Origin of the sequence: Chitinophaga sp. 30R24 (assembly GCF_049056765.1) — a bacterium.
Classification (GTDB): Bacteria; Bacteroidota; Bacteroidia; order Chitinophagales; family Chitinophagaceae; genus Chitinophaga.
The window spans coordinates 1-115,343 of record NZ_JBJGXX010000001.1 but is presented as its reverse complement, the minus strand read 5'-3'; the positions used below and the strand labels follow the sequence as shown (position 1 = coordinate 115,343).

Sequence of the window (115,343 nt, the reverse complement as noted above, 5' to 3'; positions counted from 1 at the left end):
TATCAGCCATGGAACCGTTGGAATTACATGTATGGCAGTCCCTATGGCAGCATGTATTCCCCTTATTACTATTCTCCTTATTCTTCGATGTATTATAATCCGTATTATTGGAATAATTCCCAGGGACTGCGGTATCATTACGACAACGTAGCAGTATTGTCTTTTGATGACGAAGGGAATATGCAATGGAACAATTTCCTGCATAAAAGCCAGTTCGATGATAATGCAGACTTGTACCTGTCTTATTTGATGGTGAATGTGGGCAGTGAACTGCGTTTCCTGTATAATGAACTGGACAGAAGAAATTATATGCTCACAGATGTAAGCCTGGTGCCGGGTGGAAAAATAAACCGGATGCCTACACTGCGTAACCTAGATAAAGGTTTTACCTGGATGCCCCGCTATGGAAAACAGATCAGTAGTCATACCGTGGTGATACCATGTATCTATAGGAATTATATTTGCTTTGCTAAAATTGACTTTTAATCACACCTTTGTACTGTGATAAGATTTTTTCGTTCCGGCAATCCTTTAACGGTATTGCTGCTGTTAATATATACGATCGCGGTTAAGTTTTATTATTTGATCCATCCGTCTACCTTCATGGCAGATGGATCAGAAGGGCTTTTATACCATCTGCTGGTGAAGTGGATGTTTACCTTTACAGGGGATAGTCCTTTATTGTATACCGTTTTAGCGGTGTTCCTGCTGTTTTTACAGTCGCTGCTATTTACCCGCATTATTAACCATCACCGGTTGTTTTCACGGCCTACGTATCTGCCGGCCATGTGTTACCTGCTTTTTACGTCTATGTTGCAGAGCTGGAATGTATTTTCCCCGGCATTGATCGTAAATCTGATCATGCTATGGGTATTTTCCAGTATAACAGAACTGTATACACGTACTTCTGCCCGTGATGTGGTATTTAATATTGGATTTGCATTGGGTATTTGCGGGTTGTTTTATTTCCCTTCGGTGATCTTTTGCTTGCTGTTGCTCATTAGTATGCTGATTATGCGGGCATTCCGGTTAGCAGAATGGATTATCTCTGTATTGGGGATCATATGTCCCATTTACCTAATGGGTACTTATCTGTTTCTAACCAACCAGGTCACCTCATTGTGGAAAATCCCGAATATAGGACTGTCGTTACCACTCATCACCGATTACAAAGTATGGGGAGCGATGATCGCTTGCCTGTTGTTTTTTGTACTGGGATGGCTGTTGTTGCAGCGGCCACTTAAAAAAATGTTGATACAGGGCCGTAAAATATGGGCGGCATTAATCATATATGTACTGGTAGCTATGCTGATACCTTTTTTCAACGTACATTTTTCTGCTGCTTACTGGGTATTGGCAGTATTGCCAGTATCTATGTTTGCCGGTAATGTATTCTGGTGTATACCCAACGATACTTTTGCCAATGTTATTCACTTTATTACGTTGGGATACGTGATTGTTATGCAATATTTTAGTTAAGTCTCCTTTTTAAGCGATTGATTTCCAGTAAATTGTTAAATCAGGACAAACGGCAATGGAAAATTGCGAACGGCGAAGTAATTTTGTCCTTTCCCATTAGCTTTGTCGTTCGTGAAAATGGGGGGCAAAAACCGGGAAAAATCGTTTTTTTAAGCATTATTTACACATTTAAACACAAAATATTTTCAGATGAAATTTGGCGTTGTCACCTTTCCCGGTTCTAATTGTGATCATGATATGATTGATTCCCTGCGTAACGACCTGGGACAGGAAGTTATAGAGCTGTGGCACAAGGATAAAGACCTGAGCGCATTTACTACCCAAGACTGTATTGTATTGCCTGGAGGCTTCTCTTTTGGGGATTACCTGCGTTGTGGTGCTATTGCGAAATTCAGCCCTATGATGCAAAGTGTGATAGAATTTGCCAATAAAGGTGGTCGTGTAATTGGTGTTTGTAATGGTTTTCAGATCTTGTGTGAAGCTGGATTACTGCCGGGGGCATTATTACAGAACCAGCACCAGCAGTTCATCTGCAAAAATGTATATCTGAAAAGCGAAAATACTGTAGCCTCCCTTACCAAAGATATAGCTGGCAGGCCATTGATGATTCCTATTGCCCATGGAGAAGGCCGTTACTATGCTGACGATGCTACCCTGGACGAACTGTTTAAGAACAATCAGGTATTATTCCGCTATTGCGATGAATTTGGCAATGTTATTGACAGTGCTAATCATAACGGCGCCATCCGTAATATTGCAGGTATTTGCAATAAAGAAAGGAATGTGTTTGGTATGATGCCACATCCGGAAAGGGCTACCAGTTCCGCATTGGGTAATACCGACGGGCAGCTGATCCTGCAAAGTCTTATTAATAATAATTAATAGGTTAAATCAATCAATCAACCAACCAATTAAAAAGAAAAGCATGAAAAAATTATTCACAGTGCTGGCTTTGTTCGCCTTACCTATCCTGGCAAGCGCACAAATAGAGAATCCGGTGAAATGGAGCTTTACCGCTAAAAAGGTAAACGCTACTACTTACGAGGTGCATGCTACTGCCACAATTAATAGTGGTTGGCACCTGTATTCACAGGATGCTGGTGAGGGGCCTGTGCCTACTACTTTCAAATTCACTAAAAATCCGCTGGCAGTAACAACCGGTAAGGTGGAAGAAGTGGGTAAGCTGCACAAATCATTCGATAAAAACTTTGACTCTGAGCTGAAGTATTACGAAAATTCGGTTGATTTCGTACAAAAAGTGACCGTAAAAGGTAAAGCTGCTACCAAGGTGAAAGGTGTTGTTGAATTTATGGTGTGCGACGATCATCAATGCTTACCGCCGAAAGACCTTGAATTTGCAGTAAGTGTGGGAGGAAAGTAAATTATATCTGGTAACTGATAATAATACTCGTAGAAACGAGTTCCTCTCATAGGGAACTCGTTTCTTGTTTACTCTGATCTATATTATTTAAAGCCTATTGACTTTATGAAGCAACTGCTTTCATTTTTGATACCTGTTTTTGCCCTTTTTGCATTTTCTGCAAAAGCGCAAGATAACAGCCCTAAGCCTGTAAAATGGGAATTTTCCGCAGAGAAGAAAACCGAGCAAGAATACGTACTGCATCTGAAAGGTACGGTAGAAAATGGTTGGCTGCTTTTCTCCACTACTATGGGAGATGATGATCCTAATACCAGGGTGGTGTTGGATAGTGCTGCCGCTACAGTGGCCAATATTACCGGCATTAAAGAAGTGGGAAAGCTGGAAACACGTAAAGAACCGCTTTTCGACAATCTGGAGATTAAGTATTTTGAGCATACCGTTGACCTGGAAGCAATGGTGACGTTTACGGGAGCTGTACCAGCTTCTTTCAAAGGCAGTGTTAACTACATGGCCCTCAAGGGTGAAGAAGCAATAGGCCCGGAAGAAGAAGCCTTTAAATTTAATAAAGATACTACCGGTAACCTTACCAATGTGGCTGCAGGCTTACAGGAATCTGCAAGTAATGCGCAAACATTGAAACGTACCAGCATTGACCTGGCACATCCTATAAATAGTTGCGGTGGTACCGGTGAAGAAGGGAATGCCAAAAAGAGCCTCTGGGGATTATTTATCCTGGGTATGCTGGGCGGCTTTATCGCACTGTTTACTCCTTGTGTATTTCCGATGATCCCCCTGACGGTTTCCTTCTTTACCAAACAGTCTAAAGACAGGAAGAAAGGGGCGATGAATGCCATCATTTATGGCTTTTTTATTTTCCTGATATATGTATTGCTTAGCTTGCCCTTCCATTTCCTGGATTCGCTAAACCCGGAAATACTGAATAATATTTCGACTAATGTATGGTTGAATCTCTTCTTCTTTGTGATCTTCATTGTATTCGCTATCTCTTTCTTCGGATACTTTGAAATTACTATGCCTAGTGCGTTGGCTAATAAGGTAGATGCGAAAAGCAGCGTAGGTGGCCTGGTAGGTATTTTCTTTATGGCCTTAACGCTGGCGCTGGTATCTTTCTCTTGTACAGGCCCAATTTTAGGGTCTTTACTGGCAGGCTCCCTCTCTACTGATGGTGGCGCGATACAATTAACAGTAGGAATGGCAGGTTTTGGATTTGCCCTGGCATTGCCTTTTGCCCTCTTTGCTTTATTCCCGGGATGGCTGAATTCATTGCCTAAATCCGGTGGTTGGCTTACTTCCGTAAAAGTGGTATTAGGTTTCCTTGAACTGGCCATGGCTATTAAATTCCTTTCTAACGCAGACCTGGTAAAACATTGGGGTATCCTGAAAAGAGAAGTGTTTTTTGCCATCTGGATTATCTTAGGTACCAGTATCGTATTATACTTGTTGGGTATTATCCGTTTTCCGCACGATTCCCCAATTAAGAAGTTAAGCAAGGGCAGAATTACGCTGGCATTGATATTCCTGGCATTTACGCTTTATCTGATACCGGGTGTAACGAATACAAAATATGCTAACCGTTCCCTGATCAGCGGATTTCCGCCACCATTGAGCTACAGTATTTATGGAAATGATGCCGCTAAAGGGGTAGAACCTAATGTGATCAACGACTACGAAAAAGCGTTGCAATTAGCAAAAGAACAGCATAAACCGCTTTTACTCGACTTTACTGGCTGGGCATGTGTTAACTGCCGGAAAATGGAGGAAAACGTATGGCCTAAAGACGAAGTAAAAGTGTTGATAGAAAAGGAATATATCCTGGTATCGTTGTACGTGGATGATAGGAAACTGCTGCCGGAAGACCAGCAATTCCTGTATACTACCAGCAATGGTTTTAAAAAGGAGATCAAAACCATAGGGGACAAATTTGCTACTATGCAAACGGAGAATTTTGTGAATAATTCCCAGCCTTTTTATGTGTTGATCAGCCCTGATGAAAAATTGCTGACACACCCGGTAGGCTATACGCCTAATCCGAAAGAATATGCCGACTGGCTGAAATGTGGTTTAGACGCATTCAAAAGTCTTAAATAAAATGAAGAAGGCTACACCTCACCGTGTAGCCTTCTTCATTTTATATTGAAAAGAGATTAAAATCCAAATTCCAGTAACTCCGCTGCGCTCATTTTCTCTTGTTTACCGCTGCTCAGGTCTTTTACACTCACCATATTTTCCTGTAGTTCAGATTCACCCAGGATCACAACAAACGGGATGCTTCTTTTATCTGCATATTTCATTTGTTTGTCCATTTTGGCATTTTCGTGGAACAATTCGGCGGCGATACCTTTCTTACGCAATTGCATCAGGTAATTGAAGCTGGCGCGGGCGCTTGTTTCACCCAAGTTCAGGAACAGCACACGGGTGGATTGTTGGGCGGTTTCAGGGAACAGTTTTAATTCTTCCAGTACGTCGTAGATACGGTCTACCCCAAAGGAGATACCTACGCCAGAGATACCCGATAAACCAAAGAGCCCGGTAAGGTCGTCGTACCGGCCGCCGCCGCCAATACTACCCATTTGTACGGTAGCAGGAGCTTTTACTTCTACGATCAGTCCGGTGTAGTAGTTCAGTCCGCGGGCCAGGGTAAGGTCCAGTATGGGGGTAGTATTATAGGTAGTATAGCCGGAGTGTAATACGAAGTCCAGTTCTTCGATACCTTTTTGCCCGGTGGCGGAGGTAGCGAACAGTTCCCGCAGTTGCGCGAGTACAGATTGGTTATCGCCTTTTATGTTCAGGAAGTTTTCGATGATAATGATGTCATCTGCTGTTAATCCCCGGGTTTGCAGTTCTTTCTGCACGCCTTCTATGCCAATTTTATCGAGTTTATCGATGGAGATGGTGATATCGGTGAGCAGTTCGGGTTTGCCTACCAGCTCAGACAGGGCAGCGAGAATTTTACGGTTATTGATCCGCAGCTCGTAGCCTTGCATACCTAGTTTGGTGAATACGGTATCATATATCAGTAGCAGTTCTACTTCGTTGAGAAGGGAATTGCTGCCCACCACGTCGGCATCGCATTGGTAAAATTCGCGGTAGCGGCCTTTAGCGGGGCGGTCGCCTCTCCATACCGGCTGCATCTGGTAGCGTTTGAATGGAAGTGCCAGTTCGTGCTGGCTCATGACTACATACCTGGCAAAGGGAATGGTAAGGTCGTACCGCAGCGCTTTTTCACTGATGAGGGAAGTGAGTTCCCGGTTATCTTTGGCTTGCATGGCGCGGTCAAAAATCTCGCCGTTGTCCAGTATCCTGAAGATCAGTTTATCTCCTTCTTCGCCGTATTTACCGGTGAGGGTGGATAAATTTTCCATAGCGGGGGTTTCCAGTGGCTGGAAGCCAAATACCTCGAAGGTGTTGCGGATGGTCTGGAATATATAATTACGTTTTCTTACTACCACCGGGCCAAAATCACGGGTACCTTTGGGAATGCCGGGTTTTATCATCTCAAAAAAGTATTAGAAGTTTTATTGTTGTTGGGCTGTAAGCTGCTCACAGGCCTCATAAATCATTTTAAATACAGGTGCGAACAGGGCGTCGTCGAACCAGGGATCAGGCACTTCCTGTTGCCTGGGCAGTAAATATTGCACTTTGGCCTTGTCCGACTCGTTGCGGGCTTTCCGCAGCACGTCCGCGTAATTATTATGGTCCATTACGTAAATCCGGTCAAACGTATCAAAATCGTCGGCTTGAAATTGCCTGCCTCGTAGCTGGGAGATATCGATGCCATTTCTCCGGGCTTCTTTTATGGAGCGTTGGTCTGGCGCATGACCTACATGCCAGTTGCCGGTGCCGGCGGAGTCGATTTCCCAATCCAGTCCCCGGGCATTAGCCAGGTGCCTCATAATTCCTTCTGCCAGCGGCGAACGGCAGATATTGCCCAGGCAAACCATCAATATCTTCATACAGATGAATATGTTTGTGTATCAGCCCGCAAACCTACAAGATATTATGGAAAAGTACGCTCATTTACATCTATATAATGAAAATGGCCAGCGGCAAAGGAACAGAGGAGTAATTGCTGCAACGCATAAATCGCAGGGAATGTTGAAATTTTAAATCAAAAAATGTTAACATGTTGAAAAAATGACCCAAATTGCGGCTGGATCAACAATAGAGCATGCTTTTGGGTCGGGTTTTTAACATTTTTCTAAAATTCTCATCACCCGATTAAAAATATTTTTTTTGTATAATTGTAATTCGCAACATGGAAACACACAAAGAACACGAAAGCAGACGGATGGAGATCAGGTACCGGCCAGTGGGAGAGCTGATCAGAGGGATTTTCTTTATCCTTTTTGGTTTGTTCATGATTTTTGCAGAGAAATTGGGACTGGGAGAGTTTCGGCTTACTCCTTTTACCATGAAAATAATAGGTGGCGTATTATTAGTCTACGGCCTCTTTAGGGTTTTTAATGGAGTACGAAAGCTTTTTTTTAACAAGAACTAAAGGGGTGATATATGTTTTTCTTTTTTAGAAAGATGAATGCTGTATATTTAGCAGCAATAACGGCTGCTTTTTTCATGGTAGCTTGCCAAACTAATCCTAATGCGAAGAAATTAGATACAGGTACAGAAGGAACTATCCACATCAGTGTGGATGAAACTTATCAGCCGTTAATAGATTCCGAGATCAAGGTTTTTGAATCTTTATATCCAAAAGCACATATTATTCCTACTTACAAGCCAGAAGTGGAGTGCTTTAAAGATCTTTTAAATGATAGTGCCCGTTTGATCATTGTGACGCGCGATTTTAACCAGCAGGAACGTGATTATTTCAAGCAGATTAAAATTACGCCTAACAGCCTTTTGCTAGCCTGGGATGCCCTGGCGCTGGTGGTAAACAAGGCCAATCCTGATTCTGCATTAAATATGAACCAGGTGCGGGGGATCATGGACGGCACTAATAAAGACAGAAAATGGCAACTTGTGTTTGATAATGCCAACTCAAGCACAGTGCGATATATCATGGACTCTATCAATAAGGGTAAGCCTTTGCCAACAAATACAATGGCTGCGAAAACAAACCCCGAAGTGGTAGACTACGTGTCAAAAAACAAAGACGCGATTGGTGTAATAGGTGTTAGCTGGATCTCTGATCCTAACGATTCTTTGTCTATAGCCTTCACTGAAAAAGTATCAGTTGTAAGATTAAGAGCAGACAATGGTTCGGATTTTGTTAAACCTTATCAGGCCTATATTGGCATTGGCTCCTATCCGTTAAAACGCGGCTTCTATTTCTGCCTGAAAGAACCTTATCGTGGGTTAGGCAGTGGATTTGCAACATTTCTCGGCAGTTATGAAGGACAACTTATTATTAAGCAGTTCCGTTTATTCCCGGCGAGATTAAATGTAGTATTTAGAGAGGCTAACCTTAAGTAGTAGAAAAACACAACTAAAACTAAAAAACCAGATTGCATGAACAAACGGAAAAGTTTAATCGTAGCATTGCTTTGCGCTGCCTCCGGTAGTGTGATGGCTCAATCTGTGGATGATGGATTGAAAGACCTGTATTATGGTAAATATCTGTCTGCCAAGCAGAATTTAGAAAAAGTGATTGCGGCAAAGCCTACGGAAGACAAAGCTTATTATTACCTCGGTATAGCACAGCTTGGATTGGAAGATGTTGCAGGTGCTGCAGCTACTTTTCAGAAAGGTTTAGGGGCAGTACCTACTTCCTCTTTACTGCAGGTAGGAATGGGCCGTATTGATCTGATCAAGGGAGATGCTGCCACAGCCAAACAGAAATTTGAAGCAGCCAGTGTTGCTACGCAAGGCCGTGATGGAGATGTGGCCCGTGCTATTGCCGACGCTAACACCGAAGTAAAAGGTGGCGACCGTGGCTATGCACTCTCTGTAATGGAAAAACTCCTGAACAACGAAGGCCGCAAAAAGAAAGAAATTTATACACCCATAGCTGCTGATTATATCGAATTGGGCGATGCTTACCGTTACCTGGGTGGTGAAAACGGTGGTAAAGCCATTAATTCTTATGAAAAAGCGCTGGAAGTAGATCCTAACAACGCAGAAGCAGTGATGAAAGAAGGTTTGGTGAATTATAACGCCAGGCTGAAATCAGAAGCAGTGTCCGATTATACCAAAGCGGTAAATATGGACCCTAACTATGCGCCTGCATTGTATGAACTGTTCCTGTTCTACACTACACCTAAAAAAGACCAACTTTCCTGGGAAAATGCTGCACAATACCTGGAAAAATATATGGCAGTAGCCGATCCGGCAGATAAAACCAAAAATGAACTGCTCGCCGCCACTGTTTCCTTCTTTAAGAAAGATTACGACGGCGCTATCAGCAGAGGTCAGGCTGCATTGCCTAATGCCAGCGAAGCCTACAAAAACAGATTGGTATTGCTGATTGGTGATTCTTACCTTCAAAAGGGAGATTCCCTGGATGCACAGAAAGTAATGGATGCCTATGTAAATGAAGTAGGTGAAAGCAAACTGGATTCTGCCGACTATAAATTGTTGGGAGCTATCTATATGAAGCTCAAATCTGCTGATCCTGCTACACAGGACCAGTACACCACTAAAGCGCTGGGCTACCTGGAAAAATTCGCTAACTCTACCTCTGCTAAAGATCCGGAAAACTACATCCAGATCGCAGATGCATTGAAATCAGCGAAAAAATACACTCCCGCAGCAGAATGGTATGAAAAAGCCAATGAGCTGAATGAAGCCAATAAAGTACCGCTGCAGGCCATCGACTACTTCAACGTAGGTATCAACTACTACTACGGTGCAGTATCTACCAACCCGATCGATAGTAACCTGCTGAATAAAGCAGATGCTGCTTTCCAGAAAGTGATCGAAGTAAAACCAGACCTGGGTACTGGTTACTACTGGAGAGGCCAGGTAAACTTTGCGAAAGACCAACAGGCACAGTCTGGTGTTGCTAAACCTTTCTACGACAAGTATATAGAAATGTCTGAAAGCGACCCGGCTAAAAACAAAGCCACCCTCATCAGAGCCTATACTTATGAACTGTTGTACTACTACTTCAAGGAAGACAAGGCCAATGTAAAAGTATACTCTGACAAGCTGTCTACGCTCGATCCAGGTAACATTACCGTAAAAGAGATTAATGATAACCTGGCTGCCCGTGAAAAAGCAGCTGCCAAGCCAGCCGCTAAACCCGCTAAACCAGCTCAAAACAAGTAATTAGCTTAGCAATGAGCATTATCACTAAAAAACCTCCTGTACCCACAGGAGGTTTTTTAGTTACTGGTTGGTAAAAAAAGATAATATTTTAACGGTTTATAGATTTGATATTTGGTTTACTTACAGTATTTTTGCGCATTCGGACAATATTTTTTATCGGGAAGCTTATGTATACAGAAACTGTATTTTTGTCAGCGACGACCACTCCATTCAGCTATTTCCCTATAGTACTGCAATTAATTGCTGCTCTAGGTTTCGTTGGGATCACGATGTTAGCTACTCACTTTTTAGGTCCCAAACGGAAAACCACCGATAAGCTTATTAACTTTGAAAGTGGAATCGAGCAAAAGGGCAACGCCCGGCAGCCTGTAGCCATTAAATACTTTCTGACTGCAATTCTTTTTGTGCTGTTTGACGTGGAAGTAATCTTTTTTTACCCTTACGCTGTCAATTTTAAAGAGTTAGGTTGGGAAGGTTTTACTGCGGTGCTGATGTTTGTGGGCTTCTTTTTGTGTGGGTTTATCTATATTCTGAAAAAGGGCGCCCTGAAGTGGGAAGACTAATTTTAAACCTCTAAATTCAATCCAATGGCTCGTCCGGTTCAATATAATAACAAGGTGAAAATGGTGGAAATCCCAGAGGGATATTCCGGTGAAGGATTTTATGCCACCTCTTTTGACAAGGTAATAGGCCTGGCGCGTAAAAACTCCATCTGGCCTTTGCCATTCGCTACTTCTTGCTGTGGTATAGAATTCATGGCTACGATGGCAGCCACATACGATATGGCCCGTTTTGGCGCTGAACGTATGGCTTTTACCCCCCGTCAGTGCGATCTGCTCATGGTAATGGGTACCATTTCCAAGAAAATGGGACCTATTGTACGCCAGGTATATCTGCAAATGGCCGAGCCCCGCTGGGTACTGGCCGTAGGCGCCTGCGCTTCCAGCGGTGGTATTTTTGACACTTATTCCGTATTACAAGGTATAGACCAGGTAATTCCGGTAGATGTATATGTGCCTGGATGCCCTCCCAGACCGGAAGCGATTATCGACGGCTTCATGAAAGTACAGGACCTGGTAGGCCAGGAAAGTCTTCGCCGCCGTAATTCCGACAGATATAGGGAGCTGATGGAATCCTATGGTATCAAGTAAGGAAGGTAATGGATAATTGTAAATCGTAAATTTCAAATTGTTAATGTCTTTAACAAACGAACGCATACAGCAACGCCTGACGGAGAAGTTTGGAGATGTGCTAACCGGCTTTGAAGAGCCGTTTGGGATGCTTACCCTCACCGCACAGAAAGATTATAACCTGAAAGTAATGCAATTCCTGTTCGACGACGAGGAATTGCGTTTTCGCTTTTTAACGGATATCACGGCGGTGCATTATCCTGAAAGGAAAGATGAAGAACTGGCAGTAGTATACCATTTGCATAATTTGCAGGATAATATCAGGCTCCGGTTGAAGGTATTTGCGCCGGTGTCCAGCCCGAAGGTTTTTACAGCTACCAGCTTGTATGAATCTGCCAACTGGATGGAACGTGAAACCTATGATTTCTTTGGTGTAGAATTCGTAGGCCACCCGAACCTGATACGTGTGCTGAATGTGGATGAAATGACCTATTTCCCGATGAGAAAGGAATTTCCGCTGGAAGACGCTTCGCGTATAGACAAGGATGATGATATGTTTGGAAGGGGAGGAACAATTTAATACAATCAGGTTATGTTAGATCAGAAACAACATATAAAACTGCCGGAAGGCTCTCTCGAAAAAGATACGACCACGCTCAACTTGGGTCCTACCCACCCGGCTACGCACGGCGTATTTCAGAATATCCTGGAAATTGACGGTGAACGTATCGTGAGCGCTGTACCTACTGTGGGCTATATCCACCGCGCTTTTGAAAAGATAGCCGAACGCCGTCCTTATTACCAGATCACACCACTCACCGATCGCTTGAACTACTGCTCTTCCCCTATTAATAATATGGGGTGGCTGCTTACGGTAGAAAAGCTCCTGGGCCTCGAAATGCCTAAGAGGGTAGACTACCTGCGCGTGATCATCATGGAACTGGCCCGTATTGCCGACCACCTGATCTGTAGTTCTGTAATGGGGGTGGATACAGGAGCCTTAACCGGATTCGTGTATGTGATGACCTATCGTGAACTTATTTACGAAATATACGAAGAGATCTGCGGCTCCCGTCTTACTACCAATATTGGTCGTATCGGTGGTTTTGAAAGAAATTTCACTCCCGCAGCTTTTGCTAAAATTCAACGCTTCCTGGACGAATATCCAGCTGTACTGAAAGAATTTGAAACCTTGCTTACCCGTAACCGTATCTTTATGGACCGTACGCAGGGTGTAGGGGCTATCACTGCAGAAAGAGCGCTTAACTATGGCTTTACAGGTCCTAACCTGCGTGCTGCCGGCGTAGACTACGACGTGCGCATAGCCAATCCTTACAGCTCTTACCAGGATTTCGATTTTTCTATCCCGGTGGGTTCTACCGGCGATTGTTATGATCGTTTCCAGGTACGTAACGCTGAAATGTGGGAGAGCATCAGCATCATCCGTCAGGCAATGGCGAAACTGAAAGACTTGCCTGAAGATGTATATCATGCAGATGTACCTGCCTATTACCTGCCAGATAAAGCGGATGTATACACTAAAATGGAAGCGCTGATCTATCACTTTAAAATAGTGATGGGAGAGACAGATATTTTGCCAGGTGAGATATATAACGCAGTAGAAGGCGCCAATGGAGAACTCGGATTTTACCTGATCAGCGATGGGGGCCGTAGCCCTTACCGGCTGCATTTCCGCCGTCCCTGCTTCATTTATTACCAGGCTTTCCCCGAACTGATCAAAGGCGCTATGTTGAGCGATGCGGTTATTTGTATGAGTAGCCTGAATTTGATTGCGGGTGAGCTGGATGCGTAATCCAATTGAATATTTCGAAGATTAAAGCTGATTAAAATAATGGCTGTGGTTCAATTTTCTGAAGAGAAACTGAATAAAGTAAAAGAAATCATTGCACGCTACCCGGAAGGAAAGCAAAAAAGTGCGCTGATACCAGTGCTGCACCTGGCTCAGGAAGCATTTGGCGGATGGTTGAGTGTAGAAACAATGGACTACGTTGCATCTTTACTGCAACTGGAACCTATCGAAGTGTATGAAGTGGCTACTTTCTATAGCATGTTTAACCTGAAGCCAGTAGGTACTTACCTCTTTGAGGTATGCCAAACAGGTCCTTGCATGGTAAGTGGTGCAGATCAGATCATTGAATATATTAAGGGTAAACTGGGGATTGGTGTAGGAGAAACTACCGCAGATGGACTATTCACCCTTAAAACGGTAGAATGTTTGGGTGCTTGCGGTTACGCTCCCATGATGCAATTAGGTAAGCATTACCGGGAACACCTTACACCGGCCAAAGTTGATGAGATCATTGCAGCATGCAGGGCTAACGCAAACGCAAACTGATGCATCCAAAAAACAACCTGTTCATACGTTTAAGGGAAATGTATCAGCGCCATAAGCTGCAGATCGTGGAAGCTATCCTGCTGATGGGTTTACTTACAGCATTGTGGCGAATCGATAACTGGTTTGTTTCCTTCATCTGCGGTGTAAGCGCCGGCCTGCTGTTTTATAGGCTGGGAGAACGCATTTCACGGCATCGCATACGTAAGGCATAAAAGATATACACAAAAATCTGTTGATGGAGCCGGCTTATACCGGAACCATTACACCATAAGGAAGACAATGGGACGCAAATTACTGTTAGATAAAGCACATATTGAAGGTATCAGGTATTATGATACCTACCGGAGCAACGGCGGTTATGCTGCTGCTGAAAAGGCGCTGAAAACCATGGGACCGGACGGCGTATTGGAAGAAGTGAAGAAGAGTGGCCTGAGAGGTCGTGGTGGCGCAGGTTTCCCTACTGGTCTGAAATGGAGTTTCATCGCCAAGCCAGAAGGTGTTCCCCGTTACCTGGTTTGCAACGCGGATGAATCTGAGCCCGGTACTTTCAAGGACCGTTACCTCATGGAATATATCCCGCACCTCCTGATCGAAGGGTTGCTCATTTCCAGCTTTGCCCTCGGCGCTAACAGTTGCTACATCTATATCCGCGGTGAATATGCCTGGATTCCGGATATCCTGGAACAGGCCATTGCAGAAGCCAAAAACAAAGGATGGTTAGGTAAAAACATCCTGGGAACTGGCTACGACCTGGAAATATATGTACAACGCGGAGCCGGCGCTTACATCTGCGGGGAGGAAACGGCCCTGATAGAATCGCTGGAAGGCAAACGTGGTAATCCCCGTATCAAACCACCATTCCCGGCGGTAAAAGGGTTATGGCAATGCCCTACAGTGGTAAATAACGTGGAAACACTCGCTGCAGTGGTACCGATCATCAATATCGGCGGCGACGAATATATTAAATATGGCACCGGCAAATCTACCGGTACCAAGCTGATCTCTGCCTGTGGTAATATTAATAAACCCGGCGTTTATGAGATCGAAATGAACATCTCGGTAGAAGAATTTATTTTTTCTGATGAATATTGCGGTGGTATTAGAAATGGTAAGCGCCTGAAAGCCTGTATTCCTGGCGGCTCTTCCGTACCGGTATTGCCGGCTAACCTACTGCTGAAAACCGCCAAAGGTGAAACCCGTATGATGACCTATGAAAGCCTCGCTGATGGCGGCTTTGCAACAGGATCTATGCTGGGCTCCGGCGGTTTTATTGTGATGGATGAAGACCAGTGTATTGTGCGCAATACACTAACCTTTGCCCGCTTCTACCACCACGAAAGTTGTGGTCAATGTAGCCCTTGCCGTGAAGGTACTGGATGGATGGAAAAGGTCCTGAAAAATATTGAATACGGTAAAGGTAAAATGAGCGATATCGATTTACTGTGGGATATACAGCGTAAAATAGAAGGAAATACGATCTGCCCGTTGGGAGATGCTGCAGCATGGCCAGTAGCCGCTGCTATCCGTCATTTCCGCGATGAATTTGAATGGCATGTGACCAACCCGCAGGAATCACAGACCCGCAACTTTGGTCTGGCACATTATGCAGATCCATTGCCAGCGCCAGCAGTTGTTTAATGTAATGGAATATCTGATTAAGGAATCAATATATAAATAACGTGGCTCCCTACCGGAGCACAAATGATATTAAGATGGCGGAGGAAAAAAAATTATTTAAGGTTAAAATCGATAACATCTCTATAGAGGTGGAACCCGGTACAACCATACTGAACGCGGCCAGGAAGATAGGAGGAGATGTTGTGCCGCCGGCCATGTGTTATTACTCCAAACTGGAGGGAAGTGGCGGTAAATGCCGTACCTGCCTGGTGAAGGTTTCCAAAGGCTCCGACGCCGATCCGCGCCCTATGCCTAAACTAGTGGCCAGCTGCCGCACCACCGTAATGGACGGTATGGAAGTGGCTAACATTACTTCCCCGGAAGTACTGGATGCACGTAAAGGCGTTGTAGAATTCCTGCTGATCAACCACCCGCTGGATTGCCCTATATGCGACCAGGCTGGCGAGTGCCAGCTGCAAGACCTGGGCTATGAACACGGTGCAGAAGCTACCCGCTACGAATTTAACCGCAGAACTTTTGACCAGGTAGATCTGGGAGATAAGATTAAGCTGCACATGACCCGCTGCATCCTTTGCTACCGTTGTGTATTCACTGCCGACCAGCTCACCGAAAAACGCGAGCACGGTATCCTCGGCCGTGGCGATGTTTCTGAAATCAGCACTTATATCTCCCAATCGCTGGATAACGATTTTATCGGAAACGTGATCGATGTATGCCCTGTAGGCGCATTAACCGACCAAACTTTCCGCTTCAAAAACCGCGTATGGTTCCTGAAACCGGTAGATGCACATCGTAATTGCGAAAATCCAAAATGCTGCGGTAAAACAGTATTGTGGATGCGCGGTGATGAAGTGTTCCGCGTAACTGCCCGTAAAGATAAATACGGTGAAGTGGAAGATTTTATCTGCGATACCTGCCGTTTCGAGAAGAAAGACAAAAATGACTGGGTAATTGAAGGCCCACGTAAAATAGAACGTAACAGCGTTATTTCTCAGGGACATTACGTAAATACCGTAAAACCTAAAGATCCGCTGGTGGAAGTATTGGATGGAAGACAGCCTAAGCTGGTGTTTAATATTCACTCCGAAAGCCAGGTAAACAGACCAGATACCGATCTGTCGAAGATTGCCGGACCGGCTCATTCTGATGATTTTAAGAAGTAACAATCGTAATTACGTGTAAGTATGACCTTATTAAGCATAGATTGGTTTTTTATAATTGAAAAAGTACTCCTGATATCAGTAGTACTGGTACTTTCCTTGGTAGTAGCCATGTACTCTACATGGGGTGAAAGAAAAGTAGCTGCGTGGATACAGGATCGCTTAGGTCCTAACCGTGCAGGTCCGATTGGGTTATTGCAACCGCTGGCGGATGGCGGTAAGCTCTTCTTTAAAGAAGAGATTATCCCAACTAATTCCAGCCGTTTCCTCTTCGTACTAGGCCCTTCCATCGCTATGATGGTGGCTTGTATGACCAGTGCAGTTATTCCCTGGGGCGACAGCCTGGAAATTGCGGGCCGCACCGTTTCCCTGCAGGTAGCAGATGTAAACATCGGCGTTCTCTTCATCTTTGGTGTGGTGAGTATGGGTGTGTACGGTATCATGATCGGTGGTTGGGCTTCCAATAATAAGTTCTCTCTACTAGCTTCTATCCGTGCCGCTTCCCAGATCATCTCTTACGAACTGCCCATGGGTTTGGCCCTGATCGCCCTCCTGATGCTGAGCGGCTCCCTGAGCCTGAAAGACATCGTGGAACAGCAGCGTCATGGCTTATGGAACGTAGTGTACCAGCCACTAGGCTTTTTTATTTTCATGGTATGTGCTTTCGCAGAATGTAACCGTGCACCTTTCGACTTACCCGAAGCAGAAAACGAATTGAACGGTGGTTACCACCTGGAATATTCTTCTATGAAATTGGGCTTTTTCCTGTTCGCGGAATATATTAACATGTTCATCAGCTCCGCCCTGATGGCTACCATGTATTTTGGTGGCTATTCTTTCCCGGGCATGGATGCGCTGGGGCTGTCGCCGAACATGCTCACCATTTTTGGCTTCCTGGCACTGTTCATTAAAACGCTGTTCTTCATATTCTTCTTTATGTGGGTGCGTTGGACGGTACCGAGATTCCGTTACGATCAATTGATGCGTTTAGGCTGGAGAGTACTGATCCCGTTGGCATTGGCTAATATGCTGATCACCGGCGCCTTGGTACTGTTACGTCAACACTAATTATTATCTGATTCAATACACACAGTAAGTGTGCATTACATAAAGCATTCGTTATGCAACCATTAACAAACAGGGCAAAAGCAGTAGACCGCAAGCCGATGACCTTAGCAGAAAAGATGTACATCCCTGCTATTGCAAAGGGAATGGGTATTACTTTTAAGCACATTTTCCAACGCAAGGCTACTGTAAGTTTTCCTGAAAAGAAACGTGATTTTAGCCCGGTATTCCGTGGATTACACATCCTGAACCGTGATGAAGAAGGCCGTGAAAGATGTACTGCCTGTGGTTTGTGCGCAGTAGCCTGTCCTGCTGAAGCGATTACCATGGAAGCGGCAGAAAGAAAGCCAGGTGAAGAGCACTTATACCGCGAAGAAAAATATGCAGCAAAGTATGAAATCAATATGCTGCGTTGCATTTTCTGTGGTTTTTGTGAAGAAGCTTGTCCTAAAGATGCTATTTACCTGTCTGAAACCTTTGCTCCGGCAAACTATCAGCGTAAAGGTTTTATCTATGGAAAAGACGATCTGCTGATTCCAGATCCCAAAGAACAGGGTAAATAATTTTTTCACAGCACACATTTAGCTAAAAAATACAATAGTCAAACATAGCAGGAATGAGTATACAACAAATAATTTTCATAGTGCTGTCGGTCGTGGCGCTGATTTCAGCGTTAGGCGTGGTATTGAGTAAAAACCCTGTGACGAGTGTACTGTGTCTGATCGTAACATTCTTTGCCATAGCCGGTCATTACATTATGCTGAATGCCCAATTCCTGGCGGTGGTACACATCATTGTATATGCGGGCGCCATCATGGTATTGTTCCTGTACGTAATGATGCTGATGAACCTGAATGCAGAATTGGAACCGCAGAAACGCAACTGGTTGAAATATGCCGGCGCAATCAGCGGAGGTGCTTTAATGGTAGTATTGGTAGCTGCTTTGCGTGATGCCAGCATGCCGGAGCTAAGCACAGCGAATACTGACATCGGATTGATCCAGAATCTGGGTAAACTCTTGTTCAAACAATACGTAGTGCCTTTTGAAGTGAGCAGTATCCTGTTCCTCAGTGCAATGGTAGGCGCAGTAGCGATTGGTAAAAAAGACTAGACATGCGAACTGCCGGTATACCGGCTTCGTGATTGGTAATTCGTAATTTATTTTATGCCTGTTCAATATTACATATTCCTGAGTATCGCCTTGTTTTGTATAGGTGTAATGGGTGTACTGATGCGCAGAAATGCGATCATTATCTTTATGTGCATAGAACTGATGCTCAATGCAGTAAATCTGTTGATGGTATCGTTTTCTAAAATGTGGGCAGATGCAGGAAGGGTAGATGCCGGTTCTGCACAACTGTTCGTATTCTTTATTATGGTAGTAGCGGCCGCAGAAGTGGCTGTGGGACTGGCTATAATTACTATGGTCTACAGAAATACACACTCAGTAGATATTAACATTCTTAACAGGCTGAAAAATTAATAATTCTGCGGTCTTAATTATTGAATTTTTCGACGTCGTAAATAGAATTGATAAATGATTAATCTAGTTTGGCTGGTACCATTTTTACCATTATTAGGTTTCCTGGTGAATGGATTGGGACGCAGATTTTTATCCAAGTCCCTGGTAGGATTTGTTGGAAGTGGCGCAGTACTGGCGTCCTTTGTGATTAGCTTATTAATATTTCTGGAAGTTAAAGCCCCGGGATTTTCTGCACAGGTAGTACAGCTGTTTGACTTCATATCTGTAGGTTCCCTTAACATTCCTTTCTCCTTTCAGGTAGATCAGTTAAGTGCCTTGTTCCTGCTGGTGATCACCGGCGTAGGCACCCTGATACATATCTACTCTACTTCTTACATGCATGAAGAAAGTAACGAAAGTTTCGCCCGGTATTTCGCTTACCTGAACCTGTTCGTTTTTTCCATGCTGATCCTGGTATTGGGAGCCAACTACGTGATGATGTTCATCGGCTGGGAAGGTGTAGGATTGTGCTCTTACCTGCTGATTGGGTTCTGGTTCAAGAACCCCAGCTATAACAACGCTGCTAAAAAAGCATTTGTCATGAACCGCATCGGTGACTTGGGTTTCCTGATTGCCATCTTTTTCATGATCATGCAGTTTGGTACGGTTACTTTTCCTGACGTATTTGCGAAAGCAGCTCCATTAGGAATGAACAACAGTACGCTGACAGCGATCGCTATGTTACTGTTTGTAGGTGCCATGGGTAAATCTGCACAGATTCCTTTATATACCTGGTTACCAGATGCGATGGCGGGCCCTACACCGGTTTCTGCCCTGATCCACGCGGCTACAATGGTAACCGCCGGTATTTATATGATTGCCCGCAGCAATGTGATTTATACGCTAGCGCCGCATATCCAGACCGTGATTGCCATCATTGGCCTGGCTACAGCTCTGTTTGCTGCTTCCATTGCTTTGAAACAAAACGATATTAAGAAAGTACTGGCTTATTCCACTGTAAGCCAGTTAGGTTATATGTTCCTGGCACTTGGCGTAGGCGCTTATGGTGCCGCTGTGTTCCACGTAATGACGCACGCTTTCTTTAAAGCACTGTTGTTCCTGGGGTCAGGTTCTGTGATCCATGCAATGGGCGGGGAACAGGATATCCGTAAAATGGGGGGCCTCAGAAAGTATATGCCTACCACCAGCTGGACCTTCCTTGTAGGTTGCCTGGCTATTGCCGGTATTCCAGGTTTCTCCGGTTTCTTTTCTAAAGATGAGATCCTGGCGCAGGCATATGCCCATAATCCGGTATTATATGCACTGGGGTTGATCGGGGCATTGATGACTGCCTTTTATATGTTCCGTTTATACTACATCACTTTCAGCGGTAAGTTCCGTGGCACACACGACCAGGAACACCACCTGCATGAAAGCCCGGCTGCTATCACCATTCCATTGGTAATACTGGCAGTACTCTCTGTTTTTGGCGGTTATGTAGGATTACCTGAAGTATTTGGCGCTAAAAACTTGCTGGCCGACTACCTGGCGCCTGTATTTGCTCCTTCTGCGCCATTTGCAGTAGAGCATCACCTGTCTCACGGCACAGAATGGGCCTTGATGGGCATCAGCAGTGTACTGGTGATTGTATTCATTTTGCTGGCCCGTCAGAAGTTTGCGAATTATGAAGACGCCGGTCAGGAAAGTACAGGTTTCGCAAAAGTGCTCGAAAACAAATGGTATATAGATGAAGTGTATGACGCGGTGATCGTGAAGCCCTTGTACGAATTATCCCGTTTCTTCCGCGATACAGTGGAAAAAGCAGGTGTAGACAGGTTGGTAAACGGGATTGGCCGTGGCGTACAATGGGGAGGACAACAAATCCGCCTGGTACAGAACGGACAGGTAGGATTTTACATCTTTGCCATGGTGATCGGTATGATCTTATTATTTGTGATCGGATTCTTATTATAAACCCATAGCAGAAGTTACAAGCGCAGATAAATTATGTTGACAGTTTTATTAATATTGATTCCTTTCATAGCGGGCCTTATTGCATTTGGCCTGAAGGGGTCCGGGCCAAAAGTGCTGGGCATGATTTCGTCGCTGGCAACAGTGGTGATCGCAATAGGGACGTGGTGCCGCTTTCGTACTGCTCCAGACAGTTTGAACCTGGTGGCCAACTGGATTCCGCAATTGGGAAGCCAATTCCGGGTAGGATTAGATGGAATGGGAGTAATGCTTTGCTTACTTACAGCAATAGCTTTTCTGCTGGTTTTCATCACCATTTATAACCGCAACTACGAAAAGTCGAATAGCTTTTACGGTTTGATGTTATTATCGCAGGCGGGTTTAACCGGTGTTTTCACCGCGTTTGATGCCCTGCAATTTTACATATTCTGGGAACTGGCCCTTATACCTGTTTACTTCCTCTGTTCTTTATGGGGCGGGGAAAAACGTATTGCCGTTACCTTTAAGTTCTTCATTTATACTTTTCTGGGCTCTCTGTTGATGATGGTAGGTATCATCTACCTTTATTTCCAGACAGCGGACCATTCTTTTAGCTGGACCGCTTTCAGCAGCCTGCAATTGCCGGCCGATACGCAGAAATGGCTGTTTTGGTTGTTTTTTGCAGCGTTTGCCATCAAAATGCCGATCTTTCCTTTTCATACCTGGCAGCCAGATACTTACGAACAATCTCCTACGCCGGTAACCATGATACTGTCCGGTGTAATGGTGAAAATGGGCTTGTTTGGCCTGATCCGTTGGTTGATACCTGTATTACCACAGGGTGCTGCCATGTGGTCTGATGTGGTTATTGTGCTGTGCATCATCGGTATCATCTATGCGTCTTGCATTGCCATGGTACAAAACGACCTGAAACGTCTGATCGCTTATTCTTCTATCGCTCATATCGGCTTGATGTGCGCAGCTATTTTCGCCAATAATGAACAAAGCCTGCAGGGAGTATTGCTACAGATGTTCAACCACGGTATTAATATCATTGGATTGTGGATTGTGGTAGAAGTGATACAACAACGCCTGGGCGTTAAGAACATGGATCAACTGGGTGGTATTGCACAGAAAGCGCCTCGCCTGGCCATCTTCCTCGTTATCATCAGTTTGGCCAACATCGGTTTGCCGCTTACCAACGGGTTTATCGGCGAATTCCTGATGTTTAGCGGACTATTCCAATATAATCACTGGTTTATGGCATTCGCCGGACTGGGTATTATCCTCGCTGCTGTATATACTCTGGGTATGATACAGCGGGTAATATTTGGCCAGAGCAATGAATTAACCGAAACTACTACAGACTTACAGCCAGGTGAAACGCTGGCTTTGAGCCTGATCGTGATCATGATCATAGTGCTGGGTGTTTATCCAAAACCTATGCTGGATTTGGTGAGCAGCACCACTGAAGTGATAAATAGGTTATTTTGATTTTGGATGAATCCGGGATCGGAATGAAAAAATTTGTAACGGGGTTTTGTAACGCAAAAATATGAATGCACTAATTTCTACTGCTTTATCGGGCGTTGTACTGATGTTTGTTGGTTTATTTGTACGCAATAAGCAGCATATTAAATTTTATGCCATCGCGGCCATTATTATAGCATTTATTGCTAACCTGGCACAGTATCCGTCTGTGGAACTTGGCGGATATGAAATGTATGGCATGATTGAAGTGACCAAATTTGGTGTGTTGTTCAATGCCGTAGCATTGGGGGCCACCTTGTTATATTTCCTATTGTCTGGCAGTGAGTTTGAAAAAGTAGGAGAACAACATGTGGCAGATTATTTTGCCCTGATATTTTTCATTCTTTCTGGTATTACATTGGCAGCAACTTTCAGTAATTTATTGATGTTGTTCCTGGCAATTGAGATCATGTCTATTCCGCAGTATATCCTGGCTGGAGCAGACAAGAAAAGCCTGAAGAGCAACGAAGCTTCACTGAAATATTTCCTGATGGGGGCTTTCTCTACCGGTATCCTGCTCATGGGTATTACCCTGATTTATGGTGCTGCCGGTAGCTTCGAAATTTCAGCCCTGGGCTTAGGTGTAACTACTATACACCCACTGGCTTTATGTGGTATTATCCTCATCGTATTTGCGCTCTCTTTTAAAGTATCCGCAGCGCCTTTCCACTTCTGGACGCCTGATGTATACGATGGTTCACCTACCGTGTTTACCGCTTTCATGTCTACAGTAGTGAAGGCAGGGGCTTTTGTAGCTTTCCTGCGTATGTTCCATACCAGCTTTGCCGGCGGCAGCATTAGTCAGCACTGGAGCCTGATACTGGCTATTATTACGGCAGCCACTTTGATAGTGGGTAACTTCAGTGCCGTGTTCCAGCAGAGCGTAAAAAGAATGATGGCTTATTCCAGTATTGCGCAAGCAGGTTTCATGTTGTTTGCCGTAATCGCCATGAACAATATGGGAACACAGGGTATCATTCTCTATTCTGCAGCTTACAGCATTGCTACCATCGGTGTGTTTGCTGTGCTGATGAAATTGAAAGATTATACTTTTGAAGGGTTTAACGGATTGGCCCGTAAGCAACCATTATTGGCTGCCGCTACTGCCATTTTCCTCTTCTCTTTGGCAGGTATCCCTATAACCGCTGGTTTCTTCGCCAAATACTTCGTATTGTCTGCCGCTATACAGCAGGGTCATCTGCTTTGGCTGGTAATCGTAGCCGTGCTCTGCGCCGCTATCAGCGTATATTACTATTTCCGCGTGATCATTGCCATGTACTTCAAATCCGGAGATCCGGAAGTAGTGCCAGTTTCCGGTGGCTTCAAAGCTACCTTGGTGCTGGCCATAGCATTGGTGTTATTACTGGGATTGTTCCCGAATTTGTTGTTATGTTGGTTGTAAGCAGTTTAGCTGTCAGCTACTAGATATATCTTTGTGAAGACCTGAGCGCTAAGTTCAGGTCTTCACTTTTTTTCAGGGATTGGCCACAAACGTATCTAACAACCAATGGGGCCGCCGTTAATATGTTCTCCCTGCCATTGGTAATGTATCCTCCGGTTTTATTGTCTATATTACACTACTTTTATTAGTAACCCGTAGATATGCAATCAAGAGATATTTTTTCCCTTGCATACAGTTCTGTTACCAGCAATAAACTACGTACTGGTCTTACTGTATCTATCATCGCTTTAGGCATCACAGTATTGGTGGGCATTCTTACTGCTATAGACAGTATGAAAGGCAGTATTTACAGCAATTTTGCCAGTATGGGGGCCAACAGTTTTTCTATCCGTAACCGGGGATTGAAAGTGCATATCGGTAGTGATGATAACAAAGTTTCAAAGGGTAACAAGAATATCAAAAAAGTAAAGAAGTCTAACAGTAATAAAGTGATCCGTTATCAGGAAGCTATTGCTTTCCGTGACCGTTATCATTTTCCTGCTGTGGTGAGCGTGTCTTTCCAGGCCACTGGTATTGCTACTGTTTATAAAGATGAGAAAAAGACCAATCCCAATGTACAGGTAATTGGAGGCGATGAAAACTATTTGCAGATCTCTAACTATGAGATAGCCCAGGGGCGCGACTTTAACCGGCTGGATGTGGAATCGGGCCGTAATGTGGCTATTCTGGGAGCGGATGTAGCAGTGAAACTCTTTGGCAAGAAACCAAAAAATATAGTCAACAATACAATTCGCGTAGGCGATATCCGTTACCGGATAATAGGGGTGCTGGCGCCTAAAGGCAGCAGTAAAATGATGAGCGCTGATAATGTGGTGGTTGCTACGGTGAACAATACACGCAGAATTTTTGACCGCCCCAATGCCAGTTATCAGATCTCTGTGGCAGTAAAGGATATTAAACAAATGGATGCCGCCCAGGGAGAGGCGATCGGTCTTTTCCGCATTATCCGCGGGCTGGCGCTGAATGAAGAAGATAACTTTGAGATCAGCAAGAGCGACAGCATTGCCGAAATGTTGTTTTCCAGTCTTAGTAAAGTAAACCTGTTTGCTATTGTTATTGCTTTTATCACACTTTTTGGTTCGGCTATCGGGTTGATGAATATCATGTTGGTATCTGTAGCAGAACGTACCCGTGAAATAGGTGTTACCAAGGCATTGGGTGCTACCAGTAAGGTAGTAAGAATCCAGTTTTTGTATGAAGCTATTATCATCAGTGTAATGGGGGGGCTCATTGGTGTGATCATGGGCATGCTCCTGGGAAATATTGTTTCTGCCCTGCTAAAATCCTCTTTTATTATACCCTGGCTATGGATCATTACAGGTGTAAGTATCTGCGCTGCCGTTGGGTTGATTTCCGGTATTTATCCTGCCTATAAGGCTTCCAAGCTAGATCCTATTATTGCATTGAGATACGAATGATGCAGCCGGTACGGAAATAGTTTTCTTTTGTAAAAACAAATAACTAAATTCCGCTATTCCAACATCCGAAAATCAATCCGTAATATGCCTTTATTAATTGTAATTGCCGCTATTATCCTGTTGGTAATACTGGTAACCTGGTGGCGTTTGAACACGTTCCTTTCTTTTCTGATCGTTTCTATTCTGATGGGGTTGGCGTTACATATGAAGGTAACAGACATTACCCAGTCTATACAAACCGGGATTGGTAAAACGTTGGGTACACTGATTGTGATCATTGTATTTGGCAGCATGTTAGGTAAACTCGTGGCAGAAAGTGGCGCCGGACAAAAAATTGCGGGTGGCTTAATGAATATGTTTGGGCCTAAATATGTGCAATGGTCGCTGATGTTAACCGGTTTTATAGTAGGTATTCCTTTGTTTTACAATATTGGGTTTGTATTGATGGTGCCGTTGATTTTTACGGTGGCCGCCCGCACAAAGTTGCCGGTAGTATACCTGGGTATTCCTATGTTGGCTTCCCTGTCTGTAACCCACGGTTATTTACCACCACATCCTTCGCCTACTGCACTTATCCAACAGTTTCATGCGAATATGGGATTAACCTTGTTATATGGCATCATGTTGGCTGTTCCGGCGATTATTTTAGCTGGCCCGGTATTTTCCCGTTATTTGAAGCATTATACTAATCCTCCGGGGAAGATGTTTGTGGCCGCCGCTGTTCCTGAAGAATCCTTGCCAGGTATGTGGGTAAGTTTATTTGCCGCACTGTTGCCGGTGTTTTTGTTGGCGGTAACTGCATTGATCAAGCTATGGGCGGCGCCGGAAAGCGGACTTTTTCATATGGCCGTTTGGTTAGGGGAACCGCTTATTGTGATGTTGTTGGCAGTATTAAATGGCATGTACCTGCTGGGGTTAAGGCGGAAAATGCCGGTGAAAAAAGTGATGGGCATTATGGATGATGCCGTGAGGGATGTAGCGGTAATTATTTTGATAATAGGAGGTTCCGGTGCTTTAACCCAATTATTGAATGATAGTAAGGTAAGTGGTTACATTGCCACCACTTTACAGCATATGCACCTGCACCCCTTGTTATTGGCCTGGGGAATTGCGGCGATTATACGGGTATGTATTGGCTCCGCTACTGTGGCAGGTTTAACTGCTGCCGGTATTGTGGCGCCAATGATGGTGGCTTCCAGTGTAAACCCTAACCTGATGGTATTGGCTACCGGGGCTGGGAGCCTGATGTTTTCCCATGTAAATGATACCGGTTTCTGGATGTTCAAGGAATACTTTAACTTGTCTGTTAAAGATACCCTTAAAACCTGGTCGGTAATGGAAACCATTGTGTCGGTTGTTGGATTGATAGGTAGCTTGCTTTTAAGTATGGTGGTATAACCGTATAGTATATACGAAATTACTAAATGCGTTTCTCATGGAATGGTACCAGCTGGCAAATGTGGCCCAGATCGATTCTCCTGCTATTGTTGTATACAAAGACCTTGTAAAGGAAAATATTGCCTTACTCAAAAGCATGATAGATGATGTGGACCGTTTACGTCCGCACGTTAAAACCAATAAGATAGCCGAAGTAGTACAGTTGATGCAGCAGGCAGGGATTCGTCGGTTTAAGTGCGCTACTATTGCGGAGGCAGAGATGTTGGGCATGGTAAAAGCAGAGGATGTATTGCTGGCTTATCAACCCGTAGGACCTAAAATAACCCGTTTACTGGAACTGGTACAAAAGTACCCGCAAACTTATTTTTCTTGTTTGGTAGACAGGAAAGATACTGCGCAGGCGATCAGTGCCACTTTTGCAGCACAGGGCCGCCGTTTACCGGTATACCTAGACCTGAATGTGGGAATGAACCGTACTGGCATATCGGGTGAAGCTGCATTTAAGTTGTATCAATATATGCATTTGTTGCCTGGCATAACGCTTGCAGGATTGCATGCTTACGACGGTCATATTCATGATACGGAGTTAGCCGTACGAAAAGCACATTGTGATGCTGCTTATGCGCCGGTAGCGGCGTTGGCCCGGGATATTGTTACCAGTGGCCTGCCCCAGCCAGCGATCGTTGTGGGAGGCACGCCCACCTTACCGATACATGCTGCAAGGGAAACCGTACAATGTAGTCCGGGTACTTTTGTATTCTGGGATTGGGGATATGCCCGTAATTTTTCTGAACAGCCTTTTCACTGGGCAGCTTTGGTGGTTAGCCGGGTTATATCTGTGATAGATGACCAACATATTTGTGTAGATCTGGGACATAAATCGGTAGCCGCAGAAAGTCCGCAGCCAAGGGTATATTTTTTAAATGCTCCAGAAGCGCAGCCGGTATCCCAGAGTGAGGAACACCTGGTACTCAGGGTACCAACTGCCAGTGCATATCCGGCGGGCAGTGTATTATACGGTGTGCCCTGGCATATATGCCCTACCGTAGCTTTGTATGAAAAAGTATACGTAGCAGAAGGCAATGCCATAACGGCTAACTGGCGTGTAATCGCCCGCGACCGGCAGATTATAGTTTAATAGTATAACTGCGATAAAACGTTGGTATCGTCATAAGTTTTGGGTTTAAGCCCTAGAAACTCTGTGTATTGAGTGAGTGTAAACAGCGGCTTCAGTTTTGCCTGTAGCCCGTTTTGCATACTGTTTATTTTGGAAGTATAAGCTTTTTGGTTGCTTTGTTGCAGGGGGAGGATCGCTATTTTTTGTTTGAGGTAATTGGTAACGATACTGAGCAGTTTAGGTTTTTGCGTATTTGTCAGGAACAAAGATTTATCCAATTGGCCTACAATAGAATTGGCAGTGCCTTCTATGTTCATTGTAGGAGCCTGGAAAATATTATTGACGGGCATTGCATAGGCTAATAAGGTAACGAAACAGATAAGTATGGGCAATAATAAGCCTGAAGTGACCAGCTTTTTCATAAATACGTGGATTGAGGTGATTACTATTTAAATATACTAAATAGTCTTTATTGCATCACCATTTTTACATAGCGTATTTGTGTGTTACCGTCGTCGTTGATGGTAATATATTCAGACAGTATGGTTTTGTTATTGATCCATTGTACCATACCGGGTCCCCAATCGTCCAGGTTCGCTTCTCCTATTTGTTTGATTTCATTATTGTTGATAGAAAAAAGCTGGAAGCCATTAGGGTCAAAAGCAGCTACCAGGTCCATAGAGGCGGTAACCATGTATTTTTTATCAGGTGAAATGGAGGGCGCCGACCAAGTCATCATGGAATCACCATCCAGGGCGTTTATCAGTTCATAACCATTGCCTTCGTAGTAGGCAACAAAGAATCCTTTTCTTTTAATAGCGGGATAATTGGCGGCGTAGGTATAACCAATGTAGTCATCGCCATCGCTGTTGTTATTGGTCATAATACGCTGTTTCCCGTTTTGCAGCTGTATCACCAATTTATTGCCTTCTCTTTTTACCAGGCTATCTTTCGCCAATACGTCAGCTTCACTGGAATCTACCGGTGGCAGGGGAAATTTATCAAAATCGGCTTTTTCAATAAAGTATACAAAGAAGGTTTTATCGCCCAATTGCACCGTATCGTCGGGGATGCTATTAATAGCAGGAGGGGTGGAATCGTTGGTGGCTATTGCTTTATGGTCTGTTGCCTTATTTTTGCAGCCCAATACCAGTACGATGCTGGCGCATAGCAGGAACCATAACTTATTCATCATCTTTTGTAGCGTTTAAGTATACAAATGTAAGTAATTAGAATTTTGGGAGGTAATCAGCTGCTTATTCTTTCTTTAGCTGTTTTTTTAAGGAAAAAAAGTAAATATAGCCGATCAATACACCGCTTAAAAAACCAACCAGGTGGGCTACATTATCTACTCCTTTTGTAAAAGCGGCGGTTATCACGTTTAAGGCGATAAACAAGCCTACATAAGCCAGGAAAGCGTTTCTTACTTCCCCGGGAAATAGCCGGAGCCGGGTAGTGGTGAGTAAGGCCAGAAATACCCCGTAAATGCCGAAAATAGCGCCGGAAGCGCCTACTCCAATAGCATGTTGATGGTAGCAGATGCTGATATAGTCGGATATAAGGCCGGTAACAATATAGGCTATTCCATACTTGCAACTGCGTAATACCGGTTCCAGGAAGATGCCGCCAATAAATAAGCCCAGCATATTCGTGAAAAGATGCCAAAATCCTGCATGAAGGAACATGCTGCTCAATAATCGCCAGTACTGCTGATGTTCGATGGTGAGTGGCCAGTAATTGGCGCCGGCATGCAATAATTGTATGGCATTTCCCCACCACATATCCATACCGGTTAGCACAGTATATCCGAACGCAAGTACATTCATGCCTATCAGTACCAAGGTTACCGGCATTGCTTTAAGTCTAACCGTGATTTTCATCTTCCAAAAGTTAATGAAAAATCACCAATTATGTTTTTATTCGTAATGATATTCCAATGCGAATTGTGTATCCGTTTCCAGTTTGGTGAACCCTTCGTTATGCAGGTGTACCCATGCGCCAACCGGATAATTGCTGCCATTAAAGGAGTAGCTGTACTGCATGGTAGTAGAACGTTCGTATTCCTGTAAATGTTGTTGGCAAAGGACTTTCTCCTTTTCAACGATTTTGATGAGATAGGGATTATGGGTGCTTAAATGCAGGAGGGTATCAGCGAGGTTGCCTACCGGTGTAAGGTATGCTGCCGGTGATACGGCCTGGCTGATCAACAGTTGGTTGATGAGCGGGTGTAGCGGATTAATAGAGTCGTCCCACTCAAAGCTGGTGGTCCGTAAGGTAACCTGTATATCGTTGGCCGTGTTGATGTTGATATCTTTCCGTTCCGGATTGTTTTTATCCTCATTCCAACTAACAGCCTGGGTAGAATCAGAAAATTTGAAGGCGGTAGGTAATCCGTTGTTCCAGCGGATGGTGGCGCTGCGCAGCAGGTGTTCCTGTGCATCAAAATATTGGATAGCGGTAATGTTCCCATTTTTATCCCAGGAGGTTACCCGGGCGCGTTGCCGGATTTTATTGGAATGATGGTTGCGGTCAGACAATACCATACTGGTGATATGGCGGGAGCTATCATAAAGGAAAGTGTATACATTGGCGCTGTTCTCCTTTTCATGATGCACCAGTTCTACGAGGTTCCCTTTTGTATCGTAGGTGAAGGTGTACTGGGGAATGCTGTCGCCTTTAATGGCGATAGTGGTAAGACGGGGAGGATTGATTTGATGCCGGTTGGTGCTGCAGGCAGCCACAGAGATTGTGATCAATAGGCAGTAAATAACATTTCTCATATTCAGGGGGGAATAGGAAATGAAAATACTAATAAGTTTTGAGTTTTTTGTTGATGGCCAATATTTCAAATTGCCACAAAAAAATCCCGGACTGGTATCACCAGCCCGGGAAAATTATATTGTTTCCAACATTGTTGGAATATTATTACTCAGCTACTACTTCGAATTCCAGTTCAGTTTCGTTGCCTTTACCAAAATCGAGGCGGGCTTTGTAGGTACCCAGTTCTTTCACATCATCCAGGATGTGGATGCGGCGACGGTCGATTTCATAACCTTTTTGTTCTTTAATTGCACGGGCAATCTGAACGCCGGTTACGCTACCGAATATTTTACCGGAAGTACCGGTTTTAGCGCCAATTTTTACAGGAGAAGCTTTCAGTACTTCTACTACTTTCGCAATTTCAGCCAGCAGTTTCTCTTCTTTCACTTTCTGCACTTTCAGGCGTTCCTGCAGTTGCTTCATGTTAGAAGGGCTTGCCTCTACCGCAAATTTCTGGGGAATCAGGAAGTTCCTGGCGTAACCATTCTTTACGTTAACCAGTTCATTCTTCTGACCCAGGTTATCTACGTCTTGTATTAAGATAATTTGCATAACTTCTTACTTTAAAAGGTCAGTAACATAAGGCAATAAAGCCATTTGACGAGCTTTCTTAATAGCCTGGGCTACTTTACGCTGAAATTTCAGGGAGTTACCCGTAATACGACGTGGCAACATCTTGCCTTGATCGTTCAAAAATTTCTTCAAAAACTCCGCGTCTTTGTAATCTACATACTTGATGCCCAACTTCTTGAAACGGCAATATTTTTTCTGACGTTTCTCGGTTTTTACGGCCGTTAAGTATTTGATTTCTTGTTTCGGTTTAACTGCCATAATTTTAAGCTTCAGTGGTTTTAGATTCAGCATTTACACCATGTCTCTTGCGATTGTTGTAAGCAACGGCGTGCTTATCCAGTGCAGTGGTCATGTGGCGTAATACATTTTCATCGCGATTCAGCTGGATTTTCAGCTTCTCATTGAGGTCGGATGGCGCACTGTATTCCAGAACAACATACATTCCTGTAGTTTTTTTCCGGATAGGATACGCCAGTGATCTTAATCCCCAGGGATTTTCGTGCTCAATCACTCCGCCATTATCTTTAATGATATCAGCGAATTTCTTTTGGGCGGCTTTGTAGTCGTCCTCAGAAAGCACAGGGGTAAAGATCACCATCAATTCGTAGTTCATAATTCCCTGTTTTAGTGTTTTAAATAAAAAATTAGGACCGCAAAGATACAGAACAATTCGTTATTTCCGCGCCTTTATCCACTAAATCCTTAAATATCTTGTCTTTTATATCGTGCTATGTATATGTTATTGTGTACCAATGATATATAAAAAGCCGCCCCGTGGTTGCAGGGCGGCGTCTCGTTTGCATGGTTTTTTCAAAAAGATCAGTGGTTAACGAGCATTTTGCTAACCAGTGCCTACTCATTCCAGTGTATTCCCTGGACATAATGGATAATGGCAGCTGGCATGATATCGAATATTGGATCATTCCCGTATCCAGCATAACATTAACCGCATATAAATATTGTAAATCAATTTATTGTATGCTTACAATACCTGGCGTGCTCATTCATGGACGGTCAAATATACACTATTAAAAAAAATTTCCCGCCACTGATCTTTATATATAGGTATAGCATGATATATCCCTTCGTTTTTTTGACATCTTGTCAGCTACCTCTGCGCTGGCATACACTTTGAAAAATATACTCCAAAAACCAGATAACCAATGCAAAAAGGTGCAATACGTGTTCAAACGGAGAACATATTTCCGATTATCAAAAAATTCCTGTATTCAGACCATGAAATTTTCATCCGCGAACTGGTAAGTAATGCGGTGGATGCCACCCAGAAATTGAAAACATTGGCCAGCGTAGGTGAGTTTAAAGGAGACCTCGGCGATCTTGCTATTGATGTACGGGTTGACAAAGAGAAAAAAACGATCACTATCGCAGATCACGGAGTAGGTATGACTGCTGAAGAGGTGGATAAATATATTAACCAGGTAGCCTTTTCCGGCGCCGAAGAGTTCCTGAAAAAATATAAGGGACAAGAGAACGGCACTAATATTATTGGTCACTTTGGACTTGGATTTTATTCTTCCTTTATGGTGAGCAGTAAAGTGGAAATCTTTACCAAATCCTGGAAAGAAGAAGCACCTGCTGTTAGGTGGGAGTGCGATGGTAGCCCTGAATATGAACTCGAAGACACCAACAAGACAGACCGGGGTACTGAAATCGTAATGCACATCAACGAAGAAAGTGAAGAATTCCTGGAAGAAGGCCGTATTCACACTATCCTCGAAAAATTCTGTAAATTCCTGCCTGTACCTGTTACTTTTGAAGGAAAACAGATCAATAATACCAACCCTGCTTGGACTAAAAAGCCCAGTGAACTGACAACAGAAGATTACCAGAATTTTTATAAAGAGTTATACCCATTTGCAGAAGCGCCTTTATTCTGGATTCACCTGAATGTAGATTATCCTTTCAACCTGACTGGTATTCTCTATTTCCCTAAGATCAACAAGAGCTACGAATTGCAGAAAGACAAGATCAATCTGTATTCCAACCAGGTATACGTTACTGATGAAGTAAAAGATATTGTACCTGAATTCCTCATGCTGTTGCACGGTGTGATCGATAGCCCGGATATTCCGCTGAACGTAAGCCGCAGTTACCTGCAGGGAGATCCGAATGTGAAAAAGATCAATGCGCATATCACGAAAAAAGTAGCGGACAAATTGGACGAAATATTCCGTAACGACCGTTCCTCTTTCGAAGAAAAATGGGATTCTATTGGCTTGTTTGTGAAGTATGGTATGATGACCGACGACAAGTTCATGGAAAAAGCCAATAAATTCCTGATGATGGAGGATGTAGTAGGTGGTAAATTCTATACACAGGAAGAATACCGTACTGAAACAGCTGCCCTGCAAACCAACAAAGAAGGAAAATTGGTGATCCTTTACGCCACAAATCCGGTACAACAAGACAGCTATGTGCAGGCAGCCAAAAATAAAGGCTTTAAGGTGGTGAAGATGGAAACGCTGGTAGATGCCGCATTTATCAACAATGTGGAAATGAAATGGGAAAACGTAGTGTTTACCAGGGTAGATGCAGATATTGCCGATAACCTGATTGATAAGGATGAAAATAATACGACAGTATTATCGGAAGAACAGGAAGGTACATTGAAGGAATTATTTGGTAAGCAGGTAACACAGCCCAATATTAAGGTGGAAATGAAAGGTCTGAACGTAGCAGCACAACCGGTGATCGTAACCCGTCCGGAATTTATGCGCCGTATGAAAGATATGGCGGCTATGGGCGGAGGTATGAACTGGTACGCCAACATGCCGGATGAAATCAATATGACCATTAACGCTAACCACCCGGTATATACCAGTATTCTGAAAGAAAGTAATAACGAACTACAGGAAAAACAGATAAAGAATCTGGCAGACTTGGCGTTGTTATCCCAGAATCTCTTGACTGGCGCAGATTTGACTGCCTTCGTTAACAGAAGTGTGGAGCTCATGGGCGAAAAAAAATAAGCTAACGGCGTAAAATATTTTCATTCCTGATTTGAGCTTGTAGCAACAGGCCATAATAAAGGAGAAAAAATTAAAATCTGAGGCCGTTTCCCTTGCTTGCAATGGAGACGGCCTTTTTTATCCGGCATCCTGCAGGCATTAAGTATCCGGGATGTTTTAAAAGTATCTGTCATTAAAACAGCATAATAGGTGAGATGATGATCCGGGAGAAAGATATCAGTAAGCTGGCCGGATATCGATTACTTTTAATTGCAGGAATGTTTGTCCGTTCCAGTCATTTTCATCCAGGGTAAAAACCAGATCAAAATATTTTTTATCGGCGATCAATGCAAATTTTTCCGCCATATAAAAGCCGATACCTGACATAACAGGGCCGTATTTACCTTGCTTTACCGAGAATTTGATATGCTCATCTTTTACCACTCTGGAATAGCCATTGTCTACCAGGTTCCTGGCCAGGAATACGGGACGTAGATTTTCTGGTCCGAGTGGCTCAAATTGCTTGAGGATATTATAAAAGGAGGAGGTAATATCAGAGAGCCGTATTTCTGAATCGATTACTATTTCAGGTACGAGTTGATCCGGACGTATAGTTCTGGCTACTACGGCTTCAAAGCGTTCCTGAAAGGCTTTTACGTTTTCTGTTTTTAGGGTCATACCGGCTGCATAAAAATGGCCGCCGTAGTTTTCCAGCAGATCCTTGCATTCGTGAATGGCTTCATACACATTGAAACCCATTACAGAACGTGCAGAGCCGGCTACTTTATCGTTCGACTGGGTGAGGATGATAGTAGGGCGGTAATAATATTTGTCGATTAGTCTGGAAGCTACAATGCCTACTACTCCCTTGTGCCAGTGGGCCTGATATAGTACCGTTGATTTCCGGGTGGCAATATCTGCATCACTTTGCAATAGTGAAATAGCTTCCTGGGTAATGGTATTATCTACTTCTTTGCGATCGAAATTATCTGCGTGCAATATTGCAGCAATAGCGGCGGCTTTTTCCTCCTCGTTTTCAATAAAAAGGTTTACTGCTTTCCTGGCATCGTCCATTCTGCCGGCCGCATTTACGCGTGGCGCAATTACAAATACCAGGTTGGCGATAGTGAGTTTTTCTCGGAGTGCGCTAAGTTGGATGAGGGCCTTAATGCCGGGTAGTGGATCTTCATTTACTTTGATCAGCCCGTGAAAGGCCAGTATCCTGTTTTCGCCGGTCATGGGTACTATGTCTGCCGCAATACTGGTTGCAACGAGATCGAGGTACTTGTTGGCTTCCGAAATAGGAAGTCCTCTTTTTTGTGCGAAGGCACAAATCAGTTTATAGCCAATACCGCACCCGCTCAACTCTTTAAATGGATAGGGGCAGTCTTTTTGTTTAGGGTTCAGAATAGCGACAGCAGGTGGCAATATGGCGTCGGGCAGGTGGTGGTCGCATATAATGAAATCGATCCCCATTGCTTTGGCGGCGCTGATGTGTTCTACGGATTTGATGCCGCAATCCAAGGCTATAACAAGGCTAAAATCGTTTTCCTTTGCGTATTCGATGCCTTGTAGGGAGATGCCATATCCTTCCCTGTAGCGATGTGGAATATAAAATTCAATATTGCTATAGCGTTTTTGTAGAAAAGCGTACACAGTGGCTACTGCTGTAGTGCCATCTACGTCATAATCTCCATAGATCAGTATTTTTTCATGTTGAAAAAAGGCCGTTTCTATGCGGGAAATGGCTTTATCCATGTCTTTCATTTTCCACGGATCATGGAGGTCGTCCAATGAAGGGCGGAAAAATTGCCGGGCAGCCTCATAATTAGTTACATTTCGTTGCACCAGTAACCGGCACAATAGCGGATGTATGCGCAATGATGCGTGTAGGAACTGTTCTTGATTTGGTTGATATGCCTTTACTGTCCAGCGTTTTTGCATTATTTTATATTGAAGGCTTCTGTTCTTCGCCTTTCCTGCATATTACATTATTTTTTAGTCTTACTAAAATGTTCTGTCTGTTGTAAATCTTACCAAAGATTCGAGCCCATTTCTAATGGCATTTTCCGGGAATGTATAGAGTATGGCAAGGGCTTCATCCCGGTATTCGAACATTTTTTGCCGGGTATAATCAATGCCTCCGGAGGCTTTTACCAGTTGGATTACTTCTTCTACCCGGTCTTTTTCGGTATTGTGGTTTTTGACTATGTTAATAATTTTTCTCCGTGTTTCCGGGGAGGCATGTTCAAGGGTATATATCAGGGGGAGTGTCATTTTTTTCTCTCTGATATCAATACCGGTTGGTTTTCCGATCTTGGCAGAACCGTAATCGAACAGGTCGTCTTTAATCTGGAAGGCCACGCCTACTTTTTCACCGAAGAGGCGCATTTGCTCGGTAGTATGTTCGTCGTTGCTGCTGCTCCATGCCCCGGCAGCGCATGCGGAAGCCAGTAATGAGGCTGTTTTGCGTCGAATAATCTCGAAGTAGATATCTTCTTTGATATTCAGCTTACGGGTTTTTTCGATCTGTAACAGTTCTCCTTCACTCATTTCTTTCACTGCCTCAGATAATATCTGTAAAGTCCGGAAATCATTATTGTTAAGCGATAGCAGTAGGCCTTTGGACAGCAGGTAATCTCCTACTAACACTGCAATTTTGTTTTTCCATAAAGCGTTGATGGAAAATAATCCCCTGCGTTCATTGGCATCGTCTACCACGTCATCGTGCACTAAGGTGGCCGTATGAAGTAGTTCTACCAATGCCGCGGCACGGTAGGTGCTTTCCTGGATATTGTCACTGAAAAGTTTTGCGGACAGTAAAACAAACATGGGCCTGATCTGTTTTCCCTTGCGTTTCACAATATAATGCATGATCCGGTCCAATAATGGCACATGACTTTTTACTGAATCTGCAAATTTACTTTCAAAATCCTGTAATTCTTTACCTATCAGGTGTTTAATCTCGTTCATCTATTAAATAAAAAAGGATTGCTAAGCTAGGTTTTATAAATCACATTTTAACATTTTGGCCTTTAATTTGTATTAGGAGTATAACATTCTCTTAACAAGAACTAAAGATTCCTTTAACACGAGATATGCATATCCTTAACTTAACAAGAATTAAGGTATATAAATTGTTTCATTTATGCTCTAATATTGAAGGACTTATCAATGAAAATAATATTGCAAGAAAAATTTGTATATTCATTTATGATATTTACCTTTGCTAGGTAAAAAACGGGTTATTAGTAAATTTTTAACAGTTTTTAATAAAAAAAACAATTATGGCAAGCAAAAAGTACTTATTACTGGCAGGCGCTGTGGGTTTACTTTCAGCATCTACTAGTTTTGCACAGGTTCAACCAACCGGCTATGATGCTCTGGATTCTACCAAGGTGTCTAAAGGCCGTATGGTACAACAAAATAACTTCCTGAACCACCAGTCAAATTTCCCGGCTAAACCAAGGGATATGTGGGAACTGGGTTTTAGCGGTGGTTTACATCTGATCGATGGAACTGTTCCTCCTCAACCTGGTTTCGCTGGTAGCGTTTCCCTCAGAAAAGCACTGGGTCATACCTTCTCCCTGAGAGCTGAGTACACCGGATCTTTCGATTATGGCCAGGACTACAAATTAGTGCCAAGCGTTATTGCAAATGGTAATCCATGGGCAAAAACTGCAGCACTGAATGGCGGAATGATCGTGCCTAACTACAGATCTAAAAACCACCAACTGTCTTTGGATATGATTGCTTCCCTGAGCAACATCCTGTTCTACAGAGCGGAACCCCAAGTTAACTGGTATGTACTAGCTGGTTACTCTTTCGTAGTTGCTGACGTTGATGTTGATGCAGTAGATGGTAGCGGTAATGGTTATAACTATTCCGGTATCAATTTCGGTGCTAAACGTAGCGATATCAGAAAAGCTATCAAGGATCTGAGAGACAAGGATTATGAATCAAATGCTCCTTCTCAGGGTAACAGAATTGCTCTCGGCCGTCACGACGACAACCAGCTCCTGCGTCATGCACTGGATCTGGGTACCGGTATTGCTTTCAAAATTACTAAGCATTTCAACCTGGGCGTTGAAGAAAAGGTAACTATGCCTTTCGATGCTTACCTGGATGGTTATCCTGGTCCTGGTGGATCTTCTAAGGATTTCTATTCTTACACTTCAATCCGTCTGAACTTCAACCTGGGTAACGCTTCCAGACGCGTACAGCCATTATGGTGGATCAACCCACTGGAATATGCTTACAGCGAGCTGAGCAGCCCACGTCACATGAAACTCCCAGCTCCAATTCTGCCTGATGCTGATGGTGATGGCGTAACTGACCAGTTCGATCGCGAACCTAACACTCCAGCAGGTGCACCAGTTGATTCTCATGGTGTTGCTAAAGATACTGATGGTGATGGCGTTCCTGATTACAAAGACAAACAGCTGATCACTCCAACTTACTGCCAGCCAGTTGACGCTGATGGTGTTGGTAAATGCCCAGATCCTGAGTGCTGCAAAAATAAAATCGCTGAATGCTCTAGCCTGGTTCTGCCTAGCGTATCATTCAAAGGCACCGCTACTAAAGTTGGTCAAGATCAAGAAGCTATCCTGGCTTCTGTAGCAGCTACCCTGAAATCTAACCCATCCTGCAACGTACTGGTTACCGGTCACGCAGGTGCTAAAGGTAAAAAAGGTGGTGTTGATCTGAGCAGCCGTCGTGTAGATGCAGTTATCGACTACCTGTCTGACAGACAAGGTATCGACCGCGGTCGCTTCATCAAACAAAATACTCCTGGTGAGTCCGGTACTGTTGATTTAGCTCCTGCTAACTAAGATAAGTATCCTCATCATTAAGATGATAGAAGAACCTCTTCCGAACTTTCGGAAGAGGTTCTTTTTTGCCCGAAATTCTTTCCCAGAAATTATTGTTGTAGAATCAATATTTACCCCTATTTTTGAAGGCTTTTTTAATTAATTAATTATTACGTGGGAATAAACATTAACAGGGTATCCCTGGCCGGTTTGGTAGTAGCGCTCGGTATTATCTACGGCGACATTGGAACATCTCCACTTTATGTTTTTAAGGCCATCGTAGGAGGTAATCCCATCAGTGATCTGCTGGTAATTGGCGGCATTTCCTGTATTATCTGGACCCTCACCCTACAAACCACCGTAAAGTATGTAATCCTGACGCTCCGGGCAGATAATAAGGGAGAAGGTGGTATCTTTTCACTCTATGCACTTGTAAGACGTCATGCCAAATGGACAGTAATCTTTGGTATGATTGGAGGTGCTGCTCTCCTTGCCGACGGAATTATAACTCCCCCCATCACTGTTACCTCCGCCATTGAAGGATTAAGAACCCTCGAAGTATTTAAAGACCTCGGTCAGATAACAATCGTAAAAATTGTGCTGACCATCATTACGGGTCTTTTTGTAATGCAACAATTTGGAACCGTTTCCATCGGCCGGATGTTCGGCCCTATCATGGTACTCTGGTTTTCCATGCTTGGTATCCTCGGTATGTCTCATATCGCAGACGATCTTAGCATTTTTAGGGCGTTTAGCCCGCATTATGCCATTGAGCTGTTAACTACCTATCCCCGCGGATTTCTGATCCTGGGGGCCGTATTTTTGTGTACTACGGGGGCAGAGGCGCTTTATTCAGACCTCGGTCATTGTGGTAAGGGTAATATCCGGGTTTCCTGGATTTTTGTGAAATCCTGCCTTATTTTGAATTATCTGGGGCAGGGCGCCTGGTTGCTGACACAAAAAGGGCAAATTCTGCCGAAAGACCAGAATCCGTTCTTTACTATTATGCCGGAATGGTTTATCATCTTTGGTGTACTCATTGCTACAATGGCGTCTATTATTGCCAGCCAGGCCCTGATTTCTGGTTCTTTTACCCTGATTGCTGAAGCCATGCGCCTTAATTTATGGCCTAAAATGAGGGTGAACTATCCTACCGAAATGAGAGGCCAGCTATATATCCCAGGCATCAATACCATGCTGTTTATAGGTTGTACAACCATTGTGCTCATCTTCCGGGAATCATCTAATATGGAAGCGGCTTATGGCTTGTCTATTACTATCTGTATGCTCATGACTTCCTGCCTTTTCGCTTTCTATCTTTATACCAGAAGAGTTTGGATCGGGTGGATATTATTGTACCTAGCCGTGTATTTTACGATAGAGTTCTCTTTCTTTTTCGCAAATATGGTGAAATTCTCCCATGGAGGTTATGTAACCGTAATTGTAGCCGGTGGGCTCTTCCTTGTAATGACGGTGTGGTTTAAATCACGTAAAATCAAAAATCGTTACGTGGAATTTGTACGGCTGGAAGATTACCTGCCTATTATACAGGAACTAAGTAATGATGCATCCATCCCTAAGTACGCTACGCACCTGGTATATATGAGCAGTGCCGATAATCCAAAGGAAATTGAGCATAAGATCATCTATTCCATCCTCAATAAAAAACCCAAGCGGGCCGATATTTACTGGTTTGTACACGTAGACGTGGTAGATGAACCTTATCTGAGTGAGTATTCTGTGCAAACGATTATTCCTAATGAAGTAATACGCGTGGAATTCCGGCTGGGTTTTAAAGTGGAACAGCGTATTAATCTCATGTTCCGGATGGTAGTAGAAGACATGGTACGTAATAAGGAAGTAAACATTACCAGCCGTTATGAATCGTTGAGCAAGAACAATGTAGTGGGCGATTTCCAGTTTATAGTGATGGAAAAGTTCCTTTCCCACGACAATGATCTGCCATTATATGAGCGGATGATCATGAAAATGTACTTCTTCCTCAAGAAAATCAGTTTGTCAGAAGAAAGAGGCTTTGGATTGGATTCCAGCTACGTAACTATTGAGAAATATCCCTTGGTAGTAGCGCCGGTAACCAATTTACAATTAAAAAGGATCGTACACCACTAGCTATTATTGATTATTTAGGCTGAAATCCCCTGTCATATAATAGTACAAAACTATTGAATTTTAAATCCCGACAACACAGTAAAAGTTATAAATAAAAATCCTCCGGAGAACCGGAGGATTTTTATTTAACACAACTAAAAAACAATCAAATGTGTTCGTCAATCGGGCTTTTTCCCATCTAAAAAGGTATTGATCGTATTAATTTCCGTGTGATTATTTTGTCCCTGGTCACTCACCGTGTAATTGGAGTAAAAGTGCTCGGCAGAGCCGGCGCCGTTATCCAGGTTTACATTCCGGCGCAGATAAGCGGGAACGTTTTCTAACTCCGCATTGTTATCCATGTTTTTCACATTGAAACTGATGCTGCGCAGTTTGGCCACTCTTTCTGCTTGTTTGCGTTTTTGTTCTTCGAGGTCTTCGTATGCCTGCTGCATAGGTATTTCGGGAGGGGTAGGCGGTGTATTAATGGCGCCTTCTTCTTCCTTATATACCATTTTCATTTCGGGTGTAGGTACGCTTCCTGGTTCCACATAAATATGAGCGGGCCTGTTTAAATATCCGCCAGCGGCATTACCTACCTGTGGTTGTATGATATTTACATTGGGTTGCTGCGTATGCATAGGAGGCACCTGTTGGTAAGGGTGCATCTGTTGCATTTGCTGCGCCTGCATTTGTTGTTGTATCTGTTGCTGATCGGGTTGCTGCATTGGTGTGGCAGGCACCTGTTGTACGTTCAGTACATAATTCTGTCTGGAAGGAGCAACGGGAGCTTGTTGTTGTGGTGTTGGCGGTATATAGGTCATCACTGGATCGGGATGTGTAACTACCGGCTCCATCAGGCGGGGCGCCATTAGGTCTTGTGGTTCCTGAAACAGGGTACCTTGCGCCTGTTGTACGCTCATTTTCTTTTCATCTCCATCTTTACCCAGCTGCATAACGATTTTTGGCTCAGGGCGCTCCTGGTTGGAAGGTGTGAGCTTTTGCTGGGTAATAGGTTTTTGTTCAAAACCGGTGGCGATAATCGTAACGCCCAGTTGGCGCTCCAGGGATTGGTCGTAGCCCACACCGAGGATCACGTCGCAATCTTCACCAGCCTGGCTTTGCACGTACGCCTGGATAATATCCATTTCATCGAGGGTGTGTTCAAATTCGCCTTCGGAAGAGGAGATATTAATAAGAATCCATTTAGCGCCGTGGATATCGTTATCATTCAGTAATGGAGAGGTCAGTGCATCTTCAATAGCTCTTTGTGCGCGGTTTTCGCCTTCTGCTAAGGCAGCGCCAAGGATAGCCACCCCACCGTTACGCATAACGGTGCAAACGTCGGCAAAGTCAACGTTGATCTGACCAGTAGAATTAATAACGTCTGTAATACATTTTGCTGCGGTGGCCAGTACGTTATCTGCTTTTTCGAAGGCGGCCTTGAATTTCAAGTCACCGAATTTCTGACGTAATTTATCGTTAGAGATAATCAGGAGGGTATCTACATACTCTTTCAGGCGTTGTACGCCTTCATCAGCCTGCAGCATTCTCTTTTTACCTTCGTAAGAAAATGGGGTTGTAACAATACCTACAGTCAGAATACCGAGTTCCTTGCATATACGTGCAATGATAGGGGCGCCACCGGTACCGGTTCCGCCACCCATGCCTGCAGTAATGAAGGCCATTTTGGTATTCACCTCTAGTATTTTTTTGATTTCTTCAAAGGATTCTTCCGTCGCTTGTTTACCGATTTCGGGATTTGCACCGGCTCCAAGTCCTTGTGTTAGGTGGGGGCCTAATTGTATTTTATTAGGAACAGGGCTATTAGCAATAGCTTGCGCATCGGTATTGCAAATGACGAAATTTACCCCCTCGATGCGCTGGCTATACATATGATTCACCGCATTGCTTCCACCACCACCTATACCGATGACTTTTATGATAGAAGATTTTTCCTTAGGAAGATCAAAATGTATCATGACTCTATACTTTTATGGGTTAGTACGATTAATGAATAATGAACTATTAAGAATTAAGTGCGTATATGCTTTTCTGTTACTATGGTTCATTGGTCCTTTCATTATTAATTATCGTGCTTAATTCTTATTTATTAACGTTTGCTTTTTGCAACAATTGCGTCATTTACTTTTTAAAGTTTTGCATCTTCTTCTTCTGTAAACATGTCAATGATTTTTGTTTTCATTTTGTCTAAGAAGTTCTTCAATGACGCGTTTCTCTCGCTTGCTTTTCTGTCCTGAATTTCCTGGGAGCTGGGGGTGGCTTCTTCGATCCAGTCTTCTGACGGTGTTACCGCCTGGGCAGCCTGTTCTTTTGCCAGATAGCTTGTATTAATTTTCACATAATTTTCTTCCAGTGCTTTGCGGTCGTTTTCAAAATCGTTGTAACCTTTCAGGATCAGGCCTACGCAAGTGGCATACATAGGTTTGGTAAGTTCATCTATGTGGCCACTAGCCAGGTGTTCGTTGGGGAAACCTATCCGTGCGCTGGCGCCGGTGGTATATTCTGTTAACTGTATCAGATGTTTCAATTGAGAGCCGCCGCCGGTGAGGATAATACCGCCATTCAGCATTTTATTGTCCATACCGATCTGTTTGAGATGATATACTACGAAGTCGAGTATTTCACTCATGCGCGCTTGAATAATATGCGCCAGGTTTTTTACGGAGATTTCTTTGGGGCTCTGACCTCTCAGGCCGGGAATAGTAATATAGGCGTTGCTTTTTGCTTCATCTGCCAGTGCATAGCCGAACTGTACTTTCATCTGTTCTGCCTGGGTTTTCAGTACTCCCAAACCATTTTTAATATCGTTGGTGATGTTTTCGCCGCCGTAAGGAATTACAGCGGTATGTTTGAGGATACCTTCGTAAAACACGGCAAGGTCGGTGGTACCGCCGCCAATATCAACAATGGCTACACCGGCTTCAAAATCCATGTCGCACATTACGGCTGCGGCAGAGGCCAGGGGCTGCAATACGAGATCACGTATTTTCAGGCCGGATTTCTCCACACTGCGGTTGATGTTGCGGATGGCGTTTTTGTCGCCTGTAATAATATGGAAGTTAGCACCCACCTTTACCCCCGACATACCAATGGGGTAAGTGATATTTTGCAAACTATCCACGATATATTGCTGAGGGATCACATCAATAATCTGATCACTTGCGGGAATAACTGTTTTGTACTGATCGTTGATCAGTTGGTCAATATCTTTCTGAGATATTTCCGCATCAGTGTCATTGCGTACTATATCTCCGCGGGTTTGCAAACTTTTTATATGATGACCGGCTATACCAACGTATACCTCATTTATTTCCAGGTTAGGGTTGGATGCGTAACAATTTTCGAGTGCTTGCCTGATAGCTTTGATCGTTTGATCAATGTTCAGCACCATACCGTGCTGCACACCAAACGATGTAGCTTTTCCGAATCCCAGGATTTCCAGTTTCCCGTATTCATTCTTCCTTCCTGCAATGGCAGCAATCTTCGTAGTACCGATGTCTAGTCCTACAATGATGGGAGCTTCCTGATTCATGGCGTTTTTTTGTTTTTTGATGTGTTAACAGATTTATTCCCTGGCTTATACACTGCTTTAGGTTGTTGTTTGGCCGGCGCATCGACAGCTCTTTCTTTTTTCACATTTTGCTCTTTATGCGCTACGGACTTTTCTTTGGCTGCCTGAGCCGGTTTTTCTGCCGGTTTAGCAGAGGGGGTATGCGTTGTTGTTATCTCCGCTGTTCTCACGGCAATGCTATCTTCACTTTCAGCGATGGGAGGTTCATCTGCCACCGGTAATTGTAAGCTGTCTGTTTTGATCACCGGTTGCAGGGGTATTACGCCATCTTTGCGGGTGCACACTACCTCGTTATCAAATGCGATGTTGATACGTGAATAATTATTCCAGCCCACTTTATTTAATCCTTCTTTGTAAAAAGCCAGCAGTTTGGTAAATTTTTTTTCTATATCAATTCCTTCTCCAAAAGCAATCACTTGGTCGCCCAACTGAGGGATGAACTCAAATTTCCGATCGGGAGTGATCACCAGTTGCTCTACCTGTGCCATCCAGAAAGGATCACTACCTATATAGGCGCCCATGTCTACTATTTGTGCTGTAAGCAGGCTATCTGCTTTTTGCAGCTTTTCAACATCCGTTGGGAAGCCGGTGAAAACAGGCACTTTGGCAGCATATCTACTGGAAACGGGTATATGTTCTCCGGATGGGTCCAGATAGTAGCTGTTGCCGGAAAAGGTAAACACTCTGGCTATGGGCTCGCGTTGTATTATTTTGATGTTCAGCTGACGGCGGTTATCAAAATAAATTTCTGCGTTCTTTACCCAAGGGTCCTGGTTTACCAGTGTTTCCAACTGCGCAATATCGATTTCACTGATCCGCTTTCCAACAGGGTTCAGCGTTTTGTTTTTCGTGATCAGGGATTTGATGTCTTTCGACTCGATGAAGAAGTTGTTATCCTTCCCTTCAAACCTCACTTGTATATTTTTGCAGATGCCGGCATCTTTATCCTGAATAGCCGCCACGAGCAGCACAACGAAGCCAGTGAGGGCAATCCCCCAGAGCGTTGCTATGCTGAGCTGTTTTAATATGGTGCTTGTTTTTGACAAATTCAGAATATTGAGATGAACGTTATATTATTTGTTATTAAGGAGATCCGCAATCGGTTCTTTTAACTGATCTATATCTCCGGCACCGGCAGTAATGAGTAGTGGTATCTCCTGTGTACGGAGGTATTCCACAACTGTTTCTTTCGGTACTACTTTTACGGGTACGGTTACCTTTTCTGCGATCATTTCACTGCTAACACCAGCTATAGGCAGTTCACGTGCCGGATAGATAGGAAGCAGTATCACTTCGTCTGCCAGGGAAAGACTTTCAGCAAAACCATCTGCCAGATCACGGGTACGGGTAAATAAATGCGGTTGGAAAACCACCGTACTTTTTTTACCAGGGAACAATGCTTTAGCGCTACTGATGAGGGCCCGCAATTCTTCCGGATGGTGTGCATAATCATCAATGTACACTTGCTGGTTGTTCTTTACCACATATTCAAATCTGCGCTTAATTCCTTTGAATCCGGCCATGGCAGTTTTTATCTTATTGCCGTCGATACCCAGTAGTTGTGCTACGGTAATAGCTGCTACTGCGTTTTCTACGTTGTGCATTCCGCCTATATGCAGTGAAATGTCTTTGAGTATCCAGTCTTGCTGTACTACATCAAACTCATATCCGCCGTTATTCAAACGGATGTTGGCAGCATAAGCATTGGCAGCATCGTTTTGTAAACTGTACAACAACTTGTTTGTTGCATTGAGCTCGTTATTCCGGTGCAGGCCAAACTTAGCAATCAGCGTGCCATTGGGTTTAATATTGTGGGTATACTGGATAAAAGCATCTTCCATTGCCATTGGAGTGCCGTAAATGTCCAGGTGGTCTGCATCCATGGCAGTTAATACGGCGATATCCGGACTTAATTTCAGGAAGGAGCGGTCATACTCATCTGCCTCAATTACAGCCACGCCTCTTTCGCTACTCCAGAAATTTTTATTATAGTTCACACTAATGCCACCGAGGAAGGCATTGCAACCATATCCGCTATCTGTCAGTAAATGGGCGATCATAGTGGATACGGTAGTTTTACCGTGGGTGCCGGCAACAGTGATGGCAAACAGAGAACGGGTAATTTCTTGTAATACATCGCTGCGTTTTACCACTTCATAACTATGCTCATGGAACCACTGTAATTCTGTATGTGTGGCAGGTATCGCCGGCGTGTATACGATCAGGTTAGCCGCTTTATCTGCCAGGTTAATATCATCTGTATAATGGATTTGCATACCTTCTGCTTCCAGCTGCTTGGTAAGCGCTGTAGTGGTGCGATCGTAGCCGCTCACCTGCACGCCTTTTTCATTGAAAAAGCGGGCGATGGCGCTCATACCGATACCACCTATTCCGATAAAATAAACCCTATGTATGTTATTCAAATCCATATCTTCTTCTAAACGCTAAATTATTTCCAATACCTGTTTTGCGATCACCATATCTGCATTGGGGTTACCCAGTTTGCCGATATGGTTTTCGAGTTGTTCCATCAATGCCTTATTCTGCACGAGGCTAAACAATACATTCCCCAGCTGCGCAGATACTTCACTATCTTTAATTATTAAACCTGCCTTTTTGTTCACCAGGTTCATCGCATTAGAGGTTTGATGATCTTCCGCTGCAAAAGGATAAGGCACAAATATCACTGGTTTCTTTACTACGCAAAGTTCAGCGATAGCCAATGCACCGGCCCTGGATACAACTACATCTGCCGCTTTATAAGCAAAGTCCATTACATTGATGAAATCGTGTACTTTAATATGCGATTCATAACGCGCTGCTGCTGCTTTGGCCGTTTCGAAATACGGTTTGCCGGTTTGCCAGATCAACTGGATGTCTTTATCTACCATTGCAGACAGTAATGGCGCCAGTCCTTCGTTAATGGATTTAGCTCCCAGGCTGCCGCCTACCGCAAAGATGGTTTGCTTTAAAGGGCTTAATCCAAATTGCCGTAGGGCGTCTTCCCGTGTTACTGCCGACTGGGAAATGTTATTTCTCACGGGATTACCAGTTAATACCAGTTTATCTGCCGGGAAAAATTGCTCCATACCATCGTAGGCTACACAGATCTTCTTTGCTTTTCTGCCCAGTATTTTATTGGCTTTGCCTGCAAAGGAGTTTTGTTCCTGTATGAGGGTTGGAATGCCCATTTTCTGCGCCCTGTTGAGGATTGGGAAACTGGCATATCCACCAACGCCTACTACTACATCTGGTTGAAAGTTTTGCAGAATGGCTTTTGCACGCCGCAGACTTTTCCAGATTTTAAAAGGTAACAGTATATTTTTTAAAAGGTTGCTGCGATTAAATCCGGCTATTTCCAGTCCTTCGATAGGATAACCAGCCTGCGGCACCTTTTCCATTTCCATTTTTCCGGTTGCACCAACAAATAGTATGTTGATGTTGGGTTGCAATTTCTTCAACGCATTTGCGATCGCTATCGCGGGGAAAATATGTCCCCCGGTACCGCCTCCTGCTATGATCACTTTGCGTTGCATATTATTCTTACTAACTATTAAAATGATGTTTTATAAATATTTATCAGGCAACTGCCGCTTTTTCTGTGTTCGCCATTACTTTTTCCAACCGTTCTTTTTCTGCCTGTTTACCTTCCATTTCTTCCACATTCCTGGATACGCTCAGGATAATACCGATTGCCATGCTGGTGAATAATACGGAAGATCCACCCATACTTACCAGTGGGAGGGTAACTCCAGTAACTGGAAACAGGTGCACATTTACCGCCATGTTCGTGAGCGCCTGTATTACCAGTGTTACACTGAGGCCTACGGCTAAGAATGCGCCAAAGGCGTATGGGCATCGCCGGTAAATCCGGATACTTCTCAATAACAGGATCATGTAAGCAGCCAGTATGAGGAATGCGCCCAACATACCATATTCTTCAATGATCGTTGCGTAGATATAATCTGAATAGGCATGTGGCAAAAAATTACGCTGGGTACTGTTGCCTGGTCCCTTGCCCAAAATGCCGCCGCCTGCAATCGCGATGTTAGCTTGCTGTACCTGGTAGGGAGTTTCGGTATGATCTCCATGTATGAAGTTATCGATACGTTTTTCCCAGGTTTTAGTCCTCATTTCAAGGTTGGTTACCTTGGCAATCAGGAACAGTAGCATCACCAATACAGTGCCTGCAGCGATCATAGAGGCTAGGAACCTAATGGGTACCCTGCCAATAAAGCAGAGCAGCATACAACTGGCGCCCAGCAGTAGGGCGGTACTCATGTTGGCTGGCATAATCAGTGCGCAAACAATACCTACCGGTATGATAATGGGCAGAAATCCCTTTTTGAAATCGCTGATCATATTTTGCCGCCTGGAAAGTTGCCTGCTTACATACATGAAGATGGCCAATTTGGCTACGTCAGAAGTCTGGAAAGTAAGGTTAATGATCGGTAGGCTGATCCACCTGCTGGCTTCATTCAGGCTCCGGCCAAAGGCCAGTGTATACATCAGTAGGGGTATGGATATCAGAAATCCTATTTGCGCTACTTTAGCGTAAATGGTATAATTTACCCGGTGCGCAAAATAGATGATCACGAGCCCCATTACCAGTACTACCAGTTGTTTCAAGAGGTAGTACTCCGTATGGCCGCCTCTTTCGCGGTAAGCGAGAGAGCCGGTAGCGCTATATACGGCCAACAGGCTTACCAGCGACAGAAAAATTACTATCGTCCAGATTACCTTATCGCCTTTTGTCCTATAGAGCAACGTAGTCATACCAGTTTGGCTTTTAGCGGCTAACTATCCGCATTTTGTTGTTTATAATGTTGTTTATCTTTTATTTTCTATTTAGTAACCTTTTATTATAGTATTAACGGCCAATAATTTTCAGCAGGCCGTTAGAGTGCCAATACTTCTTCCTTAAATTTCCTGCCTCTGTCTTCGTAATTTTTAAACAGGTCGAAGCTGGCGCAGGCCGGCGACAACAGTACGATGTCTCCTTTTACAGCCTGGTTAAAGGCTTCCTGTACAGCATCGTGCATACTGCTGGTGTTGATCATTACCGGGGTGTCTTTTGATAATGCGGCAAAGATTGGCGCATTATCTACTCCCATGCAGATGATAGCTTTTACTTTTTCTTTCACCAAGTCGCGGATAGCATCATAGTCGTTACCTTTATCCACACCGCCCATGATCAGTACGATGGGCCTATCGAAGCTTTCCAGCGCAAACCAAACAGAGTTTACGTTGGTAGCTTTACTATCGTTAACAAAATCTACCCCCTTTATGGTAGTCACATATTCCATCCGGTGTTCCAGGCTTTCAAATGAAGCCAGGCTTTCGCGGATCTTTTCTTTCCTGATATCCATGGTCCTTCCTGCAATTGCTGCTGCCATTGAATTATACAGATTATGTTTTCCCTTTAAAGACAGGTCATACATGGACATGATCACCGGATCGCCGTTGACATCTATGTGCAACTGGTCGTTGGCTAAGTAGCCGCCTTCTTTCAGTGGTTTCATGATGGTAAAAGGTATTGATGCTGAATAAATGGGTTGCTGCGCTAAATGCCGCATGATCTCTGGATCATCCATGCAGTAGATGAAGTAGTCTTCAGCTGTCTGGTTCATGGCGATCCTGAATTTAGACGCTACGTAATTTTCCATTTTATAGTCGTAGCGGTCCAGGTGATCAGGCGTAATATTCAGCAGGATGGCCACATTGGGTTTAAACTCCCTGATGTCATCCAGCTGGAAGCTGCTGATTTCAATCACATAATACTCTGCCGGTGCAGTTGCCACTTGCCTTGCCCAGCTAATGCCGATATTGCCTACCATCGCCACATCCAAACCTGCGTTTTTAAAGAGGTGGTAGGTGAGGGCAGTTGTCGTGCTTTTGCCGTTGCTGCCGGTAATGGCAATGATCTTTTTACCTGTCGAGAAGCGGTAGGCCAGTTCTATTTCGGAAATCACCGGTACCCCTTTTTCGCGTACCTTTTTCATCAACTCCGATTTCTCGGGAATACCCGGGCTTTTTACAATTTCATTTGCATCCAGCACGATATCCCAGGAGTGGTGACCTTCTTCAAAAGGGATCTGATTTACTGCCAGTTCCTGTTTATAATTGTCTTTTATAGTGCCGCCATCTGATACAAATACATCATATCCTTGCTGTTTTCCCAGCAAGGCCGCGCCAATACCACTTTCACCGGCTCCTAATATGATGAGTTTGTGCTTCATTTTCGTATATTCTTCTTAGTTAGATTTATTAATTATCTCATTTTCAATGTAGCGATAGAAAATACCACGCACATGATAGTAACTATCCAGAAACGCACCGATATTTTGCTTTCGTGGTATCCTAGTTTTTGGTAATGGTGATGAAGCGGCGACATTTTAAATAGCCGTTTGCCTTCGCCATATTTTTTCTTGGTATATTTAAAATAGGATACTTGTAACATCACCGACAGCGATTCTACCAGGAATACCCCACAGAAAATAGGGATCAGCAATTCTTTGCGCACAATAATGGCCAGCGATGCAATAATACCTCCCAGCGCCAAGCTGCCGGTATCTCCCATAAACACCTGTGCTGGATAGGCATTGTACCAGAGGAATCCCACGCATCCGCCCACAAAAGCTGCAATGAAAATAGATAGCTCTCCGAGGTTTGGGATATACATGATGTTCAGGTATTCGGCAAACTGTATGTTACCGGATACATAAGCAAAAATACCCAGGCCTACGCCTATTATCCCCGACACTCCCGTAGCCAGTCCGTCCAGCCCGTCTGTTAAATTAGCGCCATTAGAAACGGCGGTAATAATGAAGATGACGATCAGGATATAGATCACGTAGGTATATTTTTCTGCTCCTGGAATCCAGGAGATTAATTTGGCGTAATTGAATTCGTGGTTTTTAACAAACGGGATCGTAGTGATAGGTGTTTTCACATCTGCAAAGCGTTGGCCCTCCCGGGTTACCCTTTCAGGATGGCTGGTGATCTGCCTTTCATAGGGAGCCAGTTTTTTGGCGCCTATTACCTCCCTGGATACCACTACGTCGTTGTTGAAATACAATGTGCTGCCCACAATCAATCCCAGACCTACCTGGCCCATGATTTTGAACTTGCCTGCCAGTCCTTCTTTATTCTTTTTAAATACTTTGATATAATCATCCAGGAAACCGATCAGTCCTAACCAAATGGTAGACAGGAGGATCAGCCATATATATACATTCGCGAGTTGTGCAAAAAGTAGGGTAGGGATTACGATAGCAGACAGGATAATAAGGCCGCCCATAGTAGGGGTACCTTTTTTGGTGTTCTCTCCCTGCAATCCCAGTTCCCTAACGGTTTCACCAATCTGTTTACGTTGCAGAAACTTAATAATACGTTTACCCAGCAGCAAAGAAATAACCAGCGACAGCAGTAATGCCATTGTTACCCGGAAGGTGATATACTGGAACATCCCACCGCCGATGACGCTGATCTTAAATGCAGTTTTCAGGTAATTTAAAAAATAATATAACATATGTTTTAGTCATCACCCATCACCCATTTTTACAAGGCGACGAGCTTTTAAGTCATTGGATGATTAAGTACTCTTATTCTCTTATTTACGTTATTTGTCCATCAACTTCATCATGTCCAGCAACACTTCCTTATCATCGAAGTGATGTTTCACTCCTTTGATTTCCTGGTATTTCTCATGCCCTTTACCTGCCACAAGTATGATGTCTTCTTGGTTAGCCAGGGATAGGGCTGTTTTAATAGCTTCCGTCCTGTCGGTAATAGAGAGCACTTTTTTCTTCAGGTGTACCGGGATACCGGCTTCCATTTCATGGATAATTTCCACTGGATCTTCCGAGCGGGGATTATCTGAAGTAAGGATTACCCGGTCGCTGTTTTCCACGGCTACCTCTCCCATAATAGGACGTTTGGCAGTATCCCTATCGCCGCCGCAGCCTACTACCGTAATCACCTGTTCGTTGCCTTTTCGCAGGTTTTTGATGGTAGCCAGTACATTTTTCAATGCGTCTGGCGTGTGTGCATAATCCACAATGGCGATGATCCGTTCTTTTGCTGAAATGATATAATCAAACCTGCCTTCTGCGCCTGAAGTATTGCTGAGGGCCTGTAAAACTTTGGTTTTGTTGATGCCCAGCAATACTGCTGCGCCGTATACAGCCAGCAGGTTATACGCGTTGAATTCACCGATCAGGCGGAAGTGCACTTCTGTATCTCCTATCAGCATAACCAGGCCGGTGAGATTATTTTCCAGGATCTTTCCTTTAAAATCTGCCAGGGTGCGTAAGCTATAGGTGGCTTTTTTCGCCCTGGTATTTTGCAACATTACCTGCCCTCTTTTATCGTCGAGGTTAGTAAGTGCAAACGCGGTAGTAGGCAGCTGATCGAAGAAAGACTTTTTCACGCGGATATACTCATCAAACGTTTTGTGATAGTCCAGGTGATCGTGGGTGATATTACTGAAGATACCCCCTGCGAATTTTAACCCGGCAATACGTTGCTGGTGGATAGCGTGGGAGCTTACTTCCATGAACACATACAGGCAACCATCTTCCACCATCCTCGCCAATAGGGCGTTTAGGCTGATAGGGTCTGGAGTGGTATGTGTAGCGGGTACAACAGTGTCGCCTATCTGATTTTGCACCGTAGACAGCAAGCCGCAGTGATAACCCAGTTTGGTGAACAGTTGGAACAGCAAAGTAGCAATGGTGGTTTTGCCATTGGTACCTGTTACGCCTACCAGTTGTATTTTATAAGAAGGGTTCTCATAAAAATTACCTGCCATAATACCGGTGGCGGCTGCGCTATTGCTTACCTGCACATAGCAGATATTATCGGACAGCTGCTCAGGCAGTGTTTCACAAATGACGGCGATAGCCCCTTTTTCGATAGCTTTTTCAATATACACATGACCATCTACGTGTACACCTTTCACCGCAATGAAAGCATCTCCGGCTCCGATGGACCTGGAGTCGGTTGCAATGGCATTTACGGGAATATCAGTATTCCCGTGTACCGCTTGTATGCTTACATTATACAATATGTCGCGTAGCGTCTTCATCTAGCTCAGTTCTATTACAATAGTTTGTTCGTTTCCTATTTTAGTGCCACCGGGAAGTGATTGTGTTTTCACTTTACCGGCGCCTTTTACTACTACCCGCAGCCCTGCATTTTCGAGCAGGTAGAGTGCATCTTTTAGTCCCATTCCGGTTACGTCTGGTACGGCGCCCTTAGCTTGTACTACTGGTTCGAAAGCGATCTTACGGTCTGTTACCCTTGCGCTTACCCAGTTATTGTTACCTGGGATGCTGCTGGCAGGCAGTTGCAGGGTAGCCAGGATCTGTTTCCATTCGCTGCCTTTACCATTTTTGAGTGACAGCAGTGTATCGAGTTGCCTATTTGCCTGCAGTGGTTTTTGTTTTTCCACTGCCACCGCATACAGTTTATCTGCTACCTCCCTGAATACAGGACCCGCTACGTTGGCGCCGTAAAAGCGTAACGCATGCGGTTTGTTTTTGATCACCACTACGCAGGTATACTGCGGATCTTTTGCGGGAAAATAACCTGCAAAAGAAGACTGGTATATTTTATCGGCATAGCCCCGGTTGCCATTGGCAACGAGGGCGGTACCTGTTTTACCGGCGAAGTCGTAGTAGGGACTGCGCAATTTTTTAGCAGTACCATCTATCGGTACACCTTCCAGCATGGCCTGTACCTGTTTAAGCGTGTTTTGAGAACAAATGCTATCCATTAGTACAGTGGGTCCAAACTGTTTAACTACCTGGCCATACTCTTGGATAGAGTTGACGAGGTAGGGTTTCATCATTTTACCGTTGTTAGCCACTGCATTGTACATCGTACACGTTTGCAGGGGGCTGATCAGTACTTCGTATCCGAAAGCCATCCAGGGTAAGCTGGTATTGCTCCAGGTTTTGGAAGCAGTAGTTTTAATAACAGGTCTTCCTTCGCCTACCAGGTCTATACCGGTACTTTGGTCGAGCCGCAATTTTTTCAGATGGGCTACAAAGTTATTCGGTTGCCGGTTATAAAACTGCCAGGCTAGTTTTGCCATTCCCACATTGGAGCTAAGCTCAAATGCGTGTTTTACCGTTACATTTTGCGGGCCGGGATGCGGTTCTGAATCAAAAACCGTTCTGCGTCCTACCTGCCAATGGCCGCCATCCATGTTTATCATTGTATTCATGGTGGCATATTTATCTTCCAGCACAGCAATCACGGTGGCCAGTTTAAAAGTGGAACCTGGCTCACCTACCTGCAATGCGTAGTTCATATCTTCCCAGTAGCTGCCATCGGGTTGCCTGCCGAGGTTAGCGATGGCTTTTATTTTGCCTGTTTTTACTTCCATGAGTATGCAGGTGCCATGTTCAGCTTCATTTTGCACCATCATGTTGGTGAGGGCTGTTTCCACAATGTCTTGCATATTTACATCGATGGTGGTCACCACATCCCTTCCATTTTCCGGTTCAATATCATAGCCATCTACAGGTACATAGGTACCGCCGGCGATGCGGCGCATCAGTCTTTTACCGGTAACGCCTTTCAGGTAATCGTTGTAGGTTCTTTCCAGGCCTACACTTTGTGAGTTTTCACGGGCCAGCCCGATGGTTCTGTTAGCGAGTAATTTAAAAGGGTTGATACGTTTGCTCTTAGATTCAGCGATCATACCGCCTTTATTTTTACCCAGCCGGAACATAGGGAATCCGCGTAGTTCTTCGTATTGACCGAATGGCACATCTCTTTTCAGCAGAAAGTAGCGGTCCTTTGATTTATATCCTTCCTGCAATAGCTGTTTGTAGGACGTTTTGGTACGGTCGCCAAAAAGAACAGACAGCCGGTAAGCTAAGGAGTCGATGTTTTCCTGGAAAACCTGTCCTTTTTTATCACGGAGGCCATCGGCGGCAAAATCTATGCGGATGTCGAAATAAGGAATGGAGGTAGACAGCATTCTGCCTTCCTCAGAGTAGATAGTGCCTCTTTCTGCATCCAGTGCTACATATCCGGTATGCAGGCTATCCGCCATGCTACGCCAGTAATTGCCTTGTACGTTCTGAATATAGAATACTTTAGCCAGGATAGCCACGCCAAATAGTGCCATGCCAATCAGGCACAGATACACTCTCCACAATATGTCCTTTTTTACATCCACGAAGTTGTTTTATGAGCTGCGAGCGGTTAGCTGTTAGCTACGGGTGAATTTTATTTTTATAAGTTGCCGGCTATTAGCGTTTAATCAATAGCCAATAAAATTTGTTGTACCGGCAGCCAGTTTTTCTGGCGGCTGGTGTGTTTATGAAATCTGCCATTTGCGGTTTGCAATAAGTGGTTTAATTGGGAAGTCATTATTAGCTGATTGCCCTTAGCTTTCAACCAGGTGGCCTTTGTAAAAGGCGGATGGTTAATTGCTAAAGGCGAATCAGGAGCTTGCCAAAACCAGTTTTACCAGCAATCCCGACTGAGGTTTTAGATCAGGCAGGACGTATCAGGCATTAACGTTAAAATCATTTTTCTGTTTCCTTTTTCAGCACAATTTTTTGTGGAGGGGAGCTGAGTTGTTTGAGGCCCAGCGGCTCTACAGATTTGCTGACTTCACTCATTTTGCTACGAAACATGAGCTCACTCTTCACGTTGATATACTCCCACTTGAGCTCTTTAATTTCTTTGCCAAGTTTGTTTATACGCCGGATTTTCTTTTCAGCCAGGTGGCTATTAGCGATATAGAGCAATGCCAGTACAGATAGGAATCCGATGAAGGGCATGTTTTGCACCAACGCACTATAATTGATGCGCAAACGCCATTCTTTTTTTGGTTCCGGGGAAATAGTGTTTTCTTCTTCAGCCGGAATATCCTGGTTTGTTTCTATAGTTTCTTCCTGCAACACGCTCTATGCCTTTTAAAAAAATTGACAATATAAACCTGAACGTAAATCAAACAGATGTGTATAGGATAGGGTAGGATGCGTAGGGCGGTTTAAGGCCCCGTCACTGATTTTTTTCGGCTACCCGCAGTTTTGCACTTCTGGATCTTCCATTGCGCTTCAATTCTGCATCGCTGGCGGTTACCGGTTTTTTTGTGATTAATCTGAACAATTTAGGGGGTGTTTCTTTTGCAAACGGATCATCCGGTGCTTCTTCAAAACTTCCTGTCTTCATAAAATTTTTCACCATCCTGTCTTCCAACGAGTGGAAGGTAATGACGGCGAGTCTGCCACCCGGTTTAAGTACACCGGTAGCCTGCTCCAGTAAATCTTTCAAAGCGCCCAATTCATCGTTAACGGCTATACGCAAAGCCTGGAATACCTGTGCCAGATATTTCTGGGGGTTTCCTTTTACGATAGGTTGGATCACGGATTTAAATTCAGTGATGGTGCGCATGGGGTGTGTTTTGCGCTGCTTTACAATTGTTTGGGCCAGGGTTTTAGCGTTGGTTACTTCCCCATAGTCCTGGAAAATTTGTTGTAACCGTGCTTCTCCCCATGTAGCCAGCAATTGAGCGGCAGTAAATTCGGTTCTCGTATCCATCCGCATATCCAGGTCGCCATCAAAGCGAATGCTGAATCCTCTTTCTGCTGTATCAAACTGGTGCGAGGAAACGCCCAGATCTGCCAGTACACCATCTACCTGCGCTGCTTTGTGTAGTTTAAGAAAGCGTTGCAGGTGACGGAAATTTTGCTGTACAAAAGTTACGCGTTCGTCTATAATCCTGTTACGGTAAGCATCTTCATCCTGATCAAATACTATCAGCCTGCCTTTTTCACCCAGTTTCTCCAGTATGGCGCGTGAATGTCCTCCACCTCCAAACGTAGCATCTACATAAGTTCCTTCCGGATTAATATGCAATAGCTCCGTTGTTTCCTGGAGCAAAACGGGTAAGTGATATTGTTGTTCTCCCATATGCTCCCCCCTTTAAATTGAAATATTGTTGTCTCCTCCTCCCATTACCTGTTGTGCCAGATCACTGAACGCTCCTGGTGAGAAATTTTCAAAGAACTCCTGGTATTTACCTTTATCCCAGATCTCGATTTTATTTGTTGCTGCTGCCAGCACAATATCTTTTTCCAGATTGGCGTAAGACAGCAGGTTTTTTGGTACCAGTAGTCTTCCCGCGCTGTCTAACTCCAGAATAGTAGCCCCGTTTAAGAAGTATCGTCTGAATTCCCTTACTTTAGGATCAAAGTCATTCAGTTTGCTAATACGCTCAAAAATAGGCTGCCACTCATTCATGGGATACAGGGACAAGCATTTTTCAAACCCTCGGTTAATCACAAACTGTCCTCCGGCCCCGTCTGTTATCTGCTTTTTGAATCCGGCAGGTAACAGAAAGCGTCCTTTTGCGTCCAGCGTCGATTCATATTCACCGAGAAAACCTGTCATACCATGGGGCAAAGTCCTTGAAAATCCAATTTCTAACACAAAATAACACTTTTTCCCACTTTTTAACGAAAAAATACTTTATAAATTTTTTCCACAGGTCGAATTACTTGTTTATAAGGCTTTTATGCCTTATTTATGCATATAGGTGTGCATTATTTTATCCACTATGTTGATAATATGTTCATAACATTGCATTATATGTTTATAACCTGCGAATCCCATACATTACGGGTTATTGCCCGGAAAGAAACCAGACCTGAAAACGAGCTGTCACGCTATTTATGTGTATGCTTTTTTTCTAATCTGATACTTTTTTACCTTTAGTATCACGACAAAAATTTATTTATTTACTCACCGTACAAGACGGCCCAACAAACGTGAAAAATTTCAGTTTCAGCGATTTAATTCCCCCTTTTGCAAAATTTTAACAGCAATGAAAATCTCTCTGCCTTACATTTACATTTAATTCTTAATTTTGCCACTCTTTTATGCGGAAATTTTTATTGTACATCCCTGTTTTTGCGCTAATCGTAGCTACTTCTTGTAATAACCAGTTACGGAGGATAGAGAAAAGCAACAACTTTGAAAAGAAGTTGGCATATGCCGACCAGTTGTATCAAAAGAAAAAATACAACACAGCGCAAACACTCTATACTGATCTCTTGCAGGTATACAAGGGAACAGACAAGTTTGAGGCGTTGTATTATAATTACGCATATTGTTCTTATTATGTAAAAGACTACGTGCAGGCAGCTTTTCACTTTAAAAACTACCTGGACGTATTTCCTAACAGCCCAAGAGCCCTGGAGATAGATTATATGCAGGCTTATTGCTATTATAAGCAGTCGCCTAAAGTATCATTGGATCAAACCAATACCATGAAGGCGATTGCTGCTATGCAAACTTTCGTGAATAACTATCCCACTTCCGATAAAGTGGCCGAAGCGAACCTGGTAATTGAACTGTGCAGACGTAAACTGGAAGAAAAAGAATATAACAGTGCCGAATTATATTATAACCTGGGCTATTTTAACGCAGCCGGTATTGCCTTCAAAAGCCTGATGCGCAATTACCCCGACTCTGACAAGAGCGATGGATATAAAGTAATGGCTATCAAGTCTTACTATAATTATGCTAAGAATAGTATTCCGCAACGGCAAAAGGAAAGATACACTACGGTGATCGATGAGTATCTGGACTTTGCGGACCACTACCCAAACAGCAAATTAAAGGTAGATGCCGAAAAATTTTATAACTTAGCACAAAACAACATAAAAACACTGGATAATGAGCAAGCTAAAGCGCAGTCTAACCAGTAGTCTTAATCCCTGGGTAGAAACCAAAAATACTACCGATATTAAGAACAGAACTGGTAATTTATATGAGTCTATTGCCGTGATAGCCAAACGCGCCAATCAGATCAATATTTCCGTGAAAGAAGAGCTCCATTCCAAACTGGAAGAGTTTGCCAGCCATACAGACAATCTGGAGGAAGTGCACGAGAATAAGGAACAGATCGAGATTTCCCGTTTTTATGAAAGACTGGCAAATCCGGCTATCCAGGCTACACAGGAGTTCCTGGACAACAAAATTTATTTCCGCAAGAACGACGACGATTTGTTTAGCTGATCCGCTACGCCTTATTTTGTGAGGTTCGCGATTGCGAAAAATAAAAATATTAATTTCATGGCGGCAGAATGAGTTCTGCCGCCTTTTTTTATATACCATGGACGCTAATAACATTCTTTCCGGGAAAAAGATCCTGCTCGGCGTTACCGGCAGCATAGCTGCCTACAAGGCCGCTACCCTTATCCGCTTGCTGGTAAAGGAAGGCGCCGTGGTGAAAGTAGTGATGACCCCAGCTGCCGCAGGCTTTATTACACCGCTTACCCTGGCTACCCTCTCTAAAAATGAGGTGCCCATGAATATCAGCGACCATAATAGTTGGAATAATCATGTTATGCTGGGGCGTTGGGCAGATGTAATGCTTGTGGCGCCTGCTTCTGCCAATACTATCGCTAAAATGGCCCTGGGCCTGTGCGATAATCTCCTGTTGGCGGTATACCTGTCTGCTACCTGTCCCGTGTTATTTGCACCCGCTATGGATGAAGATATGTGGCGTCATCCGGCTACCCGCAGCAATGTAGATAAACTTGTTGCCTATGGCCACCTGCAAATCCCTATTGCTTCCGGAGAACTGGCCAGCGGCCTTTTCGGAGAAGGGCGTATGGCTGAACCAGAAGAAATGGTGGCTTTTCTGCAACAACATTTCCTGAAAAAAGAAGGTGCTGGCTCCCTGCCATTAAGCGGACAAACCGCTATCGTAACCGCAGGGCCTACTATAGAACATATAGATCCTGTACGTTATATCAGCAACCATTCCAGCGGAAAAATGGGCATTGCCATTGCAGAAGCACTGGCCGCCGCCGGTGCCAATGTACAACTGGTGCTGGGGCCTACGCCGCTGCAAACTACCCATACGGGAATTACTACCTGGCGCATTCAAACTGCCCAGAATATGTACGACCAGGTAAATGCCTTGTACCCACAAGCAAATATTGTAGTGGCCGCCGCCGCAGTGGCCGACTACCGTCCGGCTGTAATCGCCGACCGTAAAATCAAAAAAGGGGAAGCGCAGTTACATATCGACCTGGAAAAAACACCTGATATCCTCCGCTCCCTGGGCGACCATAAAGGGGCCGGACAATTGTTGGTGGGTTTCTCCCTGGAAACCAACAATGAAAGGGAATACGCGCTCAAAAAGCTGCGGGAAAAACACCTGGACCTGATTGTGATGAACTCCCTTGCAGATGCCGGCGCCGGATTTAACTATGATACCAACAAGGTAACCCTGTTCGATAAAAATGGAAAGGAACAAAGCCTTCCACTTAAATCAAAACAAGAGGTTGCCAGGGATATTGTTTCCGCTATAATTGAATTGCAACATGCCTAATCGTTTCGCGTTCATCATGCTGCTGGTAGGCGCATGTACCTTTTGCTGTCGTTCTGCCCATGCCCAGGAGATCAGGGCCAACGTATCTGTTGTGGCCAGCCAGATACAGGGAGTAGACCGGAAAGTATTTACCAGTTTACAAAGCGCTATCCGGGAATTCCTGAATAACCGCCATTGGGCTACAGATGCTTTTACGGCTTCTGAGCGTATTGAATGTAATTTTCTGCTCAATATAACCAGCAGCCTGGGTAGCGACGCTTATAAAGCTACCCTCACTATACAGGCTACCCGCCCTGTGTTTAACAGTAGTTATCTGACCAGCTTGCTGAATATACAAGATAAAGAAGTGGCTTTCCGGTATGTAGAGTTCCAACAGCTGGAATTCAATGATAACCGGGTGGGTGGCAACGATCCCATGGCTTCCAACCTTACTGCAATACTGGCCTATTATGTAGATATTATCCTGGGAATGGATTACGATTCTTTTTCTCCCCGGGGCGGAGATATATACTTTAAGAAGGCATTGAACATCGTTAATAATGCACCCGATGGAAAAGATATTACCGGTTGGAAGGCATTTGAGGGTAACCGTAACCGTTATTGGTTGCAAGACAACTTGCTCAATGCCAAGTTCCTGCAGTTCCATGATGTTATGTACCAGTACCATCGCCAAGGATTAGATGCCATGTATGATGATGTGAATAAAGGCCGTGCTGCAGTACTGAACTGCCTGAACATGTTGTACGCTATCCACCAGAATATGCCTAATTCCATGCTGATGCAAACCTTTTTCAGCGCTAAAAATGATGAATTGCTGAAATTATTTTCCAAGGCGATGCCACAGGAGAAAAGCCGTGCAGCCGAGTTATTGTCTCAGCTGGATATACCCAATGCACAAAAATACCAACAGATGAAGTAGTGCTTCATCGCTAAAAATTATCAATGAATCAAATATCGAAGTATACTGCCCTCGGTTTAATTGTGTTACTGCTATTTGCCTGTGGAGAAGGCGAAAATGTGCCGTCAAAATATCTTTCTAAAGAAAAAATGAGCAGCATTATGGTGGATATGTCGTTAGCAGACGCTTACAGCAATGAGCTGCTGGTGCAACAACCATATACGCCTGCTGCAGATTCGCTCCGGCAGGAGCGGGTGAAAGTGTATTACCGCCAGGTACTGGACCTTCATAAAGTAAGTGTAAAGGAATTTATGGAGAGCTACAGGTATTATGAGGCGCACCCCAATAGATTAAAAGACGTGCTGGAGCTGGTACAATCTAATCTGGCTGTGAGAAAACTGCAACTGGGCAACCCCATGGATGAGAATGCGCCTGTACGTTTCCGCGTGAAAAGCATTTTCCCTTATGCAGACAGTGTATTGCTGCTGCCAAAGTCCGATACCATCCGGCCTTTTGTAAAGCGGCAGCCATAATTTATAAAACACCAAAACATGAACAAAGTAGTAGCTAATGCCGATGATGCCATACGGGATATAAAGGATGGCTCGGTGTTGATGCTGGGAGGGTTTGGTTTATGTGGTATTCCGGAAAACTGTATCAGCGCCCTGGTAAAAAAAGGGGTAAAAGATCTTACCTGTATTTCCAATAATGCAGGTGTAGATGATTTCGGATTGGGCCTGTTATTGAAAACAAGGCAGATCCGGAAAATGATGTCTTCTTATGTAGGAGAAAACGCAGAATTTGAAAGGCAACTATTGGCAGGAGAGCTCGAAGTAGACCTGATTCCACAAGGAACCCTGGCTACCCGTATCCAGATGGCAGGCATGGGCATCCCTGCCTTTTTTACGCCTGCGGGTTACGGTACCGAGGTCGCTGCAGGAAAAGAAGTGCGTGAATTTAATGGCAAACCCCATCTGATGGAACTGGCGCTGCCGGCAGATTATGCCATTGTAAAAGCCTGGAAAGGAGATACTATGGGCAATCTGGTATTCCGTAAAACCACCCGTAACTTCAGTACTTCCATGGCTAGGGCCGGCAATATTACCATTGCTGAAGTAGAGCACTTGGTACGGCCAGGAGAGCTGGACCCTGATCAGATCCACGTACCCGGAATCTATGTGCACCGCATTTTCCAGGGTAGTAATTATGAAAAACGGATTGAACGGAGAACCGTAAAGATCTGACCCCATTTTTTCCACTTTTTTTCAAACCTTATTGATTATGTCTCTCGATAAATATGGTATCGCTAAACGCATTGCCAAAGAACTGAAAGACGGAATGTATGTAAACCTTGGCATCGGCATCCCCACATTAGTATCTAACTATATCCCTGAAGGTATTTCCATTATGTTGCAGTCGGAAAACGGCATATTGGGGACGGGCCCTTATCCCGTAACAGAAGAGGTGGATGCAGACTTGATCAATGCCGGGAAGGAAACCGTGACCTTATTGCCTGGTGGTAGCTTTTTTGATTCTGCAGAGAGTTTTGGGATGATACGCGCTGGAAAAGTAGATCTTACTGTATTGGGCGCTATGGAAGTGTCCGACAAAGGTGATATTGCTAACTGGAAAATTCCAGGGAAAATGGTGAAAGGCATGGGTGGCGCTATGGACCTGGTAGCCTCTGCCAGGAATATTATTGTAGCCATGATGCACACCAATCCTAAAGGAGAAAGCAAGTTGCTCCCACAATGTACCCTGCCGCTCACCGGTGTAAACTGTGTAAAAAAGATTGTAACGGAATTGGCGGTACTGGATGTAACCCCCGATGGTTTTAAGCTGTTGGAGCGGGCGCCTGGTATAAGTGTGGAAGAGATACGCGCTAAAACTGCCGGGCGGCTGATCATTGAAGGGGATATTCCTGAAATGGCTGGATAAGATTATTACGTATATACATTGCCGTGCCCTGCTTTTTTATCATAAAAAGCAGGGCATTTTTTAATGGTAGTTACAGCTAAATGTACAGGTAGCTTTAGTGGCTGGTATGAGCTTGTTATGAGGCTGGTAATGGGCCTCAGCAGGTAGATTAAGTCAGATATTTAGTTTTCTTATACATAGTTTTTTGAAATAAAACCGGTAATTCTCAAAGTTCGGAAATCGCTAAATAAGTGGTAACTTTCACTTTGCTAAAATAGTTCGAGGTGCAAGTTGGATTTCTTTGTTATAACGGTAAATACATCCCTGCGGCTGATCCGATTTTTACAGCAGACAATCGCTCCTTCAGATATGGGGATGGATTTTTTGAAACCCTGAAGGTATATCAGGGAGAGGTGTTGTTGGCCGATCTTCATTTTGAGCGGTTATTGGCGTCTTTGCATTTACTGCATTTTGATATTCCCACTCATTTTACGAAAGCCTTTTTTATACAGCATATATTGGACCTCTGCAATAAAAATGACGTGTCGCAACTGGCCCGTGTAAGAGTGGCTATATTCCGGTCTGACGGTGGATTATACGATCCGGTGAATAACCTGCCTAATTACCTTATTCAGTGCTGGGAACTCAGTGAAACAGCACTGGAATTAAATGAGGAGGGGCTGGTAGTAGACATTTTTCCAGATGTAAGGAAGAGTTGTGATAAACTTTCCTCCATTAAGTCAAACAATTGCCTGCCTTATGTAATGGCAGCCTTGTACGCCAAGCAACATCAATTTCAGGAAGCTATTCTCCTGAATCCATACGGGCGAATAGCCGACAGTACGATTGCCAATGTTTTTATGGTACGTAATAAGGTAATATACACGCCGCCCCTGTCGGAAGGTGGTGTATGTGGCGTGATGCGTAAATACTTGTTGCAGTCGGAACTACCTTTTACCATAGAAGAAAAACCGATCCAGGTAGAAGAACTGGAAACGGCGGATGAAATATTCCTAACCAATGCAATCTATGGTATCCGTTGGGTGGGCGCGTTCCGGGACAGCCGCTATGGTAATAGCGTGGCCGCTATCTTACACGAGATACTGCACGAAGGCATCCTGAAATAACAACATCATCCTTATGGAAAAAGTAAATCTCTGCTGGTTGCGTCGCGATCTGCGACTCAACGACCAGGCGGCGCTGTATCATGCATTGCGCGCAGGGGAACCTGTAGTGCCAGTATTTGTTTTTGATACCCAGATACTAGACGACCTGGAAGATAAAAAAGACCGGCGGGTTACTTTTATTTATGAAGTACTGGAAGCATTACAGCGGCAGCTGGAAGGCTATGGCGCTTCGCTGGATGTATTTTACGGTACTCCCGAAGCAGCATTCCGTTACTGGACCGGTAAATATGAAGTAGCAGCCGTATATACCAACCACGACTATGAACCCTACGCCAAAAGCAGGGACGCGCTTATTGCCGGACAGTTGAAGGTGAAAGGCATTGCTTTTCATACCTATAAAGACCAGGTGGTATTTGATAAGGGAGAAGTATTGAAGGATAACGGTGAGCCATATACGGTATTTACACCTTATAGCCGGAAATGGCATGATACACTTACTTTTTTTTACCTGAAGCCTTACCCCTGTGAAAAATATATGCGTGGGTTCTATCAGCAAGCGCCAATACAGTTTCCTGCATTGAAGGAGATGGGTTTCCTCGCTGGAGAAAAACATTTTCCTTCCCATTACTTGCAGGAAAACGTGATCGCTCACTACGATCAAACCCGTGATTTTCCGGCATTGGAAGGCACTTCCCGGTTAGGTGTTCATTTACGCTTTGGCACGGTGAGTATACGCGCCGTGATGCAACAGGCTATGCAACTTAACAGCACTTTCGCTAAAGAGTTGATATGGCGTGAGTTTTACCAGATGATCCTTGAGTATTTTCCACATGTGGTGGGGCATGCTTTTAAACGGGAATATGATAAGATACAGTGGCGCAATAATGAAGTAGAATTTGAACGTTGGTGCAATGGAGAAACCGGTTATCCTATAGTAGACGCAGGTATGCGGGAATTGAACGCTACAGGCTATATGCATAACCGCGTACGTATGATCACTGCCAGTTTTTTAACCAAACACTTATTGATCGATTGGCGTTGGGGCGAAGCTTATTTTGCTGCCAAATTACTGGACTACGACCTGGCAGCCAATAATGGAGGCTGGCAATGGGCAGCAGGTTCCGGTTGCGATGCAGCCCCCTATTTCAGGGTATTTAACCCTACTTTGCAAACGCAGAAATTTGACAAGGACTTTAAATATATCCGCAAATGGGTGCCGGAGTTTGAAGGCTTCGGTTATGTAAAACCCATAGTGGTACACGAAGAAGCGAGAAAAAGGGCATTGGAGGCATATGGAAAAGCGTTGAGGAGCTAGCTTTTAGCCGCCAGCTCCCGGTGTAGTTGCCCAATGCTGCTGCCGGTCGTTATCCTCCGGCGCGCGTTTAAGCGGAATTAATTACGTATTTTTTCCGCTGCTTCCATTAAGGCCTGTACAGCGGCTTTTCCCTCCTGGCCAAGGTTCAGGCTGAAATCATTTACATACAAGTCTATATGTTGCCGCATAACCTGTTCATCCATCTCTTGCGCATGTGATTTTACATAATCAGATAGTTGGGGGTAGGTACTATAGCTGTTTTGCAAGCTGCTATGGATGAGGTGGTCCAGTTGGGCGCGGGTTGCTTCCGGTACATCCTTACGGATAAAAATGCCGCCGAGTGGAATGGGATTACCTGTGGTTTTTTCCCAGTATTCACCCATATCCATCAGTTTTACCAATCCTTTCAACTGATAGGTAAAACGGTTTTCGTGAATGATCACGCCTACATCTGCCGCTCCGCTTAATACCGCGTTTTCTATCTCGGAAAATACCATTACTTTTTTGTTCTTCGCTTCCGGGAAAGCAATGGAGAACAGGAGGTTGGCGGTAGTGTTTTCGCCAGGGATGGCGATGGTGAGATTTTTTATTTCATCCAGTGGAATATCTTTCTTCGCAATCAGCAATGGTCCGCAGCCGCGTCCTAGTGCACTGCCACTGTTCAGCAGTTCATATTGGTCTTTTACCTTCAGATACACGGCGAAGCTGAGCTTGGTAACGGCCAGTTTGCCTTGCAGGGCCCAGTTGTTAAGCGTTTCCACATCTTCCAGGTGGGTGTCAAAAGTGAAATCCTTGGTGTCGATTTTGTTATTTACCAGTGCATCAAAAATAAAAGTATCATTCGGGCATGGCGAAAAACCTAGCGATAAATGCATATATTATCAAAATTTTAATGTTAATGACGGGAGACCGGCGAGCTTTTCTACGGTGTTTATCACTTCTTCGTTCAAGTTTTTTACCGCCAGGGGAATCTGCCATTTGCTTTTGTCCCTTATTTCCACATAGTTAGAGATACTACGCAATTGGAGAAAGGGTACTCTTTCCAGTAGGCAGGCATAGTGGAAAGCGGCGCCTTCCATGCTTTCTATGTCTGGTGCATATTTACTTTCCAGTTTCCGGATAGTGGCTTCGCTACCGCTCACCAGGTTTACGCTTACACCGGTGGCTTGTTGTAATGGCGGCAGCCAGGGGAGGCCGGAAAAGGTGTTTACCAGGCTATTGCCGGTAAACGGATACTGGGAGGGTTGCCAGAGTTGTATATCAAATAAATCTTTAAACTGATCATTATCTTCTGCGCCTAGGTCACCCAGGTATTCCTGGCGGATGAGCACCACACTGCCCAATTCCCATTGCTGCCGGAAAGTGCCGCCTATGCCGGCCTGAATGGCTATATCGGGCTGGTGCGTATCTAGGTTACGCCCCAGACTAAAGGCGGTATGCATCATGCCTATACCGGCAATGAGAATGTCTATTTCGCAGTTTGCAGCTGCAAAGGCCGGACGGTGTTGGTCCAGGTACTGTACAAATGGCTGTATTTCCAGTGTGGTAGCCGCGGTAACCAGTATTTTCATAATATAAAAGTAAGGTAAAAATGATTGTTGCCCGTGTAAAACAATTGACAGGAATAAGGATAAATTGGCACTACTCACTTAATAGTGGTATTTTTGCAAAAATTATTTTGCAGTAATGATTTATTTAACGCGAGTAGAGAACTTCAATGCAGCGCATAAGTTATCTAACCCGGCATGGAGCAAAGAAAAGAACGAAGAAGTTTTTGGAAAATGTGCCAACGAAAACTGGCATGGTCATAATTACGAATTACACGTTACCATTAAAGGAAATCCAGATCCGGAAACGGGTTTTGTATTCAATGCCAAAACTTTAGGAGTGATTATCCGGGATGTAATCATCGAAAAGATCGATCACCGGAATCTGAATATGGATGTCGACTTTATGAAAGGTAAATTCACCTCAGCCGAAAATCTTTCTATTGCCATCTGGGACCAGCTAGCCAAACACTTGCCTGCGGAAGTACAATTGCATTGTATCAAACTGTACGAAACACCACGCATATACGTTGAATACTATGGTGGAAAATAACCGACAGCATTGTTAAAATCATATAAGAATGGCGTATAATAAGATTGAAACTTACGATGATAAGATCACGTCTGATCTTATAGCGAACTATAAAGACTGTCTGCAGCTATTGGGTGAAGACCCTGAAAGGGAAGGTCTGCAAAAAACGCCGGAGCGGGTAGCCAAGGCCATGCAGTTCCTCACACAGGGATATCAGCAGGATGCACGCGAAATCCTGGATGGGGCCAAATTTACAGAGGCCTATAGCGAAATGGTGATCGTTAAAGATATAGAGTTATATTCTATGTGTGAGCATCATATGTTGCCTTTCTTTGGAAAGGCGCATGTAGCCTATATTCCTAATGGTTATATCACCGGCTTGAGCAAAATTGCCCGGGTGGTAGATGTATACGCCCGCCGTTTACAGGTACAGGAGCGTTTAACGCATCAAATACTGGATGCTATCCAGGAAACCCTGCAGCCACAGGGAGTAGCAGTGGTTATTGAAGCCCAGCATCTGTGCATGATGATGCGGGGGGTACAAAAACAGAACTCTGTGACCACTACTTCTGCTTTCAGCGGACAGTTTGAGAATGGTACCACCAGGGCCGAGTTCATGAAACTCATCTACAAATAGTTCCTGCATCGCTAATGTTTGTAGGAACACTACGCAAGGAGCATAAGGTAGGCAAAGGAGCAATGTTCATTGTGGCTCTTTTGCGTGCTTTATGCTCCTTATGTTATATTTCTCCAGCAAAACTATTCCTGTTAGGTGGCATTTAACAGGAGCCCTTGCTTACTTTACTTACTTATGTACCTTTGTAGTAAGTATTTTAAATTTTTTAATTTGATAAGCTAAAACATAAAATATCCACATGAAGCATGCTTACGTATTTCCCGGACAAGGCTCCCAGTTTCCGGGTATGGGCAAAAATCTGTACGAAACCAACGCAAAAGCAAAAGAACTGTTTGAACAGGCCAATGAAATCCTGGGTTTCCGCATTTCCGATATCATGTTCAATGGTACGGATGAAGACCTAAAACAAACTAATGTTACCCAGCCCGCAGTTTTCCTGCATGCTGTAATTGCCTTCCTGTGCACAGAACATTCACAACCTGAAATGGTGGCCGGGCATTCCCTGGGTGAATTTTCTGCATTGGTGGCCAACGGGGTATTGTCTTTTGAAGCAGCTTTGCGCCTGGTAGCTATCCGCGCCAATGCTATGCAGAAAGCCTGCGAGCAGCAGCCTTCTACCATGGCGGCAGTACTGGCCCTCGATGATGCTAAAGTGGAAGAAATATGTGCGGCTGTTACCGTGGAAACCGGAGAAATAGTAGTGCCTGCCAATTATAATTGCCCCGGCCAGCTGGTAATTTCCGGTACCGTTAAAGGAATAGAGATTGCCTGTGAAAGAATGAAGGCTGCTGGTGCCAAAAGAGCATTGGTATTGCCGGTAGGCGGCGCTTTCCACTCTCCGTTAATGGCGCCTGCCAAAGAAGAGTTACAAGCTGCTATTAACACAGCGACTTTTAATACGCCTTCCTGTCCTGTTTACCAGAATGTAGTAGCTACTGCTGTTACAGACCCGGCGCAGATCAAACAAAACCTCATCGATCAGTTAACCGGCGCAGTAAAATGGACACAATCCGTGCAGGCAATGATTGCAGATGGCGCTAAAGAATTCACAGAAGTAGGACCCGGTAAAGTATTACAGGGATTGATTCAGAAAATCAATAAGGAAACAGTTGTAAACGGCATTAATTAGCAGTTATAAGCTATCCGGATATACTGCAGCCAGTTTTTAGTCATCTCTAAAAACTGGCTGCTTTTTTTATTAACCGCCCCGCTGTGTAAATAGCTGGAGCGGAAAGTTATTGTAAGGCTATGCTTACATTGATCCATTCGGGATCGAATTGGTCGGTATATTTTTTATAGAAATTAATGGCGGGCGTATTCCATTCCAACACCTGAAACGTAATGCCATTCAGGTTTTTCATTTTTGCTTCTGTTATAAGTTGATCAAATAACAATTTACCGATGCCTTTCCCGCGCCATGCTGCGGTTACAATAATATCTTCCAGGTACATACGGCATCCCTTCCAGGTGGAGTAGCGGATATAATACAGGGCAAAGCCTAGTATGGTTTCCTGCCCATTGTGATGGGTAGTGGCTACAAATGCCTTCCATACTGGGTTGGGGCCAAAACCGGCCTCTTCAAAATGTGCCAGGGTAATGGTTACCTGTTCAGACGCTTTTTCATATTCGGCCAGTTCGCGGATTAATTCCATCAAACGCGGACAATCTTCTTTGCGTGCAACCCTTAACGCTATATTTTCCATTATTGTCGTAATTAATTGAGTTGGCTAAGATGCCGGGCTATCCCTCTGCTTTGCCCATTAAATAGCCTGCTTATGCGGGCAAATGTAAATGTAAAATAATTAAAATCGTATGGGCCGGTTTGTAGGTTATGCCGGGATGACAAATATCGCGTGGCAAATTGAGCAACAATATTGTAATTTGTAAGATGTTTGTGGGTGGCACTGCATTAACTTTTGGGTCATGAAAAATATGCTTTTACATTATGCTGCCTACAACTACTGGGCTAACCAGCAGTTGGTAAAAGGCTTGCTTAAATTAAAGGAAGAACAGGTAGACCGTGAGCTGGGAGGCGCGCCGGGTAATTTACGTAATGGGGTACATCAGTTGTGGTGCACTGAAAGCTTGTGGTACCAGCGATTGGAACTGGCAGAGAAAACTGCTGATCCTACGGTGGGATTCGGAGGGGATTTTGCCCTGGCCTGCCATAGCTGGCTAAAGCAATCATTGTTGCTGGAAGAGTGGGTACGTAAGGCTGATCCTATGAAGCTAAACCACACTATTGCCTATACGATCAAAAAAAGTGAACATTATAAAATGGCAGTGCAGGAGGTAATTATGCAGGTATGCAATCATAGTACCTTTTACCGTGGGCAGGTAGTATATATGTTACAGTTATTAGGGGTGAATAGAATACCTGTTATGGATTACAGTCGTTTTAAGCCAAAAAAGTAGACTGATTTTATTATTTTTACCAGATTTTTCTGCCTTTAAAATTCCTTTATGAACGCTGCTTCTTTTTATTCTAAAGCCCCCAAGCACTTGGTGGCAGTAGATTGTATCATTTTCGGTTTTGATGAAGGCCGTCTGAAACTGTTGATTATGGAGCGCAAAGTGGCGCCTATGGCTGGAGAATGGTCGCTGGTGGGCGGTTTTGTGCAGGAAAATGAAAGTACAGATGAAGCGGCAGCCCGGGTATTGGTACATACTACCGGCCTGGATGACATTTATATGAACCAGCTGCGTTGTTATGGTGAGGTAGGACGTGATACCGGCGCCCGTGTTATTTCAGTTGCTTATTATGCCCTGATCAGGATTAAGCACCACGACAAGCCATTGGCCAGTGAACATGGTGCACACTGGTTGGAGTTGCATGAAATACCGGAATTGATTTTCGACCATGGTAAAATGATCGAAGATGCCCTGGAAGCGCTGCGCAATAATGCTAAATTCCACCCTATTGGTTTTGAACTGCTGCCAGAGAAATTTACGTTGTCGCAACTCCGTAGCCTATACGAAGAGATTTATCGTAAAACCCTCGATAAACGCAATTTCCGCAAGAAGATATTATCGCTCGATGTAATGGAAAAGCTGGATGAAAAGGATAAAACTTCTTCCAAAAAAGGAGCGCACCTGTACCGCTTTGATCCGGAAAAATATGAAGCCCTGAAACGTAAAGGACTGGTGTTTGAGATCTGACTGGTAAAATGAACAAAATGGATAACAACAGGAACATGAAATAGCGCTAATTTACCCTCTGTTGATTCCATATCATGGTAGGTTTGCGCTATGTGGGCCTTTGGTGCCTGCTACTTGTTCCTCGCCTGTTGTGCGCCCAGCACAATGAAATTACAACTGTTAAGTATGCGTTGCCACATATTACGGATAGTATAAAATATGTGGATGCACTCAATCAGTTGTCGATGTTGTACCTCCCATGCCAACTCGACAGTAGCGGATGGTACGCTAAAGCTGCCAATGAACTTTCAATAAGGATACATGATGGGAAAGGGCAAAGGGAAGCTATGCACAACCTTGGGCGTTATTATACTTTGCGTCCGCATAATTACCTGGCTTTCCTGTTTTACGATAATGCTTTAACGGCCAGTCGCGCTGCCGGTGACTCTACAGGGGTAGTGCTTTCGCTGCTGAATATGGGTAATTGCTACCAATACCAGGGGCAGCATGCAGAAGCGCAACGCTTTGTGAACCGTGCCTTAAAAGTGGCCTGGAAATCAGGTCTTGATTCTCTCCGCGCCTGGGTGCTAACACAATATTACATTATCAACAACGCAGATTCCAATTTACAGGTTATTGCACGGAAAGCCCTGCAACAGGCTATGGCTATCCACCAACGCTACCACAGCCAGATGGGCTTGTTGTATACCCGCCTTTTTAAGGCCCACGAAGCCTTGCTGGCAGGGCAAACGGCAATGGCAGAACAGATCTTGCACGAAGTGATACCTGCTGCTGATAGTGCCGGTTTTAACTATATTTCCATGTATGCCTGCGTGCAGCTGGCCGGTTACCATAGCTGGCAACAGCAGCCGGATTCTTTGCAGCTCCGGCGCAAAGCTGTGGAATATGCGGTAGCAGGCGGTTACGCAGGGTTGCTGCTACCGGTGGTCAATGGCCTGTACGATTGGTGCATACAGCATCATCAATCTGCTGATGCGGCTAAGTATAGCCGCATCGCGCTACAGATTATACAACAGCAGCAAGAAGATCTACAGGCCGGAGAAGCCGATTATCTTTCTTATACGTTTGGCAATGAATGGATGGATTCCCTGCGGCAGGAACATCAATCCCAGTCCCGCTTATTGCAGCATAACATTACAACCAACCGTTTCTGGTACCTCCAGTTGGCCCTTATTACTGCCATCGCCTTATTACTGGCCACTTTACTAATGTACTTTATCCGGGCTTACCGTCTTTCCCATATGAACGTTGCCAGTATGGCTATTCTCCGGGAAGAGATCGGCAAAGGGAACCTTGTATTGCAGGATAGTGATGATTTTAAAAACAAGTTGATCTCTGTGATTGCCCATGACTTCAGAACACCCTTGCACAATATTGTAAACATCACCGGGTTTATCGACGGAAAAACACTCACTGTTCCAGAGGCGGCAGAAATGATCGTGGAAGTAGAGCAAACCGCCTCGGCTACGTTGAAAATGTTTGAAGATATACTGAAATGGATACGCACCCAACTATCCGGCTTTACTTACCATCCGGAGTCACTGTTGCTATCAGCTATGATCAGTACTGCTGAACAGAGCCAACACCGCGATCTTATTGCCAAAGGCATCCGGTTGCGGATAGATATCCCGGTAGGTACAACCGTATTGGCCGATTATGAGATGTTGCAATTTGTACACCGCAACTTTTTGCATAATGCCATTAAATTTTCTCCCGGGAACAGCACGATTACGATTAGCGCTATACGTAAGAACAATGGAATAATGGTAGCCTTTTCTGATGAAGGACCTGGTATTGATGCAATGGTGTTGCCAAAGCTGTTTGCCTGGAGCCGCAAGGCATACGAGCAGGAAAGAAGTAGTAAAGGCGCCGGGTTGGCGCTGATCATCTGCAAAGATTTTATGGATAAAATGAAGGGAAAAATTTGGGCAGAAAACAATGCACAACGAGGTAGCACTTTTTATTACCAGTTGCCAGATGCGCAGCCAACTGTACACCAGCCATGAGCTATATACGTTTTATTTACGGGTTATTTATCGTAGCAGGACTGTTGTATGGCATCCCCAGGGCTTTCGCACAAGGTCCTCAGTTGCCAGGACTGTTACATGAATTGTCTGTACAGCAGGATAGTACCCAATATGTGAATACGTTGGGAAAAATTGGCGCCCTATATATGATGATGAATATCGACAGTTGCTTTCTCTATGCTTTAAAAGAACAGGAAATAGCTGGTCGCATCAGGTATACTAAGGGCATCGCAGATGCTTACGACTTAATGAGCTTTTGTTTTGCATTAAGAACAGATTTCAATATCGCCAGTATTTATGCTTACAGGGCATTACAATTGCACCGGGCCATGTCTGACAGTGCGCGTATTTGTAAAACGCTGAGTAATCTTTATCTCTATTACCGTAACCAGGGTAGGGTGGAAGATGCTAATAATTACTTTTACGAAGCGTTTCAGATGGCTTCCCGGTTGCCCCCTTCCGAAGATTCCATCCATAGTATATTATTAGTGAATTATGTAATGCGTTTTTATAAAGATATTAAACGTAAGGATTCCGTACTATGGGCGTTGCAAACTGCGAGAGCGATTTGTGGGAAATATCCGTGGTCGAGATTGAAATTATACATAGATGCTTATGGTGCCGATAGTTTGGTAAAACAAGGCAGGGGAGCAGCAGCAGAAGCCAGGATTAATGCCCTCGCTGGAGAAGCTTTGCATAGAGGGCTGCCTTATGTGGCGATGGATATTTACAACCGTTTGGAAGATTACCAGCAGATGGGGTATGCCACCGATTCTACCCATTACCGGGTATTGTCTTACCAGTTGGCGAAAGAGGCCGGTTGTGAAGCCTTGAACCTACCCGTACTGGCAGGGCTGTACGATTATTACCAGGCCCAAAAGGATACGGCCAGCATCGGCTATTATAGCCGGGAAGTAATGCGGTTAGCAAAACAGCCGCGTTATCAGCCTGGCTACCAGGTGGTGAACTACATTGATTATTTTTTGAAAGAACAACGTTTGCAGCAATTGGCTCATCTCAACCAGTTGCAGCAACAGCAACTGGAAGTAGTGTTGGCAGATAAGCGGAATAGCCAGCGGGTGTTGGCAGGGGTATTTATTGTAGTATTGTTGCTGGTCATATTATTGTTTAGCCGTTACCGGCATTACCGGTTGGCCCGCTTCCAGGAACAATTGCTGGCAGAAAGTTATGCCGGTATCTCCCTTAAAAATGTGCAGCTAAGGGCCAACGATGAGTTCAAAAATAAGCTGATCACTATTATTGCCAATGATTTCCGGGCGCCTTTGCGTCGCATTTCCAGTATTGCCCAGCGGTTGAAAGAGGAAGATACAGATCCTATCGCCATGACGATATTGATGAAAGATATTGCGGCTGCTTCCGGGAGTACCCTAAGCGTGTTTGATAATATTTTAAAGTGGATACGGTTACAGTTGTCGGGTTTTGTATACGAGGAATTACCCTGCCGGTTATACGATATTACCCAGGCTTTATTGAAGATCACTGCGGGGGCAGCAGCAGAAAAGGCGGTAGTGGTAAAGAACCTGGTGCCACAGGATTTTGTGCTACAGGGGGATGGGGAAATGTTGCATGTAGTGCAGTTACATTTGTTGCGTTTATCGATACAATATGCTTTGCCGGGCAGTTTAGTCATTATTACAGCCTGGGAGGAAAGCGGTGTAGCCTATTTCCGTTTTATGGCAGATGCAGGTCCGGAGGCGGCAGTAATTATAGCTTCCCTGGCGGATTGGCAGCACGATATGTTTGCGTTGAGTTATGCCATTACCAGCGATTTTGTAACCAAAATGAAAGGAACCGTTCAAATAACTGAAAGTGAGGGAAAATACCTGGTATTTACCTGTATGCTGAAGGGCGGGTATGGGGAAAGTTATAATTTATCCGGGCAAATATATCCGCCCGGATAACTATAGCTATATGTCTGTTGAAAATATCTTATTTCCCGAATTTATCGCCGTCGTACGCCCACTTGATATAGCTGGCGCCCCAGGTAAATCCACCTCCAAAAGCAGCCATGATCAGGTTGTCGCCTTTTTTCAGGTGCTTTTCATAGTCCCAGAGGCATAATGGAATAGTGCCGGCTGTAGTGTTACCATAGCGTTGGATATTCATCATTACTTTATCATCTGGTACATCGATGTATTGGGAGGTAGCAGCAATAATGCGTTTGTTGGCCTGATGTGGTACTAGCCAGGCAATATCATCAGCGGTAAGATGGTTACGTACCATGAGGTCTTTCGCTGCTTGTGCCATGTTGGATACGGCATATTTAAACACCATTTTCCCTTCCTGGTACACATAATGTTCGCGGTTGGTCACTGTTTCAATAGAAGCAGGTTTCACAGAGCCGCCGGCTTTCATGTGCAAGTATTCACGGCCATGTCCATCGCTTTTCAGGATGCTGTCTACTACGCCGTAGCCATCTGTGTTAGGCTCCAGCAGCACGCCACCGGCGCCATCGCCAAAAATGATACAGGTAGTTCTGTCGGTATAATCGATAATAGAGCTCATTTTATCAGCTCCAATGATCATTACCTTTTGATAACGGCCACTTTCAATAAAGCGGGCGCCAGTATCCAGCGCATACAGGAAGCCTGAACAGGCTGCACTGATGTCGAAACCGAAAGCATTTTTAGCACCGATTTTATCGGTAACTACGTTAGCAGTGGCGGGGAAGGTCATGTCTGGCGTAACTGTTGCTACGATTAACAGATCTATTTCTTCCGGCGTAATCCCTCTTTTTTTGCAGATTTCCAACGCAACCGGTACACACAGGTCAGATGTCCCTTTTCCTTCTCCTTTCAGTATTCTCCTTTCCGATATGCCCGTCCGGGTTATTATCCAGTCGTTCGTTGTATCTACTAATTTTTCTAATTCCTGGTTGGTTAGGACGTAATCGGGAACATACCCACCCACCGCTGTAATAGCGGCCGTTATTTTATTCATATAAACTAAATATGTGTTTAAAACGAGGCGTAAAAATACGATATAAACGTATATTTCCTAAAAAAGTCAAATATGACGAACTTTAAGGTTGCCAATCCGCTAAAAGTTAGCATCTTTGCGGCGGTCTTCTCAACACATTATTAATCAATTTCCAAAAGTTTACTTAAATTACTGAACCGTTACCTTGTATGATAGCTTATCTGAATGGAAAATTGACCTATAAATCACCGGCGCTAGTGCATTTGGATGTAAATGGAATTGGTTATGAAATACAAATCAGCCTCAATACGTATTCTCGGATACAGGATATGGAGAGTTGTAAATTGTTAACCTTCCTCCAGATAAAAGAAGATGCGCATACTTTATATGGTTTTTTTGAAGAGGCGGAAAGAAGTCTTTTTCTGCTGTTGATCAGCGTTTCCGGTGTAGGTGCCAGTACTGCACGTATGATGTTGTCTTCTCTACAACCTGAAGATGTACAACGTGCTATTATGATGGAAAATGAAAAAATGTTAGAGGGTGTAAAGGGTATTGGCGCGAAAACAGCCAAAAGAATTATTCTGGAGCTGAAAGACAAAGTAAAGAAACATAAGGATACCGGAACACATTTATCTGCCGTTGCAAACAATACAATGCACGAAGATGCGTTAAATGCACTGATAGCTCTTGGTATAGCCCGGAACATGGCCGAATCGGCGATCCAGCGAGTTATGAAAAATGAGCCACTATTGCAAAACTTGGAAGAGCTAATCAAAAAAGCACTGAGAAGTTTATAATTTATAAATAAAATCCTCTATAAAAACCTATTTTTCTTGGCAAGAAAAACATACTATGGTGCTTTTGCCGTGCTAGCAATTGTATCTTTTATCATTTTTGATACTGCCGCTAGGGATCGTTCTGGAAATCTGAAATTATCGGGAAAGAGATGGATGCCGGATGCCACAATTACAGGTCAAACCAAAATCGATACTACTGCAAGAAAAGATACTACCGGAAAAAAAGATACCTTGAAATACCCTCTTCAGGACAGACGAGGCCCTAACATAACTGATAAGGGGTCGGGGGGAGCTATTGACCTGAAAGACCCTGCCAATATAAACAAAACAGTAGATTACGATCCGGTTACCAGGCAATATACTGTTACCGAAAAAGTGGGTAGCCAGTATTACCGTAATCCTACCTACATGAGCTTCGATGATTTCTGGAAGCTGCAAACTACACGTAGTGAACAGGATTATTGGCAAAAAAGAGCCAGCGCCCTGGGCAACCTTAATCAGCGAAGCGACGGGCCTGTTTTGTACAACGGCAATAACCTCTTCGACCGAATTTTTGGCGGTAGCAAGGTAGATATACGCCCACAAGGTAGCCTGGACCTCACTTTTGGCTACCAAGGCCAGAATATCAAAAACCCGGTGCTGGTAGAACAAGCCAGGAAGAACGGTGGTTTCAACTTTGATATGGGCATTAATATGAACGTGGTAGGAAAGATCGGTGATAAACTGAAACTGATCACTAACTATAATACCCAGTCGCAGTTCGATTTTGAGAACCAGGTAAAATTGGAATACACCGGCTATAACGATGAAATTATCAAGAAAATAGAAGCTGGTAATGTTAGTTTCCCCTTGCGTAGCAGTCTGATAACGGGTATACAATCTCTCTTTGGGGTGAAAACCCAACTGCAATTTGGACGCTTAACAGTAACCAGCGTGCTTTCTAACCAAAAATCACAGAAGCAGAACCTCATGCTGAAAGGCGGTACCCAGGTGCAGGACTACAACCTGACAGCCGATCAGTATGAAGATAACCGCCACTTCCTGTTGGCGCAGTTCTTCCGCGATACTTTTAACTATGCAATGTCCAATTTGCCGATTATACGCTCCATGGTGAATATTACCCGCCTGGAAGTATGGGCTACCAATAAAACCGGTGCCACTACCCAAACACGCGATATCGTAGGCTTGATGGACCTGGCAGAGTATAAACCATATAACCCAACTATTCGCGTTAATACCAATTCTAAACTGCCAGACAGAGGTACCAACAACCTGTATGCAAACCTGATCAGCGATCCGGCCAGCCGTAATACCGGAACGGTCGTCAGCAGGTTGCTGGCGTTAGGACTACAGCCCGTTTCAGAATTTGAGAAAACTTTTGCCCGTAAGCTCGACTCTACCGAATATACCTATAACAAGCAACTGGGTTTCATCTCCCTGAACCAACAACTGCAACCCGATGAGGTACTGGCGGTTGCTTACCAGTATACCTACAATGGAAGGGTATACCAGGTGGGGGAATTTTCGCAGGATGTGCCGCCAGACCAGAACAATAGCGCCAATCAGCCTGTGTTGTTCCTGAAGCTCCTGAAAGCCACTGCTGCCCGTCCTTCTTTGCCGATCTGGGACCTGATGATGAAAAATATCTATTCTACCGGCGCCTTTGCGGTGAACAAAGAGGATTTCCGGATGGATGTGTACTATAAAGATCCCGGCGCCGAAGGCAGGCCCCCCAGCGATAAACGCTACCTTCCTGATGCCAGAGGTAATTATGAGGGTGCCCCTATTATAACCATCCTTAACCTGGACCGTCTCAACAACCAGTTAGACCCGCAGCCGGATGGCATTTTTGACTACGTAGAAGGGTATACGATCAATTCCCAGATGGGGAAGATCATGTTCCCGGTGCTGGAGCCCTTTGGCGATGGTCTGAAAAAAGCTTTTGGCGGGAATGCCAGCCTGGAGAAACAATATCTCTACAGTATTTTGTATGACTCTATCAAGGTAGTGGCCCAGCAGTTCCCACAACTGAACCGCTATGTGATAAGGGGTTCCTATAAATCGGCCAGTTCCTCAGAAATTAGCCTGGGAGCAGGTACCATTCCCCCGGGATCGGTAACCGTAACTGCAGGAGGACAACAATTACGGGAAAACGTTGACTACATCATCGATTATAACCTCGGCAGACTGAAAATCATTAATGGCGGGATCTTGAATTCTGGTGTGCCCATCAACGTCCAGTTCGAAAACGATGCGATGTTCGGCCAGCAGGTACGTAATTACTTTGGTACCCGCCTGGATTATACCGTGAATGATAAATTAAGTCTTGGTGGTACTGTGGTGCGCATGAGCGAACGGCCCTATTACCAAAAGGTGAACTACGGGGAAGACCCGATTAAAAACACCATGGTGGGCTTCGATGCTAACTACGCTTCTGAATGGAAGGGATTGAACCGCTTCCTCGATAAACTGCCCAACTATACCAGTACTTCGCCTTCCAATATCCTGTTTACCGGTGAGGTGGCCCGTTTATTTCCCGGGCACAGTAAGCTGGTAAACGAACCCGGCAGCAAACAGGGAACTGCTTATATCGATGATTTTGAAGGTGTACAGAGCGACTATGACCTGAAATTTCCGGCTACCAACTGGGCATTGGCTTCTACGCCTAAAGGCGCTACCGATGCTGGCGGCAGGATATTGTTCCCTGAAGCCGATGCCGGTAGTTCCTTTGACTATGGTAAAAACAGGGCAAAGCTGGCCTGGTACATCATTGAGCCTACTTTACAAATACCTAAGTCGCCCAACCTGCCTTCCGGTATTTCCCTGGATGATCAGTCAGATCCACGCGTAAGGCTGGTGTACCAAAAAGAAGTGTTCAAAAATAAGTCTACCGACTTTGGGCAAAGCCAATTAAGTACCCTTGACCTGGCTTATTATCCACAGGAAAGAGGTCCGTATAACTTTACAAATGCCACAGGCAGTATGGACCGCAATGGCAGATTAACCAGCCCCCAAAACAAATGGGGTGGTATTATGCGGGCTATTGATAACAGTGATTTCGAAACTGCCAATATAGAATATATTGAATTCTGGATACAGGATCCTTTTATCCTGAATTCCAGTAGTACCGGCGGTTCCCTGTATTTTAACCTGGGAGATGTATCGGAAGATATCCTGAAGGATTCAAAGAAATTCTTTGAAAATGGTATGCCCGATCCCAATAAAGACCCTAATAAGGTCGATTCATCCAGATGGGGCCGCCAGCCGAAGTTTCAACAGCAGATCACCCAGGCATTCGATAACGACGTAAACATCCGTAGCTACCAGGATGTGGGATATGATGGTCTGAAATCGCAGGACGAAGCAGCCTTTTTTAAAGGGTATCTGGACACATTGAGTATGAACTATGGCGGTAGCCCCGTATTGGCCCATGCCATGCAAGACCCGGCCAACGACGACTATAAACATTACCGCGATCCACAATACAATGGGTTACCCATCCTGCAACGCTATAAAAACTACAGCAATCCCGAAGGGAACTCCCCGGTGGCCGACCCTAAGTCGCAATACTCCTCTGCCGCTACTAATATTCCGGAATCAGAAGACCTGAACAAGGATAACACGATGAATGAAAATGAATCGTATTTCCAGTACCGGGTAGACCTGAAACCCAATATGCAAGTAGGCAGCAACTTTATTGTGGATAAAGTAGATGCTGATGTAACCTTAGCTAATAATAAACATACCACAGAAACCTGGTACCAGTTTAAAATACCGATCAACCAGTTTAATGCGAAAGTGGGAGGCATTGCCGATTTTAAATCCATCCGCTTTATGCGTATGTTCCTCACCAACTTCTCTGATTCTGTAGTAGTGCGCTTTGCAGCCTTGTCGCTGGTGCGCAGCCAGTGGCGTCGTTACATGTATGAGCTGCAACCAGGCGATCCTATTCCGTTGGATAACACCACTACTTTTAATTCTTCTGCTGTAAATATTGAAGAAAATTCTTCCCGTACGCCTATTCCTTATGTGCTGCCTCCGGGAGTAGTAAGGCAAAATACTATCAGCACCAACAATACCAGCCTGCAGTTAAATGAGCAATCACTATCTGCCCAGGTTTGTAATCTGCAGGATGGCGAGATCCGTGCTTTGTACAAAACGTTGAACATGGATATGCGGCAGTACAAGCGTTTACAGATGTACATGCACGCCGAGGCAACAGGAGCAGCCACCGCATTGAAAGATGGGCAAGTACAGGCAGTGATCCGTATCGGTAGCGATTTTGTAAGCAACTATTACGAGTACCGCATCCCGTTGAAGGTAACCGACTGGAATGGACCTAAAACACCACAGGACATTTGGCCGGAACGCAATAATATGGACCTGCTGATGTCTGAACTGAGTGCATTGAAACAGAAGCGTAATATGTGCGATTCCTGTTCTCCATTGCTGCCTTATCCGCAGGTGCCGGTAGCCGACAAATATGGCAACTTCATGTCGGTGGTAGGTAACCCGAGCCTGGGAGATGCCCGCACCATGATGATTGGTGTGATGAACCCTAAAGATGATGGCCAGCCGAAATGTGCGGAAGTATGGTTCGATGAACTGCGTTTGGCCGATTTCGATGAAAAGGGCGGGTATGCGGCCTTAGGAAGGGTAGACATACAACTTTCCGACCTGGGTACTATTTCGGTTTCGGGTAATATGCACACCGCAGGATTTGGTAATATAGATCAGCGGGTAAATGACCGCTTTAAGGATAATTTCTTGCAATACGATGCTGCCGCCAACCTCGACCTGGGTAAACTGCTGCCAAAGAAAGTAGGTATTTCCATTCCCGTATATGCCGGGTATTCACAATCGGCCAGTAACCCCGAATTTGATCCTTATGATTTGGATATTAAGCTGAAAGACAAGATTGCTCTGGCCAGAACACGGACAGAGAAGGATTCTATCCGGAAAAATGCCCAGGACTTTACTTCCATTACCAGTTTGAACTTTACCAACGTTCGAAAAATAAATATGGGCATGGGCAGTAAGAAACGACATCTATGGGATCTGGAGAATTTTGATGTTAGTTATTCTTTTTCCCAGATACTGCGCCATAACCCACTGATCCAGAATGATTTACTTACTAAACATCGGGGTGGCTTGGGCTACAATTTTGCTGGCCAGCCACATTACCTGGAGCCATTTAAACGACTGATCGGCAGCAAGTCGCATTGGTTGGATCTGATCCGCGATTTCAACGTCAATTATGTACCGTCTATTCTGAGCTTCCGGGCAGATATTGCCAGACAGTTTGGCGCTACCCGTGTGCGTAACGTGGGAGGGGATTTGAAATACCAGCTGCCGGAAACTTATAATAAATATTTCACCTTCGACCGGTATTATACCTTGAAGTGGGATTTTACAAAAAGCATCAATTTCGAGTTTAACGCAGTGAACAGTGCACGTATAGATGAGCCCAACGGCCCATTGGATAACCCAGCCCAGAAGGACACCGTGCGCCGGAACTTCTTCAAAGGCGGGCGTACTACTAACTATACGCACAATGCTAACTTCACGTATACATTGCCGACGGCAAAGTTCCCAGCCTTTAACTGGACGAACATATCATTCGGTTATAGTACCACGTATACCTGGACCGGTGCTTCCCAATTGGCGCTCTACCTGGGTAACGCCATAGAGAACAGCCAGCAGAAAACCCTCGTAGCCGAATTCAGGTTCACCGACCTCTACAATAAATCGAAGCTATTACGGGCCATCAATGCACGAAAACCAGCTAACAATAATCAGAATAATAATAAGTCAGGCGCTAATAATAAACAACAGCAGCAACAGCCGCAGATATCCTCTGATGATATATCCCCCTGGGTAAAAGGTTTATTGAAGCCATTGACCATGCTGAAACGTGTTGGATTTAACTATAACGAAAATGCCGGTACCCGCTTGCCAGGTTATATAGACAGCACTAAGGTACTGGGTATGAACTGGGCTACTATGTCGCCAGGAGCTAATTTTGTACTCGGATATCAGCCGGATAGAAAGTGGTTCGACAATTTTGCAGCGAAAGGCCTGATCACGCCGGACACTACCTTCAATATACAGGCCCAGCAACAATTTACCCAGAGATGGGACTTGCAGGCGCAATTGGAGCCGGTGAACGACCTGCGTATTGATCTTAACATGACCAAGTCGTTTACTAAAACGCATACAGAGCTTTTTAAGAACCTGACAGACCCAACAGACTACCAACACCTGAGCCCATACGATGCCGGTGGTTTTGAGATAACTTATATCGCTATTAAGACCATGTTTGGCCAGATCAATACCTCTGATGGGGTATCCCAGACTTTCCGCAATTTTGAGTCTTATCGTAACGCTATTTCGAAAAGGTTGGGCGCTATTAACCCTTACAATAGAGACCCGGGCGTTCCGGCTACCGATCCAAAAGATCCTACTTATGCGTATGGTTATACCCGTTATGCACAGGATGTATTGATACCGGCCTTCCTGGCAGCATATACAGGAAGCGATCCTAGTAAGGTAGGGTTGATGAAAGAAGGGAATGATAATGTGAAAAGTAACCCTTTCAGTAATTATGTGCCTAAGCCTAACTGGAGCCTTACTTACAATGGGTTAACGAAACTGGAACCTTTCCGCTCTTTCCTGACCAATTTTACGATCAGGCATGCATATACCGGATCATTGAGCATGAACTCTTATAATACATCTATGTATTTTGAAGATCCACGTTTAGCTGGTTATCCTTCCTTTAGGGACACAGTGTCTGGTAACTACTATCCTTATTTTGTAGTACCTAACCTTACCCTTACAGAAGCCTTCTCTCCGCTGATCGGAATAGACCTTACTTTTGTGAATAGTCTGAATGCACGGTTTGAATTCAGGAAGAGCCGCTCTCTCAGCCTGAGCCTGATTGATTACCAGCTCACAGAGATACGTTCCAGTGAAATTATTATCGGCGGTGGCTATCGCATCAGGGGAGTACAATTACCATTCTCCCTTAATAAGAACGGTGGTAAGAAATTGCAGAACGATGTGAATATGCGCCTGGATCTGAGCTTCCGTAACGACCTTACCGCCAATAATCGCCTGGATGCCGATTTGTCTATACCAACTACCGGACAAAAAGTAATAGGGATTTCACCATCGATCGATTATGTAGTGAATAACCGGTTAAATCTCCGCTTCTTCTACGACCGGAGGCAAACTATTCCGGCTATTTCCTCTTCCTACCCGATTACGAGTACAAGTGGAGGTGTCACCTTCCGGTTTGTATTATCGCAATAACAACCACACTCAGGATACTATACTAACAACGGGGTTGCCTACAACAGGTAACCCTGTTGTATTTTTAGCAGATTGGAGATAGTTAGGATAAATATATCAGTATTTTTACCCCATATTTATTTCTTTTTTGCCGGTATTGGGATAGATAGTATTCCATGTTTTTTCCCTAGTTTTGCCGCGTGAAATTCATTCCCATTATATGCATTTTTCTAGGTCTTTTGCTGCAGAACTTCAGCAAAAGCATGATCGTTATGCAGTTTGAGGTGAATCAGTCGTATATCGCCAAAGAACTTTGTGAGAATAGGAGCAAGCCACAAATGCATTGTAACGGGCGTTGTCATCTTAGAAAAGAGCTGGACAGAGATGCTCAGCAGGAAAAAAATAATAATAACGGTAAAGATAAATACGAAGTAATGTTTGTAGAATCGATACTGACGTTTGATGTTTCACACGGTTATACTAATCATATTACTTTTTCTTCTTTTTATAAGGACCCCTATCTTCCTACCTGGGTAAATACTATTTTCCATCCGCCACAGCGGATAGTTTCCTGATATTATCCTCCTCATTACTTCCTGATTGATGCTATTCGCTACCAGCGAATGGTTAACTTATTACGTATATGAAACAATGTTGTTTACTCATCATTGCGTGTATCGCTGCGTATAGCAGTTATGCACAGCAATTGCATGGGCGCATAGCTGATGCCCAAACCAAAGAAGCTTTGTCTGGTGTGAGTGTAAGATTATTGCATGCTTCAACAGGCTGCAATACCAATGCACAAGGCAGATACGAATTGGCTGCTACTACCACCGATTCTATAGAAGTATCCTATATAGGTTATATTTCCCGGCAACTGCCAGTTGCTGCTGTGGCTCATATGCCACTCATCTATCTGCAGCCAGGCGCTATGCATCTCAATGAGCTGATCGTATCTTCTTCCCGCGATAAACAGCCACGTTCAGAAGCGCCGGTTGCCATCAGTACAATATCGCCACAAATGTTGAATGAAGCCAAACCCACTACGCTAGACCAGGTATTGAATAAAGTAAGCGGGGTGTATATGGTAGATCTGGGCAGTGAGCAGCATACTATGGCGATCCGGCAGCCCATTGGTTATAAAAGCCTGTTCCTTTATCTGGAAGACGGTATTCCTATCCGTACTGTGGGAGACTTTAACCACAATGCCCTGATAGAAATTAATATGGCGGCCCTGAGAAATATAGAAGTGATCCGCGGTCCGGCTTCTTCTCTGTATGGCAGTGAGGCAGTGGGTGGCGCTATTAATTTTATTACAGCCGCTCCCACCTTAGTGCCTACTGCTAAAGTACAACTCGAAGGCAGCAACTGGGGTTATAAAAGAGCAGATTTTAGCGTGTCTAACACTGAAAAAAAGGTAGGCTTTATAGTGAGCGGCTATTATGCCGATCAGCGCAATGGCTATATGGATCACAGTGATTTTCACAAGTTGGCGTTAACAGCCAGAGTAGACAATCAGATCAATGAAAAGAATAAGTGGACCAATGCCGCAACATTGATCAATTATAAAACGGATCAAACCGGCGGCCTCGACAGCGCCCATTTCTTTGCTAAAGATTACCGTAATTTCCAGACTTTCACCTACCGGGGAGTAAACGCTTTGCGTATACGTAGTACACTGGAACATGAATGGAACAATAATAACCATACCAGTTTTACAGCTTTCTTCAGGAATAATACCATCCGGCAAAATCCTTTTTATGCGATACAAGATATTCCTGGTACTCAAAAAGCCAATGGCCAAATCAATAGCGATGGTTTCAATAGCTATGGTATTATCGTTCAGCATAAAAAACAGTTCAATTGGAAGAAGGCGGCCTGGATTACCGGCATCAGCACAGATTACAGCCCTGCTACTTATGTAGCTAATTATATTGATATCACGAAAGATATTGCCGGATATTACGCCAGTTACCAGTCTACCGATTCTTTACTTACCGACTATCGCGTAGGGTTGCTGAATAGTGCCATATATACGCAATTTGAATTGACGCCGATAGAAAAGATGAAGGTGGTAGCCGCTTTGCGGTACGATCGGATGGACTATCATTTCATGAACCAGTTGATGCCATCTGCTTATACCGGTGCACCCAGTGAACGGAATAATTTTAATGCGCTTACGCCTAAAGTGGGCCTTACATACAACCTGCACAAGAAAAGGGGCATATATGCCAATTACAGTATAGGATTTGAGCCGCCAAATATTTCAGACCTGTATACAGGAGTGAAGGTACCGGTATTGAAACCTGCTACTTATTATAACTATGAACTGGGCGGTTGGTTTAGCTTTGATCATAGTAGAGGAGATGCAGATGTAAGCCTTTACCGTATGCATGGCAGCAACGAAATTGTAAGCGTAAGAGATGCAAATGGTATGTATGTAAACCGTAATACTGGCGCTACGCTGCATAGCGGCATAGAGTGGAACATAAAATATAATCCCTTACCAGGTATCTTTATCCGCAGCAGTGGTACATATGCTTCGCATATATTTAAAGCGTACACCGATGGCAGTAAAGTATATAATAACAACGAAATGAATGGCGCACCGAAGTGGATCACTAATGCAGAAATTACCTGGAAACCGGCGTTGTTGAAAGGATGTAGGATCGGTGGCGAATGGCAGCATATTAGCCAGTATTATATGGACCCTGCCAATACTTCCCGCTATGGAGGTTATGATCTGTTTAATGCCCGTGCAGGGTATGCTTTTAAAGGATTTGAATGCTGGTTGAATAGTATGAATATCGGAGATAAATTATATGCCACCACAGCAGAAAAATCTGCTTATGGAAAAACATACCGGGTAGGTTCCCGGCAAACTTTCAATTTCGGTGTAGCTTATACATTCACTGGTAAAAACTGATCACATGAAACAGGTTACTATATTAATGATATTGTTAACGGTATTGTCTTGCCGGCAAAAGGAAGTGGTAAACGGTAAAGTACAGGTGATATCTCATGAAGGAAAGGATGCTTCCTGTCCGTTTATTACCCATGATGCAACAGGGAATATGGTGGTAAGTTGGGTGGAGCAGGATGGGAGTGCAGCAAGTGGGCACATGTATTATGCAGTATCTAACGACAATGGTTATACGTTTGCAAATCCTGTTATGATTCCTACTTCTGAGGGAGTGTTCTCGCATGATGAAAATCTTCCCAAGCTGTTGTTCAAACCGGATGGGGAAGTGTTAGCCCTGTTTGGAGTAGCGGCTAATGATGAAAGGAATAAGTATGCAGGTAAAGTAATGTATACGCAATCGTTGGATGGAGGCAGGTTGTGGCAGCCTGCCAGGCCGTTGGTTACAGATACGGCAGGTTACGATCAGCGTTATTTTGATATGGCTTTATTGCCTGGAGGGGAAGTGGCGGCAATCTGGCTGGATAATCGTACAACCACGGCAGCAGAAGGGGCTGCTTTGTACTATGCTGTTACGCAGCAACACGAGGGGTTTCAACAGGCCAAGACGGTATCGGCTACCGTATGCCAGTGCTGCCGTACTAAAATGTATGTAGCGCCTGATGGTGATATTCACCTGGCTTATCGTAAGATTATTAACGATTCTATCAGGGATATGGTACATCAGGTGTCTGTTGATGGCGGTAAAACTTTTTCGGCACCGGTGCGTATCAGCGCTGATAACTGGGTGGTAAACGGTTGCCCGCATACCGGGCCTACGCTTACTGCCAACAGCCAGGGATTGCACTTTGCCTGGTTTACTATGGGAGGCGGTCAGGGTGTTTTTTATTGTCGCTCTGTTGATAACGGCAATACCTATACGCAAAAAGAATCATTGAGCAGATCTCCTATGGCCAAGCATCCCCAGATGACCACCATTCATGACCAGGTGCTGGTGGTATGGGATGAGCCAGTAAAATGGGGAAATGATTTCAATAACAGAATAGGTTTTCAATATAAATCGGCTGAGGGTAATACCATAAAGGAAGGTATCCTAACAAATGACAGCAGTTATGCGAATTTTCCGGTATTAACAGCAGCAAGTGGTCATACAGCGCTGATGGCTTACAAACGGAGGAATGGGGATCATAGCGAAGTGGTAGTACAGGTATTGGATTTGCCCTGATGTAGGAAAGAAATTGGGATTTAGATAGCAGCTATCTAAATCCCAATAGCAAAAAGTTTACTCAGCTATAGCCAAAAGAAAAGCCTTTATCTCTGCTCCAATCTTTTCGCGATGCCCATCGGCCGTAGTTGCTCTTTTGGGAGCTGCCAAAATAGAAGCGCCATCCTTCTTTCCACCTGGGATAGTACAGACGCAGCAAGTACATAGTGATAAATGTAAGCATAGGGATATGGTTTTCAAGTTCAGGATAGTTGTATTGGTATCGTCTCAACCAATAACACGGCATATGGGTGATATATATTATCGTTTCCAAATATAAAAACTATACCTAAAGCATGAAATCACATCAATGTGTTATTTTTTATCGATATAATAAGCGTTGGCTTGCTGTAAAGGCGTCATAACCAGGTCGTTGATACAAACATGCGGTGGCAGGGTACTGCAATAGTATACAACATCCGCCACATCCTGGGCGGTGAGGGGAATAAAGCCTTTATATACTTCTTTAGCCTTATCCTCATCTCCCTTGAACCTTACCAATGAAAACTCAGTTTCTGCAGCGCCGGGGTGGATGGCTGTTACCTTTATGCGATGAGGCAACAGATCTATCCGCATACCCTGAGAAATTGCATCTACCGCGGCTTTGGTAGCACAGTACACATTGCCTTTGGCATATACCAGTTTGGCGGCAGTAGAGCCTATGTTGATAATATGGCCGGTAGTGCGTGCGCGCATCCAGGGGATAACGGTACGGGATACGTATAAGAGGCCTTTGATGTTAGTATCTATCATGGCGTCCCAATCGTTGGTATCGCCTTCGTCGATGGTGCTTAAGCCTGCGGCGAGGCCTGCATTATTCACAAGGACATCAATTTTTTGCCATTCTTCCGGAATATTGCCCAGTATTTTTGTTACTTCTTCCTGCTTGCTTACATCAAAGTTCAGTGCCAGTACATTTACGCCAAATTCTTGTGTCAGTTGTGTTTTTAAAGCATCCAGCCTTTCTTTACGGCGACCGGTAATGATTACATCATACCCTTTACCAGCATATGTGGTAGCACATGCCTGGCCAAAACCGGCAGTAGCGCCAGTAATAAGAACAATTCCCATGAGACGTAATTTTTGTGCAAGTTAATAAGGTTCATCGTATCAGGGCAACGAATCCTTTTTTTGAGATTTCTTTGCCATTATAATCGGTGCCTTGCAATATCCAGATGTAGGTATCTACCGGAGCCGGTTTGCCTTTGTAGGTGCCATCCCATCCGGCGCGGAAGTCGGTAGAGGAATAGATTTCAGCGCCCCAGCGGTTGAAGATGCGGAAGAATTTGTAATTAGTGATCCCCACAGGAATAAAATGGAAATAATCGTTTTGTCCATCTCCATTAGGAGTAAATGCTGTAGGTACATAAATATCGGGACCGGTGTAATATTTCACATTTATAGTATCGGTTCCTATGCATCCTTGGGGGTTAGATACCTGTAATACATAGGAAATATCCTGATTGTAATTGAGTACCGGGTGGGCAATCGAAGGATCGCTTAACCCGTCTGTTGGCGTCCAGGAATAGAAGTCGCCGCCGCTGCCCTGTAGGATCATTGTTTGTCCTTTGGCTAGTATGGTATCGTTACCGGCAAAAGGATTTACACCGTATACCTGCAAGCTTTGGGTAACGGTTTTTTCGCATTGTTTGTCGGTAAGTACCGTCAATGAAATCGTATAGGTATCTTCTTTAGTAAATATATGTTGTTGTGTACGTTGCAGGGCGGAAGTTTCCAGGCTGTCTGCTCCCCCGAAATCCCAGCGTAGGCTGGTAATGTTGCCGTAGCTATAGGAAGAGGTATCGTTTAGTTGTACCGGCAAACCTTTACAGGCGCCTTCCAGGGTAAAGCCGACCTTTAAGCCCGGGTAGTTGTTAATAATCCCGGTGGTGCTGTCGGTGCAGTTAAGGCCGGGATTTACTACCAGTTTTACTTTATAAGTACCAGAATCAGGATATTGATGATAAAACATGGTTTTGTCGTTGGTAAGGGTGTCTGTACCGTCGCCAAAAGTCCAGTAATAAGTGGAGGTAAAGCCGGATACGCTGGAATTGGAGATGGGTATCAGGAAGGAGGGATCTGTGGTACAGTTATTCAGTACTGGTGGAAAACCTGCTGTAATCTTGGTCTGACAGTTAAATACAGTGAGCAGGATATCCTTGCTGTGGGTACCCAGAAATTGTTTTGTCGTCCGGTCGTATTCATCTACGCATACTGTGACTACGTATTTACCGGGCTGATTGGGGGTGCAGGAAATCAGCCCTTTATTTGAAATTGTGATACCCGGGCTGCCTCCCATAGGATTGTCGCCAGAGAAAGGCGGTATATACCTTACCATGGTATTATAGGGCGGCGGAGTGGTAGAGTTGCCTTCATTACTATCGGTGCCATCAGTGAGTGCATTACAGAGGTGATAGGTAAGGCTGTCGCCATCTTCGTCGTAGGCGGCATAATCCAGGGTGAAAGGCATGGTATTGCAAATAACAATAGCCGTGTCTTTGCTGAAATAGGCGCTATTGTTATTAGGCCTTGATTCTATACCTGGAATAACGGTATAATAAGTAGAGCCTTCATGTTCTGAATCATAGATGTTATTGAGCCGTTCGCCACGGCAGCAGCGTTGTGAGGAAATGTAATAACCGCCAGCTACTGGCGCTAGTTCTACAACGGCGGTATAAAAAGCAACTTCCAGGTGCTGGGCTTGCGGTGCCAGGCAAGGGTTTTTAAGGGTATCTATCAGGGGTATGGTATGATCCATATAAAGGTAAACAGAAGATAGCACCCTGGTGCCGTTAGCTGTAAAAACATTCGCCGTAACAGGGTTCTCAAATCTGTCGATACAGCCTTGCCGGTCGCCGCAGGTAAAGTCTGCGTCGCGATATAATTTAAGTGTGATGAGATAACGGTAGCGGGTATTATCTCCGTTCATTCCTAGTGTCTTATAATAAATTTCGCCACCAATAATGTGGTATCCAGCTGCGAGGAAAGGGAACAAACAGCAACTCAACACCAGTAATACTGCTCTCTTCATGATGGGGTGGTACTGCTCTCTTAATTTAACAAAAAAAGGGCAGATCCGGTTCAACCAAATGTGCTTTAACTTATCAGGATGACCGTTTTTTGACGCTCGCAGGGTTTACCGTTGGGATGTTGCAGTTAATGCGGCGTATTAGCGTACCGGTAAGACGAATTGGTGATCGTATTGGCGTTATAGTGGTAGGGCTGCATCAGCGTTTGAACGCGTGCCATGTCCGTATGGGCATTCCGGTAGCAGGTAATGGGCTGTACAGCAGCGCAAAGCGATCGCTGTTAAGATGGGCGCTTACCGGAAACGGTAATAAGATCATTACCGTATCAGCGTTACAACGCCCTTACGTTGTATGGTGTTATGGTTGATATCTTTCCCCTGTACTACCCATACATAGGTGCCAACAGGCGCCATTTGCCCATTTAAGGTGCCATCCCAGCCTTTGAGGTAGGCCGTGGAGGAATACATCAGGTTGCCCCAGCGGTCAAATACGCGGAAAAATTCCATGGACACAATGCCTACGGGCAAGGGGCGGAAGATATCATTCTGGCCGTCGCCATTGGGAGAGAAAGCCGTAGGGATATAAATATCCGGTCCCAGGATGAAACGGACGAAGATATTGTCGGTACCGGGGCAACCTTCTTGCGTATAGGCAGTTACGGTGTAGGTAATATCATGGTTGTAGGTGGTAACCGGGTTGGCAATGTTGGAGTTGTCCAGTCCATCAGGTGGAGTCCAGGTATAGCGCACCCCACCCGTGGCATTAAGCTGGAAGGGAGTATTCAGCATAATGATGGTATCGTTACCGGCAAAAGCATGTACCTGTGGCACTACATTTACCTGTGTGGTGGCAGTTACGGCTTTGGGACATCCCAGGGTATCCGTTACGGTAACTGTAAACAGTGTGGTATCCACAGGATGGGCCCACGATACCGGTGATGTGGCTTGGTCTACGTAGTAAGCTGGCTTCCACTGGTAATAAGTGCCTCCGCTGGCCCGCAGTGCCAGCGGCACTCCGAAGCAAATGGTTGTATCCGGTCCTGCTGTGGCCTGCGGTGGATCAACCACTTTCAGGGCAACAGTATCGGCGGTTTGGCATTTACCTAAAGAAGCAGTTACTTCATAGGAAGTGCGTGGGGGCGTTGGGGTTACAATGGCTGTTTGGTCCTGAGACACATTCTGGTTAGTACCTATATCGCGCCAGCGGTATTCATAGAGGCCATCCGCCGAAGCATATAAGCTTACTGGGTCGTTGGTACAAACGGTGCTATCACTATTTGCCTTTATCAGGATGGTATCACGAACAGTTACCAGGATATTTTTTTCATTTACACATCCCTGGGTATCTTCAAAAGTAACTTTGTAGGTATAGTTTTTCGGAGGAAAAACTATAGGGTCGGGCGTGTTGGGGTTCAGGATATAGTAATTATCCGGCGTCCAGCTGAAGTTACCGGGCATACTGCTGGTAGCCCACATATGCAGGCTGTCTTTCGCGCAGAGCAAGGTATCTGAGGTGGCGCTGAAAGGTGGCCTGTCGTAGATAGTAATGGGATGTGTAACAGTTTGCTCGCATCCTTTTTCATTCCGGGCATACAGTTTTACATTGTAGTTGCCTGGCGTTTTGTAATTGTACGCAGGGTTTTGCACATTGGAGGTATCCCCGTTACCGAAATCCCATTTGTAGTATACAACATTACCGATGTCGGATTCGGTGGCATCTGTGAACTTGCTGTCTTGGCTGGTACAGAAGCCAGTTGCGGAAAAATCTGCCTTAAATACCGGGTATGCATATACGGTAGCAAAAGCGCTGTCGCCGCAATTGCTTGCTTTATCCACATACATTTTTACGTTATAAACGCCTTCTTGTGCGTAGGTATGTGTAACAGGATCGGTACTGTTGGTGGTAAGGGTGGTGCCATCGCCAAAATCCCAGTAGTAGGGCTTGCCCAGGGTACTGTTATTGGTGAAAACAATGGTAAAGCTAGCGCAGTCGGCGTATTTGTTGGGCATGGAGGCAGTTACCTGTTTTACGCAGGTAGTTACGGTGATGTGGAAATCTTTGCGGAGCGTGCCTATTTTGATGCCGTTCCGGTATTCGTTTACACATACGGTTACTACATATTTACCTGCATCTGGCGCCAGGCCGGAGATAATGCCCGTTTTGGGATCGATGGTAACATTAGCTCCCAGTGGGTGTTGGCCATTGTATGGAGCAATATAAGATACAAAATTATAAGGTGGATTAACTGCCGGCGGCGGAATACTGCCATTAGTAGGTTTTCCTCCTTTATAGGCGTCACAGAATTCATAATTAAGGGAATCTCCATCCGGGTCGGTGGCAGAGAAGTCGTAAGTGAATTTTTTACCTGCGCACACGAGGGTTGCTGCTTCTGTATTGAAAGTAGGACTGGAGTTGGTAGGAGCTCCGCTTTTTACGCCTGGAATATCAATGTAATAGGTAGCACCGGTACCGAGGTCTGAGGAGCCAGGAATCTGTTCTGCCACGATGTTTACCATAAAGGGGTCGCGGCAGCAGCTTTGGAAAGCAATCGTATAACCGTCGTCGTTGGCGGGCAAACTGATCTGCGTTTCGTACAGGCCAATTTGGTAGCAGATGGTAGGCGGATTTACGATACACGGGTCTACCTGGCCAGAAGTTTTTTCCTCAAAACTGGTTTGGGGAATAGTATACTGGGCAACGGAGTGGTAATCTTTTTTGTCGAAGGAAGAAAGTATAATAGCAGTAGGCATTTTGGCCACATTCGCACCGCCGCCACAGATGCGATAAAGCTTCATAGATACTTTATACACATAATTGTTCCCATCTTGTTTGATGAATTTGTAGTAGATCTGTCCACCTATAATATGGCTGGCATGCGCCGTTAGGGTACACATCAGGCATAGTAACAGGACACGCAATTTTTTCACAACACGCGGTTTTTAAACAATTATAGTTGACAAAACGATATAAACTGTTCTACGATCACATTACTAGCCACTACTCTTTCCCACATTCCCAAGTGCCCCACGTTTTCAAAAATATGAATGCTACCGATACGTGGCAAAGTTATTTGCGGTAGTATGTTATCCAGCGGCACCGCGTTATCATCTTTTCCGATGATCAACAATACCGGTACCCGGATGTCAGATAGTATACGGGTTCTGTCTGGTCTTGCTGCCATCGCTTCGTAGTAGGCCACGAGTGCAGGTAGCTGGCATTCCAGGCCCATTTTTATATATGCATCCACTAGTTCGGGTTGGGTGATTTTGCTGGCAGGGCTAAACATATTGGGTAATGTTTGTCGTAAAAATGTTTCTGCCCCGTATTGTTCCATCAGTTTAATGGATTTGCGCCGTCCCTCTTTTTTCTCTTCACTGTCTGCCTTGGCAGTGGAGTGGAAAAGCCCCAATCCTTTTACCCGTTCCGGATATTTTTCTGCCAGCGCCAGCGCAATATAGCCACCCATAGAGTGACCGATAACAACTGCCTCCTGAATATCCGCTGCTAACAGGATGGCATATACGTATTCGGCCATCGATTCGATAGACAGCGGGGTAGTGATAGGTACTGCCGCTGTTCCGGGCAGGTTCGGGGCAATTACCCGGTAATGGTTTTTCAGATGTTTGATCTGTTTTTCCCAAAGGCCTGCATTTTCTGAGAACCCATGTATAAGCACTACTACCGCGCCCTGTCCTTCTTCCAGCCAGGTAATGTTTCCGTTATTGATCGATTTCCGCATGTTTTAAACCGGGAATAAATCGTGAAATAAAAGCATGTATGATAAACAAGATACAAAATATTAATGCCCCTTTCGACACCAGGTCTCCATTTTTTACATAGAACGTAATGTCTGTTCTCGGAGTTACAGTTGCTTTCACAACCGCTTCTTTCCAATAGGGTTGGGGTTGATATATATTCCCTTCTGGATCAATGATTGCAGAAATCCCTGTATTGGCGCAGCGGGCAACCCATCTTCTGGTTTCAATGGCACGTATTCTGGCGTATTGAAGATGCTGCCGGTGTCCTTCTGTTTCTCCCCACCATCCATCGTTAGTGATAATGACTAGCAAATTGGCCCCAAGTTTAATATGCGAGGCAATATAGTTACTGAAAACAGACTCATAACAGATCACTGGGAACACATTGATACTATCTGCCGGATTGGTAAACAGGTTTACTCCCGGCTGGCGGCCGTAGCTGCCGGAAATACCGCCAAAATCGAGCGCCACGCCTTGCAGGAAGGAGAGGTATTGTACATATGGCACCAATTCTGCTCCGGGTACCAGTTCGTATTTGTGGTAGATCTGTATACTGTTGGTAGTATCTACTTGAATAGCACTGTTATATGCATCCCAGCGGCTGCCATCGTTCATTTGTCTGGCGGTAGCGGGTATTTCGTCGCTGCTGCTGTAATGTTTCAGTGTAGCCGCTCCGCTGATCAATTTTGCTTTAGGATATTTATGCAGCATGTGCCGGATAGCGATGATTTCCGGTTGATAATTCAGCTCATTTTCCCAAGCTCCCTGAGGAAATAAAGCAGTTTCCGGCCAGATAATATAACGGGTATTCGTATCTGCTTGTTGTTGTGTGAGGCGCATTAATTTTTCCAGTTGCTGCATTGCTGAGCCAGAAGAAAACTTTTCGTCGTAGGGATCAATATTGGGCTGCACCACTACTACGGCTGTTTTTCTGGCAGGATTATCTGGCAGGGGTTTTACAACAACGGCCAAGATCAACGGCAGCAACACTACCAGTAAAGGTTTCCATAATTCGCCACGGAGCAGTTCTTTCCAGGATAGTTCGTGTATCCGCGCTTTTTTCCATACCTGGTAAATAACGATATTAGCCAGCAGTACCCATAGCGTACCGCCACTGGTGCCGGTGTACTCATACCATTGTATCCAACCGGGATGCAGGGCAAAAGCGTGTCCGAGTATTAGCCAGGGCCAGCTGAATTCCCAGGTTTGGTGAATATATTCAAACGTTAACCAATATACGATGAGGGCGAAATAAGCAACAGGTTCGGATAATTTTCTGCGGGTATTTTTATACGCCAGCCAGGGGATGCTCATGAGCAGGGCATTAAAGCAATTGGCAAACACGCCGCTGGCCGGTAGGGTAGTATTGCCTACCCACCAGGTAGATGCTGCATTCCATACGAGAAAGGCCAGATAAACCAGGCCGAAATATTTCCAGCGGTGCTTTACTTTTTCGGCGATATATAACAGGGGGGTAAGGGCAATAAAAATAAGCGGCGTAAGCGGCATAGTAGGCCAGGCTAACCATAGGAGCAGGCCACTTAGTATGCTTAACAACAGGTAAGGCTTCTTCATGTAGAATGTTGGATTTCTGATTACGAATCGTAGCGAAGATAAGCGGGGAATAACGTAAAACAAAGGCGCCCCGTACTTTCGTAACGGGGCGTCTCATGAATTATTAATTGCCAGCCTTTTGTGATTAGCGGCTATAGTTTGGTGCTTCTTTGGTGATTACCACGTCGTGCGGATGGTTTTCTTTTACAGTAGCTGCAGTAATTTTGATGAACTGCGCTTCCTGTAAAGCTTTTACGTCTTTAGAACCGGTAAGGCCCATACCTGCGCGTAAGCCACCTACAAATTGCTGTACAATTTCAGACAGCATACCTTTATATGGAACACGGCCCACGATGCCTTCTGGTACCAATTTCTTAATATCATCTTCGTCCTGGAAGTAACGGTCTTTACTGCCTTCCTGCATGGCTTCGATAGAGCCCATGCCGCGATAGGATTTAAATTTGCGTCCTTCGTAGATGATGGTTTCTCCGGGGCTTTCTTCTACGCCGGCAAAGATAGAACCTGCCATCACGGTAGATGCGCCTGCTGCCAGTGCTTTCACCATATCGCCGGTATAACGGATACCTCCGTCGGCAATTACCGGGATACCCAGCTTTTTCAATGCTTCGGAAGCTTCCATAACAGCAGACAGTTGTGGATAACCTGCGCCGGTAACAATACGGGTGGTACAGATAGAACCTGGCCCTACTCCTACTTTTACTGCGTCTGCTCCTGCCTGTGCCAGTGCCAGCGCACCGTTTGCAGTAGCTACGTTACCTGCAATCACCTGCAGCTTAGGGAAGGTTTTCTTTAATTTTTTCAGGCTGTTCAACACCGCTACAGAATGACCATGGGAGCTGTCGAGACAAACTACATCCACGCCTACATTAATCAATGCCTGCGCGCGATCAAACAAGTCGGCGGTAATGCCCAATGCAGCGCCTACCAGTAAACGGCCAAATTCGTCTTTTACTGCGTTAGGGTAGCTGGTTAATTGGAGGATATCACGGTATGTGATCAATCCGGCCAGTTTACCTTGCTTATTTACAACGGGTAATTTTTCAATTTTATATTGCTGGAGGATTTTTTCTGCCTTTTTAAGGTCGGTGCCTTCAGGAGCAGTGATCAGGTTTTCACTGGTCATTACTTCCTTTACAAGGCGTTTCTTATTTCTTTCAAAGCGGAGGTCCCTGTTGGTCAGGATACCCACCAGCTTATTATCGTCGTTGATAACCGGAATACCACCAATACCATTTTCCTTCATCAGCCTCAATGCTTCGCCAATGGTGGCTTCTGCTTTCAGGGTAACAGGGTCCAGGATCAAACCGCTTTCGCTACGCTTTACGCGTCTTACCATTTCGGCCTGGCGTTCGATGCTCATGTTTTTGTGGAGAATCCCGATTCCACCCTCCCTCGCCAGCGCAATGGCTAGCGTGGCTTCCGTAACAGTATCCATCGCTGCAGATACCATAGGTATGTTCAGTCGAATGTTTTTTGTTAATTGCGTAGAGATATTTACTTCTTTAGGCAGAACTTCTGAGTAGGCCGGTACAAGGAGCACATCATCAAATGTAAGTCCGTCAGCTACAAATTTGGGTTTAGATTTTCCCGCAGGCATGATGCAACTATTAATCAGTTATTAAATAATTGCACGCAAATGTACGCCTTATTACGTAATAAATAAAATCTTGCTGCCAGCAGACCACCGCTAACAGTACGCTGGCATCCGCTATAAACTGCCAGCAGCTTGCTTTTTATCGACACTCCCGGAGTAGTGTTAATCTGACACCATTAACAAATTATTAACCGCATATGGGGAAGATAAGCAATCGACTGCTGGCTTTTAGCCACTGGTAGCCAGCTCATATAATTGACCTGGTAAGCTCTTTAATACGCTCTGCATTTCCAGATTAAATACTGCCGTGGCAATCTGGCTGCCAGACAACCGGGTACGCAGGTACAGTTCTTCCAGGTGCAGCATGGATTTCTCGCGGAACAGTGCCATTATTTCCTGCTCGTCGGCAGATAGTTCCGGAAATAAAGCAACTTGTACGCCACCCGCGGGCAAAACCTGGAGAGACTCCTTCCAGCCCATGAGTTCCAACACATCCTGGGCGCCGTTGATTAACACAGCTTTATGTTGTTTGATCAGATCATTGCAACCGGCCGATTGCGGGTCAAGGATACGGCCGGGCACGCAGCATACTTCCCGGTTGTAACCGTTAGCCAGATCGGCTGTAATCAGTGATCCGCCCCGGATGCCGCTTTCTATGACAATGGTTGCATCGCAGATGCCGGCTACGATGCGGTTCCGTTTCGGAAAATTCTGTTTATCGGGCAAGGTTTGGCTCATGAAGTCTGTCAGTAGTCCACCCTGTTCCAGCATTTGTACCGCTATTTGTTTATGTGCCGAAGGGTAGATGCGGTCTAGCCCGTGCGCCAGTACTGCGATCGTAGGGGATTGCGCAGCCAGTGCGGTTTTGTGTGCAATGATATCAATACCATATGCCAGGCCGCTCACGATAGTAATGCCTGCTGCAACCAGTTCTTTTACCAGGTTTTCGCAAACTGTTTTGCCATAGGCGCTGGGATGCCGGGTACCTACTATATTTACTATCCTGGCAGGATTCAGGGACGCCTCGCCTTTATAATACAGCATTGCCGGATTATCGTAGCAATGGAGCAGTCTTTGTGGGTAAGCCGGATCAGTGCAGAATAACGCTTGTATCCTGTATTTCTCCATAAATGCTATTTCCTCCAGGATAACATCAAAATCACGGAAATTACGGAGGGCCGCCGCCCTTATGGTGCCAACAGCATCAATTTTTTCCAGTTCATGTTTACGGGCTTTGAAGATGTTGCCTGCGCTGTTAAAATGCTCCAACAGCTTTTTAATAATAACGTCTCCGATCAGGGGAATCCGGGTTAATGCCATCTGGTACATTAATTCCTGGGACATAACAAACAATATTTCCAATTAATTTACAATTTTCCTGCGGTACTTTTGTGGATAGCATGATTTATTTTTGTAGCGACCAATGTATTTTTTATGAAAATAAAATGGATACTGACAGGTATATTGCTGACAGGTATGTTTGCCTGTAAAACCACTAAAGTGGTTACCGATACCACTACCCCTACAAAGTTAATCCCGGGTGGCCCGGCCTGGGCGGCGCTGTGGCAGCAACAATCCGGAGAATATAAGGCATTGTGCCTGCAGGCATATCAGCTGGCCGCCTTAAAACTCGATCAGTATCTGCAAACCAAAGGAGCTAAACCGCTGGCAGTGGTAACGGATATTGATGAAACCGTGCTGGACAACAGTCCTTACAGTGTGCACCAGGCGTTGGCAGGCAAAGGCTACGATGATAAAAGTTGGATGGAATGGACTGCCAAAGTTGCTGCGGATACTGTTCCCGGTGCACCTTCTTTTTTTAAATATGCTGCCTCTAAAGGGGTGGAAGTGTTTTATATCACCAACAGAAGTGAAAGTGAAAGAGCGGTTACGTTAAAAAATCTGCAGCGTTACCAATTCCCATATACAGACGATCAGCATCTATTGCTCAGAACAACTACTTCTGGTAAAGAGCCACGCAGGCAGCAGGTAGCGCAGCAATTTGATATTGTGATGTTATTTGGAGACAATCTGAGCGATTTTTCCGCTATCTTCGATAAGCAACCTTACGAAGCACGCAATGCAGCTGCTTTACAAGCTGCCCCTAACTATGGTGCCCGCTTCATTTTGTTGCCTAATCCTATGTATGGCGACTGGGAAGGAGCGTTATATAACTATCAATATAAACTTACTACAGCGCAAAAAGATTCTATGTTACAAAGCCGGTTGAGGAATTATTAATCCCTTTTTTAAGATCAGCGGAGAACGGTGTGCAGTTCTGCACACCGTTCTCCGCTGTTGTTTTTATAAGCTGAGGATACGGAATACGGTGCGCCTGTTGGCCGCTTTTCCTTCTTCTGTATCATTGCCTGCCACGGGATTGTTTTCGCCATATCCTTTAGCGGTAAGTCGGTTAGCGGCAATACCTTTTTCGATTAAATAGGTAACAACTGCTTTAGCGCGGTTTTCAGACAATAACTGGTTGTCTTTATTAGTACCTACATTGTCTGTATAACCGGCGATTTCAATTTTTACAGTAGGATTTTCCTGCAGTAAAGATACCAGCCTGTCCAGCTCAGTAACAGAGGAAGGGTTGAGATGGTATTGTTTGCTGTCAAAGAATATATTGTGTAGTACAATACTGGCGTTGGCAGCGAGTGGTTGCAGGGGAACGTTCTTTTCAAAAGGAACGCCGGGGTTATGGTCTTTCAGGGAAAAATTATCTGAATAAAAGAGATAACCTTTTTTATTTACATGTAGGGCGTAATCCTTGCCTACCGGCAATGGGGCCAGGTATTCGCCATTGTTGCCGGTTGGTATGGTGGCAATGGAATAGCCGCCTTGCAGGTCTGTTACATTGATCGTGGCATTAATGCGTTGATGCGTCAGTGTATCATACACGTATCCTTTTACATACAAGGTTTGCAGGGGCCGGGCTTCCGGGTATAGTTCAAATTGATAGATATCGAGGCCGCCGCGGCTATCAGACCGGTCGGAGGCGAAATAGGCAGTTTTGCCATCTGCGGCTACTACCATGGTGCCGTCTTCATCGATGGTGTTAATGGGGTATCCCAGGTTGGTGGCCGGCCCCCAGCTCCCATCGGGTTGCCGGCGGGAATAGAAGATATCCATGCCGCCATATCCCGGAAGTCCATCGGAGGCAAAATAGAGCGTTTGTCCGTCGGCATGTATGAATGGCGTAGTTTCGCGGCCTTTGGTGTTGATGTTGGGCCCCATCGGCTGCGGATTGCTCCATTGCCCGTTAGGTAACCGGTGGGTCACAAATATATCTGAACTGTTATCTGGTGTTTGACGTGCAAAATAAAGTGTTTGTTTATCGGTGCTGAGACAGGGTTGAGACTCCCAATCCCTTGTGTTGATGGGCGCTCCGAGGTTTTTGGGGGGCGTCCAGCCTGCCGGTGTTTTTTCTGAGTAATAGAGATCGCAGCTGCCTTTGCCTTCCGGAAAGTCGCAGCCGGTAAATACCAACAAGGTACCATCTTGTGAAATGTTTTGTGCGCCTTCATTGAATGAGGAGTTTACGGGTTCACCCATATTTTGAGCTACAGACCAGGTGTCGTTTTCCCGGTGCGTGATATAGAAATCTTCATTGCGGCCATTTAAGCGCCTGGTGAAGATCAGGGTTTTACTATCGATGGTGAGGGACGGGAAATATTCCAGTTCTTTGCTGTTGACCGGGTTTCCCAGGTTTTCCGGATGGAAGGGCACATTTTGCCGGCTGTTGTTTACGGCAAATTCATAATTGATTTTCAACTTTTCTGCGTTGGCACTTTTGGATTTGGCGAGGTACTGGTTGATTAACTGTAACGCCCCTACGAAATTTCCGGTACCGGCCATAGCTTTGGAATAAGGTACTGCTATCATACGTACGGCGCTGCTATCGAGTTGTTGCAGTTTGCTGAAAGCGGTAACAGCGGCGCTATAATTTTTCATGTCCATATAGCATAATCCCATCTGCCCATAGGCGTCTGTGAAATTGGGGGCTTCTTTAATGGCTTCCTGCAAGAAATCTATAGCATTTTGGTTTTGGTAATTGCGGGTAGCGTCAATTGCACGGTCAAAGCTGGCCTTTGCCTTTTTAGGGGCGGTTTCATAGGTAACTGTTTGCGCCTGTAATGACAGCCAGGAACAAAGCATAAAGCCAGTTAGTAACAGGGTGGTTCTTTTCATGGTGTTGGTTCGTGTTGTAATTAACGAAATTACATTGGAAAAAAGTGTTGCAGTAGAGAGGGGAGGATAAAAATATCAAGCGCGAAGACCTATGCTGTTATAGTTGCATAAGTCTTCGCGCTATTTTTATTAGAGAGTGTCTGGTAAATTACCGGCACATTAGGGAACGTTGATATATTTATGTATCTGCAATGAAAGGGTCCATTGTGGATGTTCCTTGATGTATTCGGTAATCAGCGGCGTCATTTCTGTGCTGCGTTCCCATTCTGGCTGCAGGTATAGTTTACAATGTTCACCCGCCAGTGCGGCGTATTTTTCGGCCCAGGCAAAGTCGGTTTTATTAAAGATCACTACTTTCAGTTCATGCGCAACTGCACAGATTTCTGGTAGCGGCGCTTTAAATTTTTTAGGAGATAAAGTGATCCAGTCCCATTGTCCGCTGAGGGGAGAAGAGCCAGATGTTTCGATATGTGTCCGGAAACCTTCCTGGTGGAGGCTTTCGGTAAGTGCATCGAGTTGATGTAATAATGGTTCGCCACCGGTAACTACAGCAATGCGTCCGGGAAAGCGGGCTGCTGCTGTTGTAATATCCGATATAGCTACCTGTGGATGTTTACCGGCATCCCAGCTATCTTTTACATCGCACCAGACACAACCTACATCACAACCACCCAGCCGGATAAAATAAGCGGCCTGGCCCTGATAGTAGCCTTCGCCCTGCAAGGTGTAAAAACGCTCCATCAGAGGGAGCATATTGGTATTGATACTATTTGTAGTAAAAACAGACATGTTTACAAAGGTCGGTTTTTTCAACCGGCTTTATATTAATTCATACTTCCTTTCAGGCCAATGGCGGCGTGATAGGTATTTTTGAGCAATGCTGCGATGGTCATAGGACCTACGCCGCCTGGTACGGGGGTAATATAGCTGCTTTTAGGCGCTACTTCATCAAATTTCACATCTCCTTTCAAGCGGAAACCGCTTTTTTTGGTAGCATCTTCCACACGGTTAATACCTACGTCGATAATAACGGCGCCTTCTTTTACCATGTCTGCGGTTACAAAGTCCGGCTTTCCGATAGCGGCCACAATGATATCCGCCTGGCGGCAGATCTCTGCTAAATTGTGGGTATGGGAGTGGGTTAATGTAACGGTGCAGTTGCCTGGATTGGTGTTCCTACTCAGTAAAATACTGATAGGTGTTCCTACAATATGACTACGGCCGATCACTACGGCATGCTTACCTTTGGTAGGAATATTATAATGTTCTAGCATCAGCATGATGCCGTAAGGAGTGGCAGGTATAAAAGCGGGCAATCCGCTTACCATTTTACCAACGTTCATTGGGTGGAAACCATCCACATCTTTACTGGGATCAATGGTGTTGATCACCAGTTCCTCGTTGATATGCTTAGGTAAAGGCAATTGTACCAGTATGCCATCTACATCCGGATTTTCGTTCAGGAGAATGATCTGATCCAGCAGGTGTTTTTCAGAGATTTGAGCATCAAAGCGTAGCAAGGTGGAATTGTATCCGCATTCTGCACATGATTTCACTTTGGATGCTACATAGGTTTCACTTGCAGGATTATTACCTACCAATATGGCTGCCAGGTGAGGAACCTTCTTGCCAGCGGCCTTTAATTCAGCCACTTTAATGGCTAATTGGGCTTTAACAGCCTCAGAAACTAGTTTACCGTCTAAAATTTGCATGTGCAAAGGTAAGGATTATGATTTAAATGATTTTTGGTGATTTAGATGGGGAAGGTAGGGGGCAGGTTTATTGAAGTTCAGCCAAACAAGTGCTATAAAAAGAACTTGTTTGGCTCAGGCATTGCGCCCGTCAGAACTTACGAAAGTGGAATTTATAAGGCTAAACTAAAATATGGTCATTAAGTTATATGATGGGAGTAGCGGCCAGTATTTCTGCATCTGCAGCGTCCGCGAATTTCTCGAAGTTGCGGATAAACTGTTCGGCCAGTTTTTTTACCTGTGCATCGTATGCGGCTTTATCTTCCCAGGTATTGCGGGGATCGAGGAGCTCGTCTGGAACGCCTTCGCAATGGTGGGGAATGGAATAACCGAATACAGGATGTGTGTGGAATGTTTCGTTATCGAGGCTGCCGTTTAACGCAGCGGTGATCATGGCGCGGGTATAAGCCAGTTTAATACGGCTGCCGGTACCATAAGCGCCGCCTGTCCAGCCGGTATTGATTAACCATACGTTCGCCTTGTTTTCGCGCATCTTTTCGCCGAGCATTTGGGCATACTGCGCCGGATGCAGTGGCATGAAAGGCGCGCCAAAGCAAGCGCTGAATGTAGATTTCGGCTCTGTAACACCTGCTTCTGTACCGGCTACTTTGGCAGTGTAGCCAGAAATAAACTGATACATAGCCTGGCCGGGAGAAAGCTTTGATATGGGCGGTAATACGCCATAGGCGTCTGCTGTAAGGAAGAATATATTTTTAGGAACGCCCCCGATGGATGGTTCCAGTGCATTGTCGATGTAATTCAGCGGATAGGAAACCCGGGTATTTTCCGTGATCGTTTTATCTGTATAATCTACCTTGTTGGTGCCGGGGAAGAACATAATGTTTTCCAGCAACGCACCTTCGCGCACAGCACGGAAGATCTGGGGCTCTTTTTCTTCAGAAAGATCAATCACCTTTGCATAGCATCCTCCTTCAAAGTTGAATACATTGGTCGCTGTCCAACCGTGTTCGTCGTCGCCGATGAGTTTGCGGGCAGGATCTGCACTAAGGGTAGTTTTACCGGTGCCGCTCAAACCAAAGAAGATAGCCGTATCGCCTTTTTCGCCAATATTGGCAGAGCAATGCATGCTCAATACATTTTTATTGTATGGCAATACAAAGTTCAGGATAGTAAAGATTCCTTTCTTAATCTCGCCGGTATAAGCGCTACCGCCAATAATGATCATTTTTTTGGTGAAGTTCACCACAGAGAAGTTCTGTTGGCGTGTGCCATCAGTTGCTGGATCAGCCAGGCAGCCCGGCGCCTGTATCACCGTCCAGTCGGCATGCAAGTTTTCCAGTTCTTCTTCGGAAGGCCGTAAGAACATGTTGTAGGCAAACAGGTTAGACCAGGGGAGTTCTGTGATCACTCTGATGTTGATACGGTATTTTTTATCAGCACAGGCATAGCAATCGCGTACCCACACTTCTTTTCCACTGAAGTAGCGGGTAATTTTACTGTATAAGCGATCAAAGTTTTCTTCAGAGATAGGATTGTTAAAATCGGTCCAGTTTACGCTGTTCGATGTGATGCTGTCTTTTACGATAAATTTGTCTTTCGGAGACCTGCCGGTGTATTCCCCGGTATTAACAGCCAGTGCTCCTGTATCTGTATATACCCCTTGTTTGCTGGCGACGGTTTGTTCTGCCAGTTCTTCGGGAGAAAGTTGGTAGTGTATATTTGCTACGTTGTCTATACCAAGTTCCCGTAAGCCTGCAAGAGGATTCCTTACGCTACTCATTTGCATAAATGCAAGATTGTTTTGGTGTAAAAGCAAAACTAGTGATTTTTTGATATTATCAAATTTTATCCGTGTTATACCATCAAAATTTAGAAGTAAGGGTCTTAAATGGCTGTAATCGTTGCGATATCTTCAAAATGTGCCGGTTTCCTTGCAGGATTATCTAAGCGAAATCAAGAGAATATAACATTAATTATCCGCAAGTAAATATTACCAAGGAGGATGGATTTTTTGACCTGTTTGTTAAACGTTTAGAAAAATATAGCGGAACCTGTTGGGGAAAATTAAATTCCGACATTCTAAAATCCTTAAGTGCGAAATTTTACATAGGTTTGGAGCCTCAATTGAATTTGAAATTAATGTGATATGAAGAATCTGCCCTTGGATTCGCAGCTGTTCGTAAAGAACCGGCAGCGTTTTGTGGCTGAAATGAAGCCACAATCTATAGCTATTATCAACTCCAATGATGAACTACCTACCAATGGAGATGCCTTGTATAAGTTTAAGCAGAACTCGGATCTGTATTGGCTAACAGGTATTGATCAGGAAGATACGATGGTGGTACTGTTTCCGGATAATCCAGACCCTAAGTACCGTGAGGTATTGGTACTGGTGCGGCCTAACGAGTTAAAAGAGAAGTGGGATGGGCACAGATTGCGCAAAGACGAAGCATATGCCATCTCCAGCATGTCTACTGTAGTATGGCTGGATGCCCTGGATGCTTTGCTGCAGCAATGGGTGCACGATGCTACTAACATCTACCTGAATACCAACGAAAATAACCGGAAGCCCACTCATCAGTTGCCGGTAAGGGATTACCGTTATGTGCAGGAAATGAAACTGCGTTACCCATTGCATAATTACCTGCGTGCTGCAACGATCTTTAAGGATCTGCGTGCTGTAAAAACACCGGAAGAGATCAAGGTAGTGCAGGAAGCGATGGATATCACAGAAAAAACTTTCCGCCGTATCCTGAAATTCGTTAAGCCCGGCGTGTGGGAACATGAAATACATGCGGAAATTATGCACGAGTTCCTGCGCAACCGTTCCGGCGGCGAAGCGTATGGCTCTATCATTGCGTCTGGCGACCGTGCCCGCACTTTGCACTACATTGCTAATAACCAGGAATGCAAAGATGGGGAACTGATATTGATGGACTTCGGTGCAGAGTATGGCGGGTACAATGCCGACCTTACCCGTACTATTCCTGTAAATGGTAAGTTTACACCCCGCCAGCGCGAGGTATACAATGCCTGTTTGCACCTGCACAATTATGCTAAAGCTATTCTGCGCCCAGGCATGACGATCGCTAAATACCATGAAATGGTAGGCGAGGAAGCTACAAAAGAGTTTATTAAACTGGGTATCCTCACTGAGGAAGAAGTGAAAAATCAAGATCCTGAATCGCCAGCTTACCGCAAATACCTGTACCATGGTATTTCCCATCATCTGGGTGTGGATGTGCACGACCTGGGGCCTTCTTTTTACAAACCTATCCCGGTAGGGGCAGTAATGACCGTTGAACCTGGTATCTATATAGAACAGGAACAAATGGGTATCCGCATCGAAAATAATATCTGGCTCACTGCCGATGGTAATGTGGATCTGATGAAGAATATTCCTATTACGGCCGATGAAATTGAAGCCCTGATGAAATAGTTCATCACCTAATAAATAATCCGAAGTCGCAAAGGGATAAAAGAGGGGATGCCTCCGTTTCCTTTGCGACTTTCTTTTTAAAATGATCTTTATTCAAGTCATTTATAATCGCCATCATATAATAAATCACTATCATTATTTTTAATCTCCTCTTCTTATCTTCGCTCATCAGGATCATCAATAAAATCATTGAATCACATCGTATAATGAAACAAATACCCAATATTCTTACCCTATCTAACCTTTTTTGTGGTGCCTTGGCTATCATCTGCATTTTGCATGCGCCGGAATACCGCGCAGAGATTAACGGCGCCGATTATACGATTATTAGCCCGGAGCCCATATACTGGGCTTCTACACTGGTAGTACTGGCCGGTATTTTTGATTTCTTTGATGGCATGGTAGCCCGCTTGCTGGGTGTACAGGGGCCTATGGGAAAAGAATTGGATTCACTGGCAGATGTGGTAACTTTTGGTGTGGCGCCTGGCATGATACTGTACCGGTTATTACGCAGTGCTTATTTCCAGCAACCAGATGTTTTCGACGTATCAATGTTTAACCTTGCGCCGGCTTTATTGCTACCTTGTTTTGCCGCTTACCGGTTGGCAAAGTTCAATATAGATACCCGCCAGTCGGAGCACTTCATTGGGGTGCCTACACCGGCAGTCGCTTTACTGGTAGCGTCTTTTCCGCTGATCGTTTTATTTAATCCGTTTAATCTGGCGCATTGGCTGCAAAATATCTGGGTATTATACGTTACCATTGCTTTGCTGTGTTACCTGATGGTGGCGGAAATACCGATGATCAGCCTTAAATTTAAGCACAAGAGCCTGGCCGCTAACTGGCCCCGCCTCTTACTGATATTGCTCACCCTCGTGAGCATTCCTTTATTGCAATTTGCTGCGGTGCCTTTCGTATTTATTTGTTATGTAATATTATCTGTTGCCGTACCACCTAAAGTACAACCCGTATAGCCATTTTCCGGGATATTGAGGGCGGTGCAAAATCCCAAAATCAAGAAATTCCAAAATTTTTGATGTAGGTTTGCGGCAAAATTTCAAGTACAATGACTTTTACTGCACTTATCAATGTGATGCCACTGAAAGAATTATTAGATCCGCAAGGCAAAGCGGTGATGGGTGGTCTTAAGAATCTTGGCCTGGGCCAGGTACAGGATGTACGTATTGGTAAACACATTACGCTGCAAATAGAGGCCGCCAGCCAGGAAGAAGCAAGGCAGATTGCTGAAAATGCCTGCCAGAAGCTGCTGGCAAACCAGGTAATGGAATCTTTTGACGTACAAATACAATAACTAATTGCGTCTGCAAAAGGCGCAAAGCAACAAAGTTCGCAAAGGAGCGAAGAAGGCAGGATGAATAACCAACCGTTTTGATCCCTGATAGTCTTCCCGCTTTTGCGAACTTTGTTGCTTTGTGCCTTCGCAGCATGTAATCCTCTTGGCATTATGAAATTATACCTTGTTCCCTCTCCCATCGGCAACCTGGGCGATATTACCTATAGGGCGGTAAAAGTACTGGAAGAAGCCAACCTGATCCTGGCGGAAGATACCCGTACTTCCAGTGTGCTATTGCGGCATTACCAGATCGATAAACCCATTACTCCCTACCACCAGCATAATGAACATAAAATAGTACAGCACTTGTTGGAACAGCTCCAGGCGGGTAAAGTGATGGCACTGCTTACCGATGCTGGTACCCCAGGTGTATCTGATCCGGGATTTCTGCTGGTGAGGGAATGCACCCGTGCCGGTGTGCCGGTAGAATGTTTGCCCGGCGCCACCGCTTTCGTACCCGCCTTGGTAAACAGCGGCATTCCTATGAACCGCTTTGCCTTTGAAGGATTTTTGCCGCTGAAGAAAGGACGGCATACCCTGTTCACCCAACTGGCTACAGAAGAACGGACCCTTGTTTTTTACGAGTCGCCCATGCGGTTAGTAAAAACCCTGGCAGATCTGATTCAGTACTTCGGACCAGACCGTCCTTGCTGCGTAAGCCGGGAACTCACTAAAATGTTTGAGGAAAACAAACGCGGTACCTTGCAGGAAGTACACGACTACTATGCAGAAAAAGGGGTGAAAGGCGAAATTGTAGTGGTGGTACAGGGCCTGGGGTAACTGACATACAGTTGTTATTTCGTTGACATTGTTTTGCACCATAAAGCATATAATCATGGTTGTTACTGATATTGCCCCACAACGATTATTACATCAGCAGTTAATAGCAACACCTTTTACACAGCCCCACGAGATAGTGGCCTGTCTGGGCGCCATGCAGGCGCAGGAATATGCCAGCAGTAAATGGGGCATAGGTATACGCTTGCCTGGTATTACCAACAATGATATTGAAGCAGCTATCTGCAATAAAACCATTATCCGCACTACTATTTTCCGGGGTACCCTGCACTGGGTGGCTGCTGCCGACCTTCGCTGGATGCTGCAGTTGGCAGAGTCATCTGTTATGACCCGTATGGGCAGTATGCACCGTAAATTAGGGCTGGATGCAGCTTATTTTAAGAGAACCGGGCAAGTGCTCCGGCAAGCTTTAGAAGGAGGGATGGCCCTTACCCGCAAAGAGTTGGTGGCCTTGTTGCAAAAAAAGGGGATCAATACGGATGAAAACCGGATGAACCACATCCTGTACCATGCTGCCATAAACGCCCTTATTTGTAATGGGCCGCTTAAAGGAAAGCAGCTTACGTATGTATTGTTGGATGAATGGTATCCGGATACAACTACATTAAGCAGGGAAACGGCTTTGCAAACCCTGGCCTACCGCTACTTTAAGAGCCATGGCCCGGCTACGTTAGCCGATTTTGCCCAGTGGTCTGGATTGCCGGTGGCTGCTGCCAGGTTGGGCCTGGAAGCAGCTCAACACCAGCTCGTTGCACAGCACATCCATCAACAGCAGTATTGGATGGCTCCCGGTAAAAGTAAGCCTCCTGCCGATACTGCCTTTCTGTTACCCGCTTTCGATGAATTTTTTATTGGTTATAAAGACCGCAGTCCGTTGATAGATATGCGCTATGTCAGCCGGGTAATTACGCTGAACGGTATCTTTAATCCTATTATGGTGCACAATGGCCAGGTGGTAGGCGTCTGGAAACGCACTTTTAAAAAAGACACGGTCACTATTGCTACCGATCCTTTCCAACCCCTTAAGAAAGCCGAATTATCCGCTTTTGAGCAAGCTGCCCATCAATATGCCGTTTTTATGGGATTACAATTAGCTGGTTTTTGTTAACCTCATAAATAAGCTGCCCGGTTATTTCAAAATAAGTAAATGATGTTTATTTTAGCTGTTTAATCAAAATGAAACGAATGAAGTATCGGGTTACAACAGGCAGTTGTCTGGCTATCGCAATGCTGGCAGGTAGTTGGTTACAATCCAGCGCGCAGTCAGACCGCTGGCAACAAAGAGTAAAATATACTATGGATGTAAAGGTGGATGCACCTGACAACCAGTTCAAGGGGCAACAGCACCTGGAATACTATAATAATTCTCCCGATACCCTGAAAAAAGTTTTTTATCATCTCTATTGGAATGCTTTCCAGCCGGGCAGTATGATGGATGTGCGCAGTCGGGAACTTGGCAAAATTGTGATCGGTAAGGATAAAAAAGGCAATGAGCGCCTCGACTGGGATAACCGGGTACGCGACCGCATTTCGAAGCTGAAGCCCAATGAAATCGGCTACCAGAAAATCATCTCCCTGAAACGTGATGGTAAGCCACAGGATTTCAAAGTGGTGGAAACCATCCTGGAAGTACCGCTGGATAAGCCTATCCTGCCACATTCCAAAACGGTGTTCGATATGGAATTTGAGGCCCAGGTACCCGTGCAGATCCGTCGCAGCGGTCGTAATAATTCCGAAGGAGTAGACTTTTCCATGGCGCAATGGTACCCTAAAATGTGCGAATACGACTATGAAGGCTGGCATGCCACTCCCTATATAGCGCGTGAATTTTATGGTGTTTGGGGCGATTACGACGTAAAAATCACCATCGATAAGAAATATGTGCTAGGCGGTACTGGTTACCTCCAAAATCCCAACCAGATTGGTTATGGGTATGAAACTCCTGGCACTAAAGTAAACAGGCCAGCCGGCAACACGCTTACCTGGCATTTCATTGCACCCAATGTGCATGACTTTATGTGGGCTGCAGATCCAGATTATAAACATATTACCCAGAAAGTGGACAGCTTTACGGCGCATTTCCTGTACATCGACAATGAATATACCCACAATACCTGGCCACAGCTGGCTAAAATGATTCCGGCTGCTTACAGTTATATCAAGGCTCATTACGGTGTTTATCCATATGCGCAGTATTCCTTTATTCAAGGTGGAGATGGCGGTATGGAATATCCGATGTCTACTCTCATTATGGGCAATGGTAAGATGGATGGATTATATGGTGTGGCAATGCACGAATGGATGCATAGCTGGTACCAGGGGATGCTGGCTACTAACGAAAGCTTGTATCCTTGGATGGACGAAGGGTTTACTACCTGGGCAGAGAACAATGTGATCCATAACACTATCGACTCCCTGAAAGACCAAAATGCACAGGAAGATGCTTATATGGGCTATTTTGCTTTGGCCAGAAGTCCGTTTGAAGAGCCCGCAACCACCCATGCCGACCATTATAACACCAACTATGGATATAGCCTCACCGCTTATTCTAAAGGAGCGGTATTTCTGGAACAGCTGGGATATGTGATTGGCGCCCAAAACCGGGATAACGGCCTGCTGCGTTACTACAAGGAGTGGCGCTTTAAGCATCCGAATGCCAACGATTTTATCCGTGTAATGGAAAAAGAAAGCGGTATTGAGCTGGATTGGTACAAACAATATTTTATCAATTCCACAAAACATATCGATTACGGTATCGATAGCGTATATGGAAGAGGTAATAAAACCATTGTGCGCCTGCGCAGGATCGGTTACATGCCAATGCCGATCGACTTCATGGTAACAGATAAGAGTGGTAATAAAGTGTTGCATTATATTCCATTGTCTATTATGTATGGAGAGAAGCCTAATGAAACTCCAAGCATTAAGCGTGTTGTAGACAATGTTTGGTACTGGACCAGCCCTACTTACGAAGTAGAGGTAGATACGCCGTTATCGGATATCCAGGAGCTGGAAATTGATCCGAGCCAGCGTATGGCAGATATGGATAGAAGTAATAACAAAGCTGTATCCTGATATTTTACATAGGTGGAGCCGGGTTATCGTCATGATGATGGTAACCCGGTTTTTTTATTCCCTTTGGTGCAGCCAGCGGAGCAATGAGTACGCTGGTGCCTGATTGTAGAAGGTTGTTGTGAATATAGACGAGAACACCTGCCATCGATGACTAATAGGTAGGGATAAATGAAGAAGAAAAAATCAAAAAATAAGTTGTTGTAATTGGTTTTGCCAGGTATGGCCCTTAAGCTCCTGGTCCTGGATTTTTGCCAGATGGTGCTGATTGTGGTGGGCAAGATAATACATCATTTCCCTGACGGTGATTTTGCCGAGCATGGGATGGGGCAAACGGTACTTGTCGAGGTCTTTTTCGGACCATTTCGACAATCTATTATTAAGTTTCATTTTTTGTGTCAGGAAGCTCTGAATGAGGGCTGGCCGCTGGGTGGGATAAATCACTCCGGGTTGATAGGCTCGGCTGGTTTTGCCGCCATTATCCAGCACATCCTGGTAATCGGTTACCAATTGCTCGTAAGTACGGGAAGGGGTGTTACTTGTTCCAAAATAAAGCAGGGTTAATTTGGGATATCCCAAAGCGCTGCTCACAGGTTTGATGGATTTAGTAAGATGATCCAGTTGTTGTCCGGCCGACCATTTACCGTAGGGGGAGGCGGTAAAACGTATGTCTGGCAACATATTAACGAAATCTATGAAGTCGTCGAAGCTCTTGTTTAAGAGAGATTTGATTTCGTGCTGGTTCAGGTACATAGGAAATTAATTTAGAGGGTTCCAAAAACACATAACCTGGCGCCTCATTAATATACCCGGGCCACGGCAGTCATTTGAAGTTACATCAGATTTGCGAGCCGGCCAACTTCATTTTATATAAAAAATATTTCAATATATAATAAAATAGATATTTTTTGGACAAAAAATAGGGGAGGGAAAGGAAATTTTAATCTTATTCTAATGGTTGGCACTCAAAACCTAGTTTTTTAACAAAATCTACGATGGTTTTCTCTTCTACCTGCAAATCAGCGATGCGTAATACTTTGTCGCAGTCGTCCAGGTCTACATGGCAATTGCCTACAGGGAAGCTGGCCGAAATGGCCTGTATCATCTGCTGACGTTCTTCCGGGTTGCCTACATTGGTTTTGAATATGCCTATCATAGCAGTATGATTTAGTGGGTTTCTTTTTCTTCTTTTTTGAAATCGTCCCATTCTTCTTTTTGCCATCTACCAAAACCAGATCTGCAGCGGTTGCTGAGTTGTTCTCTCATTTTCTCCCGTTCTTCCGGCGTCATAGTGGCCATTTTTTCTTTAAAGCGGGCTTTCCATTCCCGGCCGCGGTTCCATTTATCGCCCCAGGAGCGTTGATGGTGGTTCCAGCCAAAAAGTAGCTTACCCAGTAACAGGAGGCCT

The 115,343-nt window shown here is 44.7% G+C and carries 99 protein-coding genes and 1 pseudogene (1 of these 100 running past the window's edge); 57 read left to right on the top strand and 43 right to left on the bottom strand.

Annotation, left to right across the window (positions count from 1 at the left end; translation table 11 throughout):
• The 5 genes from ACDQ55_RS00500 to ACDQ55_RS00480 all read left to right on the top strand — a co-directional run.
• A protein-coding gene (locus ACDQ55_RS00500) for a hypothetical protein (RefSeq protein ID WP_420979037.1) crosses the window boundary here: on the top strand, nt 1–486 show its end. The gene continues 1,038 nt to the left of window position 1, outside the view; the window shows 486 of its 1,524 coding nt (coding positions 1,039–1,524); its start codon lies beyond the left edge, outside the window; it ends in the stop codon at nt 484–486.
• A 15-nt stretch (nt 487–501) separates the two neighbouring features.
• Nucleotides 502–1,479 (top strand): hypothetical protein, encoded by a 978-nt coding sequence (locus ACDQ55_RS00495; protein ID WP_420979036.1) that lies wholly within the window; start codon nt 502–504, stop codon nt 1,477–1,479.
• A 189-nt stretch (nt 1,480–1,668) separates the two neighbouring features.
• Nucleotides 1,669–2,361 (top strand): phosphoribosylformylglycinamidine synthase subunit PurQ, encoded by a 693-nt coding sequence (purQ, locus tag ACDQ55_RS00490; protein WP_420979035.1) that lies wholly within the window; start codon nt 1,669–1,671, stop codon nt 2,359–2,361.
• 43 nt (nt 2,362–2,404) lie between these two features.
• Nucleotides 2,405–2,860 carry a protein-disulfide reductase DsbD domain-containing protein gene (locus ACDQ55_RS00485; RefSeq protein WP_420979034.1) on the top strand — a complete coding sequence of 152 codons (456 nt, stop codon included), beginning with the start codon at nt 2,405–2,407 and terminating at the stop codon, nt 2,858–2,860.
• A gap of 105 nt (nt 2,861–2,965) precedes the next feature.
• The gene (locus ACDQ55_RS00480; RefSeq protein ID WP_420979033.1) at nt 2,966–4,969 is read left to right on the top strand and encodes a protein-disulfide reductase DsbD family protein; all 2,004 of its coding nucleotides are present in this window, start codon (nt 2,966–2,968) and stop codon (nt 4,967–4,969) included.
• Between the two features lie 56 nt (nt 4,970–5,025).
• Here ACDQ55_RS00480 and hisS read toward each other — a convergent pair whose 3' ends face one another.
• A complete protein-coding gene (gene hisS, locus ACDQ55_RS00475; protein WP_420979032.1) occupies nt 5,026–6,375 on the bottom strand; it encodes a histidine--tRNA ligase in 1,350 nt (449 codons plus the stop codon).
• A gap of 21 nt (nt 6,376–6,396) precedes the next feature.
• On the bottom strand, nt 6,397–6,834 hold the full coding sequence (locus ACDQ55_RS00470; RefSeq protein ID WP_420979031.1) for a low molecular weight protein-tyrosine-phosphatase: 438 nt from the start codon (nt 6,832–6,834) through the stop codon (nt 6,397–6,399).
• A 302-nt stretch (nt 6,835–7,136) separates the two neighbouring features.
• On the opposite strand from ACDQ55_RS00470, the gene ACDQ55_RS00465 reads away from it, so the two are divergent.
• The 21 genes from ACDQ55_RS00465 (at nt 7,137) to ACDQ55_RS00365 (ending at nt 27,812) form a co-directional block, all read left to right on the top strand.
• Nucleotides 7,137–7,379, top strand: a complete 243-nt coding sequence (locus ACDQ55_RS00465) for a hypothetical protein (protein ID WP_420979030.1) — start codon at nt 7,137–7,139, stop codon at nt 7,377–7,379.
• Nucleotides 7,380–7,390: 11 nt separating this feature from the next.
• Nucleotides 7,391–8,311: a substrate-binding domain-containing protein gene (locus ACDQ55_RS00460; RefSeq protein ID WP_420979029.1), complete on the top strand. Its 921-nt coding sequence runs from the start codon at nt 7,391–7,393 to the stop codon at nt 8,309–8,311.
• 36 nt (nt 8,312–8,347) lie between these two features.
• The gene (locus ACDQ55_RS00455) at nt 8,348–10,105 is read left to right on the top strand and encodes a tetratricopeptide repeat protein (protein ID WP_420979028.1); all 1,758 of its coding nucleotides are present in this window, start codon (nt 8,348–8,350) and stop codon (nt 10,103–10,105) included.
• Between the two features lie 167 nt (nt 10,106–10,272).
• Nucleotides 10,273–10,668: an NADH-quinone oxidoreductase subunit A gene (locus tag ACDQ55_RS00450; protein WP_420979027.1), complete on the top strand. Its 396-nt coding sequence runs from the start codon at nt 10,273–10,275 to the stop codon at nt 10,666–10,668.
• Between the two features lie 24 nt (nt 10,669–10,692).
• Nucleotides 10,693–11,256 (top strand): NADH-quinone oxidoreductase subunit B, encoded by a 564-nt coding sequence (locus tag ACDQ55_RS00445; protein WP_420979026.1) that lies wholly within the window; start codon nt 10,693–10,695, stop codon nt 11,254–11,256.
• A 43-nt stretch (nt 11,257–11,299) separates the two neighbouring features.
• On the top strand, nt 11,300–11,815 hold the full coding sequence (locus tag ACDQ55_RS00440; RefSeq protein ID WP_420979025.1) for an NADH-quinone oxidoreductase subunit C: 516 nt from the start codon (nt 11,300–11,302) through the stop codon (nt 11,813–11,815).
• A gap of 12 nt (nt 11,816–11,827) precedes the next feature.
• Nucleotides 11,828–13,048 (top strand): NADH-quinone oxidoreductase subunit D, encoded by a 1,221-nt coding sequence (locus ACDQ55_RS00435; protein WP_420979024.1) that lies wholly within the window; start codon nt 11,828–11,830, stop codon nt 13,046–13,048.
• 39 nt (nt 13,049–13,087) lie between these two features.
• Nucleotides 13,088–13,591: an NADH-quinone oxidoreductase subunit NuoE gene (gene nuoE, locus ACDQ55_RS00430; RefSeq protein WP_420979023.1), complete on the top strand. Its 504-nt coding sequence runs from the start codon at nt 13,088–13,090 to the stop codon at nt 13,589–13,591.
• Nucleotides 13,591–13,803, top strand: coding sequence for a hypothetical protein (locus ACDQ55_RS00425; protein WP_420979022.1), 213 nt, complete (start codon nt 13,591–13,593; stop codon nt 13,801–13,803). Before nuoE ends, ACDQ55_RS00425 begins: the two co-directional genes overlap by 1 nt.
• 67 nt (nt 13,804–13,870) lie before the next feature.
• Complete coding sequence (gene nuoF, locus ACDQ55_RS00420; protein WP_420979021.1) at nt 13,871–15,229, top strand: NADH-quinone oxidoreductase subunit NuoF; 1,359 nt, start codon at nt 13,871–13,873, stop codon at nt 15,227–15,229.
• Between the two features lie 74 nt (nt 15,230–15,303).
• Nucleotides 15,304–16,392, top strand: coding sequence for a 2Fe-2S iron-sulfur cluster-binding protein (locus ACDQ55_RS00415; RefSeq protein WP_420979020.1), 1,089 nt, complete (start codon nt 15,304–15,306; stop codon nt 16,390–16,392).
• A gap of 21 nt (nt 16,393–16,413) precedes the next feature.
• Nucleotides 16,414–17,457 carry an NADH-quinone oxidoreductase subunit NuoH gene (gene nuoH / locus ACDQ55_RS00410; RefSeq protein ID WP_420979019.1) on the top strand — a complete coding sequence of 348 codons (1,044 nt, stop codon included), beginning with the start codon at nt 16,414–16,416 and terminating at the stop codon, nt 17,455–17,457.
• 53 nt (nt 17,458–17,510) lie between these two features.
• Nucleotides 17,511–18,017 (top strand): NADH-quinone oxidoreductase subunit NuoI, encoded by a 507-nt coding sequence (gene nuoI, locus ACDQ55_RS00405; RefSeq protein WP_420979018.1) that lies wholly within the window; start codon nt 17,511–17,513, stop codon nt 18,015–18,017.
• 53 nt (nt 18,018–18,070) lie between these two features.
• Nucleotides 18,071–18,565, top strand: a complete 495-nt coding sequence (locus ACDQ55_RS00400; protein ID WP_420979017.1) for an NADH-quinone oxidoreductase subunit J — start codon at nt 18,071–18,073, stop codon at nt 18,563–18,565.
• Between the two features lie 54 nt (nt 18,566–18,619).
• Complete coding sequence (nuoK, locus tag ACDQ55_RS00395; protein ID WP_079469422.1) at nt 18,620–18,937, top strand: NADH-quinone oxidoreductase subunit NuoK; 318 nt, start codon at nt 18,620–18,622, stop codon at nt 18,935–18,937.
• A gap of 54 nt (nt 18,938–18,991) precedes the next feature.
• Nucleotides 18,992–20,890 (top strand): NADH-quinone oxidoreductase subunit L, encoded by a 1,899-nt coding sequence (nuoL, locus tag ACDQ55_RS00390; RefSeq protein WP_420979016.1) that lies wholly within the window; start codon nt 18,992–18,994, stop codon nt 20,888–20,890.
• A 33-nt stretch (nt 20,891–20,923) separates the two neighbouring features.
• Nucleotides 20,924–22,360 (top strand): complex I subunit 4 family protein, encoded by a 1,437-nt coding sequence (locus ACDQ55_RS00385; protein WP_420979015.1) that lies wholly within the window; start codon nt 20,924–20,926, stop codon nt 22,358–22,360.
• 61 nt (nt 22,361–22,421) lie between these two features.
• Nucleotides 22,422–23,798, top strand: a complete 1,377-nt coding sequence (locus ACDQ55_RS00380) for an NADH-quinone oxidoreductase subunit N (RefSeq protein WP_420979014.1) — start codon at nt 22,422–22,424, stop codon at nt 23,796–23,798.
• 200 nt (nt 23,799–23,998) lie between these two features.
• Nucleotides 23,999–25,276 (top strand): ABC transporter permease, encoded by a 1,278-nt coding sequence (locus tag ACDQ55_RS00375; protein ID WP_420979013.1) that lies wholly within the window; start codon nt 23,999–24,001, stop codon nt 25,274–25,276.
• An 84-nt stretch (nt 25,277–25,360) separates the two neighbouring features.
• The gene (locus ACDQ55_RS00370; protein ID WP_420979012.1) at nt 25,361–26,674 is read left to right on the top strand and encodes a gluconate:H+ symporter; all 1,314 of its coding nucleotides are present in this window, start codon (nt 25,361–25,363) and stop codon (nt 26,672–26,674) included.
• Nucleotides 26,675–26,711: 37 nt separating this feature from the next.
• The gene (locus ACDQ55_RS00365) at nt 26,712–27,812 is read left to right on the top strand and encodes a D-TA family PLP-dependent enzyme (RefSeq protein ID WP_420979011.1); all 1,101 of its coding nucleotides are present in this window, start codon (nt 26,712–26,714) and stop codon (nt 27,810–27,812) included.
• On the opposite strand, the gene ACDQ55_RS00360 is transcribed toward ACDQ55_RS00365, so the two are convergent.
• The 7 genes from ACDQ55_RS00360 to rpsF all read right to left on the bottom strand — a co-directional run bounded on the left by ACDQ55_RS00360 (nt 27,809) and on the right by rpsF (nt 31,797).
• The gene (locus ACDQ55_RS00360; protein ID WP_420979010.1) at nt 27,809–28,213 is read right to left on the bottom strand and encodes a hypothetical protein; all 405 of its coding nucleotides are present in this window, start codon (nt 28,211–28,213) and stop codon (nt 27,809–27,811) included. The genes ACDQ55_RS00365 and ACDQ55_RS00360 overlap by 4 nt on opposite strands.
• 47 nt (nt 28,214–28,260) lie before the next feature.
• Complete coding sequence (locus ACDQ55_RS00355; protein WP_420979009.1) at nt 28,261–28,986, bottom strand: hypothetical protein; 726 nt, start codon at nt 28,984–28,986, stop codon at nt 28,261–28,263.
• A gap of 61 nt (nt 28,987–29,047) precedes the next feature.
• Nucleotides 29,048–29,671 (bottom strand): rhomboid family intramembrane serine protease, encoded by a 624-nt coding sequence (locus ACDQ55_RS00350; RefSeq protein ID WP_420979008.1) that lies wholly within the window; start codon nt 29,669–29,671, stop codon nt 29,048–29,050.
• Between the two features lie 36 nt (nt 29,672–29,707).
• Nucleotides 29,708–30,571 (bottom strand): hypothetical protein, encoded by an 864-nt coding sequence (locus ACDQ55_RS00345; RefSeq protein WP_420979007.1) that lies wholly within the window; start codon nt 30,569–30,571, stop codon nt 29,708–29,710.
• 145 nt (nt 30,572–30,716) lie between these two features.
• Nucleotides 30,717–31,163 (bottom strand): 50S ribosomal protein L9, encoded by a 447-nt coding sequence (gene rplI, locus ACDQ55_RS00340; protein ID WP_106527275.1) that lies wholly within the window; start codon nt 31,161–31,163, stop codon nt 30,717–30,719.
• 6 nt (nt 31,164–31,169) lie between these two features.
• Nucleotides 31,170–31,442 (bottom strand): 30S ribosomal protein S18, encoded by a 273-nt coding sequence (gene rpsR / locus ACDQ55_RS00335; RefSeq protein WP_079470050.1) that lies wholly within the window; start codon nt 31,440–31,442, stop codon nt 31,170–31,172.
• Between the two features lie 4 nt (nt 31,443–31,446).
• On the bottom strand, nt 31,447–31,797 hold the full coding sequence (gene rpsF / locus ACDQ55_RS00330; RefSeq protein ID WP_420979006.1) for a 30S ribosomal protein S6: 351 nt from the start codon (nt 31,795–31,797) through the stop codon (nt 31,447–31,449).
• 550 nt (nt 31,798–32,347) lie between these two features.
• Here rpsF and htpG point away from each other — a divergent pair.
• Complete coding sequence (htpG, locus tag ACDQ55_RS00325; protein WP_420979005.1) at nt 32,348–34,174, top strand: molecular chaperone HtpG; 1,827 nt, start codon at nt 32,348–32,350, stop codon at nt 34,172–34,174.
• A 216-nt stretch (nt 34,175–34,390) separates the two neighbouring features.
• Here htpG and recJ read toward each other — a convergent pair whose 3' ends face one another.
• Nucleotides 34,391–36,097: a single-stranded-DNA-specific exonuclease RecJ gene (gene recJ, locus ACDQ55_RS00320; RefSeq protein WP_420979004.1), complete on the bottom strand. Its 1,707-nt coding sequence runs from the start codon at nt 36,095–36,097 to the stop codon at nt 34,391–34,393.
• Nucleotides 36,098–36,160: 63 nt separating this feature from the next.
• Nucleotides 36,161–37,126, bottom strand: a complete 966-nt coding sequence (locus ACDQ55_RS00315; RefSeq protein ID WP_420979003.1) for a polyprenyl synthetase family protein — start codon at nt 37,124–37,126, stop codon at nt 36,161–36,163.
• A gap of 314 nt (nt 37,127–37,440) precedes the next feature.
• Here ACDQ55_RS00315 and ACDQ55_RS00310 point away from each other — a divergent pair, with 314 nt between their 5' ends.
• Complete coding sequence (locus ACDQ55_RS00310) at nt 37,441–38,985, top strand: OmpA family protein (protein WP_420979002.1); 1,545 nt, start codon at nt 37,441–37,443, stop codon at nt 38,983–38,985.
• Between the two features lie 153 nt (nt 38,986–39,138).
• The gene (locus tag ACDQ55_RS00305) at nt 39,139–41,094 is read left to right on the top strand and encodes a KUP/HAK/KT family potassium transporter (protein WP_420979001.1); all 1,956 of its coding nucleotides are present in this window, start codon (nt 39,139–39,141) and stop codon (nt 41,092–41,094) included.
• A 158-nt stretch (nt 41,095–41,252) separates the two neighbouring features.
• On the opposite strand, the gene ftsZ is transcribed toward ACDQ55_RS00305, so the two are convergent.
• From ftsZ to mraZ, 13 genes are all read right to left on the bottom strand, one after another.
• Entirely contained in the window at nt 41,253–43,055 is a 1,803-nt protein-coding gene (ftsZ, locus tag ACDQ55_RS00300) for a cell division protein FtsZ (RefSeq protein ID WP_420979000.1), read from the bottom strand.
• A gap of 170 nt (nt 43,056–43,225) precedes the next feature.
• A complete protein-coding gene (gene ftsA / locus ACDQ55_RS00295; RefSeq protein ID WP_420978999.1) occupies nt 43,226–44,629 on the bottom strand; it encodes a cell division protein FtsA in 1,404 nt (467 codons plus the stop codon).
• Entirely contained in the window at nt 44,626–45,714 is a 1,089-nt protein-coding gene (locus ACDQ55_RS00290) for a cell division protein FtsQ/DivIB (RefSeq protein ID WP_420978998.1), read from the bottom strand. The genes ftsA and ACDQ55_RS00290 overlap by 4 nt, the downstream gene beginning before the upstream one ends.
• Before the next feature lie 27 nt (nt 45,715–45,741).
• The gene (gene murC, locus ACDQ55_RS00285; protein ID WP_420978997.1) at nt 45,742–47,097 is read right to left on the bottom strand and encodes a UDP-N-acetylmuramate--L-alanine ligase; all 1,356 of its coding nucleotides are present in this window, start codon (nt 47,095–47,097) and stop codon (nt 45,742–45,744) included.
• A 15-nt stretch (nt 47,098–47,112) separates the two neighbouring features.
• Nucleotides 47,113–48,204: an undecaprenyldiphospho-muramoylpentapeptide beta-N-acetylglucosaminyltransferase gene (gene murG, locus ACDQ55_RS00280; RefSeq protein ID WP_420978996.1), complete on the bottom strand. Its 1,092-nt coding sequence runs from the start codon at nt 48,202–48,204 to the stop codon at nt 47,113–47,115.
• A gap of 43 nt (nt 48,205–48,247) precedes the next feature.
• Complete coding sequence (locus ACDQ55_RS00275) at nt 48,248–49,444, bottom strand: FtsW/RodA/SpoVE family cell cycle protein (protein WP_420978995.1); 1,197 nt, start codon at nt 49,442–49,444, stop codon at nt 48,248–48,250.
• A 122-nt stretch (nt 49,445–49,566) separates the two neighbouring features.
• Nucleotides 49,567–50,907, bottom strand: a complete 1,341-nt coding sequence (gene murD, locus ACDQ55_RS00270; protein WP_420978994.1) for a UDP-N-acetylmuramoyl-L-alanine--D-glutamate ligase — start codon at nt 50,905–50,907, stop codon at nt 49,567–49,569.
• A 32-nt stretch (nt 50,908–50,939) separates the two neighbouring features.
• On the bottom strand, nt 50,940–52,199 hold the full coding sequence (gene mraY, locus ACDQ55_RS00265; RefSeq protein ID WP_420978993.1) for a phospho-N-acetylmuramoyl-pentapeptide-transferase: 1,260 nt from the start codon (nt 52,197–52,199) through the stop codon (nt 50,940–50,942).
• Between the two features lie 90 nt (nt 52,200–52,289).
• The gene (locus ACDQ55_RS00260) at nt 52,290–53,756 is read right to left on the bottom strand and encodes a UDP-N-acetylmuramoyl-L-alanyl-D-glutamate--2,6-diaminopimelate ligase (protein ID WP_420978992.1); all 1,467 of its coding nucleotides are present in this window, start codon (nt 53,754–53,756) and stop codon (nt 52,290–52,292) included.
• Nucleotides 53,757–55,862: a penicillin-binding protein gene (locus ACDQ55_RS00255; protein WP_420978991.1), complete on the bottom strand. Its 2,106-nt coding sequence runs from the start codon at nt 55,860–55,862 to the stop codon at nt 53,757–53,759. It lies immediately after the preceding gene.
• Between the two features lie 352 nt (nt 55,863–56,214).
• Entirely contained in the window at nt 56,215–56,595 is a 381-nt protein-coding gene (locus ACDQ55_RS00250; RefSeq protein ID WP_420978990.1) for an FtsL-like putative cell division protein, read from the bottom strand.
• A gap of 100 nt (nt 56,596–56,695) precedes the next feature.
• On the bottom strand, nt 56,696–57,607 hold the full coding sequence (gene rsmH / locus ACDQ55_RS00245) for a 16S rRNA (cytosine(1402)-N(4))-methyltransferase RsmH (RefSeq protein WP_420978989.1): 912 nt from the start codon (nt 57,605–57,607) through the stop codon (nt 56,696–56,698).
• 12 nt (nt 57,608–57,619) lie between these two features.
• The gene (mraZ, locus tag ACDQ55_RS00240) at nt 57,620–58,087 is read right to left on the bottom strand and encodes a division/cell wall cluster transcriptional repressor MraZ (protein WP_420978988.1); all 468 of its coding nucleotides are present in this window, start codon (nt 58,085–58,087) and stop codon (nt 57,620–57,622) included.
• Between the two features lie 488 nt (nt 58,088–58,575).
• Here mraZ and ACDQ55_RS00235 point away from each other — a divergent pair, with 488 nt between their 5' ends.
• The 9 genes from ACDQ55_RS00235 to ACDQ55_RS00195 all read left to right on the top strand — a co-directional run bounded on the left by ACDQ55_RS00235 (nt 58,576) and on the right by ACDQ55_RS00195 (nt 66,297).
• Entirely contained in the window at nt 58,576–59,406 is an 831-nt protein-coding gene (locus ACDQ55_RS00235; protein ID WP_420978987.1) for an outer membrane protein assembly factor BamD, read from the top strand.
• A complete protein-coding gene (locus ACDQ55_RS00230) occupies nt 59,375–59,716 on the top strand; it encodes a DNA-directed RNA polymerase subunit omega (protein ID WP_142683742.1) in 342 nt (113 codons plus the stop codon). The genes ACDQ55_RS00235 and ACDQ55_RS00230 overlap by 32 nt, the downstream gene beginning before the upstream one ends.
• A gap of 97 nt (nt 59,717–59,813) precedes the next feature.
• Nucleotides 59,814–61,040, top strand: a complete 1,227-nt coding sequence (coaBC, locus tag ACDQ55_RS00225; protein WP_420978986.1) for a bifunctional phosphopantothenoylcysteine decarboxylase/phosphopantothenate--cysteine ligase CoaBC — start codon at nt 59,814–59,816, stop codon at nt 61,038–61,040.
• Complete coding sequence (locus ACDQ55_RS00220) at nt 61,033–61,959, top strand: DUF4835 family protein (protein ID WP_420978985.1); 927 nt, start codon at nt 61,033–61,035, stop codon at nt 61,957–61,959. Before coaBC ends, ACDQ55_RS00220 begins: the two co-directional genes overlap by 8 nt.
• A gap of 23 nt (nt 61,960–61,982) precedes the next feature.
• Nucleotides 61,983–62,471: a DUF4296 domain-containing protein gene (locus ACDQ55_RS00215; protein WP_420978984.1), complete on the top strand. Its 489-nt coding sequence runs from the start codon at nt 61,983–61,985 to the stop codon at nt 62,469–62,471.
• Between the two features lie 18 nt (nt 62,472–62,489).
• Nucleotides 62,490–63,182: a CoA transferase subunit A gene (locus tag ACDQ55_RS00210; protein WP_420978983.1), complete on the top strand. Its 693-nt coding sequence runs from the start codon at nt 62,490–62,492 to the stop codon at nt 63,180–63,182.
• Between the two features lie 37 nt (nt 63,183–63,219).
• A complete protein-coding gene (locus tag ACDQ55_RS00205; RefSeq protein WP_420978982.1) occupies nt 63,220–63,876 on the top strand; it encodes a 3-oxoacid CoA-transferase subunit B in 657 nt (218 codons plus the stop codon).
• Nucleotides 63,877–64,139: 263 nt separating this feature from the next.
• Nucleotides 64,140–64,982, top strand: coding sequence for an aminotransferase class IV (locus ACDQ55_RS00200; RefSeq protein WP_420978981.1), 843 nt, complete (start codon nt 64,140–64,142; stop codon nt 64,980–64,982).
• Between the two features lie 13 nt (nt 64,983–64,995).
• The gene (locus ACDQ55_RS00195; RefSeq protein ID WP_420978980.1) at nt 64,996–66,297 is read left to right on the top strand and encodes a cryptochrome/photolyase family protein; all 1,302 of its coding nucleotides are present in this window, start codon (nt 64,996–64,998) and stop codon (nt 66,295–66,297) included.
• A gap of 77 nt (nt 66,298–66,374) precedes the next feature.
• Here ACDQ55_RS00195 and ACDQ55_RS00190 read toward each other — a convergent pair whose 3' ends face one another.
• Nucleotides 66,375–67,172, bottom strand: coding sequence for a 1,4-dihydroxy-6-naphthoate synthase (locus ACDQ55_RS00190; protein ID WP_420978979.1), 798 nt, complete (start codon nt 67,170–67,172; stop codon nt 66,375–66,377).
• 6 nt (nt 67,173–67,178) lie between these two features.
• Nucleotides 67,179–67,868, bottom strand: coding sequence for a futalosine hydrolase (gene mqnB / locus ACDQ55_RS00185; protein WP_420978978.1), 690 nt, complete (start codon nt 67,866–67,868; stop codon nt 67,179–67,181).
• Between the two features lie 115 nt (nt 67,869–67,983).
• Between mqnB and ACDQ55_RS00180 the strand changes: the two genes are divergently transcribed.
• From ACDQ55_RS00180 to fabD, 3 genes are all read left to right on the top strand, one after another.
• Nucleotides 67,984–68,397, top strand: a complete 414-nt coding sequence (locus tag ACDQ55_RS00180; protein ID WP_420978977.1) for a 6-pyruvoyl trahydropterin synthase family protein — start codon at nt 67,984–67,986, stop codon at nt 68,395–68,397.
• Between the two features lie 28 nt (nt 68,398–68,425).
• Complete coding sequence (gene folE, locus ACDQ55_RS00175; RefSeq protein WP_420978976.1) at nt 68,426–69,013, top strand: GTP cyclohydrolase I FolE; 588 nt, start codon at nt 68,426–68,428, stop codon at nt 69,011–69,013.
• A 238-nt stretch (nt 69,014–69,251) separates the two neighbouring features.
• Nucleotides 69,252–70,142 (top strand): ACP S-malonyltransferase, encoded by an 891-nt coding sequence (gene fabD / locus ACDQ55_RS00170; protein WP_420978975.1) that lies wholly within the window; start codon nt 69,252–69,254, stop codon nt 70,140–70,142.
• Between the two features lie 106 nt (nt 70,143–70,248).
• On the opposite strand, the gene ACDQ55_RS00165 is transcribed toward fabD, so the two are convergent.
• A complete protein-coding gene (locus ACDQ55_RS00165; protein ID WP_420978974.1) occupies nt 70,249–70,716 on the bottom strand; it encodes a GNAT family N-acetyltransferase in 468 nt (155 codons plus the stop codon).
• Between the two features lie 220 nt (nt 70,717–70,936).
• On the opposite strand from ACDQ55_RS00165, the gene ACDQ55_RS00160 reads away from it, so the two are divergent.
• The 4 genes from ACDQ55_RS00160 (at nt 70,937) to ACDQ55_RS00145 (ending at nt 76,121) form a co-directional block, all read left to right on the top strand.
• Complete coding sequence (locus ACDQ55_RS00160) at nt 70,937–71,428, top strand: DinB family protein (protein WP_420978973.1); 492 nt, start codon at nt 70,937–70,939, stop codon at nt 71,426–71,428.
• A 48-nt stretch (nt 71,429–71,476) separates the two neighbouring features.
• A complete protein-coding gene (locus ACDQ55_RS00155; RefSeq protein ID WP_420978972.1) occupies nt 71,477–72,172 on the top strand; it encodes an NUDIX hydrolase in 696 nt (231 codons plus the stop codon).
• 224 nt (nt 72,173–72,396) lie between these two features.
• Complete coding sequence (locus tag ACDQ55_RS00150; RefSeq protein WP_420978971.1) at nt 72,397–74,178, top strand: ATP-binding protein; 1,782 nt, start codon at nt 72,397–72,399, stop codon at nt 74,176–74,178.
• Nucleotides 74,175–76,121: a sensor histidine kinase gene (locus tag ACDQ55_RS00145; protein WP_420978970.1), complete on the top strand. Its 1,947-nt coding sequence runs from the start codon at nt 74,175–74,177 to the stop codon at nt 76,119–76,121. Before ACDQ55_RS00150 ends, ACDQ55_RS00145 begins: the two co-directional genes overlap by 4 nt.
• Nucleotides 76,122–76,149: 28 nt before the next feature.
• Here ACDQ55_RS00145 and ACDQ55_RS00140 read toward each other — a convergent pair whose 3' ends face one another.
• Complete coding sequence (locus ACDQ55_RS00140) at nt 76,150–77,160, bottom strand: beta-ketoacyl-ACP synthase III (protein WP_420978969.1); 1,011 nt, start codon at nt 77,158–77,160, stop codon at nt 76,150–76,152.
• A gap of 188 nt (nt 77,161–77,348) precedes the next feature.
• Between ACDQ55_RS00140 and ruvA the strand changes: the two genes are divergently transcribed.
• From ruvA to ACDQ55_RS00115, 5 genes are all read left to right on the top strand, one after another.
• On the top strand, nt 77,349–77,936 hold the full coding sequence (gene ruvA / locus ACDQ55_RS00135; protein WP_420978968.1) for a Holliday junction branch migration protein RuvA: 588 nt from the start codon (nt 77,349–77,351) through the stop codon (nt 77,934–77,936).
• 36 nt (nt 77,937–77,972) lie between these two features.
• Nucleotides 77,973–85,250 carry a cell surface protein SprA gene (gene sprA, locus ACDQ55_RS00130; protein WP_420978967.1) on the top strand — a complete coding sequence of 2,426 codons (7,278 nt, stop codon included), beginning with the start codon at nt 77,973–77,975 and terminating at the stop codon, nt 85,248–85,250.
• A 251-nt stretch (nt 85,251–85,501) separates the two neighbouring features.
• Nucleotides 85,502–85,804 (top strand): hypothetical protein, encoded by a 303-nt coding sequence (locus tag ACDQ55_RS00125; protein ID WP_420978966.1) that lies wholly within the window; start codon nt 85,502–85,504, stop codon nt 85,802–85,804.
• A gap of 68 nt (nt 85,805–85,872) precedes the next feature.
• Nucleotides 85,873–88,155, top strand: coding sequence for a TonB-dependent receptor (locus tag ACDQ55_RS00120; RefSeq protein ID WP_420978965.1), 2,283 nt, complete (start codon nt 85,873–85,875; stop codon nt 88,153–88,155).
• 4 nt (nt 88,156–88,159) lie between these two features.
• Nucleotides 88,160–89,374 (top strand): sialidase family protein, encoded by a 1,215-nt coding sequence (locus tag ACDQ55_RS00115; protein WP_420978964.1) that lies wholly within the window; start codon nt 88,160–88,162, stop codon nt 89,372–89,374.
• A 61-nt stretch (nt 89,375–89,435) separates the two neighbouring features.
• Here ACDQ55_RS00115 and ACDQ55_RS00110 read toward each other — a convergent pair whose 3' ends face one another.
• The 8 genes from ACDQ55_RS00110 to dprA form a co-directional block, all read right to left on the bottom strand.
• The gene (locus tag ACDQ55_RS00110) at nt 89,436–89,597 is read right to left on the bottom strand and encodes a hypothetical protein (protein ID WP_420978963.1); all 162 of its coding nucleotides are present in this window, start codon (nt 89,595–89,597) and stop codon (nt 89,436–89,438) included.
• A gap of 131 nt (nt 89,598–89,728) precedes the next feature.
• Complete coding sequence (locus ACDQ55_RS00105; protein ID WP_420978962.1) at nt 89,729–90,484, bottom strand: SDR family NAD(P)-dependent oxidoreductase; 756 nt, start codon at nt 90,482–90,484, stop codon at nt 89,729–89,731.
• A gap of 31 nt (nt 90,485–90,515) precedes the next feature.
• Nucleotides 90,516–92,444, bottom strand: coding sequence for a PKD domain-containing protein (locus ACDQ55_RS00100; protein WP_420978961.1), 1,929 nt, complete (start codon nt 92,442–92,444; stop codon nt 90,516–90,518).
• A 315-nt stretch (nt 92,445–92,759) separates the two neighbouring features.
• On the bottom strand, nt 92,760–95,369 hold the full coding sequence (locus tag ACDQ55_RS00095) for a PKD domain-containing protein (RefSeq protein ID WP_420978960.1): 2,610 nt from the start codon (nt 95,367–95,369) through the stop codon (nt 92,760–92,762).
• 20 nt (nt 95,370–95,389) lie between these two features.
• Nucleotides 95,390–96,181, bottom strand: a complete 792-nt coding sequence (locus tag ACDQ55_RS00090; protein WP_420978959.1) for an alpha/beta fold hydrolase — start codon at nt 96,179–96,181, stop codon at nt 95,390–95,392.
• Nucleotides 96,162–97,775 carry an apolipoprotein N-acyltransferase gene (lnt, locus tag ACDQ55_RS00085; protein WP_420978958.1) on the bottom strand — a complete coding sequence of 538 codons (1,614 nt, stop codon included), beginning with the start codon at nt 97,773–97,775 and terminating at the stop codon, nt 96,162–96,164. Before lnt ends, ACDQ55_RS00090 begins: the two co-directional genes overlap by 20 nt.
• Nucleotides 97,776–97,899: 124 nt before the next feature.
• On the bottom strand, nt 97,900–99,372 hold the full coding sequence (guaB, locus tag ACDQ55_RS00080) for an IMP dehydrogenase (protein WP_420978957.1): 1,473 nt from the start codon (nt 99,370–99,372) through the stop codon (nt 97,900–97,902).
• Between the two features lie 225 nt (nt 99,373–99,597).
• Entirely contained in the window at nt 99,598–100,713 is a 1,116-nt protein-coding gene (gene dprA / locus ACDQ55_RS00075; RefSeq protein WP_420978956.1) for a DNA-processing protein DprA, read from the bottom strand.
• 90 nt (nt 100,714–100,803) lie between these two features.
• Between dprA and ACDQ55_RS00070 the strand changes: the two genes are divergently transcribed.
• Nucleotides 100,804–101,610: a 5'-nucleotidase, lipoprotein e(P4) family gene (locus ACDQ55_RS00070; protein ID WP_420978955.1), complete on the top strand. Its 807-nt coding sequence runs from the start codon at nt 100,804–100,806 to the stop codon at nt 101,608–101,610.
• Nucleotides 101,611–101,673: 63 nt separating this feature from the next.
• On the opposite strand, the gene ACDQ55_RS00065 is transcribed toward ACDQ55_RS00070, so the two are convergent.
• The 4 genes from ACDQ55_RS00065 to pckA all read right to left on the bottom strand — a co-directional run bounded on the left by ACDQ55_RS00065 (nt 101,674) and on the right by pckA (nt 107,058).
• Nucleotides 101,674–103,560 carry an OmpA family protein gene (locus ACDQ55_RS00065; RefSeq protein ID WP_420978954.1) on the bottom strand — a complete coding sequence of 629 codons (1,887 nt, stop codon included), beginning with the start codon at nt 103,558–103,560 and terminating at the stop codon, nt 101,674–101,676.
• A 159-nt stretch (nt 103,561–103,719) separates the two neighbouring features.
• The gene (locus ACDQ55_RS00060) at nt 103,720–104,349 is read right to left on the bottom strand and encodes a 7-carboxy-7-deazaguanine synthase QueE (protein WP_420978953.1); all 630 of its coding nucleotides are present in this window, start codon (nt 104,347–104,349) and stop codon (nt 103,720–103,722) included.
• 35 nt (nt 104,350–104,384) lie between these two features.
• On the bottom strand, nt 104,385–105,272 hold the full coding sequence (folD, locus tag ACDQ55_RS00055; RefSeq protein ID WP_420978952.1) for a bifunctional methylenetetrahydrofolate dehydrogenase/methenyltetrahydrofolate cyclohydrolase FolD: 888 nt from the start codon (nt 105,270–105,272) through the stop codon (nt 104,385–104,387).
• Nucleotides 105,273–105,456: 184 nt separating this feature from the next.
• Nucleotides 105,457–107,058, bottom strand: coding sequence for a phosphoenolpyruvate carboxykinase (ATP) (gene pckA / locus ACDQ55_RS00050; protein WP_420978951.1), 1,602 nt, complete (start codon nt 107,056–107,058; stop codon nt 105,457–105,459).
• 360 nt (nt 107,059–107,418) lie between these two features.
• On the opposite strand from pckA, the gene ACDQ55_RS00045 reads away from it, so the two are divergent.
• From ACDQ55_RS00045 to ACDQ55_RS00020, 6 genes are all read left to right on the top strand, one after another.
• The gene (locus ACDQ55_RS00045; RefSeq protein ID WP_420978950.1) at nt 107,419–108,711 is read left to right on the top strand and encodes an aminopeptidase P N-terminal domain-containing protein; all 1,293 of its coding nucleotides are present in this window, start codon (nt 107,419–107,421) and stop codon (nt 108,709–108,711) included.
• Nucleotides 108,712–108,917: 206 nt separating this feature from the next.
• A complete protein-coding gene (pssA, locus tag ACDQ55_RS00040) occupies nt 108,918–109,685 on the top strand; it encodes a CDP-diacylglycerol--serine O-phosphatidyltransferase (protein ID WP_420978949.1) in 768 nt (255 codons plus the stop codon).
• Nucleotides 109,686–109,777: 92 nt separating this feature from the next.
• Entirely contained in the window at nt 109,778–110,023 is a 246-nt protein-coding gene (gene purS / locus ACDQ55_RS00035; RefSeq protein WP_420978948.1) for a phosphoribosylformylglycinamidine synthase subunit PurS, read from the top strand.
• A gap of 153 nt (nt 110,024–110,176) precedes the next feature.
• Complete coding sequence (rsmI, locus tag ACDQ55_RS00030) at nt 110,177–110,845, top strand: 16S rRNA (cytidine(1402)-2'-O)-methyltransferase (RefSeq protein WP_420978947.1); 669 nt, start codon at nt 110,177–110,179, stop codon at nt 110,843–110,845.
• Between the two features lie 55 nt (nt 110,846–110,900).
• Nucleotides 110,901–111,971 (top strand): winged helix DNA-binding domain-containing protein, encoded by a 1,071-nt coding sequence (locus ACDQ55_RS00025; protein ID WP_420978946.1) that lies wholly within the window; start codon nt 110,901–110,903, stop codon nt 111,969–111,971.
• Nucleotides 111,972–112,048: 77 nt separating this feature from the next.
• Nucleotides 112,049–113,938 (top strand): M1 family metallopeptidase, encoded by a 1,890-nt coding sequence (locus ACDQ55_RS00020; protein WP_420978945.1) that lies wholly within the window; start codon nt 112,049–112,051, stop codon nt 113,936–113,938.
• Between the two features lie 183 nt (nt 113,939–114,121).
• Here the strand turns inward: ACDQ55_RS00020 and ACDQ55_RS00015 are convergent, their stop codons facing one another.
• The 3 genes and pseudogenes from ACDQ55_RS00015 to ACDQ55_RS00005 all read right to left on the bottom strand — a co-directional run.
• Nucleotides 114,122–114,688: a DinB family protein gene (locus ACDQ55_RS00015; protein ID WP_420978944.1), complete on the bottom strand. Its 567-nt coding sequence runs from the start codon at nt 114,686–114,688 to the stop codon at nt 114,122–114,124.
• Between the two features lie 193 nt (nt 114,689–114,881).
• The gene (locus tag ACDQ55_RS00010) at nt 114,882–115,091 is read right to left on the bottom strand and encodes a hypothetical protein (RefSeq protein ID WP_420978943.1); all 210 of its coding nucleotides are present in this window, start codon (nt 115,089–115,091) and stop codon (nt 114,882–114,884) included.
• A gap of 11 nt (nt 115,092–115,102) precedes the next feature.
• Nucleotides 115,103–115,343, bottom strand: a pseudogene (locus tag ACDQ55_RS00005) (hypothetical protein); the annotation flags it as partial.

Excerpts from the sequence above, each read along its gene's own strand:
- purQ (WP_420979035.1), top strand. The coding sequence starts at position 1,669 with ATGAAATTTGGCGTTGTCACCTTTCCCGGTTCTAATTGTGATCATGAT.
- ACDQ55_RS00485 (WP_420979034.1), top strand. The coding sequence starts at position 2,405 with ATGAAAAAATTATTCACAGTGCTGGCTTTGTTCGCCTTACCTATCCTG.
- ACDQ55_RS00480 (WP_420979033.1), top strand. The coding sequence starts at position 2,966 with ATGAAGCAACTGCTTTCATTTTTGATACCTGTTTTTGCCCTTTTTGCA.
- hisS (WP_420979032.1), bottom strand. The coding sequence starts at position 6,375 with ATGATAAAACCCGGCATTCCCAAAGGTACCCGTGATTTTGGCCCGGTG.
- ACDQ55_RS00470 (WP_420979031.1), bottom strand. The coding sequence starts at position 6,834 with ATGAAGATATTGATGGTTTGCCTGGGCAATATCTGCCGTTCGCCGCTG.
- ACDQ55_RS00465 (WP_420979030.1), top strand. The coding sequence starts at position 7,137 with ATGGAAACACACAAAGAACACGAAAGCAGACGGATGGAGATCAGGTAC.
- ACDQ55_RS00460 (WP_420979029.1), top strand. The coding sequence starts at position 7,391 with ATGTTTTTCTTTTTTAGAAAGATGAATGCTGTATATTTAGCAGCAATA.
- ACDQ55_RS00455 (WP_420979028.1), top strand. The coding sequence starts at position 8,348 with ATGAACAAACGGAAAAGTTTAATCGTAGCATTGCTTTGCGCTGCCTCC.
- ACDQ55_RS00450 (WP_420979027.1), top strand. The coding sequence starts at position 10,273 with ATGTATACAGAAACTGTATTTTTGTCAGCGACGACCACTCCATTCAGC.
- ACDQ55_RS00445 (WP_420979026.1), top strand. The coding sequence starts at position 10,693 with ATGGCTCGTCCGGTTCAATATAATAACAAGGTGAAAATGGTGGAAATC.
- ACDQ55_RS00440 (WP_420979025.1), top strand. The coding sequence starts at position 11,300 with ATGTCTTTAACAAACGAACGCATACAGCAACGCCTGACGGAGAAGTTT.
- ACDQ55_RS00435 (WP_420979024.1), top strand. The coding sequence starts at position 11,828 with ATGTTAGATCAGAAACAACATATAAAACTGCCGGAAGGCTCTCTCGAA.
- nuoE (WP_420979023.1), top strand. The coding sequence starts at position 13,088 with ATGGCTGTGGTTCAATTTTCTGAAGAGAAACTGAATAAAGTAAAAGAA.
- ACDQ55_RS00425 (WP_420979022.1), top strand. The coding sequence starts at position 13,591 with ATGCATCCAAAAAACAACCTGTTCATACGTTTAAGGGAAATGTATCAG.
- nuoF (WP_420979021.1), top strand. The coding sequence starts at position 13,871 with ATGGGACGCAAATTACTGTTAGATAAAGCACATATTGAAGGTATCAGG.
- ACDQ55_RS00415 (WP_420979020.1), top strand. The coding sequence starts at position 15,304 with ATGGCGGAGGAAAAAAAATTATTTAAGGTTAAAATCGATAACATCTCT.
- nuoH (WP_420979019.1), top strand. The coding sequence starts at position 16,414 with ATGACCTTATTAAGCATAGATTGGTTTTTTATAATTGAAAAAGTACTC.
- nuoI (WP_420979018.1), top strand. The coding sequence starts at position 17,511 with ATGCAACCATTAACAAACAGGGCAAAAGCAGTAGACCGCAAGCCGATG.
- ACDQ55_RS00400 (WP_420979017.1), top strand. The coding sequence starts at position 18,071 with ATGAGTATACAACAAATAATTTTCATAGTGCTGTCGGTCGTGGCGCTG.
- nuoK (WP_079469422.1), top strand. The coding sequence starts at position 18,620 with ATGCCTGTTCAATATTACATATTCCTGAGTATCGCCTTGTTTTGTATA.
- nuoL (WP_420979016.1), top strand. The coding sequence starts at position 18,992 with ATGATTAATCTAGTTTGGCTGGTACCATTTTTACCATTATTAGGTTTC.
- ACDQ55_RS00385 (WP_420979015.1), top strand. The coding sequence starts at position 20,924 with ATGTTGACAGTTTTATTAATATTGATTCCTTTCATAGCGGGCCTTATT.
- ACDQ55_RS00380 (WP_420979014.1), top strand. The coding sequence starts at position 22,422 with ATGAATGCACTAATTTCTACTGCTTTATCGGGCGTTGTACTGATGTTT.
- ACDQ55_RS00375 (WP_420979013.1), top strand. The coding sequence starts at position 23,999 with ATGCAATCAAGAGATATTTTTTCCCTTGCATACAGTTCTGTTACCAGC.
- ACDQ55_RS00370 (WP_420979012.1), top strand. The coding sequence starts at position 25,361 with ATGCCTTTATTAATTGTAATTGCCGCTATTATCCTGTTGGTAATACTG.
- ACDQ55_RS00365 (WP_420979011.1), top strand. The coding sequence starts at position 26,712 with ATGGAATGGTACCAGCTGGCAAATGTGGCCCAGATCGATTCTCCTGCT.
- ACDQ55_RS00360 (WP_420979010.1), bottom strand. The coding sequence starts at position 28,213 with ATGAAAAAGCTGGTCACTTCAGGCTTATTATTGCCCATACTTATCTGT.
- ACDQ55_RS00355 (WP_420979009.1), bottom strand. The coding sequence starts at position 28,986 with ATGATGAATAAGTTATGGTTCCTGCTATGCGCCAGCATCGTACTGGTA.
- ACDQ55_RS00350 (WP_420979008.1), bottom strand. The coding sequence starts at position 29,671 with ATGAAAATCACGGTTAGACTTAAAGCAATGCCGGTAACCTTGGTACTG.
- ACDQ55_RS00345 (WP_420979007.1), bottom strand. The coding sequence starts at position 30,571 with ATGAGAAATGTTATTTACTGCCTATTGATCACAATCTCTGTGGCTGCC.
- rplI (WP_106527275.1), bottom strand. The coding sequence starts at position 31,163 with ATGCAAATTATCTTAATACAAGACGTAGATAACCTGGGTCAGAAGAAT.
- rpsR (WP_079470050.1), bottom strand. The coding sequence starts at position 31,442 with ATGGCAGTTAAACCGAAACAAGAAATCAAATACTTAACGGCCGTAAAA.
- rpsF (WP_420979006.1), bottom strand. The coding sequence starts at position 31,797 with ATGAACTACGAATTGATGGTGATCTTTACCCCTGTGCTTTCTGAGGAC.
- htpG (WP_420979005.1), top strand. The coding sequence starts at position 32,348 with ATGCAAAAAGGTGCAATACGTGTTCAAACGGAGAACATATTTCCGATT.
- recJ (WP_420979004.1), bottom strand. The coding sequence starts at position 36,097 with ATGCAAAAACGCTGGACAGTAAAGGCATATCAACCAAATCAAGAACAG.
- ACDQ55_RS00315 (WP_420979003.1), bottom strand. The coding sequence starts at position 37,126 with ATGAACGAGATTAAACACCTGATAGGTAAAGAATTACAGGATTTTGAA.
- ACDQ55_RS00310 (WP_420979002.1), top strand. The coding sequence starts at position 37,441 with ATGGCAAGCAAAAAGTACTTATTACTGGCAGGCGCTGTGGGTTTACTT.
- ftsZ (WP_420979000.1), bottom strand. The coding sequence starts at position 43,055 with ATGATACATTTTGATCTTCCTAAGGAAAAATCTTCTATCATAAAAGTC.
- ftsA (WP_420978999.1), bottom strand. The coding sequence starts at position 44,629 with ATGAATCAGGAAGCTCCCATCATTGTAGGACTAGACATCGGTACTACG.
- murC (WP_420978997.1), bottom strand. The coding sequence starts at position 47,097 with ATGGATTTGAATAACATACATAGGGTTTATTTTATCGGAATAGGTGGT.
- murG (WP_420978996.1), bottom strand. The coding sequence starts at position 48,204 with ATGCAACGCAAAGTGATCATAGCAGGAGGCGGTACCGGGGGACATATT.
- ACDQ55_RS00275 (WP_420978995.1), bottom strand. The coding sequence starts at position 49,444 with ATGACTACGTTGCTCTATAGGACAAAAGGCGATAAGGTAATCTGGACG.
- murD (WP_420978994.1), bottom strand. The coding sequence starts at position 50,907 with ATGAAGCACAAACTCATCATATTAGGAGCCGGTGAAAGTGGTATTGGC.
- mraY (WP_420978993.1), bottom strand. The coding sequence starts at position 52,199 with ATGTTATATTATTTTTTAAATTACCTGAAAACTGCATTTAAGATCAGC.
- ACDQ55_RS00260 (WP_420978992.1), bottom strand. The coding sequence starts at position 53,756 with ATGAAGACGCTACGCGACATATTGTATAATGTAAGCATACAAGCGGTA.
- rsmH (WP_420978989.1), bottom strand. The coding sequence starts at position 57,607 with ATGGGAGAACAACAATATCACTTACCCGTTTTGCTCCAGGAAACAACG.
- mraZ (WP_420978988.1), bottom strand. The coding sequence starts at position 58,087 with ATGACAGGTTTTCTCGGTGAATATGAATCGACGCTGGACGCAAAAGGA.
- ACDQ55_RS00235 (WP_420978987.1), top strand. The coding sequence starts at position 58,576 with ATGCGGAAATTTTTATTGTACATCCCTGTTTTTGCGCTAATCGTAGCT.
- ACDQ55_RS00230 (WP_142683742.1), top strand. The coding sequence starts at position 59,375 with ATGAGCAAGCTAAAGCGCAGTCTAACCAGTAGTCTTAATCCCTGGGTA.
- coaBC (WP_420978986.1), top strand. The coding sequence starts at position 59,814 with ATGGACGCTAATAACATTCTTTCCGGGAAAAAGATCCTGCTCGGCGTT.
- ACDQ55_RS00220 (WP_420978985.1), top strand. The coding sequence starts at position 61,033 with ATGCCTAATCGTTTCGCGTTCATCATGCTGCTGGTAGGCGCATGTACC.
- ACDQ55_RS00215 (WP_420978984.1), top strand. The coding sequence starts at position 61,983 with ATGAATCAAATATCGAAGTATACTGCCCTCGGTTTAATTGTGTTACTG.
- ACDQ55_RS00210 (WP_420978983.1), top strand. The coding sequence starts at position 62,490 with ATGAACAAAGTAGTAGCTAATGCCGATGATGCCATACGGGATATAAAG.
- ACDQ55_RS00205 (WP_420978982.1), top strand. The coding sequence starts at position 63,220 with ATGTCTCTCGATAAATATGGTATCGCTAAACGCATTGCCAAAGAACTG.
- ACDQ55_RS00195 (WP_420978980.1), top strand. The coding sequence starts at position 64,996 with ATGGAAAAAGTAAATCTCTGCTGGTTGCGTCGCGATCTGCGACTCAAC.
- ACDQ55_RS00190 (WP_420978979.1), bottom strand. The coding sequence starts at position 67,172 with ATGCATTTATCGCTAGGTTTTTCGCCATGCCCGAATGATACTTTTATT.
- mqnB (WP_420978978.1), bottom strand. The coding sequence starts at position 67,868 with ATGAAAATACTGGTTACCGCGGCTACCACACTGGAAATACAGCCATTT.
- ACDQ55_RS00180 (WP_420978977.1), top strand. The coding sequence starts at position 67,984 with ATGATTTATTTAACGCGAGTAGAGAACTTCAATGCAGCGCATAAGTTA.
- folE (WP_420978976.1), top strand. The coding sequence starts at position 68,426 with ATGGCGTATAATAAGATTGAAACTTACGATGATAAGATCACGTCTGAT.
- fabD (WP_420978975.1), top strand. The coding sequence starts at position 69,252 with ATGAAGCATGCTTACGTATTTCCCGGACAAGGCTCCCAGTTTCCGGGT.
- ACDQ55_RS00165 (WP_420978974.1), bottom strand. The coding sequence starts at position 70,716 with ATGGAAAATATAGCGTTAAGGGTTGCACGCAAAGAAGATTGTCCGCGT.
- ACDQ55_RS00160 (WP_420978973.1), top strand. The coding sequence starts at position 70,937 with ATGAAAAATATGCTTTTACATTATGCTGCCTACAACTACTGGGCTAAC.
- ACDQ55_RS00155 (WP_420978972.1), top strand. The coding sequence starts at position 71,477 with ATGAACGCTGCTTCTTTTTATTCTAAAGCCCCCAAGCACTTGGTGGCA.
- ACDQ55_RS00150 (WP_420978971.1), top strand. The coding sequence starts at position 72,397 with ATGTTGTACCTCCCATGCCAACTCGACAGTAGCGGATGGTACGCTAAA.
- ACDQ55_RS00145 (WP_420978970.1), top strand. The coding sequence starts at position 74,175 with ATGAGCTATATACGTTTTATTTACGGGTTATTTATCGTAGCAGGACTG.
- ACDQ55_RS00140 (WP_420978969.1), bottom strand. The coding sequence starts at position 77,160 with ATGAATAAAATAACGGCCGCTATTACAGCGGTGGGTGGGTATGTTCCC.
- ruvA (WP_420978968.1), top strand. The coding sequence starts at position 77,349 with ATGATAGCTTATCTGAATGGAAAATTGACCTATAAATCACCGGCGCTA.
- ACDQ55_RS00125 (WP_420978966.1), top strand. The coding sequence starts at position 85,502 with ATGCAGTTTGAGGTGAATCAGTCGTATATCGCCAAAGAACTTTGTGAG.
- ACDQ55_RS00120 (WP_420978965.1), top strand. The coding sequence starts at position 85,873 with ATGAAACAATGTTGTTTACTCATCATTGCGTGTATCGCTGCGTATAGC.
- ACDQ55_RS00115 (WP_420978964.1), top strand. The coding sequence starts at position 88,160 with ATGAAACAGGTTACTATATTAATGATATTGTTAACGGTATTGTCTTGC.
- ACDQ55_RS00110 (WP_420978963.1), bottom strand. The coding sequence starts at position 89,597 with ATGCTTACATTTATCACTATGTACTTGCTGCGTCTGTACTATCCCAGG.
- ACDQ55_RS00105 (WP_420978962.1), bottom strand. The coding sequence starts at position 90,484 with ATGGGAATTGTTCTTATTACTGGCGCTACTGCCGGTTTTGGCCAGGCA.
- ACDQ55_RS00100 (WP_420978961.1), bottom strand. The coding sequence starts at position 92,444 with ATGAAGAGAGCAGTATTACTGGTGTTGAGTTGCTGTTTGTTCCCTTTC.
- ACDQ55_RS00090 (WP_420978959.1), bottom strand. The coding sequence starts at position 96,181 with ATGCGGAAATCGATCAATAACGGAAACATTACCTGGCTGGAAGAAGGA.
- lnt (WP_420978958.1), bottom strand. The coding sequence starts at position 97,775 with ATGAAGAAGCCTTACCTGTTGTTAAGCATACTAAGTGGCCTGCTCCTA.
- guaB (WP_420978957.1), bottom strand. The coding sequence starts at position 99,372 with ATGCCTGCGGGAAAATCTAAACCCAAATTTGTAGCTGACGGACTTACA.
- dprA (WP_420978956.1), bottom strand. The coding sequence starts at position 100,713 with ATGTCCCAGGAATTAATGTACCAGATGGCATTAACCCGGATTCCCCTG.
- ACDQ55_RS00070 (WP_420978955.1), top strand. The coding sequence starts at position 100,804 with ATGAAAATAAAATGGATACTGACAGGTATATTGCTGACAGGTATGTTT.
- ACDQ55_RS00065 (WP_420978954.1), bottom strand. The coding sequence starts at position 103,560 with ATGAAAAGAACCACCCTGTTACTAACTGGCTTTATGCTTTGTTCCTGG.
- ACDQ55_RS00060 (WP_420978953.1), bottom strand. The coding sequence starts at position 104,349 with ATGTCTGTTTTTACTACAAATAGTATCAATACCAATATGCTCCCTCTG.
- folD (WP_420978952.1), bottom strand. The coding sequence starts at position 105,272 with ATGCAAATTTTAGACGGTAAACTAGTTTCTGAGGCTGTTAAAGCCCAA.
- pckA (WP_420978951.1), bottom strand. The coding sequence starts at position 107,058 with ATGCAAATGAGTAGCGTAAGGAATCCTCTTGCAGGCTTACGGGAACTT.
- ACDQ55_RS00045 (WP_420978950.1), top strand. The coding sequence starts at position 107,419 with ATGAAGAATCTGCCCTTGGATTCGCAGCTGTTCGTAAAGAACCGGCAG.
- pssA (WP_420978949.1), top strand. The coding sequence starts at position 108,918 with ATGAAACAAATACCCAATATTCTTACCCTATCTAACCTTTTTTGTGGT.
- purS (WP_420978948.1), top strand. The coding sequence starts at position 109,778 with ATGACTTTTACTGCACTTATCAATGTGATGCCACTGAAAGAATTATTA.
- rsmI (WP_420978947.1), top strand. The coding sequence starts at position 110,177 with ATGAAATTATACCTTGTTCCCTCTCCCATCGGCAACCTGGGCGATATT.
- ACDQ55_RS00025 (WP_420978946.1), top strand. The coding sequence starts at position 110,901 with ATGGTTGTTACTGATATTGCCCCACAACGATTATTACATCAGCAGTTA.
- ACDQ55_RS00020 (WP_420978945.1), top strand. The coding sequence starts at position 112,049 with ATGAAGTATCGGGTTACAACAGGCAGTTGTCTGGCTATCGCAATGCTG.
- ACDQ55_RS00015 (WP_420978944.1), bottom strand. The coding sequence starts at position 114,688 with ATGTACCTGAACCAGCACGAAATCAAATCTCTCTTAAACAAGAGCTTC.
- ACDQ55_RS00010 (WP_420978943.1), bottom strand. The coding sequence starts at position 115,091 with ATGATAGGCATATTCAAAACCAATGTAGGCAACCCGGAAGAACGTCAG.